At 72.0% G+C, this 89,887-nt stretch carries 81 protein-coding genes and 1 riboswitch; of the genes, 54 read left to right on the plus strand and 27 right to left on the minus strand.

The window, feature by feature from the left end:
* Nucleotides 1-119: 119 nt before the first annotated feature.
* From AAW13_RS37995 to AAW13_RS38010, 4 genes are all read left to right on the plus strand, one after another.
* A complete protein-coding gene (locus AAW13_RS37995) occupies nucleotides 120-1,274 on the plus strand; it encodes an ArsA family ATPase (protein ID WP_046727419.1) in 1,155 nt (384 codons plus the stop codon).
* Nucleotides 1,275-1,337: 63 nt separating this feature from the next.
* The gene (locus tag AAW13_RS38000; protein WP_046727420.1) at nucleotides 1,338-1,835 is read left to right on the plus strand and encodes a DUF5304 domain-containing protein; all 498 of its coding nucleotides are present in this window, start codon (nucleotides 1,338-1,340) and stop codon (nucleotides 1,833-1,835) included.
* Nucleotides 1,836-1,890: 55 nt separating this feature from the next.
* Nucleotides 1,891-2,844: an ROK family glucokinase gene (locus AAW13_RS38005; protein WP_046727421.1), complete on the plus strand. Its 954-nt coding sequence runs from the start codon at nucleotides 1,891-1,893 to the stop codon at nucleotides 2,842-2,844.
* Nucleotides 2,845-2,990: 146 nt separating this feature from the next.
* Entirely contained in the window at nucleotides 2,991-3,737 is a 747-nt protein-coding gene (locus AAW13_RS38010; protein ID WP_046727422.1) for an endonuclease/exonuclease/phosphatase family protein, read from the plus strand.
* 6 nt (nucleotides 3,738-3,743) lie between these two features.
* Here the strand turns inward: AAW13_RS38010 and AAW13_RS38015 are convergent, their stop codons facing one another.
* The gene (locus tag AAW13_RS38015) at nucleotides 3,744-4,313 is read right to left on the minus strand and encodes a hypothetical protein (RefSeq protein ID WP_046727423.1); all 570 of its coding nucleotides are present in this window, start codon (nucleotides 4,311-4,313) and stop codon (nucleotides 3,744-3,746) included.
* A complete protein-coding gene (locus AAW13_RS38020) occupies nucleotides 4,306-5,085 on the minus strand; it encodes an alpha/beta hydrolase (RefSeq protein WP_046727424.1) in 780 nt (259 codons plus the stop codon). The genes AAW13_RS38015 and AAW13_RS38020 overlap by 8 nt, the downstream gene beginning before the upstream one ends.
* A gap of 200 nt (nucleotides 5,086-5,285) precedes the next feature.
* On the opposite strand from AAW13_RS38020, the gene AAW13_RS38025 reads away from it, so the two are divergent.
* The 4 genes from AAW13_RS38025 (at nucleotide 5,286) to AAW13_RS38040 (ending at nucleotide 9,126) form a co-directional block, all read left to right on the plus strand.
* Complete coding sequence (locus tag AAW13_RS38025; protein WP_071659815.1) at nucleotides 5,286-6,041, plus strand: lysophospholipid acyltransferase family protein; 756 nt, start codon at nucleotides 5,286-5,288, stop codon at nucleotides 6,039-6,041.
* Nucleotides 6,042-6,075: 34 nt separating this feature from the next.
* A complete protein-coding gene (gene macS / locus AAW13_RS38030) occupies nucleotides 6,076-7,290 on the plus strand; it encodes a MacS family sensor histidine kinase (RefSeq protein WP_046727426.1) in 1,215 nt (404 codons plus the stop codon).
* Nucleotides 7,287-7,949 (plus strand): response regulator, encoded by a 663-nt coding sequence (locus tag AAW13_RS38035; RefSeq protein WP_046727427.1) that lies wholly within the window; start codon nucleotides 7,287-7,289, stop codon nucleotides 7,947-7,949. The genes macS and AAW13_RS38035 overlap by 4 nt, the downstream gene beginning before the upstream one ends.
* Before the next feature lie 148 nt (nucleotides 7,950-8,097).
* Nucleotides 8,098-9,126 carry a 6-phosphofructokinase gene (locus AAW13_RS38040; RefSeq protein WP_046727428.1) on the plus strand — a complete coding sequence of 343 codons (1,029 nt, stop codon included), beginning with the start codon at nucleotides 8,098-8,100 and terminating at the stop codon, nucleotides 9,124-9,126.
* Between the two features lie 107 nt (nucleotides 9,127-9,233).
* Here the strand turns inward: AAW13_RS38040 and AAW13_RS38045 are convergent, their stop codons facing one another.
* Together AAW13_RS38045 and AAW13_RS47885 are read right to left on the minus strand one after the other, a co-directional pair.
* Nucleotides 9,234-11,099: an anthranilate synthase family protein gene (locus AAW13_RS38045; protein ID WP_046727429.1), complete on the minus strand. Its 1,866-nt coding sequence runs from the start codon at nucleotides 11,097-11,099 to the stop codon at nucleotides 9,234-9,236.
* 99 nt (nucleotides 11,100-11,198) lie between these two features.
* Complete coding sequence (locus AAW13_RS47885) at nucleotides 11,199-11,255, minus strand: trp operon leader peptide (RefSeq protein WP_071659820.1); 57 nt, start codon at nucleotides 11,253-11,255, stop codon at nucleotides 11,199-11,201.
* A 106-nt stretch (nucleotides 11,256-11,361) separates the two neighbouring features.
* On the opposite strand from AAW13_RS47885, the gene AAW13_RS38055 reads away from it, so the two are divergent.
* Together AAW13_RS38055 and AAW13_RS47195 are read left to right on the plus strand one after the other, a co-directional pair.
* On the plus strand, nucleotides 11,362-12,714 hold the full coding sequence (locus AAW13_RS38055) for a class II 3-deoxy-7-phosphoheptulonate synthase (protein WP_046727430.1): 1,353 nt from the start codon (nucleotides 11,362-11,364) through the stop codon (nucleotides 12,712-12,714).
* A 152-nt stretch (nucleotides 12,715-12,866) separates the two neighbouring features.
* Nucleotides 12,867-13,178 (plus strand): (2Fe-2S)-binding protein, encoded by a 312-nt coding sequence (locus AAW13_RS47195; protein WP_079179135.1) that lies wholly within the window; start codon nucleotides 12,867-12,869, stop codon nucleotides 13,176-13,178.
* On the opposite strand, the gene bfr is transcribed toward AAW13_RS47195, so the two are convergent.
* Nucleotides 13,175-13,657 carry a bacterioferritin gene (gene bfr / locus AAW13_RS38065; protein WP_046727431.1) on the minus strand — a complete coding sequence of 161 codons (483 nt, stop codon included), beginning with the start codon at nucleotides 13,655-13,657 and terminating at the stop codon, nucleotides 13,175-13,177. The two genes, AAW13_RS47195 and bfr, sit on opposite strands and share 4 nt — an antisense overlap.
* A gap of 200 nt (nucleotides 13,658-13,857) precedes the next feature.
* Between bfr and AAW13_RS38070 the strand changes: the two genes are divergently transcribed.
* Entirely contained in the window at nucleotides 13,858-14,490 is a 633-nt protein-coding gene (locus tag AAW13_RS38070; protein ID WP_046727432.1) for a sulfite oxidase-like oxidoreductase, read from the plus strand.
* An 11-nt stretch (nucleotides 14,491-14,501) separates the two neighbouring features.
* Here AAW13_RS38070 and AAW13_RS38075 read toward each other — a convergent pair whose 3' ends face one another.
* Nucleotides 14,502-15,062 (minus strand): DUF4396 domain-containing protein, encoded by a 561-nt coding sequence (locus AAW13_RS38075; RefSeq protein ID WP_046727433.1) that lies wholly within the window; start codon nucleotides 15,060-15,062, stop codon nucleotides 14,502-14,504.
* A 262-nt stretch (nucleotides 15,063-15,324) separates the two neighbouring features.
* Between AAW13_RS38075 and AAW13_RS38080 the strand changes: the two genes are divergently transcribed.
* The 5 genes from AAW13_RS38080 to AAW13_RS38100 all read left to right on the plus strand — a co-directional run bounded on the left by AAW13_RS38080 (nucleotide 15,325) and on the right by AAW13_RS38100 (nucleotide 20,705).
* Nucleotides 15,325-15,987: a Crp/Fnr family transcriptional regulator gene (locus AAW13_RS38080; protein WP_240528859.1), complete on the plus strand. Its 663-nt coding sequence runs from the start codon at nucleotides 15,325-15,327 to the stop codon at nucleotides 15,985-15,987.
* 110 nt (nucleotides 15,988-16,097) lie between these two features.
* On the plus strand, nucleotides 16,098-16,952 hold the full coding sequence (locus AAW13_RS38085; protein WP_071659816.1) for a nucleotidyl cyclase domain-containing protein: 855 nt from the start codon (nucleotides 16,098-16,100) through the stop codon (nucleotides 16,950-16,952).
* Nucleotides 16,949-19,141, plus strand: coding sequence for a hypothetical protein (locus AAW13_RS38090; RefSeq protein ID WP_046734203.1), 2,193 nt, complete (start codon nucleotides 16,949-16,951; stop codon nucleotides 19,139-19,141). Before AAW13_RS38085 ends, AAW13_RS38090 begins: the two co-directional genes overlap by 4 nt.
* Nucleotides 19,138-20,214 carry a hypothetical protein gene (locus AAW13_RS38095; protein WP_046734204.1) on the plus strand — a complete coding sequence of 359 codons (1,077 nt, stop codon included), beginning with the start codon at nucleotides 19,138-19,140 and terminating at the stop codon, nucleotides 20,212-20,214. The genes AAW13_RS38090 and AAW13_RS38095 overlap by 4 nt, the downstream gene beginning before the upstream one ends.
* Nucleotides 20,211-20,705: a Pycsar system effector family protein gene (locus AAW13_RS38100; protein WP_046734205.1), complete on the plus strand. Its 495-nt coding sequence runs from the start codon at nucleotides 20,211-20,213 to the stop codon at nucleotides 20,703-20,705. The genes AAW13_RS38095 and AAW13_RS38100 overlap by 4 nt, the downstream gene beginning before the upstream one ends.
* A gap of 18 nt (nucleotides 20,706-20,723) precedes the next feature.
* Here the strand turns inward: AAW13_RS38100 and AAW13_RS38105 are convergent, their stop codons facing one another.
* On the minus strand, nucleotides 20,724-21,626 hold the full coding sequence (locus AAW13_RS38105; RefSeq protein WP_046734206.1) for a deoxyribonuclease IV: 903 nt from the start codon (nucleotides 21,624-21,626) through the stop codon (nucleotides 20,724-20,726).
* A 34-nt stretch (nucleotides 21,627-21,660) separates the two neighbouring features.
* Nucleotides 21,661-23,580, minus strand: coding sequence for a Stk1 family PASTA domain-containing Ser/Thr kinase (gene pknB, locus AAW13_RS38110; RefSeq protein ID WP_046734207.1), 1,920 nt, complete (start codon nucleotides 23,578-23,580; stop codon nucleotides 21,661-21,663).
* Between the two features lie 141 nt (nucleotides 23,581-23,721).
* Between pknB and AAW13_RS38115 the strand changes: the two genes are divergently transcribed.
* Nucleotides 23,722-24,204: a MarR family winged helix-turn-helix transcriptional regulator gene (locus AAW13_RS38115; protein ID WP_046734208.1), complete on the plus strand. Its 483-nt coding sequence runs from the start codon at nucleotides 23,722-23,724 to the stop codon at nucleotides 24,202-24,204.
* Nucleotides 24,201-24,641 carry a winged helix DNA-binding protein gene (locus AAW13_RS38120; protein WP_046734209.1) on the plus strand — a complete coding sequence of 147 codons (441 nt, stop codon included), beginning with the start codon at nucleotides 24,201-24,203 and terminating at the stop codon, nucleotides 24,639-24,641. The genes AAW13_RS38115 and AAW13_RS38120 overlap by 4 nt, the downstream gene beginning before the upstream one ends.
* 373 nt (nucleotides 24,642-25,014) lie before the next feature.
* Here the strand turns inward: AAW13_RS38120 and AAW13_RS38125 are convergent, their stop codons facing one another.
* From AAW13_RS38125 to thiO, 3 genes are all read right to left on the minus strand, one after another.
* Complete coding sequence (locus AAW13_RS38125; protein WP_046734210.1) at nucleotides 25,015-25,809, minus strand: thiazole synthase; 795 nt, start codon at nucleotides 25,807-25,809, stop codon at nucleotides 25,015-25,017.
* 5 nt (nucleotides 25,810-25,814) lie between these two features.
* Complete coding sequence (thiS, locus tag AAW13_RS38130) at nucleotides 25,815-26,015, minus strand: sulfur carrier protein ThiS (RefSeq protein ID WP_046734211.1); 201 nt, start codon at nucleotides 26,013-26,015, stop codon at nucleotides 25,815-25,817.
* Nucleotides 26,012-27,181: a glycine oxidase ThiO gene (thiO, locus tag AAW13_RS38135; RefSeq protein ID WP_046734212.1), complete on the minus strand. Its 1,170-nt coding sequence runs from the start codon at nucleotides 27,179-27,181 to the stop codon at nucleotides 26,012-26,014. The genes thiS and thiO overlap by 4 nt, the downstream gene beginning before the upstream one ends.
* Nucleotides 27,179-27,291: riboswitch (TPP riboswitch) on the minus strand. It overlaps the preceding gene by 3 nt.
* A gap of 128 nt (nucleotides 27,292-27,419) precedes the next feature.
* Between thiO and AAW13_RS38140 the strand changes: the two genes are divergently transcribed.
* From AAW13_RS38140 to AAW13_RS38160, 5 genes are all read left to right on the plus strand, one after another.
* Nucleotides 27,420-28,658, plus strand: a complete 1,239-nt coding sequence (locus tag AAW13_RS38140) for an NAD(P)/FAD-dependent oxidoreductase (protein ID WP_206306349.1) — start codon at nucleotides 27,420-27,422, stop codon at nucleotides 28,656-28,658.
* 92 nt (nucleotides 28,659-28,750) lie between these two features.
* Nucleotides 28,751-29,116, plus strand: coding sequence for an Rv2175c family DNA-binding protein (locus AAW13_RS38145; protein WP_046734214.1), 366 nt, complete (start codon nucleotides 28,751-28,753; stop codon nucleotides 29,114-29,116).
* 34 nt (nucleotides 29,117-29,150) lie between these two features.
* A complete protein-coding gene (gene thiE, locus AAW13_RS38150) occupies nucleotides 29,151-29,798 on the plus strand; it encodes a thiamine phosphate synthase (RefSeq protein ID WP_046734215.1) in 648 nt (215 codons plus the stop codon).
* A gap of 119 nt (nucleotides 29,799-29,917) precedes the next feature.
* Nucleotides 29,918-30,841, plus strand: coding sequence for a methylenetetrahydrofolate reductase [NAD(P)H] (gene metF, locus AAW13_RS38155; protein WP_046734216.1), 924 nt, complete (start codon nucleotides 29,918-29,920; stop codon nucleotides 30,839-30,841).
* A 56-nt stretch (nucleotides 30,842-30,897) separates the two neighbouring features.
* On the plus strand, nucleotides 30,898-31,899 hold the full coding sequence (locus AAW13_RS38160; protein WP_046734217.1) for an SCO2102 family sporulation regulator: 1,002 nt from the start codon (nucleotides 30,898-30,900) through the stop codon (nucleotides 31,897-31,899).
* Nucleotides 31,900-31,909: 10 nt separating this feature from the next.
* Here AAW13_RS38160 and AAW13_RS38165 read toward each other — a convergent pair whose 3' ends face one another.
* The 5 genes from AAW13_RS38165 to AAW13_RS38185 form a co-directional block, all read right to left on the minus strand.
* A complete protein-coding gene (locus AAW13_RS38165) occupies nucleotides 31,910-33,436 on the minus strand; it encodes a phytoene desaturase family protein (RefSeq protein ID WP_206306350.1) in 1,527 nt (508 codons plus the stop codon).
* Nucleotides 33,437-33,483: 47 nt separating this feature from the next.
* Complete coding sequence (locus tag AAW13_RS38170) at nucleotides 33,484-34,098, minus strand: DUF4126 domain-containing protein (protein ID WP_046734219.1); 615 nt, start codon at nucleotides 34,096-34,098, stop codon at nucleotides 33,484-33,486.
* A 415-nt stretch (nucleotides 34,099-34,513) separates the two neighbouring features.
* Nucleotides 34,514-35,140, minus strand: coding sequence for a TetR/AcrR family transcriptional regulator (locus AAW13_RS38175; protein ID WP_046734220.1), 627 nt, complete (start codon nucleotides 35,138-35,140; stop codon nucleotides 34,514-34,516).
* A 90-nt stretch (nucleotides 35,141-35,230) separates the two neighbouring features.
* The gene (locus tag AAW13_RS38180) at nucleotides 35,231-37,315 is read right to left on the minus strand and encodes a YhgE/Pip domain-containing protein (RefSeq protein WP_046734221.1); all 2,085 of its coding nucleotides are present in this window, start codon (nucleotides 37,313-37,315) and stop codon (nucleotides 35,231-35,233) included.
* Entirely contained in the window at nucleotides 37,287-38,207 is a 921-nt protein-coding gene (locus AAW13_RS38185; protein WP_046734222.1) for an ATP-binding cassette domain-containing protein, read from the minus strand. The genes AAW13_RS38180 and AAW13_RS38185 overlap by 29 nt, the downstream gene beginning before the upstream one ends.
* A 165-nt stretch (nucleotides 38,208-38,372) precedes the next feature.
* On the opposite strand from AAW13_RS38185, the gene AAW13_RS38190 reads away from it, so the two are divergent.
* The 3 genes from AAW13_RS38190 to AAW13_RS38200 all read left to right on the plus strand — a co-directional run bounded on the left by AAW13_RS38190 (nucleotide 38,373) and on the right by AAW13_RS38200 (nucleotide 40,582).
* Nucleotides 38,373-39,014 (plus strand): SAV_6107 family HEPN domain-containing protein, encoded by a 642-nt coding sequence (locus AAW13_RS38190; RefSeq protein WP_046734223.1) that lies wholly within the window; start codon nucleotides 38,373-38,375, stop codon nucleotides 39,012-39,014.
* Between the two features lie 130 nt (nucleotides 39,015-39,144).
* Entirely contained in the window at nucleotides 39,145-39,915 is a 771-nt protein-coding gene (locus AAW13_RS38195) for a methyltransferase (RefSeq protein WP_046734224.1), read from the plus strand.
* A gap of 277 nt (nucleotides 39,916-40,192) precedes the next feature.
* Entirely contained in the window at nucleotides 40,193-40,582 is a 390-nt protein-coding gene (locus AAW13_RS38200) for a DUF3040 domain-containing protein (protein ID WP_046734225.1), read from the plus strand.
* Nucleotides 40,583-40,830: 248 nt separating this feature from the next.
* On the opposite strand, the gene AAW13_RS38205 is transcribed toward AAW13_RS38200, so the two are convergent.
* The 4 genes from AAW13_RS38205 to AAW13_RS38220 form a co-directional block, all read right to left on the minus strand.
* Nucleotides 40,831-43,215 (minus strand): transglutaminase TgpA family protein, encoded by a 2,385-nt coding sequence (locus AAW13_RS38205; protein WP_046734226.1) that lies wholly within the window; start codon nucleotides 43,213-43,215, stop codon nucleotides 40,831-40,833.
* A complete protein-coding gene (locus tag AAW13_RS38210) occupies nucleotides 43,215-44,558 on the minus strand; it encodes a DUF58 domain-containing protein (RefSeq protein WP_046734227.1) in 1,344 nt (447 codons plus the stop codon). Before AAW13_RS38210 ends, AAW13_RS38205 begins: the two co-directional genes overlap by 1 nt.
* Entirely contained in the window at nucleotides 44,558-45,598 is a 1,041-nt protein-coding gene (locus tag AAW13_RS38215; protein ID WP_046734228.1) for an AAA family ATPase, read from the minus strand. The genes AAW13_RS38210 and AAW13_RS38215 overlap by 1 nt, the downstream gene beginning before the upstream one ends.
* 342 nt (nucleotides 45,599-45,940) lie before the next feature.
* Nucleotides 45,941-46,489, minus strand: coding sequence for a beta-class carbonic anhydrase (locus AAW13_RS38220; protein ID WP_071659817.1), 549 nt, complete (start codon nucleotides 46,487-46,489; stop codon nucleotides 45,941-45,943).
* 354 nt (nucleotides 46,490-46,843) lie between these two features.
* Here AAW13_RS38220 and rsmH point away from each other — a divergent pair, with 354 nt between their 5' ends.
* From rsmH to AAW13_RS38305, 16 genes are all read left to right on the plus strand, one after another.
* Nucleotides 46,844-47,800, plus strand: coding sequence for a 16S rRNA (cytosine(1402)-N(4))-methyltransferase RsmH (gene rsmH, locus AAW13_RS38225; protein WP_071659818.1), 957 nt, complete (start codon nucleotides 46,844-46,846; stop codon nucleotides 47,798-47,800).
* 42 nt (nucleotides 47,801-47,842) lie between these two features.
* Complete coding sequence (ftsL, locus tag AAW13_RS38230; RefSeq protein ID WP_046734230.1) at nucleotides 47,843-48,421, plus strand: cell division protein FtsL; 579 nt, start codon at nucleotides 47,843-47,845, stop codon at nucleotides 48,419-48,421.
* A 5-nt stretch (nucleotides 48,422-48,426) separates the two neighbouring features.
* Nucleotides 48,427-50,406: a peptidoglycan D,D-transpeptidase FtsI family protein gene (locus tag AAW13_RS38235; RefSeq protein ID WP_046729526.1), complete on the plus strand. Its 1,980-nt coding sequence runs from the start codon at nucleotides 48,427-48,429 to the stop codon at nucleotides 50,404-50,406.
* A 177-nt stretch (nucleotides 50,407-50,583) separates the two neighbouring features.
* On the plus strand, nucleotides 50,584-52,113 hold the full coding sequence (locus AAW13_RS38240; RefSeq protein ID WP_046729527.1) for a UDP-N-acetylmuramoyl-L-alanyl-D-glutamate--2,6-diaminopimelate ligase: 1,530 nt from the start codon (nucleotides 50,584-50,586) through the stop codon (nucleotides 52,111-52,113).
* 28 nt (nucleotides 52,114-52,141) lie between these two features.
* Nucleotides 52,142-53,569: a UDP-N-acetylmuramoyl-tripeptide--D-alanyl-D-alanine ligase gene (locus AAW13_RS38245; protein ID WP_046729528.1), complete on the plus strand. Its 1,428-nt coding sequence runs from the start codon at nucleotides 52,142-52,144 to the stop codon at nucleotides 53,567-53,569.
* On the plus strand, nucleotides 53,569-54,639 hold the full coding sequence (gene mraY / locus AAW13_RS38250; RefSeq protein ID WP_046729529.1) for a phospho-N-acetylmuramoyl-pentapeptide-transferase: 1,071 nt from the start codon (nucleotides 53,569-53,571) through the stop codon (nucleotides 54,637-54,639). Before AAW13_RS38245 ends, mraY begins: the two co-directional genes overlap by 1 nt.
* Nucleotides 54,621-56,063 (plus strand): UDP-N-acetylmuramoyl-L-alanine--D-glutamate ligase, encoded by a 1,443-nt coding sequence (murD, locus tag AAW13_RS38255; RefSeq protein ID WP_206306351.1) that lies wholly within the window; start codon nucleotides 54,621-54,623, stop codon nucleotides 56,061-56,063. Before mraY ends, murD begins: the two co-directional genes overlap by 19 nt.
* Nucleotides 56,064-56,129: 66 nt before the next feature.
* Nucleotides 56,130-57,485 (plus strand): putative lipid II flippase FtsW, encoded by a 1,356-nt coding sequence (ftsW, locus tag AAW13_RS38260; protein ID WP_046729531.1) that lies wholly within the window; start codon nucleotides 56,130-56,132, stop codon nucleotides 57,483-57,485.
* 6 nt (nucleotides 57,486-57,491) lie between these two features.
* Entirely contained in the window at nucleotides 57,492-58,580 is a 1,089-nt protein-coding gene (gene murG / locus AAW13_RS38265; protein ID WP_046729532.1) for an undecaprenyldiphospho-muramoylpentapeptide beta-N-acetylglucosaminyltransferase, read from the plus strand.
* Nucleotides 58,581-58,609: 29 nt separating this feature from the next.
* Complete coding sequence (locus AAW13_RS38270) at nucleotides 58,610-59,404, plus strand: cell division protein FtsQ/DivIB (protein WP_071659821.1); 795 nt, start codon at nucleotides 58,610-58,612, stop codon at nucleotides 59,402-59,404.
* Nucleotides 59,405-59,683: 279 nt separating this feature from the next.
* Nucleotides 59,684-60,880, plus strand: coding sequence for a cell division protein FtsZ (gene ftsZ / locus AAW13_RS38280; RefSeq protein WP_046729534.1), 1,197 nt, complete (start codon nucleotides 59,684-59,686; stop codon nucleotides 60,878-60,880).
* Nucleotides 60,881-60,890: 10 nt separating this feature from the next.
* Complete coding sequence (pgeF, locus tag AAW13_RS38285) at nucleotides 60,891-61,619, plus strand: peptidoglycan editing factor PgeF (RefSeq protein WP_107483509.1); 729 nt, start codon at nucleotides 60,891-60,893, stop codon at nucleotides 61,617-61,619.
* Between the two features lie 6 nt (nucleotides 61,620-61,625).
* Nucleotides 61,626-62,345, plus strand: coding sequence for a YggS family pyridoxal phosphate-dependent enzyme (locus AAW13_RS38290; protein WP_046729535.1), 720 nt, complete (start codon nucleotides 61,626-61,628; stop codon nucleotides 62,343-62,345).
* A 126-nt stretch (nucleotides 62,346-62,471) separates the two neighbouring features.
* Nucleotides 62,472-63,113: a cell division protein SepF gene (locus AAW13_RS38295; RefSeq protein ID WP_046729536.1), complete on the plus strand. Its 642-nt coding sequence runs from the start codon at nucleotides 62,472-62,474 to the stop codon at nucleotides 63,111-63,113.
* Nucleotides 63,114-63,163: 50 nt separating this feature from the next.
* Nucleotides 63,164-63,448: a YggT family protein gene (locus tag AAW13_RS38300; protein ID WP_046729537.1), complete on the plus strand. Its 285-nt coding sequence runs from the start codon at nucleotides 63,164-63,166 to the stop codon at nucleotides 63,446-63,448.
* 56 nt (nucleotides 63,449-63,504) lie between these two features.
* Entirely contained in the window at nucleotides 63,505-64,773 is a 1,269-nt protein-coding gene (locus AAW13_RS38305) for a DivIVA domain-containing protein (protein ID WP_046729538.1), read from the plus strand.
* A gap of 497 nt (nucleotides 64,774-65,270) precedes the next feature.
* Here AAW13_RS38305 and ileS read toward each other — a convergent pair whose 3' ends face one another.
* Nucleotides 65,271-68,408 carry an isoleucine--tRNA ligase gene (gene ileS, locus AAW13_RS38310; protein ID WP_046729539.1) on the minus strand — a complete coding sequence of 1,046 codons (3,138 nt, stop codon included), beginning with the start codon at nucleotides 68,406-68,408 and terminating at the stop codon, nucleotides 65,271-65,273.
* A gap of 602 nt (nucleotides 68,409-69,010) precedes the next feature.
* Here ileS and AAW13_RS38315 point away from each other — a divergent pair.
* The 6 genes from AAW13_RS38315 to AAW13_RS38340 all read left to right on the plus strand — a co-directional run bounded on the left by AAW13_RS38315 (nucleotide 69,011) and on the right by AAW13_RS38340 (nucleotide 74,686).
* Complete coding sequence (locus AAW13_RS38315) at nucleotides 69,011-69,952, plus strand: TraR/DksA family transcriptional regulator (RefSeq protein ID WP_046729540.1); 942 nt, start codon at nucleotides 69,011-69,013, stop codon at nucleotides 69,950-69,952.
* Nucleotides 69,953-70,019: 67 nt separating this feature from the next.
* On the plus strand, nucleotides 70,020-70,628 hold the full coding sequence (gene lspA / locus AAW13_RS38320; RefSeq protein ID WP_046729541.1) for a signal peptidase II: 609 nt from the start codon (nucleotides 70,020-70,022) through the stop codon (nucleotides 70,626-70,628).
* Between the two features lie 121 nt (nucleotides 70,629-70,749).
* Nucleotides 70,750-71,694: an RluA family pseudouridine synthase gene (locus AAW13_RS38325; RefSeq protein WP_046729542.1), complete on the plus strand. Its 945-nt coding sequence runs from the start codon at nucleotides 70,750-70,752 to the stop codon at nucleotides 71,692-71,694.
* Nucleotides 71,691-72,161, plus strand: coding sequence for a GNAT family N-acetyltransferase (locus tag AAW13_RS38330; RefSeq protein ID WP_046729543.1), 471 nt, complete (start codon nucleotides 71,691-71,693; stop codon nucleotides 72,159-72,161). Before AAW13_RS38325 ends, AAW13_RS38330 begins: the two co-directional genes overlap by 4 nt.
* Nucleotides 72,162-72,230: 69 nt before the next feature.
* Nucleotides 72,231-73,817, plus strand: coding sequence for a Na+/H+ antiporter (locus AAW13_RS38335; protein WP_046729544.1), 1,587 nt, complete (start codon nucleotides 72,231-72,233; stop codon nucleotides 73,815-73,817).
* A gap of 128 nt (nucleotides 73,818-73,945) precedes the next feature.
* Nucleotides 73,946-74,686, plus strand: coding sequence for an SDR family NAD(P)-dependent oxidoreductase (locus AAW13_RS38340; RefSeq protein WP_046729545.1), 741 nt, complete (start codon nucleotides 73,946-73,948; stop codon nucleotides 74,684-74,686).
* 42 nt (nucleotides 74,687-74,728) lie between these two features.
* On the opposite strand, the gene AAW13_RS38345 is transcribed toward AAW13_RS38340, so the two are convergent.
* A complete protein-coding gene (locus AAW13_RS38345; protein WP_046729670.1) occupies nucleotides 74,729-75,865 on the minus strand; it encodes a mechanosensitive ion channel family protein in 1,137 nt (378 codons plus the stop codon).
* A gap of 194 nt (nucleotides 75,866-76,059) precedes the next feature.
* On the opposite strand from AAW13_RS38345, the gene AAW13_RS38350 reads away from it, so the two are divergent.
* Complete coding sequence (locus AAW13_RS38350) at nucleotides 76,060-76,629, plus strand: dienelactone hydrolase family protein (protein WP_046729546.1); 570 nt, start codon at nucleotides 76,060-76,062, stop codon at nucleotides 76,627-76,629.
* Between the two features lie 7 nt (nucleotides 76,630-76,636).
* Here the strand turns inward: AAW13_RS38350 and AAW13_RS38355 are convergent, their stop codons facing one another.
* The 4 genes from AAW13_RS38355 to AAW13_RS38370 all read right to left on the minus strand — a co-directional run bounded on the left by AAW13_RS38355 (nucleotide 76,637) and on the right by AAW13_RS38370 (nucleotide 81,476).
* A complete protein-coding gene (locus AAW13_RS38355; RefSeq protein ID WP_046729547.1) occupies nucleotides 76,637-78,316 on the minus strand; it encodes an alkaline phosphatase D family protein in 1,680 nt (559 codons plus the stop codon).
* Nucleotides 78,317-78,440: 124 nt separating this feature from the next.
* Entirely contained in the window at nucleotides 78,441-79,283 is an 843-nt protein-coding gene (locus AAW13_RS38360) for a thioredoxin domain-containing protein (RefSeq protein ID WP_046729671.1), read from the minus strand.
* A gap of 101 nt (nucleotides 79,284-79,384) precedes the next feature.
* Nucleotides 79,385-80,083 carry a hypothetical protein gene (locus tag AAW13_RS38365; protein ID WP_046729548.1) on the minus strand — a complete coding sequence of 233 codons (699 nt, stop codon included), beginning with the start codon at nucleotides 80,081-80,083 and terminating at the stop codon, nucleotides 79,385-79,387.
* A 67-nt stretch (nucleotides 80,084-80,150) separates the two neighbouring features.
* Nucleotides 80,151-81,476: a DUF2252 domain-containing protein gene (locus AAW13_RS38370; RefSeq protein ID WP_046729549.1), complete on the minus strand. Its 1,326-nt coding sequence runs from the start codon at nucleotides 81,474-81,476 to the stop codon at nucleotides 80,151-80,153.
* A gap of 183 nt (nucleotides 81,477-81,659) precedes the next feature.
* Here AAW13_RS38370 and dnaE point away from each other — a divergent pair, with 183 nt between their 5' ends.
* Complete coding sequence (gene dnaE / locus AAW13_RS38375; protein ID WP_046729550.1) at nucleotides 81,660-85,199, plus strand: DNA polymerase III subunit alpha; 3,540 nt, start codon at nucleotides 81,660-81,662, stop codon at nucleotides 85,197-85,199.
* Between the two features lie 124 nt (nucleotides 85,200-85,323).
* Here the strand turns inward: dnaE and AAW13_RS38380 are convergent, their stop codons facing one another.
* A complete protein-coding gene (locus AAW13_RS38380; RefSeq protein WP_046729551.1) occupies nucleotides 85,324-85,503 on the minus strand; it encodes a hypothetical protein in 180 nt (59 codons plus the stop codon).
* 219 nt (nucleotides 85,504-85,722) lie between these two features.
* Here AAW13_RS38380 and AAW13_RS38385 point away from each other — a divergent pair, with 219 nt between their 5' ends.
* The 4 genes from AAW13_RS38385 (at nucleotide 85,723) to AAW13_RS38400 (ending at nucleotide 89,743) form a co-directional block, all read left to right on the plus strand.
* Complete coding sequence (locus AAW13_RS38385) at nucleotides 85,723-86,943, plus strand: NYN domain-containing protein (RefSeq protein ID WP_046729552.1); 1,221 nt, start codon at nucleotides 85,723-85,725, stop codon at nucleotides 86,941-86,943.
* A gap of 179 nt (nucleotides 86,944-87,122) precedes the next feature.
* Nucleotides 87,123-88,097 (plus strand): ABC transporter ATP-binding protein, encoded by a 975-nt coding sequence (locus AAW13_RS38390; RefSeq protein WP_046729553.1) that lies wholly within the window; start codon nucleotides 87,123-87,125, stop codon nucleotides 88,095-88,097.
* A gap of 115 nt (nucleotides 88,098-88,212) precedes the next feature.
* On the plus strand, nucleotides 88,213-89,043 hold the full coding sequence (locus AAW13_RS38395; RefSeq protein WP_046729554.1) for an ABC transporter permease: 831 nt from the start codon (nucleotides 88,213-88,215) through the stop codon (nucleotides 89,041-89,043).
* A 34-nt stretch (nucleotides 89,044-89,077) separates the two neighbouring features.
* On the plus strand, nucleotides 89,078-89,743 hold the full coding sequence (locus AAW13_RS38400; protein WP_046729555.1) for a DUF2567 domain-containing protein: 666 nt from the start codon (nucleotides 89,078-89,080) through the stop codon (nucleotides 89,741-89,743).
* Nucleotides 89,744-89,887 lie beyond the last annotated feature (144 nt).

Below are 89,887 nucleotides of genomic sequence, written 5' to 3' on the forward strand. Positions count from 1 at the left end.
CAGGCGTGCCGCAGGGCGGCACGGGTGGGCGCGGCGGCACCTGCTCACGCCGGTAAGTGACACCCCCCCGCGCCGGCCACAGCGGGGGCTCGCCTGGACGTCCGTTACGGTTCACCCTCATGCGCACCATCCTGATCACCGGCCCCGGCGGCAGCGGTCGTACGACGGTCGCCGCGGCCACCGCCCTGCGCGCCGCCGGCGAAGGCACCCCCACGCTCGTCGTCGGCGCCGACCGCACGGACACCCTCGGCGCGGCCCTGGGCGCGGCGACAGGACCGGAGCCGACCCGGATCACCCCGAACCTCACCGCCTGGCGCCCCGACGCGGCCGCCCGCTTCCGCGAGGACCTCACCGCCTTCCAGACCCGCGCCGCGAACGTCCTCGACCTGCTCGGAGCCTCCCGCCTGGACGCCGAGGAACTCACCCCCCTGCCCGGCGCCGAGGAACTGTCGCTGCTCCGTGCCGTACGGGACGCCGCCCTCTCCGAACGCCACGAACTGCTCGTCGTGGACCTCCCGCCCACACCGCGCGCCCTCGACCTGCTCGCCCTCCCCGAGGAACTCCGCCGCTACCTGCGCCGGCTGCTCCCGCCGGAACGGCAGGCGGCCCGCGCCCTGCGGCCCGTCCTCGGCCGGCTGGCCGGAGTCCCGATGCCCGCCGACTGGCTCTACGAGACCGCCGCCCGCTGGGACGTGGAGCTCGCCGCCGTCGAGGCCGTCCTCGGCGACCGCCGCACCGCCGTACGCCTGGTCGCCGAACCCGGCCCGGCCGGCGCCGACGCCGTCCGCACCGCCCGCCTCGGCCTCGCCCTGCGCGGTCTGCCCACCGAGACCCTGATCGCCAACCGAGTGCTCCCCGAGGCCGTCCCGCTGCACGGGCTCCTCGCCCAGCAGCGCAAGGCCCTCGCGGAGTGGACGGACGCCCTTCCGGTCTCGCCGGTCGCCCACCTTGGCCACGACCCGCGCGGCGCCGACGACCTCGCCGCGCTCGCCGTGCCCGGCGTCAACACCGGGCACCCCCCGGTCGAGTGGCCCGTCGTCGACCGCACGGCGGAGGACGGCGTCCTGGTCTGGCACGTTCCGCTGCCCGGCGCGATACGGGACGACCTCGACCTGGTCCGGCGCGGCGACGAGGTGGTCATCACCGTCGGCGGGTTCCGCCGGATCGTCGCGCTGCCCTCCGCCCTGCGCCGCTGCACCGTCGCCGGGGCCGCCCTGCGCGACGGCGAGCTGCGGCTGCGCTTCGCGCCGGACCCGCAGCTGTGGCCGCGCTGACGGTGAAACCGGTACGCCCGTTCGGGTAACGTCGGAAGGACGAACCGTAGTCAGGAGTCCGCCATGAGCGAAGAGCGCCCCACAGCTGACGCCTCCGGGGCCGCGGACGAGGCACGGGCGACGGACGCCGACGCCTGGGCCACCGCCTGCGCCGAGGACCTGGCGGCCGAGAAGGCCCGCCGCCGCACCCAGTACGGCCCGCCGCCGGGGTCGGCCGCCGAGGAACTGCGCAAGCTCGTCGACGCCGTCGCGGACAAGCTCGCCGGCCTCCAGAGCCCGCTCCTCGGGGCGGTCGCGGGGCCCGCCGCCCAGCAGGTGGTCCGGCAGGTCGTGCAGCAGGCGAAGAACGCCGTCGAGCCCGTCATAGAGCGCAACCCGGACGTCTTCGACCACCTGGCCGCGGCCGGCGGTGAACTCCTCGCGGCCTACCGCTCCGCGGTCCAGACCCAGGAGACCCGCTGGACGGCCCGCAAGGGCGCCGACGACGCCGACGGCGGCCCGGGCGACATGGGAGACAAGGGCGACGACCCGGGTCCCGGCGAACGCATCGACCTCGACTGAAAGCCCTCTCGGGTACGGTTGGCCGTAGCGGGGCTCGACCGAAACTGAGGGATTCATGGGACTCACCATCGGCGTCGACATCGGCGGCACGAAGATCGCGGCCGGCGTGGTCGATGAGGAAGGCAACATCCTCTCGACCCACAAGGTGCCGACCCCGGGTACGCCCGAGGGCATCGTGGACGCCATCGCCTCCGCCGTCGAGGGCGCCCGTGCCGGGCACGAGATCGTCGGCGTGGGCATCGGAGCCGCCGGTTACGTGAACCGGCAGCGCTCCACGGTCTACTTCGCGCCCAACATCGACTGGCGCCAGGAGCCGCTGAAGGCCGAGGTCGAGGCCCGGGTCGGCCTCCCCGTGGTGGTGGAGAACGACGCCAACGCCGCCGCCTGGGGCGAGTACAAGTTCGGCGCGGGCAAGGGCCACCGCAACGTCATCTGCATCACCCTCGGCACCGGCCTCGGCGGCGGCATCATCATCGGCAACAAGCTGCGCCGCGGGCACTTCGGAGTGGCCGCCGAGTTCGGGCACATCCGGATGGTCCCGGACGGGCTGCTGTGCGGCTGCGGCTCGCAGGGCTGCTGGGAGCAGTACGCCTCCGGCCGCGCCCTCGTCCGCTACGCCAAGCAGCGCGCCAACGCCACCCCCGAGGCCGCCGAGATCCTGCTGGGCCTCGGCGACGGCAGCCCCGACGGCATCGAGGGCAAGCACATCTCCATGGCCGCGCGCCAGGGCGACCCGGTCGCCGTCGACTCCTACCGCGAGCTCGCCCGCTGGGCCGGCGCCGGTCTCGCCGACCTCGCCTCGCTCTTCGACCCCTCCGCGTTCATTGTCGGCGGCGGGCTCTCGGACGAGGGCGAACTGGTCCTCGACCCGATCCGCAAGTCCTACAAGCGCTGGCTGGTGGGCGGCAACTGGCGCCCGGTGGCCGACGTCATCGCCGCCCAGCTGGGCAACGAGGCGGGCCTGGTGGGCGCGGCCGACCTGGCGAGGGAGCCGGACCCGATCATGTGACGCCTGCCCTTCCGGGAGGCGGCAACCGCAACCCCTGGGGGCGCGGGGAACTGCGCGACTGGCCACACACAACCGGCAGTCGCACACCTGCCTCGCGCCCCACCCCGGTAGGCGCACAGCCCCGCTCCCGGCGTACATTGATCAATATGGCGTCGCTCCCCAACTCCCACACAGAGCCCGACGGTTCCGCCGTCATCCGCGTCCTGAGCTACAACATCCGCTCCCTCCGGGACGACACCGACGCCCTCGCCCGCGTCATCAAGGCCTGCGCCCCCGACCTGGTGCTGATCCAGGAGGCCCCGCGCTTCTTCCGCTGGCGCAAGAAGCTCGCCCGACTGGCCTCCGCCTGCGACCTGGTGATCCTCACCGGCGGCGCGACCGCGGCCGGCCCGGCGATCCTCTGCGACCTCCGCGCCACCGTCGAGCGCACCGAGGACGTCCTCCTCCCGCTCACCCCCGGCCTGCACCGCAGGGGCTTCGCCACCGCCGTCGTCCGGTTCGGCGGCGTCCGCCTCGGCGTCACCAGCTTCCACCTGAGCCTCCAGCAGGACGAGCGCCACGAGCAGGGCGGCATGCTCCTCGACCGGGTCGCCGGGCTGGGCGTGACGCACGCCGTCGCGGGCGGCGACCTCAACGACCGGCCCGAGGGCCGCACCTTCCGCCGCCTGGCCGGCGCCTTCCAGGACTGCCGTACCACCGTGCCCTGGGGCGGCGAACTCACCTCCGGATCCACCGACCCGCACCAGCGCATCGACGCGATCTTCGCCACCAAGGGCATCGAGGTGCTCGGCTGCGGTGTCCCCCTGGACCAGCCCGGCGTCACCGAAGCGGACCTGAGGGCGGCCACCGACCATCTCCCGGTCCTGGCCGCCCTCAGAATCCCGGCGTCCTGACGCGACTCAGACCACGGCGCCCCGGCCGGGGTCCCCGTCCTCGTCGTCGTCCGTCTTCATGCGCGTCACCAGCGTGACGAACCCGCCGAGGAACCCGCCGATCCCCAGCGTCGCCAGCCACCAGGTCATGTCCCAGCCCAGCAGCACCGCGAGCAGCAGCAGGAGCGGCCCGCCCACCACGCCCAGCCAGGCGAACCTGGCGGTCGTGTCGGCGGCGGGCAGCGGCGGCGGCTCGGGCGGCACGAAGTGCCCCTCGTCGTCCTCGTCGAAGTCGTCCTCGGACGGCTCCGGCGCCGTGTGGTCACGCGGGCCCACGCCCGGCGCGAAGGAGACGGAGCTGCCCAGCGGCTTGGCCGGGGACTTCTCCTGCGAAGCCGCCGGCCCGGGCACGGGCTCGTCCTCCTCCATGGGCGGCAGCGCCAGGTCCTCCACCGGCTTGAACGGTGTCGTGCCCGGCGGATCCGGCGGTTCCTCGCCGTACCCCGCGACGATCGCCGCCCAGGCGGCCGCCTCGTCGAAGGGCACCCCTTTCTCGTCCGGCTCGCGGTCCTCGCGGTCGGAGTCGTGCTCAGCCAACTGCGGCCGTCCCTTCCTTGCCGACACTGGGTGCGAGCCGGCCGATGAAGGCGAGGCTCTCCTCGAAGATCCGGTCCGCGTCATGGTCCAACGTCGCCACGTGGTAACTCTGTTCCAGCACGACCTCCGTTACGTCCGTGGACGACACGCGGCTCAGGATCCGGGCGGAATCGACCGCCGGAACCACATGGTCCTCGGTGCTGCGCAGGAGCAGCAGCGGCTGGGTCACCTGCGGAAGCTCGCCGTCCACCCGGCGGAAGAACTTCCTCAGCGAGTGCGCGCTGTGCAGCGGCACCCGGTCGTACCCCACCTCCGCGGCGCCCGGCTTGGCGATGTCGCTGGCGATGCCCGGCGTCGTGCGGACGAGATGCCGGGCCACCGGAAGGGCGTACGCGGACAGGCCGTGCACCTTGTTCGCCGGGTTGACGATCACCACGCCTTCCACACCCGTCCCGTTCCGCGCGGCCAGCCGCAGGGCCAGCGCGCCACCCATCGACAGACCCGCCACGAACACCTGGGAGCAGCGCTCGCGCAGCAACCGCAGCTCGCGGTCCACCTCCGCGTACCAGTCCTCCCAGCCGGTGACCTGCATGTCCTCCCAGCGCGTGCCGTGTCCGGGCAGCAGGGGCAGGGACACGGTCAGGCCGTGTGCCGCGTGGTGCTCGGCCCAGGGGCGCAGCGACTGGGGTGAGCCGGTGAAACCATGACAGAGCAGGACGCCGACCTCCCCGCCGGCATGGCGGTACGGCTCGGCTCCGGGGAGAACCGGCACCTTCGCTCTCCAATTCATGAGAGGGGGAACTTCCGGGAACTTCGGGGAACTGCGAGAGGTGGGAACTGCGAGGGGCGGAAACGACGACTTCGGATGTGCTTCACCGTACGCGACGGCACTGACACCGACCAGGGTCGTCGGGGCCATTCCCGGCGCTCCGGGTTAAGGTCTGATCGACGGAAACAGGAGGCACTCGGTTGTTGTACGGCGCGATGAAGGTCGCTATCGGGGGACCGCTCAAGGTCACCTTCAGGCCCTGGGTGGAGGGCCTGGAGAACGTCCCGGCCGAGGGCCCGGCGATCCTGGCGAGTAACCACCTGTCCTTCTCGGACTCGTTCTTCCTGCCCGCGGTGCTGGACCGCAAGGTCACGTTCATCGCGAAGGCCGAGTACTTCACCACGCCCGGCGTGAAGGGGCGCCTGACGGCGGCCTTCTTCAAGGGCGTCGGCCAGCTCCCGGTGGACCGCTCCGGGGCGCGCGGCGCCGGCGAGGCGGCGGTGAAGAGCGGCATAGAGGTGCTGGAGCGCGGCGAGTTGTTCGGCATCTACCCGGAGGGCACCCGCTCGCCCGACGGCCGGCTCTACCGCGGAAAGCCCGGCGGCCTCGCGCGCGTGGCGCTCGCGACCGGCGCCCCGGTGGTCCCGGTCGCCATGATCGACACCGAGAAGATCCAGCCGCCCGGGCAGGTCATGCCCAAGCTGATGCGGCCGGGCATCCGGATCGGCAAGGCCCTGGACTTCAGCCGCTACCAGGGCATGGAACACGACCGGTTCGTGCTGCGCGCGGTGACCGACGAGGTCATGTACGAGATCATGAAGCTCTCCGGCCAGGAGTACGTCGACATCTACGCGACCGCCGCCAAGCGGCAGATCTCGGAGGCCGCCAAGGCCGAGAAGGACGCGGTCAGGGCGGAGAAGGACGCGGCGAAGGCCGAGAAGAGAACCACCGAGTCGTAGTCGGCGGCCGGGGGGCGAGGGGGGACCGGGGGAGATGACCAAGCGGGAACGTGTCGTACGCATGTCGGTGGAGCAGCCCCTGTGGCGTGCGCTCACCGGCTACCGGGTGCTGACCCTGCTCTACGCCATCGGTCTGTTCGCCTCCGCCTACGAGGACTACGACCGCCCCGGTGTCGCCATCGCCTACTTCGCCGTCCTGACCGTCTGGACGCTGGCGACCCTCCCGCGCGTGCAGAACGCGGCGGCCTGCACCAAGCGCTTCCTCGCCGTCGACCTGGCCGTCGCGATCACCGGCATCGTGCTGACCCCCTGGGTGGTCACCCAGGGCCACATCGACCGTGGCGGCCCCACCCTGCCGTCGATCTGGACGGCAGGCGCGGTCCTCGCCTACGCCATCAAGGGCGGCTGGCGCTGGGCCGCGTTCGCCTCCACCCCGGTCGCCGCCGCCAACCTGATCGAGCGCGGCCACCCGGCCCGCGACACCGTCCACAGCGTGGTCCTGGTCTGGGTCGCCTCCATCGCCATCGGGTACGTCGTGGAGGTCGCCCGCGCCTCCGAGCGCACCCTCGCCCGCGCCCTGGAGATCGAGGCCACGACCCGCGAACGGGAACGGCTCGCCCGGGACATCCACGACGGCGTGCTCCAGGTGCTCGCCATGGTGCAGCGGCGTGGCGCGGTCCTCGGCGGCGAGGCGGCCGAGCTGGGCCGGCTCGCGGGGGAGCAGGAGGTCGCCCTGCGCACCCTGGTCTCCGGCGGCCTGGTGCCGCCCTCCCGGCTCTCGGAGGACGCGGCCGAGGGCGCGGTCGTACGCCTGGTCGAGGAACCGGACGACGCCGGTCCCGTCGACCTGCGCACCCTGCTCGCGCCGTACGCCGGGTCCCGGGTCAACCTGGCCGAACCCGGTGCGCCGGTGGAGGTGCCGCCGCGCGCGGCACGCGAGCTGGCCGCCGCCGTCGGTGCCGCCCTGGACAACGTCCGCAGGCACGCGGGGGAGCAGGCACGGGCCTGGATCCTGGTCGAGGACGAGCCCGACGGGATCGTGGTGACCGTACGGGACGACGGCCCCGGCATCCCGGAGGGGCGGCTCGCCCAGGCCGAGGGGGAGGGGCGGCTCGGGGTGGCCCAGTCGATCCGCGGCCGGCTGCGTGACCTCGGCGGCAGCGCCGAGCTGTTCTCGACTCCCGGGCAGGGCACGGAAGTGGAGCTGAAGGTACCGAAGGTCTCCCCGGGGAAGGCGGAGCGGCGATGAGCATCAAGGTGATGGTGGTCGACGACCACCCCATGTGGCGCGACGCGGTCGCCCGGGACCTGGCCGAGGCCGGGTTCGAGGTGGTCGCCACCGCCGGGGACGGCGACCAGGCGGTGCGCCGTGCCAAGGCCGCCGCGCCCGACGTCCTCGTCCTGGACCTCAACCTGCCGGCCAGGCCCGGTGTCCAGGTCTGCAAGGAACTCGTCGGCCACAACCCGGCGTTGCGGGTCCTGGTGCTGTCCGCCAGCGGGGAGCACGCCGACGTGCTGGAGGCGGTGAAGTCCGGCGCGACCGGCTACCTGCTGAAGTCGGCGTCGACGGAGGAACTCCTCGACGCGGTGCGCCGTACCGCCGTCGGCGACCCGGTGTTCACGCCCGGCCTGGCCGGTCTGGTCCTCGGCGAGTACCGCCGGCTGGCCTCCGAACCGGCTCCGGCCGCGGACGCCGACGGGCCGGACGCGCCCCGGCTGACCGACCGCGAGACCGAGGTGCTGCGGCTGGTGGCCAAGGGCCTGAGCTACAAGCAGATCGCCGAGCGGCTGGTCATCTCGCACCGCACGGTCCAGAACCATGTCCAGAACACCCTCGGCAAGCTCCAGTTGCACAACAGGGTGGAACTGGTCCGGTATGCCATAGAGCGCGGCCTCGACGACGAATGATCCACAGCTGATGTGATCTTCGCGCTTGACGGCAAGTAAACCAACCGCCCACCGATTCACCGGAATTGCCCTTCCCGCCCATCCCTGTGTGACCTGGATCACCACTAGCGTGACCCTCACCAGGCAACCGCGGCGAAGGGACATTTCCATGCGGGTCGGAGTACTGACCGGAGGCGGCGACTGCCCCGGGCTCAACGCCGTCATCCGGGGCGTCGTCCGCAAGGGCGTGCAGGAGTACGGCTACGACTTCGTCGGCTTCCGGGACGGCTGGCGCGGACCCCTCGAAGGCGACACCGTCCGTCTCGACATCCCCGCCGTGCGCGGCATCCTGCCCCGCGGCGGCACCATCCTCGGCTCCTCGCGCACCAATCCGCTCAAGCAGGAGAACGGCATCCGCCGGATCAAGGACAACCTCGCCAAACTGGAGGTCGAGGCGCTCATCGCGATCGGCGGCGAGGACACCCTGGGCGTCGCCGCGCGCCTCACCGACGAGTACGGCGTGCCCGTCGTCGGTGTCCCGAAGACCATCGACAACGACCTGTCCGCCACCGACTACACCTTCGGCTTCGACACCGCCGTCGGCATCGCGACGGAGGCCATCGACCGGCTGCACACCACCGCCGAGTCCCACATGCGGGTCCTGGTCTGCGAGGTGATGGGCCGGCACGCCGGCTGGATCGCCCTGCACTCCGGTCTCGCGGGCGGCGCCAACGTCATCCTCATCCCGGAGCAGCGCTTCGACCTGGACCAGGTGTGCGCCTGGATCACCTCCCGCTTCAAGGCGTCGTACGCCCCGATCGTGGTCGTGGCCGAGGGCGCCATGCCGAAGGACGGCGACGTCGTCCTCAAGGACCAGTCCCTGGACTCCTTCGGGCACGTCCGGCTCTCCGGGGTCGGCGAGTGGCTGGCCAAGGAGATCGAGAAGCGCACCGGCAAGGAGGCCAGGACCACCGTCCTCGGGCACATCCAGCGCGGCGGTACGCCCAGCGCCTTCGACCGCTGGCTGGCCACCCGCTTCGGCCTGCACGCCATCGAAGCCGTCCGCGACGGCGACTTCGGCAAGATGGTCGCGCTGCGCGGCACCGACATCGTCCGGGTGCCGATCGCGGAGGCCACGGCCAGGCTGAAGACCGTGGACCCGAAGCTGTACGAGGAGGTCGGGGTCTTCTTCGGCTGAGAGCCGGGGTCTTCCTCGGCCGGGACCGGACGACCGGATCCCGCACGCCCCGTTCCGCGGAGAGCCACGGAACGGGGCCGCGGCAAGGCCCGGTCCGCACCCGGGACTCAGGCCTGGACTGTCCCGGTGTCCCGCAACCGCCCCACCAGCTCCCGCACGATCGACGCCCCGTTCAACGTGAGCACCGACTCCGGATGGAACTGCACCCCGGCGAACCCGGGTCCCCGCAGGGCGTGCACCTCGCCGTTCGCCGCCCGGCTCACCTCCACCCCGTGCGCCGCCAGCTCGCGCGCCGCGTCCTCGTCGCACCGGGCCACGAAGCTGTTGTAGAAGCCGACGGTCTCCGCCCGCCCGAACAGGTCCACGGTCGTCTGCGCCCCCTGGAAGGGGACCTCCTTGCGCACGATCCCCAGCCCCAGCTCAGCCGCGACCAGCTCGTGCCCGAGGCAGACGCCCAGCACCCCGTGCCGGTGCTCCCGGATCACCGACGCCGTCAGCTCCCGCAGGAACCGCATCTTCGGATCGGCCAGGTCGGACGGGTCACCCGGCCCCGGGCCCAGCACCACCGGCCCCAGGTGCGCGAGCACGTCCGCCCGCAGTCCCGGCTCGTCGTAACGCCGTACGGTGACGTCGAGGCCGCCCGAGCGCAGCAGGTGCGCGAGCATCGCCGTGAACGTGTCCTCCCCGTCCACCACCAGCGCGTGCCCGGCCAGTTCCCCGGTCCGCTCCTGCATCCGCAGCCAGAAGGGGGCGAGCGACGCCCGGCGCCCGTCCAGCGCGGCCCGCACCCGGGGGTCGTCCGCCAGCCCGGGGCGCTGCTCCTCACCCCGCGGCCGGGCCGGCCGTACCCCCAGCGCCGCCAGCACCCCCGCCGCCTTGGCGTGGGTCTCGGCGACCTCGCCCGCCGGGTCCGAGCCGCGCACCAGCGTGGCGCCGACGGGAACCCGCAGCCGGCCCCGCGCGTCGATGTCGGCGGTACGGATGAGGATGGGGGAGTCCAGGGTCTGGGCGCCCCCGGAATCCCGGCCGAGCAGCGCCAGCGCGCCCGCGTAGTAGCCGCGCCCGCCCACCTCGTGCCGCTCGATGACCCGGCAGGCGTTCTGCACCGGCGACCCCGTCACGGTCGCCGCGAACATGGTCTCCCTCAGGACCTCCCGCACGTCCAGCGAGGACTTCCCGCGCAGCTCGTACTCGGTGTGCGCGAGGTGCGCCATCTCCTTGAGCCTGGGGCCGACGACGACCCCGCCCATGTCGCCGACGGTGCACATCATCTTGAGCTCCTCGTCGACGACCATCGACAGCTCCTCGATCTCCTTGCCGTCGGCCAGGAAGCCGAGCAGGTGCTCGGGGGTGGGGCCCTCGGCGGGATAGCGGTACGTGCCGCTGATCGGGTTCATCACCACCGTGCCGCCGGACATCCGCACGTGCACCTCCGGGCTGGCCCCGACCAGCGTCCGGTCCCCGGTGTGCACGACGAACGTCCAGTACGCGCCCCGCTCGCCCGCCAGCAGCCGCCGGAACAGGGCCAGCGCGTCGGCGCGCCCGAAGCCCGGGACCTCCCCCTGGTAGGTCCGGCGGATCACGAAGTTCGCGCCCTCGCCCCGGCCGATCTCCTCGCGCAGCACCCGCCCGACGATCTCGCCGTACGCGTCGTCGTCCACGTCGAAGCCGCCGCGCTCCACCCGTACGTCGTGCGCGGGAAGCGCGGCGAGGGCGTCGGCCAGCGGCACCCGGCCCACCACCTCGGGGGTCAGCACCAGCAACGGCGTCCCGTCGTCCCGCACGTCGAAGCCCCGCTCGCGGATCTGCCGGAACGGGACCAGGGCCAGGCCCTCCTCCGGCAGGTCGGCGAGCCGGTCGCGGGCGGTGACGGGGCCGACCAGGACCTCCACCGTGTTCTCGTCGTGGCCGGGGGTGCGGCGCCGGAGCAGGGCGAAGGGGCGGTCGTCGTGGAGCAACTGGGTCAGGTCCATGGTTCCTCTGCGGTCCTCTGGCAGGTGGGAGAGGAACGACCCCGGAAACACCGAAGGCCGCCCCTCGGGCGGCCTTCGCGAAGTCTTGCGTACGCGCAGTCAGTGGGCCGCCGGAGAAGCGGTCCACCACCAGTTCTGGGTCGAGTGCGCGAACATGTGGAAAACCCTACCCCACCGCCCGCCCTGTCCACAGGGCAATCACGGCGTCTCACCAGTCGAGCCGGAGGAAAATATGGCGACACGACCCCGTAATGTTTACGAGGTGACCGTGAACGCTAAGACCAGCGCGAGCGCTGGCAACACCTGGCGAGACCTGCCCGCGGCGCAGCAGCCCGAGTACCCCGACCCCGAGGCTCTGCGCGCAGTCGTTGCGGAGCTGGAGTCGTATCCGCCGCTCGTCTTCGCGGGCGAGTGCGACCAGCTGCGCGCCCGGATGGCGGCCGTCGCCAAGGGAGAGGCGTTCCTCCTCCAGGGCGGCGACTGCGCCGAGGCCTTCGACGCGGTGTCGGCCGACCACATCCGCAACAAGCTCAAGACGCTCCTCCAGATGGGTGCCGTGCTGACGTACGCCGCGTCGGTGCCCGTGGTGAAGGTCGGCCGGATCGCCGGCCAGTACTCCAAGCCGCGCTCCAAGCCGACCGAGACCCGCGACGGCGTGACGCTGCCGACGTACCGCGGCGACTCCGTCAACGGCTTCGACTTCAACGAGGCGGCCCGGATCCCGGACCCCGAGCGGCTGAAGCGGATGTACAACGCGTCCGCCTCCACGCTGAACCTGGTGCGCGCCTTCACCACCGGCGGTTACGCGGACCTGCGCCAGGTGCACGCCTGGAACCAGGACTTCGTGAAGTCCTCCCCGTCGGGCCAGCGCTACGAGCAGCTCGCCCGCGAGATCGACAACGCGCTGAACTTCATGCGGGCCTGCGGCACCGACCCGGAGGAGTTCAAGACCGTCGAGTTCTTCTCCTCGCACGAGGCGCTGCTGCTCGACTACGAGTCCGCCCTGACCAGGGTCGACTCCCGCACCGGCAAGCTGTACGACGTCTCCGGGCACATGGTGTGGATCGGTGAGCGCACCCGGCAGCTGGACGGCGCGCACATCGAGTTCGCCTCGCGGATCAGCAACCCGATCGGCCTCAAGCTCGGTCCGACGACCACGGCCGAGGACGCGCTGAAGTACATCGACCGCCTCGACCCGGACCGCGAGCCGGGCCGGCTGACCTTCATCGTCCGGATGGGCGCCGACAAGGTCCGCGACAAGCTCCCCGAGCTGGTCGAGAAGGTCACCGCCTCGGGCGCCACCGTGGCCTGGGTGACCGACCCGATGCACGGCAACACCTTCGAGGCCGCCTCGGGTCACAAGACCCGCCGCTTCGACGACGTGCTCGACGAGGTCAAGGGCTTCTTCGAGGTCCACAAGACCCTCGGCACCCACCCGGGCGGCATCCATGTCGAGCTCACCGGTGACGACGTCACCGAGTGCGTGGGCGGCGGCGACGAGATCTTCGTCGACGACCTGCACCAGCGCTACGAGACGGCCTGCGACCCCCGCCTGAACCGCAGCCAGTCCCTGGACCTGGCGTTCCTGGTCGCGGAGATGTACCGGGACCAGTGAGGGCACTGAGCGACTGCTCTGGGGCGCGGATCACACCGGATCCGCGCCCCTCGCACTTTTGCGGTTCCCCGACGATGGGTAAGGTTAGGTTTGCCTCACCGAAAAGCGGGATGGCAGTAGGAAGAACCGTCCCCGCAGGGAGGTGGAACCGCGTGTACGTCTGTAGCTGCTTCGGCATCACCGAGGCCCAGGTCAAGCAGCACGCGGCGGACGGCGCCTGCACCCCCCGGCAGATAGCCTCCGCCTCCAAGGCCGGCACCGACTGCGGTTCGTGCGTCCGCCGGATCCAGGCGCTCCTCGGCCGCGGCGCCTGCCCCCGCCGCGAGGCGGCGGAACAGGGCAGGCCTGTGCTGGCGGCGCTGCCCGGCGAGCGCCCCGAAGGGGCACGGGAACCCGCGCGATCGGCCGCGACGGCCCCGCAGCCGGCCGACGGCCTGCCCCGGCCCTTCCCACGGAGCGCCTAGCTGCTCTCCGGCTGCTCGATGATCTGCGAGATGTAGAGCGCCTCACCCAGCTTCTCCACCAGCTCCAGCTGGGTGTCGAGGTAGTCGATGTGGTGCTCCTCGTCGGCGAGGATGTCCTCGAAGATGTTCGCGGACGTGACGTCGCCCTTCTCGCGCATCACCTTGATCCCGCGCTTGAGCCGGTCGATCGCCTCCACCTCGATCTGCCGGTCGGCCTCGAACATCTCCTTCACGGTCTGCCCCACGCGGACGTGGAACAGCCGCTGGTAGTTGGGCAGCCCCTCCAGGAACAGGATCCGGTCGGTGAGCACCTCGGCGTGCTTCATCTCGTCGAACGACTCGTGCCGGGTGTACTTCGCGAGCTTGTACCAGCCGAAGTTCTCCTGCATCTTCGCGTGCAGGAAGTACTGGTTGATGGCGGTGAGCTCGCCGGTGAGCTGCTCGTTGAGGAATTCGATGACCTCGGGGTCGCCCTGCATCGCAGAGGCTCCTTCCGCATGGTTCCGTACCGGACGGATGGGGATGTTTGCGGCGCATGATTGCACCGGCACAGAAGATCGTCCAGTAAGTGCGTACTTAGTAAGTAAGTCCACGCTTGGCGTCAGTTGGACCTTTTGGTGATCTCTGCGGTGGTCTGCCTGGTCGGGTGCACCGCCCGTGGTCTGTCAGGATGGAAGGCATGGGTCATCCGGTGGAGCACGCGTCCAGAGGAGCCGCAGGGTCCGAGCTTCCGCCGGGACAGCGGCTCCAGCGCGGCTGGCCGGTCACCCACTACGGTCCGGTGCCCAAGTTCCGGCCCGAGCGCTGGGAGTTCAGGGTCTTCGGCGCCACCGCCGACGGGGACGCGCACACCTGGAACCATGAGCGGTTCACCGCCCTGCCGTACACCACCGTGGTCGCCGACCTGCACTGCGTGACGAAGTTCAGCATGCTCGGCGCCGAGTGGGGCGGAATCCCGGCACGGACCGTCCTGGAGCTCGCGCCGCCCGCCTCCGAGGTCACCCATGTGATGGTCTGGGCGGAGTACGGCTTCAGCTCCAACCTGCGCCTGGCGGACTTCGCCGCCGAGCGCACGCTCTTCGCCACCCACAAGGACGGCGAACTCCTCACCGCCGAGCACGGCTTCCCGGTCCGCCTGGTCGTGCCCCAGCTGTACGCCTGGAAGGGCCCCAAGTGGGTCCGCGGCATCGAGTACATGACCGCCGACCGCCGGGGCTTCTGGGAGGAGCGCGGCTATCACAACATCGGCGACCCCTGGAAGGAACAGCGCTACTCCTACCAGGAGGGACCGGGGGACGGCCCCGGGGTCTGAGCCGGAACGCCTCAGTGGTGGTACTGGTGCACCACCGCGTGCCCCATGCCCCGCCCGATGGTCCACTTGTTGACCGGCGTGGTCACCACGAACGCCAGCACGAGCGAGACGGCCAGCGAGATCCAGAACAGCGCGTCGCCCAGCTGGGCGTCCATCGCGGCCGGCCAGACCAGGATCGTGCCGTTGTCGATCAGTTCCATCACGGCGATCGAGACGGTGTCCGCCGCCAGCGCCACCCGCACCGCGGTACGGAGGTCCACGCCCGCCCGCAGCACCCCGCGCATGGTCAGCGAGTAGCCGAAGAGGAACGCCAGCACGATCGCCAGCAACGTGGTCGGCAGGTTCCCCCAGCCGAAGGCCGTGCCGACGACCATGCCGAGCACCTCGCCGACGGCGCACCCGGTGAGGCAGTGCAGGGTGGCCTGCACGGCCGTGGCCCAGGACGCCCCGGCCCCGGCGTGCCCGTGCGCGGCGTGTTCGTGATCGGCGTGGCCGTGGTCGGTGTGGTCGGTGTGGCCGTGGTCGGTGCGGTCGTGGTCGGTGTGGTCGTGAACTGTGTGCTCGTGGTCCATGGCTGACCCCCGGTGTCAGGTGTGGCTCCTGTAGGACGTCAACATGTATACCCCCCTGGGGTATTCCCGTGAAGGCTTCGGGCTCGTTCCGGTAACAGCGAGCACATTCCGTGCCCAGAGCGCTACGCTGAGATCCTTGCCTGGCGGGAGACGCGCCGGGCGAAGACGGATCCGAGGGGCCGTTGAGGTTCCGCTTGTGATCCTGTTCGGGGGCGAGCGGTCGGGGGCGACGGTGGGGCTGTTCGGAGAGCGGCATACCTTCATGGGGGGACTCGGACCGGGGGACCGGGAGGCACTGGCGAGCCTCGGCACCCGGCACGAATACCCCGCGTACGACACGGTCATCACGGAGGGCGACCGCACCACCTTCGCGGTGGTCCTGCTCAGCGGCTGGTGCACGGTGTGGACGCCGACCGAGCGCGGCGGCCGGCTGATCCTGGCACTCCGCCGGGCCGGCGAGGTCGTCGGGGACATGGCCGCGCTCGACGGCCGCCCGCGCAGCGCCTCGGTCAGCACCCTCGGCGAGGTGACCGGCCTGGTCGTACCCGGTGAGCGGTTCCGCCGGTTCCTGGCCTCCCGGCCGCACGCCAACGCGCTGATGACGGTCCAGCTCACCGAGCGGCTGCGCAGCGCGGACCACGAGCGCCGGGCGCTGGCCTCGATGACCGTGCTGCAACGGCTCGCCGAGCGCCTGGTCGAACTCGCCGACCGCGCAGGCCGCCGGGAGAACGAGGCCGTGACCATCCGGCTGCCCCTCGCGCAGCACGAGCTGGCCGCGTCCGTGGGCTCCACCCGGGAGGCCGTCGCCAAGGCCCTGCGCCTGTTACGGGAACAGGGCCTGGTCCGCACCGGCCCCGGCACCTTGGCCGTGGCCGACCTGGACCCGCTCCGCCTGCTCGCCGCCGGACAACCGCACGAGACCTGAACGCACCGAGTCCCGTGCTGTGTAAACGGCTACAGCGACGACCGGCCGGCTCCGCGACCATCGCAGCCAGGCAGCCGGTGGTCCGGCGGGACAGCTGGGAGGAGAAAGCGATGGAGGGGGAAGCCGCGTACGGCTTCATCGTCAACGTGGACGCACAGGGCTCGGGTCTGCTGACCGACACCGAGAAACCCGAGATGCGGCGCAGACTCTACGACGTCACGGGCACCGCCTTCGAGCGGGCCGGCATCCGCCCGCCCCGGCTCTACCAGGAGGACCGCGGCGACGGCATCCTCGGCGTCCTGGCGCCCGACGTCCCGCCCGTCCGGGTGGTGGGGGAGTGGATCGAACACCTCCACCAGAACCTGCGGGAGACCAACCAGCACCTCAGGAAGCCGCTGCGGCTGCGCGTGGGCCTGCACATCGGGCGGGTCACCGCCGACGCCCACGGCCGCTCCGGGCGCGCCGTGGACCTGGCGTGCCGGCTGGCCGACTGCGCCGTCACCAAGGCGGTCCTCCGGGCCGCGGACGGCGCGCCGCTGGTGGTGGCCGCCTCCGACCGCGTGCACGAGGACTTCATCCTGCCCGGCGGACGCTGGGTGGATCCCGGGCACTACCGCCGGCACGACGTGGACCTCAAGGAGGGCCGCACCACCGCCTGGTTCATGGTCCCGGGCCGGTCCGAACCCCCCGAGCCCGAGCCGCGCGCGGAGCGGGAGCAGGCGCCGGACACGGCGGCGGCCGGGCCGGCCGGACCGCTCCCGCCGCACCCGCCCCGGCCGCCGCAGCCCCAGGCCGAGAAGGCCGCCCCCGCCGCCGCGGACGACGCGGCCGCCCCCGCCCCCGCCGCGGACGACGCGGCCGCCGGTGACCGTGTCGTCCAGAACATCCACCAGCACGGCACCGGCCGGATCGTGGTCGGCGGCACCATCGACACCATCAACTTCTCCGACGGCGGTGGCCGGTGAACGCACAGGGCCCGCAGCCGCCCCAGGGCTCCCCGAAACCACAGCAACAGCAGCAGCCGAAGCCGGAACCGGACAAGCCGCAGGGCGCCGAGCCCGCCGCCGCACCCGAGCCGGAGAAGGCCGACGTCATCGGCGGCCCGGCCGCCGACCCGCTCGGCGAGGAGGCACTGCCCGGCGCCGCGGCCGCCGCCTCCCGCGTCTACCGCTCGACCGTCAGCCAGTACGGATCCGGCACCCTGGTCAGCTCCGGCTCCGTCGGCACCATGAACTTCTACGGCCGGCAGACCACGGAACGCGTGCTCGCCGGCCCCCTCCCGGACGACCAGCTGCGCCGGCTCCGCCAGGTCTTCAAGCAGCCCGCGGAGTACGACGACCACCTCGACCAGCTGAGCACCGGCCGCCTCCTGGTGCTGTTCGGCCAGCCCGGCACCGGCCGCGCCTACACCGCGCTGTCCCTGCTGGACAGGGTGACCGGCGGCCGCGTCTCCCGGCTCGACCCGCGCACCGACCTGGACAAGCTCGACGACGACCAGATCAGCGGGGGCCACGGCTACGCCCTGGAACCAGGCGCCGCACTGCCCGACGAGACGGGCCTCGACCGGCTCTGCCAACTGCTCGGCAGGAAGGACGCCTACGCGGTCCTGCTCGCCACCCCCGAACCCGGTGACGTGCTCTCCCGCAGCGCCCGCTACTACCGCGTCCACACCCCGGCCGCCCAGACCGCCGTACTCGAAGGCCACCTCGCCCTCGAACTCGACGGCGCCGGGCCCGACTACGAACGCGCCCGGGCGACCGCCCTGGACCCCGACGTCCTCGCGGCGCGCGGCCTGAACGACCTGCGGCCCGCGGAGGCGGCGCACTTCGCCACCCTGCTGGCCCAGCACACCCGGGGCAAGCTCAGCCACGACGAACTCATGGACGAATGCCGGAAGTTCGCCGAGAACCAGGCAGCCGAGTGGTTCGCCGGCGGACTCCGCTCCGAGACCCCGGAGCGGCTGCGGGACGCGGCCTACCGGATCGCCGTCGCCGTCCTCGACGGGGCCTCGCTCAGCGCCGTCGCCGAGGCCGCCGAGGTGCTCGCCTGGGAACTGGCCGTCACCGTCGACCCCGAGGCCACCCCCGGCCGCCCGCTGTTCAGCGACGGCGTCGACGCCCGGCTGGTCTCCGCCCGCGCGGTCGCCGAACTGGGCACCGAGGAGGTCGGCACCGAGGAGGTGCCGGTGCGCACCGTGCGGTTCGCCGGCGAGGCGCTCGCCCCGGCCGTCCTCGGCCACCTGTGGCAGCACCGGCACAACGCGCGCGGACCCGTGCTGCGCTGGCTGGCCGGACTCTGCGAGGACGGCCGGCCGCAGGTCTGGGTCCGGGCCGCCGTGGCCGCCGGGCACCTGTGCCGCCTCGACCTCTCCCACACCGTCCACGAACTGGTCCAGCCCATGGCCCGGTCCGAGCGGGCGCCCCGCCGACTGTTCGCCGCGACCGTCCTCGACGTCGCCCTCGGCTCGCCGGAGGTCGGCACCGCCATCCGCGCCCTGGTCGCCTCCTGGGCCCGGTACGGCGACGAGGAACTGCGCTGGACCGCGGGCGCGGTGCTCGGCCGGGGCCGGGCCACCGGCACCGTCCGCGACTCCCTCGACCTGCTCGGCGGCATCGGCGTCCGGGACGAGGGCAAGCTGCGGTCCGCGGCGTCCGTCCAGGTCGCCCACTTCGCCGGCGCCCACCCCGAGGCCCAGACCCTGCGCCGGATCCGCGCCTGGCTCTCCGACGAACGCCGGCCCCAGCAGGACCTCGGCCTCCAGTCCACCGTCTACCTCGCCGGCCTGCCCGCCAGCGACCTGTGGAACCTGCACGAGGACCTGGAGGGCCACGGCGACTGGCCGCTGATGCTCGCCCTCGCCGAGGTACGGCCCGCCCTCGCCCCGGAGCTCGCCGGGCTGCTGTGGACGGCGTTGCAGACCCCTCGGTCGTACGAGGCGGCCGTCGAGACCGTGTCCGACTGGCTGCGCCGCTCGGCCGACCAGCCCTGGGCCGGCCGGCTGGAGCGGTTCCTGCCGCTCCTCGTGCACGGCCACGACGACCGCAACCGGCTGCTGTCCCTCATCAAGGAACTCACCGAAGACCCCGACCAACCACTGAACGAACAGCAGGTCCGCCGCCTGTGGGGGGCGGTCCAGGGAGCGAGTACACCATGACGTACAACCAGTGGCCGCCGCAGGACCAGGAGTTCGTCCTCCCGCACGACCTCAGAGGCCCCTTCGTCCGCGAGTTCGCCCCGCAGGCCGCCTACCGGCACCGCAACAGCCAGGTGGCGTCGGTGCTGTACTACAAGAACGGCGGGCACAGCGTCATCACGGTGCGCGGCGCCGAGCACTTCAACAAGCCGCTGATGGGCAAGCCCACCTCGGTGTGCTGGATCGCCCGCGGCCAGCACCAGGTCTCCTTCCAGCTGGAGCTGCCCACCTACGGCGACCGGTCCCGGTTCCGGGCGGGCGCGGACGTCAACTGGGAGGTGCACGACTTCTACCTCGCCGCCGAGAAGCGCGTGGTCGACGTGGAGCGCATGCTGCGCCCCTCGCTGGAGGCACGGCTGCGCGGACTCAGCCGCCGCTACAGCCTGGACTCGGCCCAGCAGGTCGACGAGGCCATCCAGGACGAGCTGGCCAGCGGCCGGTGGGGCGACTTCGGCGCCGAACTCGGCCTCGCCACGCAGGTGTTCGTCCGCATCGACCTCGGCCAGGCGGCCGCCGACCACCAGGCCCAGATGGTCGCGGTGGAGAAGGGCTCCATGGTCCAGGAGGCCATCGACACCGTCAACAAGGCGCGGATCGCGGCCAACATCGACGACGCGCAGAAGCTGATCGGCGCGGGCGAGACCGCCCAGTACGCCCACATGATGGCCGCCGACCCGAGCCGTGCCCACGAGATCCTCGGCGTGCTCCAGCAGCAGGCCCGCGAACAGCGCAAGGGCGCCCTGGACTACCTCACCAACCTGATCAACCAGGGCGTGGTGCAGCGCCACCAGATCGACGACCAGGTGCAGGCCCTGATCGAGTACAGCCGTACGGTCTCCACCGGTGTCTTCCCGAACGGCATCCCGCAGGCCCCGACCTCGCTGCCGATACCGCCGATGCCGCCGGCGCCCCCGCTGCTCCCGGCCGACGCGCCGCCGCCGATCCCGCCGGCCCCGCCGGTCTCCCCGACGGACGCCGTCCCCGGAGAGGGGACGGGGGTGGAGGACGACTCCAGCCCCGAGGCGCGCCGATGAACCCGGGCGACCCCGCCGACGCCGCCGCGCACTATGTCGCCGAACGGCTGCTGCTGACCGTGCGCGAGGACCTGGGCAGGGCGGACGTGAAGGCGTCCGTCCTGCTCTCGGGAGCCGTCGCGGTACCGGCGCTGGTGCTCGGCAGAGGGGCACCGGCCGGCGCCTCCGGCCTCGCCCTGGTCTGCCTCGCGGCGGGCGGGGCGCTCTGGGCGGCCGGCACGCTGCTGCTGCTCGCGGTGATCGTGCCCCGCACCCGCACGGTCCGCTCGGCACCCGGCCCGACCTTCTACGCCGACGCGCTGGGCGGTGTCGACCGGGAGGTGCTGCGCGGGGCCGCCGCGGAGGCGGGGGCGGACCGGGTGGGCTGGCTGCTCACCCAGTTCCAGGACGTCAGCGTGATCCTCTCGGCGAAGTACCGGTGGCTGCGCCGCTCGATGGCCCTGCTGGCGGCCGGCCTGCTGCTGGCGGCGGTGCCGCTGGCGGCGGCGTGAGCCCCGGCCCGCCGGACGTCAGCCGTCGCGGAGCCGCTTGAGGCGCTCCACGTCGGCCGCGTGCCCCTCCTTGCCGCCGGGCGTCTCGATGATCAGCGGTACGCCCGCGGTCGCCGGGTGGGTCATCAGGGCGCGGAAGGGGTCCTCGCCGATGTGCCCGGCGCCGATGTTCTCGTGCCGGTCCTTGTGGGCGCCGACGACGTCCTTGGAGTCGTTGGCGTGGACCAGCTTCAGCCGTCCCTCGCCGACGGTGTCCACCAGCAGGTCCAGCGTCTGATGCATGCCGCTCGGCCCGGTCAGGTCGTGCCCGGCGGCGAAGACGTGACAGGTGTCCAGGCAGACGCCCAGCTTCGGATGGGCGTCCAGCGCCTCGAAGTACGGCCCGAAGTCCCAGGTCCGGGAACACAGGGAGGCACCCTGGCCGGCGGTGGACTCCAGGAGCAGGAACGGGTCGTCGTCCGCGGTCAGTTCGTCGAGCAGCGGCAGCAGGTGCGCCCGTACCTGCTTCAGTGCCACGTCCCGGGCCCGCCCGCCGGTCGCGCTCCCGGTGTGCACGACCACCCCGAGCGCGCCGATCTCCCGGCCGCGGCGCAGCGAGTGCCGCAGCGACTCCACTGACCTCTCCACCGTCGCCTCGGTGCCCGAGCCGAAGTTGATCAGGTAGGGAGCGTGCACGTACGCCGGCACCGAATCCTCCGCACAGGCCGCGCGGAACGCCTCGTCCTGCCGGGGGTCGCCCGTCGGGGTCGCCCAGCCGCGCGGGTTGGCGACGAAGACCTGCACGGTCTCCGCCTTCAGTTCACGGGCGTAGGACAGCCCCACGGAGTGCAGGCCGCCGGCGACGGGCACATGACCGCCGACGGGGTTGCGGGCGGGGCCGGACGGCGGGTTCTCGGCGGGACGGGACTGCTGGTTCTTCACCCGTCCAGGGTGGCACGGCGGCGCCCGGCTCCCGTCACCGGATGGTGATGGTGATCGTCGACCCCTTGGGCGCCTGCTCACCGGCGTCCACCGACTGCTTCTTCACGGTGTCGCCGAACAGCCCGAGCAGCCCGCGGTCCTCCTTGACCTCGAAGCCCGACTGCGCCAGCAGCTTCTCCGCGTCCTCGACGGAGGCTCCGACCACGTTCGGCACCTCGACCATCTCCGGGCCCTTGGACAGCGTCAGCGTCACCGTGTCGCCCTCCGCGACCTGGGCGTCGCCCGCCGGGCTCTGCCTGGCGACCTGTCCCTGGTCGTACTCGGAGTTGACCTCGGTCGCGGAGACCGTGACCTTCAGTCCGGCCTCCTGGAGCTCCTGGCGGGCGTCGTCCAGGTCGTCGCCGGTGACGTCCGGGACGTCGACCGGGGAGCCCTTGCTGACGACGAGCGCGATCGCCGTCCCGGCGTGCCGCTTGCTCCCGGCGCCGGGATCCGTGCTGATCACCGACCCCTTGGGCACGTCGTCGCTGAACTCCCGCGTCACCATGCCGGCCGCCAGCCCGTCGGCCCTCAGCAGCGCTCTGGCCCCGGCCAGCGTCCGTCCCTGCACGTCCGGCACGTTCACCGTCTCGGGGCCGTCGGAGATCGTGAGCGTCACCGAGTCGTTGCTGCGGATCCGCCGGCCGGCCGCCGGGTCGGTGCTGATCACCGTGCCCCGCTTCACCGTGTCGCTGTAGGCGTGCTCGACCGCCTTGACGTCGAGCCCGGCGTCCTTCAGCCGTGCGGTGGCCTGCGCCTCGGTCTTCGACAGCAGCGGGGGCACCTTGGTGAACTGACCGGAGTTGATGTACCAGACGCCGGCGCCGACACCGAGGACGAGCAGTACGGCGACGACCAGCGCGATCGGTCCGCGCCGTGAGCGACGGCCCCCGCGCCGCCGCTCCGGCACCGGCTCCGCCTCGAACCGGCTGGTCCGCAGCACGCCGTCGTCCTCGTTGACCGGCAGGGGACGGGGCACGTCCAGCGACCGGGGTATGACACTGGTCCGGTCGTAGGCGATGTCGTGGCCGTCCGCCAGCGCCTGCGGCGGTACGGCGTCCAGCTGCGCGTCGGTGAGCGCGGCCCGGGTCCGGCGCGCCAGGGCGAGCATCGCGACCGCGTCCTGCGGCCGGACCCCGGGGTCGCGGGCGGTCCCGAGGGCGGTCAGCTCGTCCAGCGCGGGCGCGAGACCCGGCACGGCGGCGGACGGGCGCGGCACGTCCTCGTGGAGGTGCTTGTAGAGGACCACCGCGGGCGAGTCCCCGTCGTGCGGTTTCTCCCCGGTGAGCATCTCGTAGAGCACCACACCGCACGCGTACACGTCGACGCGCGGATCGGCGGACCCGTTCTCGACCTGCTCGGGCGCGAGGTAGGCCACGGTCCCGAGCACGGCCCCCGTGGTGCTGGTGACGGAGCCCACGGAGCGCACGAGTCCGAAGTCGGCGACCTTGACCCGGCCGTCGTCCCCTATCAGCACGTTCTCGGGCTTCATGTCCCGGTGCACGAACCCGGCGCGGTGCGCGGCGCCCAGCGCGGCCAGCACCGGCTCCAGGATGTCCAGCGCGGCCCGCGGCTGAAGCGCGCCGCGTTCGCGCAGCACGTCCCGCAGGGTGCAGCCGGCGATGTACTCCATGGCGAGGTACACGTACGTGCCGTCGGTGCCCTGGTCGAAGACCTGCACCACGTTCGGGTGGGCCAGCCGGGCGACCGACTTGGCCTCGCGGATGAACCGCTCGACGAACGAGCCGTCGGCAGCGAGGCCCGGGTGCATCACTTTCAGCGCGAGCACGCGGTCCAGCCGGACGTCCAGGGCCCGGTAGACCGTGGCCATGCCGCCGACGGCGATCCGCGCGTCGACGCGGTACCGGCCGTCGAGCACCTGCCCGACAAGAGGGTCCTGAAGGGTCGTATCCACCCGGCGAGTGTACGAGCCCGCACCACGGGCCCCACCGCTGAGACCGCTTTCGCCCATGGACTGAAGCGGAGCTGTGACGGTCGTCATACCGACCGAACAAAACAGTAGCCATGTACATAGTAGCCATGTACTGTATTTCTCGTGAGTACAGCAGCGGAGAACGCGACGGCCGGATTCCTGGTCTGGCGCCTGTCGATGAAGTGGCGGGTGGCCGTCGACCGGGCGGTCGCACCGCTGGGCCTGACCCATGCCCAGTACGCGCTGGTCGCGTCGTTGTACGGCATGGCGCGCACCGGGGAGCGGCCCAGTCAGCGCGGCCTCGCCGACCACACCGGGCTCGAACCGCTGTACGTCTCGAAACTCGCCCGCGCCCTGGAAACCGCCGGGCTCGTCACCCGCACCCGCGACCCCGGCGACCCGCGGGCCATGCGGCTGACGCTGACCGAGCAGGGCCGCGAGGTCACCGGGCGGGCGATCACGGTCGTCCAAGGCCTCCTGGACCAGCTGCTGGAGCCGCTCGGGGGACAGGACTCCCCGCGCGCGCACCAGTTCACCCGGGAGCTCGTCGCCCTGCTCGACGCACCTCTTGATCCGCACGCCGAGAACGAGAAGGAGCAGCCATGACCACCACCACCGCACCTGCCCTGAACGCCCGCGTCATCGCGTTGGCGCACCACGCCCCGCGGGCCCTCCTGGAGGGCGTGCTGACCCGTTACGGCATCACGTTCCACCAGAGCGTCACGCTCCGGGCCGCCGTGGTCGCCGGTGCCTCCGTCGGCCGTGACGAGCTCGTCGCCGAGGTCACCGGCGCGCTGAAGACCGACGCGTCGGTCGTGCACGGCGTCATCGAGGAGCTGACGGCCGCGGAGCTGCTGGAGGCGCACGAGTCCCGGCTCCAGGTCACGGCCACCGGCCGGGACCTGTACGAGGGCACCTCCGCCGAGAGCGCCGAGATCGCCGCCCGCCTGTACGCCGGCATCCCGACGGAGGACCTGGTGACGGCGGCCCGAGTCCTGACCCTGGTCACGACCCGCGCCAACGCGGAGCTGCCTGGATCCTGAGCCCACCGCCGCTCATTCCCGCCCGAAGCCCACGACCGGCCGACGCCGTTCACCTGCCCGAAGCCCACGACCGGCGGACTGCGCTCGCCCCGCCCGAAGCCCACGACCGGCCGACGCCGTTCACCTGCCCGAAGCCCACGACCGGCGGACTGCGCTCGCCCCGCACACGGCAGGGCTTCCCGGTACGGGCCACCGCTCCGGCCATGCCCTTCCCGGAGCCCACGGCCCGCACCGCCGACACCCCTCCCCACCCGCGCTGTCCGAAGCCCGCGGCCGCCGGCGGCGCTGTGCCCCCACGGGAGAGGTCCGCTTCTTGAGAAGGGGTTTCGGGGGTGCGTGGGTGGGAGACGTCTGGGCGGGAGCGGGCCGGAGGTCAGAACGCGGGGCGCTCCGGGTCCAGCGCCGCCAGGCCCTCCGCAGGAGACGACGCCTCCGCGAAGTGCCGCCGCGGGATCCGCCCCGCCAGCCGGGCCAGCCGCCCCGCCTCCACCCCCGCCCGCATGGCCAGCGCCATCCGCGCGGGATCCTGCGCCCGCGTCACCGCCGACGCCAGCATCACCCCCGCACACCCCAGCTCCATCGCCAGCGCCACGTCCGACGCCGTACCGGCCCCCGCGTCCAGGATCACCGGCACCCGCGCGCGCTCGACGATCAGCTGGAAGTTGTGCGGGTTCCGGATCCCGAGCCCCGACCCGATCGGCGACCCGAGAGGCATCACCGCCGCGCAGCCCACGTCCTCCAGCTTCCGCGCCAGCACCGGATCGTCGTTCGTGTACGGCAGCACCGTGAAGCCGTCGTCGACCAGCGTCTCCGCCGCGTCGAGGAGCTCGACCGGATCGGGGAGCAGGGTCCGTTCGTCGGCGATGACCTCCAGCTTCACCAGCGAGGTCCCCAGCGCCTCCCGCGCCAGCCGGGCCGTCAGCACCGCCTCGCCCGCGGTGAAGCACCCGGCGGTGTTGGGCAGCACCCGGATCCCGAGCCGTTCGAGGACCGACAGCACGGAGCCCCGTACCCCCGGATCCACCCGCCGCATCGCCACCGTGGTCAGCTCGGTACCGGACGCGACCAGCGCCCGCTCCAGCACCTCCAGGCCGGCCGCGCCCCCGGTACCCATGATCAACCGGGAGGAGAAGGTCGTACCCCCGAGGACGAAGGGATCGTCGGCCACGGCGCTCAGCCTCCCTGCACGGCGGTCAGGACTTCCACCCGGTCGCCCTCGGCGAGACCCGTCACCGGCCACTGCGTGCGCGGTACGACGGTCTCGTTGACGGCCGCGGCCACCCCGGAGGGCGCGGCCGTGAGGGACTTCACGAGGGTGTCGAGAGCGGTGCCCGGGGCGATCTCCCGGCGCTCCCCGTTGACGGAGATGTTCATGCGGTCTGCTCCATGAGTGCGTCGGGAACGGTGCCGAATCGCCCCGGCGTGAACGGACGGGCCTCCTCCGGCAGCTCACCGCCGGCCAGCAGCTCCGCCATCACGTCCCCCGTGACCGGCGTGAGCAGCACCCCGTTGCGGTAGTGCCCGGTGGCCAGCAGCAGCCCGTCCACACGGGTCGGCCCGAGCAGCGGCGCGTTGTCGGGGGAGCCGGGGCGCAGCCCGGCCCGGGTCTCCGTCAGCGGCAGCTCGGTGATGCCGGGGACCAGCTCGTGGGCGTCCCGCAGCAGCTCGTAGACACCGCCCGCCGTGACGGTGGTGTCCCAGCCCAGTTCCTCGCTGGTCGCGCCGACCACCAGTTCGCCGTTCTCCCTGGGCACCAGGTAGACGTTGCCGCCGCGCACCACGGCCCGCACCGTCCGGCTGAGGAACGGCGCGTACCGCGGGGGCACGGTCAGCCGCAGCACCTGACCCTTCACCGGCCGCACCGGCGGCAGCACGTCGTCGGGGACGCCCGCCAGCCGCCCGCTCAGGCTGCCGGCCGCGAGCACCACCTGCCCGGCGCCCAGTTCCTCGCCCGCACGCGTGACGGCACCGGTGGCCCGTTCCCGTACCACCGTCAGCCGCTCTGCCCAGTCGCGGTGGAAGACCACCCCGGCCCGTTCGCACGCGGTGACCAGGGCGGCCGCCAGCCGGCGCGGGTCGATCTGGTGGTCGCCGTCCACCCGCAGCCCCCCGCGCACCCCGGGCGCCAGCATCGGCTCCAGGCGCCGGCACTCCCGCCCGGACAGCCACTCGGACTCCAGCCCCGACTCCCGTTGCAGGGTGTGCAGCTCCCGCAGATGGGCACGGTCGTCGGCGTCCAGGGCGACCGCGAGCGTGCCGCAGCGCCGGTAGCCGAGGTCCTGGCCGGTGAGTTCGGTCAGCTCGGCGGCGAAGCCCGGATAGCGGCGGGCGGAGGCCAGGTTGAGCCCCAGCAGGGTCTGCTCGCCGTAGTGCAGTTCGGTGACCGCGGCCAGCATCCCGGCCGCGACCTGCGCGGCCCCGCCGCCCGGCGCGGGATCGGCCACGACGGTGACGAGCCCGCGCTGCGCCGCCCGCCAGGCCGTGACCAGGCCGATGATCCCGCCCCCGATGACGAGGACGTCGGACGTGTGTGAGGACATGGGCGTCCAGCCCCTCCCTTCGCCGGCATGACCCGGATCAGGTTCGTACGGTCGGAGGCCGCCAGCCTCCCTCTCAGCCCGGTGCGTCCGGGCTCCCGCGTGTGCTTGCACGCCACCCTAGCCCGCACCGCTCCGCCCCGGTAGGACGGCCCCGGCGGCCACTGTGGAACAGGTCACCCGGCAGGCCCCCTGACTGACTCCGTGTCAGTTGTCTATCGTTCTTGTCCATGGTGATCAGGTGAGCGGGCAGACGCAGCAACGAGGCACGTCACAGGCGCGGCGGGTGGTCGTCGTCGGCGCGGGCATGGCCGGGGTGCAGACCGCCGTCGCCCTGCGCGAGCGCGGGTACACCGGCACCGTCACCCTGATCGGCGCCGAGCCGCACCAGCCGTACGACCGGCCGCCGCTCTCCAAGGCCGTCCTGCTCGGCAAGGCGGAGGGCTCCGCCTTCGAGGTGGACTTCGACGCCCTCGGCATCGAACTGGCGCTCGGCCGCGACGCGCTCGGCGTGCGCACCGCCGACCACGAGCTGGACACCGAGGCCGGACCGGTGCCGTACGACGTGCTGGTGCTCGCCACCGGCGCCGAACCGGTCCGGTTGCCCGGCACCGAGGGCGTGCCCGGCGTCCACCTGCTGCGCACCCTCGACGACGCCGAGCGGTTGCGGCCGGTGCTCGCCCGGCAGCACGACATCGTGGTGGTCGGCGCAGGCTGGATCGGCGCGGAGTTCGCCACCGCGGCCCGCGAGGCCGGCTGCGCGGTGACCGTCGTCGAGGCCGCCGACCGGCCGCTCGCCGGCGCGCTGCCGGCCGAGGTCGCCGCGCCGATGACCACCTGGTACGCCGACAGCGGCACCGAACTGCGCACCCGCGCGCGCGTGGCGCGCGTCGAACCCGGCGCGGTGGTCCTCGACGACGGCTCGCGGATCCCGGCGGGCGCCGTGGTGGTCGGCATCGGCGCCCGCCCCGCCACCGGCTGGCTGGCCGGCTCCGGCATCGGACTGGGCGCCCAGGGCGACGTGCTCGCCGACGACCACCTGCGCACCGGCGCGCCGGACGTCTACGCGGTCGGCGACTGCGCCTCGTTCCCGTCCGGTCGCTACGGCACCCGCCTGCTGGTCCACCACTGGGACAACGCCCTCCAGGGCCCGCGCACGGTGGCCGCGAACATCCTCGGCGAGTCCGACGCGGTCTACGACCCGGTGCCGTACTTCTGGTCCGAGCAGTTCGGCCGTTTCGTCCAGTACGCGGGCCACCACGCCGGGGCCGACCGCATGATCTGGCGCGGCGACCCGTCGACCCCCGCCTGGAGCGTCTGCTGGCTGCGCGAGACCCGCCTGGTCGCTCTGTTGGCGGTGGGCCGTCCACGCGACCTGGCCCAGGGCCGTCGCCTGATCGAGGCGGCCACCCGAATGGACGCCGAGGCACTGTCGGACCCGGCCCGCCCGTTGAAGAACGCGACCGCGGCGCCCCTCTAGGGGCGCTGGGAACGCTCGGCCGGCCCCCACGGCGCCGCACCCGGACGACCACCCATCGCCCCCCACCCGCCGAAACGCCTACCCTTGACCCCGTGACCGAGATTGACGCAAACATCGATGCTCTCGTCCCCGCCTGGCTCACCCTCCCCGACATCGCTGAAATGATGGACGTCGAGGTGACCCGCGTGCGGCAGCTGGTCAAGGAGGGCCAGCTCATCGCCGTCCGCCGTGGTGAGAACAGGGCGCTGCACGTCCCCGCCGCCTTCATCGACGAGGACAAGGTGGTCAAGGGCCTGGCCGGCACCCTGACACTGCTCCGGGACGACGGCTTCACCGACGAGGAGATGCTGGAGTGGCTCTTCACTCCTGACGAGACCCTGCCCGGCACCCCCGCGCAGGCGCTCAGCGAGAATCGCGGCACGGAGGTGAAGCGCCGCGCCCAGGCGCTCGCCGTCTGAGCCGACCGGCACCGACACCACGGGGGACCCACCGATGACCGACACCGCCCGCGCGCAGCTGGCCGACGCCCGTCTCTACCTGTGCACGGACGCCCGCCGGGAGCAGGGCGACCTCGCCGAGTTCCTGGACGCGGTCCTGGCGGGCGGCGTCGACATCGTGCAGCTGCGCGACAAGGGCATGGAGGCCGCCGAGGAACTGGCGCACCTCGCCGTGTTCGCCGACGCCTGCGCCCGGCACGGCAAGCTGCTCGCGGTCAACGACCGTGCCGACGTGGCCCACGCCGCCGGCGCCGACGTGCTCCACCTGGGCCAGGGCGACCTGCCGGTCCCGGCCGCCCGCGCGATCCTCGGCCCCGACGTCCTCGTCGGCCGCTCCACGCACACCGAGGCGGAGGCCGCCGCGGCCGCCGTCCAGGACGGCGTGGACTACTTCTGCACCGGTCCCTGCTGGCCCACCCCGACCAAGCCCGGCCGCCACGCCCCCGGGCTGGACCTGGTGCGCTCCACGGCGGCCCTGGGCACCGACCGCCCGTGGTTCGCCATCGGCGGCATCGACCTCGGCAACCTCGACCAGGTGCTGGCGGCGGGTGCCCGGCGCGTGGTGGTCGTCCGCGCACTCACCGCGGCCGACGACCCCGGCGCGGCCGCGGCCGAGTTCGCGAAGCGGCTGCGGTCCGCGTGACCGCTCCGGGCGTCCCGGCTGTCCGGAAACATGTCCAGTATCCGGACGCGAGGTCGGCAATTCGGGCAAATGACCCGAGTGTGGTTGGGTGTCCGTCCGCCCCTGACTAACCTGCGGGTATGGCCCTAGGAACCGCGTCAACCAGGACTGATCGCGCACGCACCGTGCGCGACATGCTCGCGAGCGGCAAGACCACGTACTCCTTCGAGTTCTCGGCGCCGAAGACCCCCAAGGGCGAGCGGAACCTGTGGAGCGCGCTCCGGCGGGTCGAGGCGGTGGCGCCCGACTTCGTCTCCGTGACCTACGGCGCCGGCGGTTCCACCCGCGCGGGCACGGTCAAGGAGACCCAGCAGATCGTCGCCGACACCACGCTCACGCCGGTCGCCCACCTGACCGCGGTCGACCACTCGCTCGCCGAACTGCGCAACATCATCGGCCAGTACGCGGACGCCGGGATCCGGAACATGCTCGCGGTGCGCGGCGACCCGCCCGGTGACCCGATGGGCGACTGGGTGGCGCACCCGCAGGGGCTGACCTACGCGGCCGAACTCGTCCGGCTCATCAAGGAGTCCGGGGACTTCTGCGTGGGCGTCGCGGCGTTCCCCGAGATGCACCCGCGGTCCGCCGACTGGGACACCGACGTCCGGCACTTCGTCGACAAGTGCCGCGCGGGCGCCGACTACGCCATCACGCAGATGTTCTTCCAGCCCGAGTCCTACCTTCGCCTTCGCGACCGGGTCGGCGCGGCCGGCTGCGAGACCCCCGTGATTCCGGAAATCCTGCCCGTCACCAGTGTGAAGATGCTGGAACGGCTGCCCAAACTCAGCAATGCGGTCTTCCCGGACGCCCTGAAAGAGCGGATCCTCACAGCGAAAGACGATCCGACGGCGGTACGCTCCATCGGTATCGAATACGCCACGGAGTTCTGCGCCCGGCTGCTGGCCGAGGGAGTGCCCGGACTGCACTTCATCACGCTGAACAACTCCACGGCGACGCTGGAGATCTACGAGAACCTGGGCCTGCACCAACCCCCGCGGGCCTAGACCGGCCGCACCGGAGTACGACACACTGCGTAGCGGTCACTGGAGGAGGGGCGTACATGGGCTGGACGGTCCTCTACGTAGCGTTCGGCATCGTCGCACTGTGGTTGCTCGGCGAGGTACTGCTGCAATACAAGGCGCGGCTGCGCTGGCGGCTGCTGGCCTTCGTCGGCTTCCTCGGGGTCGTCTTCGGTGTGCTGATCCCGTCCGTGATCGTCATCGGTGTGGGCGCTATCGCCTTCGCGGTCGGCCAGACGTACGTCACCCTGTCGTTCCGCCGCGGCTTCGAGGCGGGCTGGGCGGTCAAGCGGCCCGACGCGGACAGTGACGGCGGCGGCCTGCTCAGGCGCCGCCGCGGCGAGCCGGACGAGGACCCGGGCCTGGAGGCCACCGACCCGGACGCGGCCGACGCCGCCTACGCCGGCCAGCAGGCCGGCTACGCCACCGGCAGCACCCCCGCCTACCGCGGCGACGACGACTACGACCGCGACGACGTCTTCACCCCCGGCCCCCGCTCCGGCGAGCCGGCCGCCGCCGAGGCCGGCACGGTCTACGAGCCGCAGCCGATGCCCGACGACACCGGCTCCTACGGCGTCTACCGCGACTCCGGCCACGCCGCGGCCGGCGACCAGCAGGCCGCCTACGCGACCGCGGGCCAGGACCAGGCGTACGCCGCCCAGGGCACCGACCAGAACTACGCCTACGACTACTCCGGGTACGGCCAGCAGCAGTACGGCTACGACGCGAACGGCCAGCAGCAGTACGCCAACTACTCCGACCCGTACATCGGCAACCAGACCTACGGCGGCGCCGGGTACGACACGTCGTACGGCACGCAGCAGTACGACCAGCAGGGCTACGCCCAGGGCCAGTACGGCACCGGCGGCTACGGCGAGACCCCGGCGGGCGGTGTCTGGGTGCCCCAGCAGCGCGCCGACGAGACCTACGGCGGGGAACTCCCGCAGGAGCAGCCGTACCCCTACCAGGGTGACGGACAGGCACAGCAGGGCCAGGGCCAGGGCCACCAGGGCAACGGGTACGACGAGCAGTACCGTTTCTGACGAGCGCGGCTCACTGTGAGCCGCGGAACTCCGGCCCCTCCACGATCAGCCCGGCCACCAGCGCGCCCGACATGCCCGCGTGCGGCAGCCCGCCGCCCGGGTGCGCCCAGTCGCCCACCCGGTACAGGCCCGGCAGCCGGGTGGTGTTGGCCGGGTGCAGGAAACGGCCCCGGCCGGCCGCGAGGGCGGGCGCGGAGACCTCTCCGGCCCCGGACCCGGCCGCGGCGGCACCCGTGACCTGCCCCGGTGCCAGGGTCTCCTGCCACAGCAGCCGCTCCCGCAGCCCCGGCACGGCGGCCTCGCCGGCTTCCAGGAGGAAGTCCGTGCAGGCCCGGACCGTGTCCGCCCGCTCCCAGCCGGCCTCGCCCGACACCACCGCCGACAGCACCACGGACTCGTGATCGCCGTCCGGCCGGAGCGCCGGGTCGTCGGGGCGCAGCACGGTCACGGTGGGGCGCACCAGCCGGTCACCGCCGGGCGCGACCAGCAGGTCCAGCTCGGTCTGCTCGTCCGGCGCGTGCACGACCGTGCGATGCGCGGCACCCGTCGCGCGCGCGCCGCGGAGCGCGAGCAGCACCGTGCAGCGGCTCGGCCGGACCGTCCCGGTGCCGGCCCGTACATCGCCGTCGGCGTCGAGGCGGCACCCCGTCGGCCGGACGAGGGCGTCGAGCCGTACCGGGTCCACCCCGGCCACCACGTGGTCCGCGTCGGCCACGGTGCCGTCGGCCAGTTCCAGTCCCACCGCGTGGCCGTCCTTGGCCCGTACCGCGGTGACCTCGGCGCCGAAGACGAACTCGACCCGGCGCCGTACGCACCGCTCGTACACCGCGCGCGCCAACTCCCGCATGCCACCGCGCACGTACCAGACACCGAAGGCGTGCTCCAGGTAGGGCAGCACGGCGGCGCTCGCCGGCGCGGTCCGGGGGTCGAGGCCGTGCGCGAGGGCGTGGCTGTTCAGCAGGGCCGCCAGCCGTTCGTCGCGCAGCTCCCAGGCGCCGATCTCGGCGAGCGTGGCCGCCCGCCGGGTGCGCAGCAGCTTCTTGTGCGGGACCGACGGGTACGGCTCACGCTCCGCCAGCACCTGCCAGTTCGGCCACAGCGGCTCCTCCAGGAGCGGACGCCGGGTGCGGTCCCAGGCCTCCCGGGCCCGCACCAGGAAGTCGCCCCAGCGCTGCCCGGCGCCGGCGCCCAGGGCCGCGTCCAGGGCGGTGACGACGCCCGCGCGGGACGCGTTCGGGAGCGACACCTCCGTGCCGTCCGCGAAGACGTGCCGGGCCGACGGGTCGACCTGGACCAGTTCGACGCAGTCCTCCAGCGGCTCCTTGCCGGTCTTGACGAACAGGTCGCGGTACACGGCGGGCAGCGGCAGCAGCCCCGGGCCGGTGTCGAAGGCGAACCCGTCGCGCTCGAAGCGGCGCACCGCACCGCCGTACGTCTCCGTACGCTCGTACACCGTCACCCGGTGGCCCGCGACGGCCAGCCGGGCGGCCGCCGCCATGGCGCCCATCCCGGCGCCGATCACCGCAATCCGTCCCATGCCCGCGACCTTATCGACCGCCACCGACAACCCGGTCCGGCGGGCCCTCAGCCCGGTGGCGGGGGCAGCTGCGCGGACAGCCGCCGCTCCTCCCGGCGCTGGGCCCGGCGGCGCCAGAACCGCCGGATCCGGGAGATCAGGAACACCAGCACGATCAGGCCCGTGGCGAGCAGCACCGCCGCGATGACCGCCGCCGCCAGCGGGTGGAACATCGCGAACGAGACGATCCCGGCGACCCCGAGGTCCTCGGCGAGGCTCAGCACGATGTTGCTGAAGGGCTCCGGGGAGGTGTTGACCGCCATCCGGGTCCCGGCCTTGACGGTGTGGCTGGCCAGCGCGGTCGAACCGCCGACCAGCCCGGCCACCACGTCGTTGAGCGAGCCGCTCTGCCCGGCGAGCAGCGCCCCGACCCAGGCACCCGCCACCGGCCGGACCACCGTGTGCACGGAGTCCCACGCCGAGTCGACGTACGGGATCTTGTCCGCGACCGCCTCGCACAGGAAGAGCACGCCCGCGATGATCAGCACCTCGGGCCGCTGCAAGGTCTCGGGCACGTCGTCGCTCAGGCCCGTCGCGCCGAACAGACCGAGCAGCAGCACCACCGCGTACGCGTTGATTCCGCTGGCCCAGCCGCTGGTGAAGACCAAGGGGAGTACCGACACGGACGCGATCGTAGCCAGTCGGCGGCCCCGCGTCCTGGGTCCGGGTGCGCAGACCTGAGTACAGGTACCCAGACGGCGAGTTGAGTACCCGCGCGGATGGGCCCCGGCCTGCGCGGACGGGAGAGTGGAGGCACGGAAGAGGGCGCGAGGTCCGGTACCGCCGACACGGGGCGGCGGAACGGCGCCGGCGCCCTTGACCGCTCCTTCCGCCGATGTCCGTCGGCGGAAGCGAGACACGGGGGAGAGGAGACCCGGGGGAACTCCGGGAAACCGGGGAACTCCTGGAAACCGGGGAACTCCGGGAAACCGGGGGCACGGGGAAGTACGGGGGTGCAGGGAAGGCGCCGGTCCGACGGTGGCCCGCGGGGGACGCGGCCACCGGCGGACCGGCGCCTTCGCACGTCCGGTCCCGGTTTCAGCCCTTCCCGCTCACCCGTCCCTGGAGCAGCCGGGAGAGCGCCGCGTGGACGTCGTCCAGGGAGCGCTCCGGCTGGAAGGACTTCCAGTCCAGGGCCGCCACCAGCACCATCCCCACCAGCGCGGCCGCCGTCAGCTGGACGTCGATCTCGTCGCTGAACTCGCCGTTCTCCACGCCCTCGCGCAGCACGCCCTCGACGACCGCGACGGCCTGCTGCCTGACCACCATGAGCGTCGACTGCCAGGCCCGGTTGGTGCGCCACAGCTCGGCCACGTAGAGCTGGGTGAAGGCCGGGTAGCGGTCGATGAAGACGAGACCCGCGCGGACCATCGCGTCCAGGGCGTCGACCCGGCCGCCGCCCTCCCGCGCGGTCCGCTCGGCGGCTTCCCGCAGCGAGGCGGTGAGGAGGCCGACCCCGTGCCGCAGCAGCTCCTCGAAGAGGACCGACTTGCTCGCGAAGTTGTAGTAGACCGTGCCCTTCGCGACCCCGGCCCGCTCGGCGATCTCGTCCACCGTGGTGGCGGAGAAGCCCTGCTCGGCGATGAGTGTGACGGCGGCCTCGTAGAGCTTCTGCCGGGTGGCCTCACGGCGAGTGCCGCCGCCCGTGGTGCTGCTGCTTTCCATGGTTCTGATTCTCACAGGAACACCGCCCCCGCAGGTACGGAAGAGGAGGTCAGGGGAGAGGGGGCGAGGGAGGAGGAGGTCATCGGGGCCTCACAGGCTCAGTTCGGGATGCAGCCGGTCCAGAGTCCACACCTGGCGGCGCCGGGCCGACAGCGCGGTGAGTGCCAGCGTGCCCGCCGTGAACGCCGTCAGGACGGCACAGGCCTGCCAGACCGGTCCGAGGCCGCCGCCCGTGATCAGCCTGCGCAGCGCCGCCACGACGTAGCTCATCGGCAGGAACGGGTGGACGGCGTTGAAGAAGCCGGGGCTGGTCTGGACGGGATACGTGCCGCCCGCCGACGTCAGCTGGACCATCAGCAGGGCGAGGACCAGGATCCGGCCGGCCGCCCCGAAGCGTGCGTTGAGCCACTGCACGATCGCCCCGAAACAGGCCGCGACGAGGAACAGGAACCCGACCGTGCCGGCCGCGCGCACCATGTGCAGCCCGATCGCCCAGTGCAGTACGGCCATCAGGGCGGCCGTCTGGAGCACCCCGACCGCGACCACCGGCAGCCAGCCCGCCAGCGCGATCCGCCAGGCCGCCGAACCGGCCGCCAGGGCACGCCGGTTGAGCGGCTGGATCAGCATGTAGGCGACCATCGCGCCGACCCACAGGGACAGCGGGATGAAGTAGGGGGCGAACCCGGTGCCGTAGTTGGGCGCGTGGTGAAGGTCGTGGGAGGCGAGCTGGACCGGGTCGGCCATGACCCCGGTGCGCCGGTCGCGGTCCTTCTTGTCGTAGTCGGGTATCTTGCCCGCGCCGTCGTGCAGTCCGCCGGCGAGCTTCCCGGAGCCGTCGATCAGCTTGTACATGCCTCCGTCGAGGTCGTAGGCGCCGGTCTTGAGCTTTCCGATGCCCGAGTCGAGGTCGGAGGCGCCGCTGGCGGCCGTGCCGAGACCGGTGTGCAGCTTCGCGGTGCCCGCGGCGACCCGGGCGGCGCCGTCGTTCAGCTTGTCGATCTTCTGGACGGCGTCGGCGACGTCCTCGGAGAGGTGCGGGGCGCGGTCGGCGAGGGCCCGGGCCTGGGTCTGGAGCGTGCCGAGGTTCTCGTCGAGCGTCTTCAGGTCGCCGTTCTGGTCGGCGATCAGGGTGTTCAGGTCGTCGGCCACGGCGGCCACGTCGTCGGCCGCGTCCCTGGCCTTCTTCAGGTCGGGGCAGACCGGGTCGGCCGCCAACCTGCCCTCGCAGCGGGCCCGGTAGACCTCGTCCAGGGTGCCGGCGGCCGTGTGCGCGGTCTTCGCCGCCGCCGGGGCCGTCTTCACCAGGACGCCCAGGTTCTCCCGGACCGTCCCTGCCGAGTCGGCGACCAGCCGGGCGGTGTCGCCGATGGTCTTCTCGTTCTTCGCCAGGTACGGGCCGACCTTGGCGTAGACGCCGTCGACCTTGTCGGCCAGTTGCTGGGTGCCGTCCGCGACCTGCCGGGAACCGGTCTCCAGGGTGCCCGCGCCCGCGTTCAGCTTCTTGATGCCCTTGGCGAGCTTCCCGCTGCCGGTCTTGGCGTCCGCCAGGCCGTCGGCGAGGTCCTTCGAGCCCTTCTCGGCCTTCCCGATGCCCCCGGTGAGGGTGTCGGCGCCCTCGGCGGCCTTCACGGTCTGCCCGTGGATGTCGGAGAACGAGATGAAGATCCGGTCCAGGAACGACCGCGACGCCTTGGTGGACGCGGCCGAACGCACCTCGTTGAAGACCGTGCGGGAGATCTGCCCGACGATGTAGTTGTTCGCGTCGTTCGTGCGCACCCGGAGCGCGCCGGTCTCCGGATCGGCGCCCGCGCTGGAGGCGACGCGCGCGCTGAGGTCGGCGGGCATGGTCAGGGACAGGTAGTAGGTGCCGTCCTCGACGCCCCGGCGGGCCTCGGCGTCGGTCACCTCGTGCCAGTCGAAGGTGTCGCTGTGCCGCAGCCCGGCCACGATGTCGGCGCCGGCGCTGACCTTCTGACCGTTCGCGGACGCCCCCTTGTCGTCGTTGACGAGCGCGACCGGGATGCGGTCCAAGCGGCCGTACGGATCCCAGAACGACCACAGGTACAGCGCCCCGTACAGCAGCGGCAGCACCAGCAGTGCCACCAGGGCCGCGCGCGGCAGCTTCCCTCGTCCGAAGCGCCTGAGCTCAAGCGCGGCCAGTCGCGGCGAGCGCATCGCCGTCCCCCTTCCGGTCGGTGGCTTCCGTGCCCTCCGCGGCTTCCGCGGCTTCGGTCGTCCGCGAGGCTTCCGTCGCCTCCGCGGCCTGCGTAACTTCCGTCGCCTCTGCGGCCTGCGTAACTTCCGTCGCCTCCGCGGCCTGCGTGGCCTGCGTGGCCTCCGTCGCCTCCGCGGCGTGTGCGCCGGTGGTGCGTACGACGACGGCCCCCGCCATCGCCTCCCCGCACACCGCGAGCACCGTCGTGCCGGTCTCGGCGATGGACCTCAACAGCGTCCGCACCTCGGCCCGTTCGGGCTCCGACAGCTTCAGGTCCACGTCGTCGACGGCGAGCAGCCGGGGCTTCGCGATCATCGCCAGCGCCACGGACAGCCGCAGCGCCTCGATCCGCTCCAGATCCCGTACGGCGGTCCGGGCGCCCTTGGGCAGCGACTCCAGGTCGAGCCCGGCGGCCGTCAGGGCGTCGTCGACGCGCTGCCGCGCCCGCGCGCCCCGTTCCGCGCGCGGCCGCAGCAGATCGCGCAGGGAGTCACCGAACCGGCTCTGCAACAAGGCCCGTTCGCGCAGGTGCTCGCCGACCGTCAGGGCGGGTTCGAGGTCGGTCACCCCGGCGACGTTGGCCACCGCGGCGATCCGGCGCACGGCCGCCGACTGCTTGGGCAGCCGCGCCTCGCCGACGGTCGCGGTGCCCTCGGTGGCCTTCATCCGGCCGGTGAGCGTCAGCAGCAGACAGGTGCGGCCGGAGCCGGACGGCCCCTCCACCGCGATCAGCGCCCCGGGCCCGGCGTCCAGGGCGACGCCCCGGAACACCCACCCCCGCGGGCCCTTCAGCCCGAGGCCCTGGGCTGTGAGAGAAACGCCGTCCACGGGGTACCCCCTCCTCGTCCGCATCGGCCGTGTTTTTGAACTGACTGGTCAGTGCAAAAACTAGCCCGAACTTGCGATCGAAGCAAAAGCGCAGGTCAGAACGGATTGTCAGTGGCATACCTCACGATGGGCACATACGGCACGCACCCCGTGTGCGGGAGCCGTCACCCAGACGACAGGAGGTTCGTCATGGCCAACCCGTCAGCCGCCGCCCGTCGGCGCCGCGCCACCGGCCCTGCCCCCTCACTGACCGGCCCGGCGAGCGACGTGCACCCCGTGCTCCGCCGGGCCACGGCTCCGCCCGCCGCCCTCGACCTGCTCGCCCAGGCCCGCGCCGCCCTCGACGAGGCCGAACTCCTCGACACCCCCAACGAGCGCTACGCGACGGCCCATCTGGCCGCCCTGCGCACCGCGGCCGCCGTGCTCGCCGCCCGCGCCCAGCCCGAGACCTCGCCCCGCCGCCGGGCCCGCATCCGCAGCGCCTGGGAGGTGCTGCCCGAGGTCGCGCCCGAGCTCACCGAGTGGAGCGCCCTGTTCGCCTCCGGCGCCGGCCGCCGCGCCCGCGCCGAAGCCGGCATCCAGGGCGCGGCCGGCCGCCGGGACGCCGACGACCTGATACGGGACGTCGCGATGTTCGTCCGCATCGTCGAGCGGATGCTGGTGCTCCAGCCCGTGCTGCCCCAGCCGCGCCGCCAGGAGGACGAGCGGCCGGACGGCGGCACGGAGAGGCCGGGCAGGCAGGAGCGGCCGGGAGGAGCGGGCAGGCAGGGGCGGCCGGGAGGAGCGGGAGGGCCGGGAGGGCCTCGCAGGGAGCTGCCCGACGCGGGATGACCAGGCGAGGCGGCGAAGGCAATAGGGTGGAGAACGCCTGAAGCCTTCCCTCCGCCCGCGCCCGGGCCGGGAAGGCACCGAGTTCGCGCCGCCGGGCAGCAGGCGGTGCCGCGCCGAGGAGTCAACTGCCGTGCCGGACCCCACACGACCCCGCGCTTCTCTCCGTACCGCCGTGGTCTGGGAGGTCCTCCAGGAGGCCCTCGACCGCCGGGTCAAGGCCACCGGCCGGGACTCCCTGGACGTACTCGACACCGGTGGCGGCAGCGGTAACTTCGCCGTCCCCCTAGCCCGCCTCGGTCACCGCGTCACCGTCGTCGACCCCAGCCCCAACGCGCTGTTCGCGCTGGAGCGCCGCGTCGCCGAGGCCGGCGTCACCGACCGGGTCAGGGGCGTCCAGGGCGACGTCCTCGGCCTGTTCGACGTGGTCGAGCGCGGCAGTCACGACGTGGTGCTCTGCCACGGCGTCCTGGAGTACGTGGACGACCCGGCCGAGGGCGTGCGCAACACGGTGGCCGCGCTGCGCTCCGAGGGCGTCCTCAGCCTGCTCGCCGCCGGGCTCGGCGGGGCCGTGGTCGCCCGGGCCCTCGCCGGCCACTTCACGGAGGCCAAGCAGGCCCTCGACGACCCAGACGGCCGCTGGGGCGGTGGCGACCCGATGCCCCGCCGCTTCACCGCCGAGCAGCTCACCGGCCTGGTCGAGGGCGCGGGCCTGGCCGTCGCCGCCGTGCACGGGGTGCGGGTCTTCGCCGACCTGGTCCCCGGCGTCCTGGTGGACACCGAGCCCGGCGCCCTCGACGCGCTGCTCAAGCTGGAGGCGGCCGCCGCCGAGCTGTCCGCCTTCCATGCCCTCGCCACCCAGCTCCACGTGCTCGGCGAGACGCCGGGTGCGGCCGGGACCTGAGAGACTCCTGAGACGACCCCGCTGATCAGGGGCTCGGCAGCGGATGGAGTACGCCACAGGCCCCCCGATCGAGCGGTTTGCGCCGTATGATCGAGGGAGACCGCCCGGCATGACGGGCCGACCGCCGGGGAATGGAAGCCTCAGCGAGCCGGGACCGCCATGGCGGGTTCCGGTTGGCCAATTGGCCTAGAGGGGCGGGTTTCACGGGGGCGATTCCCTGCCTATCCTGAAGGGACCCCCCGGGTCGCCCCGGCGACTGCACGATGAGGAGGACGCCGTGCCGCTCTCGGAGCACGAGCAGCGAATGCTTGAGCAGATGGAGCGAGCGCTGTACGCCGAAGACCCCAAGTTCGCGACAGCGCTTGAGGGAAGCGGCCTGCGGACGTACACCCGGCGACGGGTCTACCAGGCGGTGGCCGGCTTCCTCGTCGGTATCGCGCTCCTCATCGCCGGAATGGTCGTCCAGCAGATCTGGGTCAGCGTGGTGGGCTTCCTCGTCATGCTGGGCTGCGCGGTCCTCGCCGTCACCGGCTGGCGCAACGCCCCCAAGCCCGGCGAGCAGCCCGCGGGAGGCCCGCAGGCGCGCCGTCAGGGGCGGCCGAAGCGTTCCATGATGGACCGCATCGAAGAGCGCTGGCAGCGGCGCCGCGACGAACAGGGCCAGTGACGGCTTCGCCGGGAGGCCGGACAGAGCGTGACTGAGGGGTGACCGCCATCGGGCGGTCACCCCTCAGTCGTTCCCGGTCGGCCGTGGACGGGCGGCCCGGGAACGGGCGGCCGTGGACAGGGCTTCGCTTCGCCGCGGGCCGTGAGTCGCTGCGGGTCGGTGGGGGCTGGCCGCGCGGTTCCTCGCGCCCTGAAGGGGCGCCGCGGTCGGCGCCCCTTTCCAGTGCCCCCGTCTCCGGTTCCCTCCGGTCAGCCTTCCTGGCCCGACGGCTTTCGCAGGGTCGGGCGGACCGCCCTCGCTCGCTCCCGCAGCCCTGCCCACCCTGCCGACGCCGCCCACAGCACGCGTACGGCCGACCGGGGAGCGAACAGCGCCCTGAGGCGGGACGGGACGCCGGCCGAGTCGCTGAACGCGGCCGTCACCCTGCGGACGTCGTCCGCGAGCCCGGCCGCGGGCCGCGGCCGCGGCGCGTACAGCACCTGCTCCACCGCGTCCGCAACCCGGTGCACCGAGGCCTCCGCGTCCGGATCGAGACGGCCGAGCAGGACGATCCGGGCGGCCGTGCCGCGCGGGGTCTGCGAGTCGTCCGGCGGGATGCCGAAGTCCCAGACGGTGTCGGTCAGTTCCTGCCAGACGGCCAGGGTGTGCGCCGCCACGCCCCCGGGAGTCCGGTCATGGGCCCCGAGCCGCCGGGCACGCACCCGCTTGCGGTACAGCATCGGCGACAGCGGCACCACCGGCACGGCGAGCCCGGCCAGTGCCCACAGCGCCAGCTGCCACCAAGGCGGCCCGCCGTCGCTCTGCTGCACCGTGCCCACCGCCGACGGGCTCTCACAGATGCCCTGCTTGCGCAGCTGGGGCGTGCAGCCCGCGCTCTCCGACGCCGAGGCGGACGGCGCCGTCGACGTGTTCGTGGAAGGCAGCGCCTCGTTCGGCACCGACGAGCCCGGAGTGTCCGACACGGTGTACGACGGCGCCGTGCCGCGGGTCGGGGTCGGCTCGAAGCGGGTCCAGCCCACGCCCTCGAAGTACAGCTCCGGCCAGGCGTGCGCGTCCTTCAGCCCCACCGACACCGACCCGTCCGCCTGCGGGGTGCCGGGCGCGAAGCCCACCGCGACCCGGGCCGGGATGCCCAGCGTCCGCGCCATCGCCGCCATGGCGAAGGAGAAGTGCACGCAGAAGCCGCGCTTCTGCTTCAGGAAGTTCGCGATGGCGCCCTCGCCGCGGCCCACCGCCACCTGGGTGTCGTACTGGAAGCCGCCGGTCACCGCGAAGTAGTCCTGGAGCTTGACCGCCTGCTCGTAGTGGCTGGACGAGCCCGCGGTGACCTGCCTGGCCGTGCGCGCCACCACGGACGGCAGCGAGGAGGGCACCTTGGTGTACTCCTTCCGCAGCGCCGCCGCCGGCTCCGGCGCCGAGGCCAGCTGCTCCGCCGTCGGCTGCACGTCCAGGCTGGTGACCTGGTAGGTCTCACCGCGGGTGTTCTGCCCGTGGTCGCCGACGAGGGTCATGCCGACCGGCTCGTAGCGCCAGGTGCCGGCCACCCGCACCCCGCTCGGCGGGTACGGCATCGGCAGCCAGTCCTGGGCGTACCAGTCGGCGGCCGAGATCGTCGTCCGCACCGTCGCGCGCTTGACGTCGCCGCTCAGGCCGGCCGGGGTGGGGAACTTGCCCGGCACCCCGGTGATGTGCCGCTGGGCCGGCTTCCAGGTGGTGCCGTCGAAGTCGTCCAGTGACACGATCCGCAGGTACATGTCGGTGGGGTCGTCGCTGTTGGTGCGGACGGACAGCACCTGGCGGTCCTCGTCCACGTTGAGGCTGTCCCGCAGCGACACCAGCGGGTTGACCGCGGAGATCGTGCCGCCGTTCCCGCTGCCCACGCCGACCCCGGCCCCGGTGCCGTCCAGCAGGCCGCCCTCGATCGAGGGCATCGCGAGCGGCACGAACAGGGCGACGCCCAGCACGGCGAAGCCGATCCGGCGTCCGGTGCGCACCGGGGCGACCGCACCGAGCTCCGGGCCGCCCGGCGAACGCGAGACGCCTCCGAACACCCGGCCCCACTGGGAGAGCCGGTCCCGGCCCTCGGCGAGCAGCAGCATCAGGTAGCCGGCCGCCGCCACCAGGAACCACAGCCAGTCGTACGGCCCGTCGGACAGACCGGCGGCCACCGAGTACAGCGCGAGCAGCGGCAGCCCGGCCGGGGCCGCGCTGCGGAAGGTCACCGCCAGGGTGTCCACGATCAGCCCGACGATCAGCACCCCGCCGACCACCATGAGCCGGATGCCGTCCGAGAGCGGCGCGGGTATCGCGTACCGGCTGACGTCCTCGGAGCCCTGCTGGAGCAGGTCGGCGAAGTACCGGAAGGTGCCGGGGCCGGGGATCAGGCCGAGGACGGCGTGGCTCCGGGCGAAGACCAGGGTCAGGGTCAGCAGGGAGACCAGGGCCTGTGCGGCCACGGTCAGCGGCCGGGCCAGCGGGACCCGCCGGGCGGCGGCGCCCACGCCCGTCTGGATCACGACCAGGAACGCCGCCTGGAGCAGCCAGGTCCGCGGGGAGACCAGGGGCAGCAGGGCGCAGGACGCCATCAGGGTCGCCGCGGCCGCGGTGAGGGCCAGCCGGGCCCGTCCGCTCATCACCGTGCCTCCCCGCTGAGCGCGGCCGTCGAGGTGCGCTCCCGGTCGGCCTGCCGCCACAGCTCGGCGAGCGAGGCACCGCGCGGCACGCTGAGGGCCGTCCAGCCCGCCTCGCGCAGCATCCGCAGCCGCTCCTCGTGGGCGGCGCCCGGCGGCGGCGCGTCGGTGGGTTCGCGTACCCAGGTGTCCGGGTCCAGCACGAAGGCGACGGCACCGCCGCTGCGTCGGCGCATCTTCGCGGCCACCGCCGCCTGCTCCTCGTCGAGATCGCCCAGGAAGGCCATCAGCAGCCCCTCGTTCCCGCCGCGCAGCACGTCGTAGGCCCGGGACAGGCCCGCCCCGTCGGAGTGGTCGACCACGGCCAGGGTGTCCATCATCAGCCCGGCCGCGTCCGCCGACTCCTGCGAGCCCGCGAAGCCGTCCGTGCCCTCGCCCGGCACCGAGCTGCCGGTGTCGGTCAACAGCCGCACCGCGAAACCGCGTTCGAGCATGTGGACCAGGACCGAGGCGGCGCCGGACACCGCCCACTCGAAGGCCGAGTCCGGGCCCGCTCCCTCGTAGGCACCGCCCCGGGTGTCGAGGAGCACCGTGCAGCGGGCGCGCTGCGGCTGTTCCTCGCGGCGCACCATCAACTCGCCGTAGCGGGCGGTGGAACGCCAGTGCACCCGGCGCAGGTCGTCACCGTAGCGGTAACCGCGCGGGATCACGTCGTCCTCGCCGGCCAGGGCCAGCGAACGCTGCCGCCCGTCGCCGTACCCCTTCGCCTCGCCGCTGAGCCGGACCGGCGGCAGCGGCTCCACCTTCGGGATGACGGTGAGGGTGTCGAACGTGGAGAAGGACCGGGTCAGTTCGCACATCCCGAACGGGTCGGTCAGGCGCAGCTGGAGCGGGCCGAGGGGATAGCGGCCGCGCAGGTCCGAGCGGACCCGGTAGGAGACCTCGCGGCGGCCGCCCGGCTCCACCCGGTCCAGGACGAACCGGGGACGCGGGCCGAGCACGTAGGGCACCCGGTCCTGGAGCATCAGCAGGCCGGTGGGCAGCCGCGAGACGTTGTCCATCCGCAGATGGACCCGGGCCTCGCTGCCGGCCGGCACCCGCGCGGGGGAGAGCCGGCGGCTGCCGGCCACCCGGTAGCGGGTGCGGTAGAGCACGGCCGCGCAGATCAGCGGCAGCACGGCGAGCAGCATCCCGACCCGGCGCAGATCGGCCTGGCCGAGGATGTACGCGCAGATCACCGCCGCGACCCCGGCCGCCAGGAAGGAGCGGCCACGGGTGGTGAGCCCGGCCAGCGCCGTGCGGAACCCGCCCGGCTCCCCGCGGTCGGCCTCCGCCGGGGCGCCCATCACCGACTCCGCGGGGGCTGCTGCGGATACGCCGGCACGCCCCGGCCCAGACCCCCGAAGCCGCTCTGCTGCTGGGGCGCCGCGGGCACCGGGGTGGACCCCAGGATCTCCTGGACCACCTGCTCCGAGGTGCGCCGGTTCAGCTGGGCCTGGGCGGTGGGCAGCAGCCGGTGCGCCAGGACCGCGACCGCGAGCGCCTGTACGTCGTCCGGCAGGGCGTACTCCCGGCCGCTCAGGGCCGCGGACGCCTTCGCCGCGCGCAGCAGGTGCAGCGTCGCGCGCGGGGAGGCGCCCAGTCTGAGGTCGGGGTGGCTGCGGGTGGCGGCGACCAGGTCCACCGCGTAACGGCGGACCTGTTCGGCGACATGGACACCCCGCACGGCCTCGACCAGCTTCACGATGTCGTGGGCGTGCGCCACCGGCTGGAGGTCGTCCAGGGGGTTGACCGCGCCGTGGATGTCGAGCATCTGCAACTCGGCCTCCACGCTCGGGTAGCCGACCGAGACCCGCGCCATGAAGCGGTCCCGCTGGGCCTCGGGCAGCGGGTAGGTGCCCTCCATCTCGACCGGGTTCTGGGTCGCGACCACCATGAACGGGCTGGGCAGTTCATAGGTCTGCCCGTCGATGGTGACCTGCCGCTCCTCCATCGACTCCAGCAGCGCCGACTGGGTCTTGGGGGAGGCGCGGTTGATCTCGTCGCCGATCACGATCTGCGCGAAGATCGCACCCGGCTTGAACTCGAAGTCCCTGCGCTGCTGGTCCCAGATGGAGACGCCGGTGATGTCCGACGGCAGCAGATCGGGAGTGAACTGGATACGCCGCACGGTGCAGTCGATGGACCGTGCCAGCGCCTTCGCCAGCATCGTCTTGCCCACGCCCGGGACGTCCTCGATCAGAAGATGCCCCTCGGCGAGCAGTACGGTCAGCGAAAGCCGTACGACCTCCGGCTTGCCCTCGATCACAGCCTCCACCGAACTGCGGACCCGCTCCACAGTGGCGGTCAGATCAGTAAGGCTCGCTCGATCGTCATAGGTCGTCACCCGGCCCTCCTCGGCCCGTTATTGCCCGGGCCGGCGCTCCGTCTCGCATCTCCGGCCCACCCCGAATCACGGACACCACGCGTGAATGGTTCCGCGTGACGTCCCACACCGCATTCTTGCTGCCGTTACCGATTCGTGTCACTCGCCTGTGGACAACTGCCCGCACTATGTCGGTCTTACGGCCTTTCGACCGGCGGTTCGACAGCGGGCCGACAGCTTTCGGAGGGACGTTCCGGGGTCTTCGGGAGGTTCAGGAGGACGGTGCGGACGGCCGGCGCGACGGGGGCGATGCGGTCCCGTCGCGCCGCGGCGGCGCGGTTCCCCGGCGCCGCGCCGGGACGCTCAGGCGGGGTCGACCTCGCGGAGCAGACCCGCGCGGACGTCGAAGACGAAGCCGCGGACGTCGTCGGTGTGCAGCAGGAACGGCGAGGTGCGCACGCGCTGCATGGACTGCCGTACGTCCTGGTCGACGTCCCGGAAGGACTCCACCGCCCACGCCGGCCGCTGGCCGACCTCCATCTCCAGCTCGGAGCGGAAGTCCTCGGTGAGGGCCTCCAGGCCGCAGTTGGTGTGGTGGATGAGCACGACGCTGCGGGTGCCGAGCTTGCGCTGGCTGATGGTGAGGGAACGGATCACGTCGTCGGTGACCACGCCGCCGGCGTTGCGGATGGTGTGGCAGTCGCCGAGTTGCAGGCCGAGGGCCTTGTGCAGGTCGAGGCGCGCGTCCATGCACGCCACCACGGCCACGTGCAGGACCGGCCGGGCGTCCATGCCGGGGTCGGTGAAGGCGTCGGCGTAGGTCCGGTTGGCGTCGACCAGGCGGTCCGTCACCGTGCCGCCGGTGGTTATGGCGCCTTCGGATCCAGTGGGAACTGCTGCGGAAGTCGTCATAGTCACGACGTTACTGGTCACGGGTGGTCACGGCCTCCTGTGAGAGGGGACAAAGAACGTCATCGTGGCTTGTTGTGAGCTACCCCACAGTGGGGGCAAACCGGGTCCGGGCGGGTGATCGAGCATCAATCGCCGCCCCTCGGGCATGCCGTACGCGCCGCGCAGGCCGGTTGATTGACCGGGCGACACGGTGGACTAAAGTGACGCGAAGCGGGAGGCGAGACTCTCCCCGCTGGTGACATCCCCCGGAGACCCCGGCACGGCGCCCGGGCCGTCTCCCCACGTGCGCGGCGCGCGTACCGAGCGGGCGGGGACCCGGCGGTGCGTCCTCTGCGCCGGAACTGAGAGGCCCCCTTGAGTCAGAGTCGACACGTTCCCGTGATGCTCCAGCGGTGCCTGGACCTGCTGGCACCCGCGCTGGAGGCGCCGGGAAGCGTGGTCGTCGACTGCACCCTCGGCCTCGGCGGCCACAGCGAGGCGCTGCTGACCCGCTTCCCCGAGGCCCGCCTGGTCGCCCTGGACCGTGACACGGCGGCGCTGCGCCTGTCCGGAGAGCGGCTCGCCCGCTTCGGCGAGCGCGCCACCCTGGTGCACGCCGTCTACGACGAGCTCCCCGACGTACTGGACCGCCTCGGCATCGCGCGCGTGCAGGGCGTGCTGTTCGACCTCGGCGTCTCCTCCATGCAGCTAGACGAGGCCGGCCGCGGCTTCGCCTACGCCCAGGACGCGCCCCTGGACATGCGGATGGACCAGACGACCGGCATGAGCGCCGCCGAGGTCCTCAACACCTACCCGCCCGGTGACCTGGTCCGCATCCTCTATGCCTACGGCGAGGAGAAGCAGGCCAAGCGGATCGTGTCGGCGATCGTCCGGGAGCGTGAGAAGGAGCCGTTCAGCAACAGCGCCCGGCTCGTCGAGCTGATCCGCGACGCGCTGCCGCAGGCCGCCAAGCGCACCGGCGGCAACCCGGCCAAGCGCACCTTCCAGGCACTGCGGATCGAGGTCAACGGTGAACTGGCGGTCCTGGAACGGGCGATCCCGGCCGCCGTCAAGGCCCTCGCGGTCGGCGGACGGATCGCCGTGCTGTCGTACCACTCCCTCGAGGACCGGCTGGTCAAGCAGGTGTTCGCGGCCGGCGCCGCCTCCACCGCGCCGCCCGGGCTGCCGGTGGTGCCCGAGCAGTACCAGCCCCGGCTCAAGCTGCTCACGCGCGGTGCCGAACTTCCCACCGAGGAAGAGGTCGCCGAGAACCGCCGGGCCGCGCCCGCGCGTCTTCGTGGCGCCCAGCGCATCAGGGAGTCCATTGAATGAGCGGCGTGAGCGAGCGGGACGTCCGGACCCTCCGGAGGACACGTGAGTAGGAAACCCGAGCTGAAGGGGCGGGCCGCCCGTCTCGCCCGGCTCTTTCCGGCCGGCCGGGGCAACCAGGCCGCCCGCACCCCGTTCGTGCTGCTCGTCGTCCTGCTCCTCGGCGGCGGTCTGATCGGTCTGCTGGTGCTGAACTCGGCGCTCAGCGAGGGCTCGTTCAAACTCGACGACCTCCAGAAGCAGACCAAGAACCTCACCGACGAGGAACAGGCCCTCCAGCGGGACATCGACGCCTACTCGGCCCCCGACGCGCTCCAGCGCCGGGCCCGCGAGCTCGGCATGGTGCCCGGCGGCGACCCGGTCTTCCTGGACCCGGACGGCACGGTGAAGGGCGTCCCGAGTCCCGCCGCCCTGCTCGGGGCCACGGCGGACGGCACCCGGCCGCTCGCCCCCGAGGCCCTCCGCGTGCCGTCCGCCGCCGGCCCGTCACAGACCCCGGGGGCCTCTGTGGGCACACCGACGGACACGCCGACGGAGACGCCGACGGACACCGCCTCCGTGCCGTTGACGGACACCGCCGCCCCCACGCCCGTGACCCCCCCGACCCCGACCCCCGGCAGGTGACGGAAGTGTCCGACAGGGAACCGCGCCGCCGTGTGCCCGGCCCCGCCAAGCCGCCCCGCCCCCGGGACCCCCGCGATCCCCGGGGCGCCGTCCGCCGGCAGCCCGGACCCGGTGCCCGCCCGGTGCGCCGCCCGAGCGCGTCCCGTGCCCCGGCCCAGCCCCCGCTGCGCCTCGGCAGCCCCCGGCCGCGGCTGCGCATGGTCGGCCTCGCCCTCACCCTCGTACTGCTCGTCTTCGTCGGCCGTCTGCTCCAGGTGCAGGCCGTCGACGCCAGCGCCTACGCGGCCAAGGCCGAGCTGAACCGCTACGTGGTGCACACCCTGACCGCCGAGCGCGGCGGGATCACCGACCGCAACGGCGTGGCCCTCGCGATCAGCGAGGACGCGTACGACATCACCGCCGACCCGACGATGTTCACCAGCAAGCAGCTCAAGGTGGACGACGGCCCCGAGCAGGCCGCCGCGCTGCTCGCCCCGATCCTCGGCAAGACCCAGGCCGACCTGGTCAAGCTGCTCCGGCCGGAGAACAGGGAGCTGCGCTACGTCCGGCTCGCCACCCGGCAGACCCCGCAGGTCTGGAAGCAGATCAAGGACCTGAAGGCCGCGCTCACCACCAAGGCCGGGACCGACAACAACACCGTCAACGTGCTGGCCGGCGTCTTCGCCGACCCCAGCAGCCAGCGGGTGTACCCGAACGGCGACCTGGCCGCCGGGATACTGGGCTGGGTCAACGCCGACGGCAAGGGCGGCGGCGGTATCGAGCAGCAGCTCGACAAGGAGCTCTCCGGCAAGGACGGCAAGATCCGCTACGCCCAGTCCGGCGGCCGCGAGGTGCCCACCGTGGCGTCCACCGAGACGCCCGCGGTGCCCGGTACCGACGTGGAGCTCACCATCGACCGTGACATCCAGTGGGCCGCCCAGAACGCCATCACCGAGCAGGTCAAGAAGTCCAAGGCGGACCGCGGCTACGTGGTCGTCCAGGACACCCGGACCGGTCAGATCCTGGCCATGGCCGACTCGCCCGGCTTCGACCCGAACGACCTGTCGACGGCGGACGCCGAGGCGATGGGCAACGCGGCCCTCCAGGACGCCTACGAGCCCGGCTCCACCGCCAAGGTCATGTCGGTGGCGGCCGTCCTGGAACGGAACGCCGCGACCCCCCTCACCCACGTGGTGGTGCCCAACCGGCTGCACCGCGGCGACCGGCTCTTCAAGGACGACGTCGACCACGCCACCTGGTACCTCACGCTCAACGGCGTGCTCGCCAAGTCCAGCAACATCGGCACCATCCTCGCCGCCGGCCAGCTCGGCAAGACCCAGGAACAGGCCAACCAGGTCCTCTACTCGTACCTGCGCAAGTTCGGCATCGGCAGCTACTCCGGGCTCGGCTTCCCCGGCGAGACCAAGGGCATCCTGGCCGCCCCGGACAAGTGGTCGACCTCGCAGCAGTACACGATCCCTTTCGGCCAGGGCTTCTCCATCAACGCCATGCAGGCGGCCTCCGTCTACTCGACGATCGCCAACGGCGGGGTCCGCGTCGACCCGACCCTGATCCGTGGCACGAAGGGCGCCGACGGCCGCTTCACCCCGGCCGCCCAGCCCAGGAAGTCCCGCGTGGTCAGCGCGAAGACCGCAACGACCCTGGCCGGGATGCTGGAGTCGGTCGTCGACGACGAGCAGGGCACCGGCGCCAAGGCGGCCATCCCCGGCTACAACGTCGCCGGCAAGACCGGCACCGCCAACCGAGTGGATCCGGCCACCGGCAGGTACCGCGGCTACACCTCGTCCTTCGCCGGGTTCGCCCCCGCGGACAAGCCCCGCATCACCGTGTACTGCGCCATCCAGAACGCCACCGCCGGCAGCTACTTCGGCGGCCAGATCTGCGGCCCGATCTACAAGCAGGTGATGGAGTTCGCCCTCAAGACCCTCCAGATCCCGCCCACCGGCGCCAAGGCGGCGAACCTGCCCGTCGACTACAAGCCCTGATCAGCGCCGCAGCACCGCGCACAGACCACCAGGAACGAGCCCGTGACAACGATCACCCCCGATCCCGGCAACCCCGGCGCCCGGCGCCCCTCACTTCGCCCCGGAGCGGGTACGCCCGGTACGCTCACCGCCGTGCCACACGCTGATCAGTCCCAAACCACCCAGAAGGGCGTTTCCGTGACATATCCGGGGCCGCCACGACCGGTTCAGAACCCCGCCACACCCCTCGCGGAGCTCGCCGATCAGCTGGGGACCGCCGTCCCGGACCGCGCGGACAACGCCGTGGAGGTCACGGGCATCACCCATGACTCACGCGCGGTCCGCCCCGGCGACCTGTACGCCGCCCTGCCGGGTGCCCGCGCGCACGGCGCCGACTTCGTCACCCAGGCCGCCGGCCTGGGCGCGGTCGCCGTACTGGTGGACCCGACGGGGGCCGAGCGGGCCGCCGCGACCGGCCTGCCGGTCCTGGTCGTCGACGACCCGCGCGCGCGGATGGGCGAACTCGCGGCCACCATCTACGGCCGGCCCGGCCGCGATCTGCTCCAGATCGGCATCACCGGCACCTCGGGCAAGACCACCACGGCCTACCTGGTCGAGGGTGGCCTGAAGTCGACCCGCAACACCGGCCTCATCGGCACGGTCGAGATGCGCATCGGCGACGAGCGCATCAAGTCCGAGCGCACCACCCCCGAGGCCACCGACCTCCAGGCCCTGTTCGCCGTCATGCGCGAGCGGGGGGTCGAGGCGGTCGCCATGGAGGTCTCGAGCCACGCCCTGGTCCTCGGCCGGGTCGACGGCTGTGTCTTCGACATCGCCGTCTTCACCAACCTCAGCCCGGAACACATGGAGTTCCACTCCGGCATGGAGGACTACTTCCAGGCCAAGGCGCAGCTGTTCACCCCGCGGCGCAGCAGGCGGGGCGTGGTCAACGTGGACGACGAGTACGGCCGCCGGCTCGCCCGGGAGGCCACCGTCCCGGTGGTCACCTACTCGGCCGAGGGCCATCCGGACGCCGACTGGCGCGCCACCGACGTCCACATCGGGCCGATGGACTCCACGTTCACCGTCGTCGGGCCCGAGGGCGTCCGGATCGCCGCCAAGTCGCCGCTGCCCGGGCCCTTCAACGTGGCGAACACCCTCGCCGCGATCGTCGCCCTCGCCGCCGCGGGAATCGAACCGCAGACCGCCGCCGACGGCGTCGCCGCCGTTCCCGGGGTCCCGGGCCGCCTGGAGCGCGTGGACGCCGGACAGCCCTACCTCGCGGTCGTGGACTACGCGCACAAGACGGACGCCGTCGAGTCCGTCCTCAGGGCCCTGCGCAAGGTCACCAAGGGCCGGCTGCTGATCGTCCTCGGCTGCGGCGGCGACCGCGACCGCACCAAGCGCGCCCCGATGGGCGCCGCCGCGGCCCGGCTCGCCGACACGGCCGTACTGACCTCCGACAACCCCCGCTCCGAGGACCCCCTCGCCATTCTCGCGACCATGCTCGAAGGCGCCGCCGCGGTGCCCGCCCACGAGCGCGGCGAGGTGCTGCTCTTCGAGGAGCGGGCCGCCGCGATCGAGGCCGCCGTCGCCCGGGCGCACCCCGGCGACACCGTGCTGGTCGCAGGCAAGGGCCACGAGCAGGGCCAGGACATCGCCGGCGTGATCCGTCCCTTCGACGACCGCCAGGTGCTTCGCGAAGCCATCCGGAAAACCCAGGGATGAAAATCCAGAAGACCCAGGGGATGAACTTGTGATCGCCCTCTCTCTCGCCGAGATCGCAGCAGTCGTCGGCGGGCAGACGCACGACATACCGGATCCGTCCGTCCAGGTCACCGGGGAGGTCGTCCGGGACTCCCGGGAGGCCGGACCGGGCAGCCTGTTCGCCGCCTTCGTGGGCGAACGCGTGGACGGCCACGACTTCGCGGCCCAGGTCGTCGCACAGGGCGCGGTCGCCGTACTGGCGTCGCGTCCCGTCGGCGTGCCCGCGATCGTCGTGGACGACGTCCAGACCGCCCTCGGCGCCCTGGCCCGTCATGTCGTACGACGGCTCGGCGCGACCCTCGTGGCGCTGACCGGCTCGGCCGGCAAGACCAGTACCAAGGACCTCATCGCCCAGGTGCTGCGCACCAAGGCGCCGACCGTGTTCACGCCGGGCTCCCTCAACAACGAGATCGGGCTGCCGCTGACCGCCCTGTCCGCCACCGAGGAGACGAGGTTCCTGGTGCTGGAGATGGGCGCCCGCGGCATCGGGCACATCCGCTACCTGGCGGACCTGACGCCCCCGCGGATCGGCCTGGTCCTCAACGTCGGCACCGCCCACATCGGGGAGTTCGGCGGCCGGGAGCAGATCGCCCAGGCCAAGGGCGAGTTGGTGGAGGCGCTGCCGTCGGCCGACGAGGGCGGCGCCGCGATCCTCAACGCGGACGACCCGCTGGTCCGGGCCATGGCCTCCCGTACCAAGGCGAAGGTGGTCCTTTTCGGAGAGTCGGCCGAAGCGGACGTACGCGCCGAGAACGTACGACTCACGGACACGGGACAGCCCGCGTTCAGCCTTCACACACCCTCCGGTGCAAGCGATGTGACCATGCGCCTGTACGGTGAGCACCACGTGTCGAACGCGCTCGCCGCGGCCGCCGTCGCCCATGAGCTGGGCATGTCCGTGGATGAGATCGCCACCGCGCTCTCCGAGGCGGGCTCCCTCTCCCGCTGGCGTATGGAGGTCACCGAGCGCCCGGACGGCGTGACCATCGTCAACGACGCCTACAACGCCAACCCCGAGTCCATGCGAGCCGCGCTGCGCGCGCTCGCGGCCATGGGCACAGCCTCACAGGCAAAGGGGGGACGCACGTGGGCGGTGCTCGGCAAGATGGCCGAGCTCGGGGACGAGGCGCTCGCCGAGCACGACGCGGTCGGACGGCTAGCCGTCCGGCTCAATGTCGGCAAGCTCGTCGCCGTCGGGGGAGTGGAAGCCTCCTGGCTGCAACTGGGCGCATATAACGAGGGTTCGTGGGGTGAGGAGTCGGTGCACGTGTCCGACGCACAGGCGGCGGTCGACCTGTTGCGCAGCGAGTTGCGCCCGGGGGACGTCGTACTCGTGAAGGCGTCACGTTCGGTGGGCCTGGAGAGCGTTGCGCAGGCGCTCCTGGAGTCCGGTGCCGAGGGTGTTGATGCCCGATGATGAAGCAGATCCTCTTCTCGGGTGTCATCGGTCTCTTCCTGACGCTGATCGGCACCCCGCTGCTGATCAAGCTCCTCGCCCGCAAGGGCTACGGCCAGTACATCCGTGACGACGGCCCGCGCGAGCACGCCAGCAAGCGCGGTACGCCGACGATGGGCGGTATCGCCTTCATCCTGTCGACGGTCGCCGCCTACTTCCTGTCCAAGGTGATCACCGGCTACACCCCGACCTACTCGGGCCTGCTGGTGCTCGGCCTGATGTGCGGGATGGGCCTGGTCGGCTTCCTGGACGACTACATCAAGATCGTCAAGCGGCGTTCGCTGGGTCTGCGGGCCAAGGCGAAGATGGCCGGCCAGCTGATCGTCGGCATCGCGTTCGCGGTGCTCTCGCTCCAGTTCGCCGACGCCCGCGGGAACACCCCGGCCTCCACCAAGCTGTCGTTCATCACGGACTTCGGCTGGTCCATCGGCCCGGTGCTGTTCGTGGTCTGGGCGCTCTTCATGATCCTGGCGATGTCCAACGGCGTGAACCTGACGGACGGTCTGGACGGCCTCGCCACCGGTGCCTCGGTGCTCGTCTTCGGCGCCTACACGTTCATCGGCGTCTGGCAGTTCCAGGAGTCCTGCGCCAACGCGACGACACTGACCAACCCCAACGCCTGCTACGAGGTGCGCGATCCGCTGGACCTCGCGGTCATCGCCTCCGCGCTGATGGGTTCCTGCCTCGGCTTCCTGTGGTGGAACACCTCGCCGGCCAAGATCTTCATGGGTGACACCGGTTCGCTCGCGCTCGGCGGTGTCCTCACCGGCCTCGCGATCCTGTCCCGCACCGAACTCCTCGTGGCCATCATGGGCGGCCTGTTCGTCCTCATCACCATGTCGGTGGTCATCCAGGTCGGCTCCTTCCGGCTCACCGGGAAGCGCGTCTTCCGGATGGCGCCGCTCCAGCACCACTTCGAACTCAAGGGCTGGTCCGAGGTACTTGTGGTGGTCCGTTTCTGGATCATCCAGGGCATCTGTGTGATCGTCGGACTGGGCCTCTTCTACGCAGGATGGGCAGCGGACAAGTGACCTCCACGGTGCCTACCGGTCCTTCAGGGTTCCAGGGCAAGCACGTCACCGTCGCCGGGCTCGGCGTCTCCGGGGTCCCGGCGGCCAAGGTGCTGCACGCGCGCGGGGCGGTCGTCACGGTCGTCAACGACGGCGACGACGCCCGCGCCCGCGAGCAGGCCGCCGAACTGGAGGCGCTGGGCGTCACGGTCCGGCTCGGTGACGGCGCGACCCTGCCGGAGGGCACCGAACTGATCGTCACCGCGCCCGGCTGGAAGCCCGACAAGCCGCTGTTCCAGGCCGCCCGCGAGGCCGGCGTCGACATCTGGGGCGATGTCGAGCTGGCCTGGCGGCTCCGGGGCCCCGACGCGGCCCCCTGGCTGGCCGTCACGGGCACCAACGGCAAGACCACCACCGTCCAGATGCTGGCGTCGATCCTGAAGGCGGCGGGCCTGCGCACGGCCGCCGTCGGCAACATCGGCGTCTCGCTGCTCGACGCGGTCCTCGGGGACGAGCGGTACGACGTGCTGGCCGTCGAGTTGTCGAGTTATCAGCTGCACTGGGCGCCCTCCCTGCGCGCCCACTCGGCGGCCGTGCTGAACCTCGCCCCCGACCACCTCGACTGGCACGGCTCCATGGAGGCCTACGCGGCAGACAAGGGCCGCATCTACGAGGGCAACCAGGTCGCCTGCGTGTACAACGTCGCCGACAAGCTCACGGAGGACCTGGTCCGCGAAGCGGACGTGGCGGAGGGCTGCCGCGCGATCGGCTTCACCCTCGGCGCCCCGGCACCCTCCCAACTCGGTGTCGTGGACGGCATCCTGGTCGACCGCGCCTTCGTGGCGAACCGGCAGAAGAACGCCCAGGAGCTTGCCGAGGTCTCCGACGTCAACCCGCCGGCCCCGCACAACATCGCCAACGCCCTTGCCGCGGCGGCCCTCGCGCGCGCCTTCGGGGTTCCGCCCACGGCCGTCCGCGACGGGCTGCGGAACTTCTCGCCGGACGCCCACCGCATCGCGCACGTCGCCGACGTGGACGGGGTCGCGTACATCGACGACTCCAAGGCCACCAACACGCACGCGGCGGAAGCCTCGTTGGCGTCATATGAACCGATCGTATGGATTGCGGGCGGTCTGGCGAAGGGCGCCACCTTCGACGAACTGGTCGCCAGGTCGGCGAAGCGGCTCCGCGGCGCGGTGCTGATCGGCGCCGATCGCGCCCTCATCCGTGACGCCCTCGCGCGACACGCGCCGGAAGTACCCGTCGTCGACCTCGACCGGACCGACACTGGGGCGATGCTCGCGGCGGTCCAGGAGGCCCGGCGGCTCGCCGTCCCGGGAGACACGGTGCTTCTCGCACCCGCCTGTGCCTCCATGGACATGTTCGCCAACTACAACCAGCGCGGTGACGCGTTCGCCCAGGCCGTTCGCGAACTCGGCGCCTGACCCGGCCGCCTGCCGGGCGACCTTGGGAGGGACGCGTGCGACGGTCGACGATCAGCGGAGGCGTTGATGCCCGGTAGCCGCACCGGCCGCCCGCCCGTGCAGCGGGCGGCGCGCAGGCCCGCCGCTTCCCGCACGACGCGCGAGAACCCGCTGCGGCGGCTCTACACCCGCGCCCACCGGGCCTGGGACCGGCCGCTCACCGCGTACTACCTGATCCTCGGCGGCAGCCTGCTGATCATCGTGCTCGGTCTGGTGATGGTCTACTCGGCCTCCCAGATCACCGCGCTCCAGATGTCGCTGCCGGGGTCGTTCTTCTTCCGCAAACAGTTCCTGGCCGCGTGCATCGGCGGGGTGCTGCTGCTGGTCGCGTCCCGGATGCCGGTGAAGCTGCACCGCGCGCTCGCCTATCCGATCCTCGCCGGTGCCGTCTTCATGATGGTGCTGGTGCAGGTACCGGGGATAGGGATGTCGGTCAACGGCAACCAGAACTGGATCTCGCTGGGCGGCTCCTTCCAGATCCAGCCCAGCGAGTTCGGCAAGCTCGCCCTGGTGCTGTGGGGCGCCGACCTGATGGCGCGCAAACAGGAGAAGCGGCTGCTGACCCAGTGGAAGCACATGCTGGTGCCGCTGGTCCCGGTCAGCTTCCTGCTGCTCGGGCTGATCATGCTCGGCGGCGACATGGGCACCGCGATCATCCTGACCGCGATCCTGTTCGGCGTGCTGTGGCTGGCCGGGGCGCCGACCCGGCTGTTCGCGGGGGTGCTGTCGATCGCCGGCCTGCTCGGGGTGATCCTCATCAAGACCAGCCCCAACCGGATGGCCCGGCTCGCCTGCATCGGCGCCACCGAGCCGAAGACCGGGGTCGCCGACTGCTGGCAGGCGGTGCACGGCATCTATGCCCTGGCCAGTGGCGGGCTGTTCGGCTCGGGACTGGGCGCGAGTGTGGAAAAATGGGGCCAACTGCCAGAAGCCCACACCGACTTCATCTTCGCCGTCACCGGTGAGGAACTGGGCCTGGCGGGGACGCTGTCGGTACTGGCCCTCTTCGCGGCTCTAGGCTATGCGGGTATCCGCGTGGCCGGACGCACGGAGGACCCCTTCGTGAGGTACGCCGCGGGAGGCGTGACCACCTGGATCACCGCCCAGGCGGTGATCAACATCGGTGCGGTGCTCGGCCTGCTGCCGATCGCCGGCGTCCCCCTCCCGCTGTTCTCCTACGGGGGCTCCGCCCTGCTGCCGACCATGTTCGCCATCGGGCTGCTGATCGCCTTCGCGCGCGACGAGCCCGCTGCGCGGGCGGCGCTTGCGATGCGGCAACCCCGCTTTGGTAGAAAGCGGGGAGCCGGGGGTCCTCGCGGACCCCGGAGATGGAACACGATGCGACGGCGCGCCCCGGTGGCGCGCTCGTCCGGAGAGCGGTGAATTTCGGTGCATGTCGTACTCGCTGGTGGGGGGACCGCCGGCCACATCGAGCCCGCGCTCGCCCTCGCGGACGCCCTGCGCAGGCAGGACCCCACCGTGGGGATCACGGCCCTGGGCACGGAGCGCGGCCTGGAGACCAGGCTCGTACCGGAGCGCGGTTACGAGCTGGCGCTGATCCCGGCGGTGCCGCTGCCCCGCAAGCCCACCCCGGAACTGATCACCGTCCCCGGCCGGCTGCGCGGCACCATCAAGGCCGCCGAGCAGATCCTGGAGCGCACCAAGGCGGACTGCGTGGTCGGCTTCGGCGGCTACGTCGCCCTGCCCGGCTATCTCGCCGCCAAGCGCCTCGGGGTGCCGATCGTGATCCACGAGGCCAACGCCCGCCCCGGCCTGGCCAACAAGATCGGCTCCCGGTACGCGGCCAGGGTCGCCGTCTCCACGCCCGACAGCAAGCTGCGTGACGCCCGCTACATCGGCATCCCGCTGCGCCGCTCCATCTCCGTCCTGGACCGCGCCGCCGCCCGCCCGGAGGCCCGCCACCGCTTCGGCCTCGACCCCAACCTGCCCACGCTGCTGGTCTCCGGCGGCTCGCAGGGCGCCCGGCGGCTCAACGAGGTCGTCCAGCAGGTCGCGCCCTGGCTCCAGCAGGCGGGCATCCAGATCCTGCACGCGGTCGGCCCGAAGAACGAACTGCCACAGGTGCACCAGATGCCGGGAATGCCCCCGTACATCCCGGTAAGTTACCTGGACCGGATGGACCTCGCGTACGCCGCGGCCGACATGATGCTCTGCCGCGCCGGCGCGATGACCGTCGCCGAACTCTCCGCCGTCGGGCTCCCGGCCGCCTACGTCCCGCTGCCCATCGGCAACGGCGAACAGCGGCTGAACGCGCAGCCGGTGGTCAAGGCCGGCGGCGGCCTGCTGGTCGACGACGCGGAACTCACCCCGGAGTGGGTGCAGCAGAACGTGCTGCCCGTCCTCGCCGACCCGCACCGGCTGTACGAGATGTCCCGTGCGGCAAGCGAGTTCGGCCGCCGGGACGCCGACGACCTGCTCGTCGGCATGGTGTACGAGGCGATCGCCTCGAGCCGGTAGGACCGTATGACGAAAGGCGAGTGAGCAGCGTGGCCGGACCGACCACCGCCGAGCGCGGTGAACGCCAGCAGGAGTCGTCCGGCCCGCCGCCCGCAAGGGTGTTGAGGAAGCGCCGCCTTCGTGTGATCGTCATCCTGGCCGTCCTGCTGCTGCTCCTCGGCGGCGGTTCCGGTTGGCTGCTGTACGGCTCCCCGTGGCTGCGTGTACGGCATGTCTCCGTCTCCGGTACGGCCGTTCTGACGCCGGAGCAGGTCCTCGCGGCCGCCGCGGTCCCCGTCGGGGCGCCGATGGTCTCCGTCGACACCGACGGCATCGAGGCCCGGCTGCGCCGGGAACTGCCCCGGATCGACGAGGTCGACGTCGTTCGTTCCTGGCCCCACGGAATCGGGCTGAAAGTCATTGAACGCACGCCGGTTCTGCTCATCGCAAAGGGTGGAAAATTCACCGAAGTGGACAAGGAAGGCGTCCGTTTCGCCACGGTTTCGCAGGCGCCGAAAGGTGCTCCGGCACTGGAACTGAGCCTCGCCCGGCCGGGTTCCGCCACCGCCAGCCTGCGCCGGTTCGGTACCGAACGCCTGGTGCGGGAGGCGGTCGCGATCGCGGGTGACATTCCGGCCGCGGTCCGCAGGGACACCAGGACCCTCAAGGTCCGTTCCTACGACGACATCTCGCTGCTGCTGACCGGCGGCCGCGTCGTGCAGTGGGGCAGTGCCGAGAACGGCGCGGCCAAGGCGCGCACGCTCACCGCGCTGATGAAAGCGGCTGCCGGTGCGCGGCACTTCGATGTGAGCGTTCCCACCGCCCCTGCGTCATCGGCGAGTTGACGCACATCAGCGCAGGCCAGCACCCTGGTTGGGCACTGCTACGGCTGATCACATAGGGTGAAAAGAAAAACGGGAGGTTCGGCGTGTTCGTTGAACGGGCGCCACTTGTCGACTTAGTGTCCTGTTCAGAAGACTCCAGGGAACAGACACACTGGTAACCCTAAACTTCAGGGTTAGGGTTCGGGTCGGCGCTACGGACCGTCCCATTCGGCATCCGCCGTCCCGCGCGGGAACACCGCACGGAGACGGCAACGTAATTCGAGGCGAGAGGCCTTCGACGTGGCAGCACCGCAGAACTACCTCGCAGTCATCAAGGTCATCGGTGTCGGCGGCGGTGGTGTCAATGCCATCAACCGGATGATCGAGGTCGGCCTCAAGGGCGTCGAGTTCATCGCCATCAACACCGACGCGCAGGCGCTGTTGATGAGCGACGCCGACGTCAAGCTCGACGTCGGCCGTGAACTCACCCGCGGACTCGGGGCCGGCGCCAACCCGGCCGTCGGCCGCAAGGCCGCCGAGGACCACCGCGAGGAGATCGAGGAGGTCCTCAAGGGGGCCGACATGGTCTTCGTGACGGCCGGTGAAGGCGGCGGCACCGGCACCGGCGGCGCGCCCGTCGTGGCCAACATCGCGCGCTCCCTCGGCGCCCTCACCATCGGCGTGGTCACCCGCCCCTTCACCTTCGAGGGCCGGCGCCGCGCCAACCAGGCCGAGGACGGCATCGCCGAACTCCGCGAAGAGGTCGACACCCTCATCGTCATCCCGAACGACCGGCTGCTGTCCATCTCGGACCGCCAGGTCTCGGTGCTCGACGCCTTCAAGTCGGCCGACCAGGTCCTGCTCTCCGGTGTCCAGGGCATCACCGACCTCATCACCACCCCCGGCCTGATCAACCTCGACTTCGCCGACGTCAAGTCGGTCATGTCCGAGGCCGGTTCGGCCCTCATGGGCATCGGCTCGGCCCGCGGCGACGACCGCGCGGTGGCCGCCGCCGAGATGGCGATCTCCTCGCCGCTCCTGGAGGCCTCCATCGACGGCGCCCGGGGCGTCCTGCTCTCCATCTCCGGCGGCTCCGACCTCGGCCTGTTCGAGATCAACGAGGCCGCCCAGCTGGTCAGCGAGGCCGCCCACCCCGAGGCCAACATCATCTTCGGCGCGGTCATCGACGACGCCCTCGGCGACGAGGTCCGGGTCACCGTGATCGCGGCCGGCTTCGACGGCGGCCAGCCCCCGGCCCGCCGGGACAACGTCCTCGGCTCGTCCTCGGCCTCCGCGCGCCGTGAGGAGCCCGCCCCGGCGCGGCAGCCGGAGTCCCGCCCCTCCTTCGGCTCGCTGGGCAGCGTGACCCCCAAGGAGGAGCCGGAGCCGGCCCCCGAGCCGGTGGCCGACATCCCGGTCGCCCCGCCGGTCCCGCCGTCCCGCTCCTACGCGGACAGCGCGGCCGAGGAACTGGACGTACCGGACTTCCTCAAGTGATCCTTACGACGTGACAGCACAGCGCGAGACCGTGAGCGGCGCGCACTTCGCCTTCACCGACAGGTGGGGCGGGGTGAGCGCCGCTCCGTACGAGGAGCTCAACCTGGGCGGGGCGGTCGGCGACGACCCCGGGTCGGTACGGACCAACCGGGAGATCGCCGCCAAGTCGCTCGGCCTGGACGCCGGCCGGGTGGTCTGGATGAACCAGGTGCACGGGAACGACGTGACCGTCGTGGACGAGCCGTGGGGGGAACGGCCGGTGCCGGAGGTCGACGCGGTCGTCACCGCGCGCCGCGGGCTCGCCCTCGCCGTCCTCACCGCCGACTGCACGCCGGTCCTGCTCGCCGACCCGGTCGCCGGCGTCGTGGGCGCCGCGCACGCGGGCCGGCCCGGGATGGTCGCCGGGGTCGTCCCCGCCACCGTCCGGGTCATGACCGAACTCGGCGCCGACCCGGCCCGGATCGTCGCCCGCACCGGACCGGCCGTGTGCGGGCGGTGCTACGAGGTGCCGGAGGCCATGCGCGCCGAGGTGGCCGCCGTCGAGCCGACGGCGTACGCCGAGACCGGCTGGGGCACTCCCGCGGTCGACGTCAGCGCGGGCGTGCACGCACAGCTCGCGCGCGCCGGGGTGCGGGATCGGGCGCAGTCGCCGGTGTGCACGCTGGAGTCGGTGGATCACTTCTCGTACCGCCGCGACCGCACCACCGGGCGGCTCGCGGGCTATGTGTGGCTGGACTGATGGGGCATGACGGACCGTAGGACCGAACTCGCCGGAAACCTGGCGAAAGTGGAGGAGCGCATCGCCGCCGCCTGTGCGGCGGCCGGGCGCAAGCGCGAAGAGGTGACCCTGATCGTGGTCACCAAGACCTATCCGGCGGACGATGTGCGGCTCCTGTCGGAGCTCGGGGTCCGCCAGGTCGCCGAGAACCGTGACCAGGACGCGGCCCCCAAGGCCGCCGCGTGTGCGGATCTGCCCCTCAGTTGGCACTTCGTCGGTCAGTTGCAGACCAATAAAGTGCGATCCGTGGTGGGTTACGCGGATCTCGTGCAGTCCGTGGACCGTTCCCGGCTCGTGGACGCGCTGTCCAAGGAGGCGGAGCGGGCCGGGCGCGAGGTGGGGTGCCTGCTCCAGGTCGCGCTCGACGCGGGTGCGAGCGGACGCGGCGAGCGCGGTGGTGTGGCGCCGGGCGGAATCGAAGAGTTGGCCGACCTGGTCGCCAATTCGCCGGGCCTGCGGCTCGACGGGCTCATGACCGTCGCCCCGCTCACCGGGGAGTACGCGGGGCGTCCGCGGGCGGCGTTCGAGCGGTTGATGGATTTGTCGACTGACCTGCGCCGAGCCCATCCGGCTGCGAACATGGTCTCCGCAGGGATGAGTGCGGACCTCGAGGGCGCCGTGGCCGCCGGGGCGACACATGTACGCGTCGGCACTGCGGTACTCGGAGTCCGCCCCAGGCTCGGGTAACGTCGCCAAGAAGTCGGACCACAGCAGAAAATATGGTCAATGTCGCCCGATGTGGGCGCAACGGCCTCGTGGATCGCGGGACTTGGCAGTCGTCACCGATCCACCACAGAGCGGAGGACTCAGAGCATGGCCGGCGCGATGCGCAAGATGGCGGTCTACCTCGGCCTCGTGGAGGACGATGGTTACGACGGCCGCGGATTCGACCCTGACGACGACTTCGAGCCCGAACTGGACCCGGAGCCCGAGCGGGACCACCGGCGGCACGAGCCGTCGCACCAGTCCCACAGTGCACACCAGCCCCAAAGGGACGATTCGGTACGAGTGGTGCAGCCGTCCCCACCGCGCGAACCGGTGTCGCATTCCGCTTCCGTGTCAGCGGAATCCGGGCGCCCGGCGCGTATCGGCCCCGTGGTGTCCATCACACAAGAACGCGCAAGTCTGGAGAAGAACGCACCGGTGATCATGCCCAAGGTCGTGTCGGAACGAGAGCCTTACCGGATCACCACGCTTCACCCCCGGACCTACAACGAGGCCCGTACCATCGGGGAACACTTCCGTGAGGGCACCCCGGTGATCATGAATCTGACTGAGATGGATGACACAGACGCGAAGCGACTTGTCGACTTTGCGGCTGGTTTGGTGTTTGGTCTTCACGGCAGCATCGAGCGGGTGACGCAGAAGGTGTTCCTGTTGTCTCCTGCTAACGTCGATGTCACGGCGGAGGACAAGGCCCGCATCGCAGAGGGCGGGTTCTTCAACCAGAGCTGAGACGCAACACCGGTACGAAGCACGGAACAGGGGAGAGGGAAGCACGGATCATGAGCGTGTTCCTGGATGTGATCTACATCGCGCTGATGTGCTTCCTCATCGTGCTCATCTTCCGGTTGGTCATGGACTACGTGTTCCAGTTCGCCCGCTCATGGCAACCCGGCAAGGCGATGGTGGTCGTACTTGAGGCCACCTACACTGTCACCGATCCACCGCTCAAGCTTCTGCGGCGGTTCATCCCGCCGCTGCGTCTCGGGGGCGTGGCGCTCGACCTGTCCTTCTTCGTACTGATGATCATCGTCTACATCCTGATCGCGATCGTTGGTCGGCTGTGATGAGCGATGTGACCTACCGTCTTGCCGAACGCCGACGACTACGTTGAGGTGAAGAGATGCCGTTGACCCCCGAGGACGTGCGGAACAAGCAGTTCACGACCGTCCGCCTCCGAGAAGGCTATGACGAGGACGAGGTCGATGCCTTCCTCGACGAGGTCGAAGCCGAGCTGACCCGTCTGCTCCGCGAGAACGAGGACCTGCGCGCCAAACTGGCCGCGGCCACCCGCGCCGCCGCCCAGAACCAGCAGAACATGCGCAAGCCCCCGGAGCCGGACCAGCAGGGCGGCATGCCGCAGCAGGGCGGAATGCCCCAGCAGGGTGGTATGCCGCAGCAGGGTGGTATGCCGCAGCAGGGCATGCGAGGTCCCGGCGCTCCGGTGCCCGCCGGCATATCGGGCCCGCCGCAGCAGCAGATGGGTGGCCCCATGGGTGGGCCCCCGCAGCTGCCGAGCGGTGCCCCGCAGCTGCCGGCCGGTCCCAGTGGCCAGGGTCCGCAGGGTCCCGGCCCGATGGGTCAGGGCCCCATGGGTCAGGGTCCGATGGGTCAGGGTCCGATGGGCCAGGGTCCGGGTATGGGCCAGGGCATGGGCCAGGGTCCCGGTCCGATGGGCCAGGGCATGGGCCCCGGTCCGATGGGCGGTCAGCCCCCCATGCAGCAGCAGCCGATGGGCGGTCCGATGGGCGGCCCCATGGGTGGTCCGATGGGCGGCCCCGGTCAGGGCCCCGGCGGCGACAGCGCCGCCCGAGTCCTCTCGCTGGCCCAGCAGACCGCCGACCAGGCGATCGCCGAGGCCCGCTCCGAGGCCAACAAGATCGTCGGCGAGGCCCGCAGCCGCGCCGAGGGTCTGGAGCGTGACGCCCGTGCCAAGGCGGACGCGCTGGAGCGGGACGCGCAGGAGAAGCACCGCGTCGCCATGGGCTCCCTGGAGTCCGCGCGCGCCACGCTGGAGCGCAAGGTCGAGGACCTGCGCGGCTTCGAGCGCGAGTACCGCACGCGTCTGAAGTCGTACCTCGAGTCCCAGCTGCGTCAGCTGGAGACCCAGGCCGACGACTCCCTGGCGCCGCCGCGCACCCCGGCCGCCGCTTCCCTCCCGCCGTCCCCGGCGCCCTCCATGGCTCCGGCCGGCGCGAGCGCTCCGTCCTACGGCGGCAACCCGCCCATGGGCGGCGGCCCGTCGCCCGCCGGCCCGTCCTACGGCGGCCAGCAGCAGATGACGCCGGCGATGACCCAGCCGATGGCACCGGTACGTCCGCAGGGCCCCTCTCCGATGGGCCAGGCGCCGTCCCCGATGCGCGGCTTCCTCATCGACGAGGACGACAACTGACGGCGGGCGCGTAGCGCGCGTAGCCGTCGGCAGAGCACCAAAGGGCGGGGCCCCGGATTCCGATCCGGGGCCCCGCCCTTTTTACGCGCGTTGCGCCCCACCAGGCGCGCGGGAAACCACGCACGGCAAGCGCTCCGACCCGCAGGCGTGAGAGCGGGATCGCTCGAAGGGGCGCGCGGAACCGCGCACGGCACCTGCTCCGACGGGTGGGCGTGGGGGGCGGGTGGTTTGAAGGGGCGCGTGGAACCGCGCACGGCACCTGTTCCGACGGTTAGGCGTGGGGGGCGGGTGGTTTGAAGGGGCGCGGGGAACCGCGCACGGCACCTGCTCCGACGGTTAGGCGTGGGGGGCGGGTGGTTTGAAGGGGCGCGCGGAACCGCGCACGGCACCTGCTCCGACGGGCACATACGAGGGGGCCCGGTCCCCATCGTGGAGACCGGGCCCCTTCTCGAAAAAGGCCGGCGGCTACGCCTTGCGCAGCTCGAACAGCCCGGCCGCTACGCCTTGCGCAGGCGGAACGTCAGCGAGAGCCCCTCGTCGGTGAAGGGAGCGCCGTACCCGTCATCCCCCTCGCCCTGGGAGAAGTCGGTCGCCAACACCTCGTCGGCGATCAGCGCAGCGTGCTCCGCCAGCGCGGCGATCACCGCCGGGTCCGTCGAGACCCACCGGAGCGAGATCCGGTCGGCCACGTCCAGGCCGCTGTTCTTGCGCGCCTCCTGGATCAGCCGGATCGCGTCCCGCGCGAGGCCCGCCTGCCGCAGTTCCTCCGTGATCTCCAGATCGAGTGCCACGGTCGCACCGGAGTCCGACGCCACCGACCAGCCCTCACGAGGCGTCTCCGTGATGATCACCTCGTCCGGGGCGAGCGTCACGGTCTCGCCCTCGACCTCCACCGACGCCGTGCCCTCGCGCAGCGCCAGCGACAGCGCGGCCGCGTCCGCCGCGGCGACCGCCTTGGCGACCTCCTGCACCCGCTTGCCGAACCGCTTGCCGAGCGCCCGGAAGTTGGCCTTGGCCGTGGTGTCCACCAGCGAGCCGCCCACGTCGGACAGCGACGCCAGCGACGAGACGTTCAGCTCGTCGGTGATCTGCGCGTGCAGCTCCCTGTCGAGCGCGTCGAAGCCGACCGCCGCGACCAGCGCCCGCGACAGCGGCTGCCGGGTCTTCACACCCGACTCCGCGCGCGTGGCCCGGCCGAGCTCCACGAGCCGTCGTACCAGGACCATCTGCCTGGACAGCTCCGGGTCGATCGCGGACAGGTCCGCCTCCGGCCAGGACGCCAGGTGCACCGACTCCGGCGCGCCCGGGGTCACCGGTGCCACCAGGTCCTGCCACACCCGCTCGGTGATGAACGGGGTCAGCGGGGCCATCAGCTTGGTGACGGTCTCCACGACCTCGTGCAGCGTGCGCAGCGCGGCCTTGTCGCCCTGCCAGAAGCGGCGGCGCGACCGGCGGACGTACCAGTTGGACAGGTCGTCGACGAACGCGGACAGCAGCTTGCCGGCCCGCTGGGTGTCGTACGCCTCCAGCGCCTGCGTCACCTGGTCGGTGAGGGCGTGCAGTTCGGACAGCAGCCAGCGGTCCAGGAGCGGACGGTCGGCCGGGGCCGGGTCCGCCGCGGACGGCGCCCAGTTCGACGTACGGGCGTACAGCGCCTGGAAGGCCACCGTGTTCCAGTACGTCAGCAGGGTCTTGCGGACGACCTCCTGGATGGTGCCGTGGCCCACCCGGCGGGCCGCCCACGGCGAGCCGCCGGCCGCCATGAACCACCGCACCGCGTCCGCCCCGTGCCGGTCCATCAGCGGGATCGGCTCCAGGGTGTTGCCCAGGTGCTTGGACATCTTGCGGCCGTCCTCGGCGAGGATGTGGCCGAGGCAGACCACGTTCTCGTAGCTGGACCTGTCGAAGACCAGCGTGCCGACCGCCATCAGCGTGTAGAACCAGCCGCGCGTCTGGTCGATGGCCTCGGAGATGAACTGCGCCGGGTAGCGGCTCTCGAACAGCTCCTTGTTCTTGTGCGGGTAGCCCCACTGCGCGAACGGCATCGAACCCGAGTCGTACCAGGCGTCGATGACCTCCGGCACGCGCGTGGCCTGCTGCGCGCACTGCGGGCAGGCGAAGGTGACGTCGTCGATGAACGGACGGTGCGGGTCCAGTTCCGACTGGTCGGTGCCGGTCAGCGCGGTCAGCTCCGCGCGCGAGCCGACGCAGGTGAGGTGGTCGTCCGCGCAGCGCCAGATCGGCAGCGGGGTGCCCCAGTAGCGGTTGCGGGACAGCGCCCAGTCGATGTTGTTGTCCAGCCAGTCGCCGTACCGGCCGTGCTTGACCGTGTCCGGGAACCAGTTGGTGTTCTCGTTCTCCTGGAGCAGGCGGTCCTTGACGGCCGTGGTGCGGATGTACCAGGACGGCTGCGCGTAGTAGAGCAGCGCGGTGTGGCAGCGCCAGCAGTGCGGGTAGCTGTGTTCGTACGGCAGGTGCTTGAAGAGGAGGCCGCGCTGCGCCAGGTCCTCGGTGAGTTTCTCGTCGGCCTTCTTGAAGAAGACGTCGCCGACCAGCGGCACGTCCTCCTCGAAGGTGCCGTCCGGGCGGACCGGGTTCACCACCGGCAGGCCGTAGGCGCGGCACACCTTGAGGTCGTCCTCACCGAAGGCGGGGGACTGGTGGACCAGACCCGTACCGTCCTCGGTCGTGACGTACTCGGCGTTCACGACGTAATGCGCCGGTTCCGGGAACTCCACGAGCTCGAACGGACGTTGATACGTCCAGCGCTCCATCTCGGCGCCGGTGAAGGTCTGGCCCGTGGTCTCCCAGCCCTCGCCGAGCGCCTTGGCGACCAGCGGCTCGGCGACGACGAGCCGCTCCTCGCCGTCGGTGGCGACGACGTAGGTGACCTCGGGGTGCGCGGCGACCGCCGTGTTGGACACCAGGGTCCACGGGGTGGTCGTCCACACCAGGAGCGCGGCCTGGCCGGCGAGCGGACCGGAGGTGAGCGGGAAACGGACGTACACGGAGGGATCGACGACCGTCTCGTAACCCTGCGCCAGCTCGTGGTCGGACAGGCCGGTGCCGCAGCGCGGGCACCAGGGGGCGACGCGGTGGTCCTGGACCAGCAGGCCCTTGTCGAAGATCGTCTTCAACGACCACCAGACCGACTCGACGTACTCGGGGTCCATCGTGCGGTAGGCGTCGTCGAGGTCGGTCCAGTACCCCATGCGGGTCGTCAGCGCCTCGAAGGCGTCGGTGTGGCGGGTCACCGACTCACGGCACTTGGCGTTGAACTCGGCGATGCCGTACGCCTCGATGTCCTGCTTGCCGCTGAAGCCGAGTTCCTTCTCGACCGCCAGCTCCACGGGCAGGCCGTGGCAGTCCCAGCCGGCCTTGCGGGCCACGTGGTACCCGCGCATGGTGCGGAAGCGGGGGAAGACGTCCTTGAAGACGCGCGCCTCGATGTGATGCGCGCCGGGCATGCCGTTGGCGGTGGGCGGGCCCTCGTAGAACACCCACTCGGGGCGGCCCTCGGACTGCTCCAGGGTCTTGGCGAAGATCTTCTGCTCGCGCCAGAAGTCGAGCACGGCGTGCTCGAGGGCGGGCAGGTCGACCTGGGCGGGTACCTGGCGGTACGTCGGCGCTGTCATCTGCGAGCTTCCTCCAACGGACTTGCTGCCTTCCGTCGGAGGGACGAGAGCCTTGTCTTGCGGACGCCGTGTGCGGCGCGCTCCCGCGGTACCACCCTCCTTGGCCCCCCGGACGCCGTACGCGCCGGTGAGCCCCCTCATTGGGTTCGCGAAACCGGTTCTACTCGCCCCTGCTTCTCAGCTGCGGCTTTCTTCCGGTGGCTCCGGGGTGATCTTCACGTCGCGCCGGCCCCCGGGCTTCCACCGTCCCCGGGTCGCTCTGGGCTGCGTACGCCGCTACTCGTCCCCATCCACGCTTCTCGCTCCGCCCAGTGTACGGCGCCGCACGGACGGCGGCCGACCCGATTTCCGGGCCCCGGTCGCGCACGCCCGCGCGCCCGCCGAGATGACCCGAATGGCCTGGTACGCGTGTTCGCATCCTGGGATGTCCGGCTCGGCGGATTACCGGGTGGGGAGCTGGGCACAACGGATGCATACCTGCTGCGTGGGGGGTGCGGGGCAGGCGGATCGGGCGGCGTGCCCCGTTGCCGCGGGACTCGAGTCGATTTATCGTCCCAGCACGATTCGCGTGCAAGATCACAATATGTGAAGGGGCCGCGGCCATGGTGGCGAAGAAGACCGCCGTTCAGCAGTCGGCGTCCGGCCGGTCCACAGGCGCGACCGCCTCCGAGCCGGGTGGGAAGAGCCCCGCCAGGAAGACGGCGGCGAAGAAAGCGGCCGCGAAGAAGACGCCGGTGAAGAAGGCGACGGCCGGGAAGGCTTCCGGCAAGGAGGCGGCGGACGGGACGGCCGTGAAGGCGGCTGGGACGGCGGCGGAGAAACCGGCCGCGGCGGCCGGGCACGTCGCGGAGAAGTCGGGGAAGTCGGAGAAGTCGGGGAAGGGCGCGTCCAGGACCGCGGCGACGAAGACCGCGGCGAAGAGCACGGCCAAGAAGAGCACGGCGAAGACAAGCACGGCCAAGACAAGCACGGCCGAGAAGAGCACGGCCAAGACAAGCACGGCCGAGAAGAGCACGGCCAAGAAAGCGGGCGCGGCGCGGGCCGCGAAGCAGACGGGAGCCACGACGGTGGTTGCGAAGAAGACCCCTGGCACGGCCACTGCGGCGGAGACCGCCGTTCCCAAGGCCCGGGTCGCCACGGCGGCGCCGGGCGAGCTCGCGGTACGTCCGGGCGAGGACCCCTGGACGCCCGAGGAGGTCGCCGAGGCGCGCACGGAGCTGATGACCGAGGCGATGCGGCTGCGCGCCGAGATCGAGGCCTCCGAGAGCGCCCTGGCCGGCCTGATGCGGGACTCCGGGGACGGCGCCGGCGACGACGACGCCGACACCGGCACCAAGAACATCACGCGCGAGCACGAGCTGGCGCTGGCCGCCAACGCCCGCGAGATGCTCGAACAGACCGAGCTGGCCCTTCAGAAGCTGGACGCCGGTACCTACGGACTCTGCGAGAACTGCGGGAACCCCATCGGGAAGGCCCGGATGCAGGCCTTCCCGAGGGCCACCCTGTGCGTGGAGTGCAAGCAGAAGCAGGAACGCCGCTACTGAGCACCGGGGGCGCGTGGGGCGTGCCGTAGTCTCGTCCCGAGGCAGGCACCTAGGTTGAGGGACTCACGTGGCAGAGGCGGAGCGCATCATCGGTACGCCGGACACCCCGGACGACGGCGGCGAGCGGACGGCGACGCCCGGTCCGGCCGGCCCGGATCAGCAGCCGGCCCCGGACGGACGACGGCCCGGGCGCGGGCGCCGGATCGCCGTGCTGTTCGCGGTGGCCGCCTTCGCGTACGCCCTCGACCTGGTCAGCAAGATGATCGTGGTCGCCAAGCTGGAACACCACGCGCCGATCGAGGTCATCGGCGACTGGCTGGAGTTCCACGCGATCCGCAACCCGGGCGCCGCCTTCGGGTTCGGCGGTGCCTTCACGATCATCTTCACCCTGATCGCGGCGGCCGTGATCGTCGTCATCTTCCGCTTGGCCCGCAAGCTCTACAGCTTCCCGTGGGCGGTCGCCCTGGGCCTGCTGCTGGGCGGCGCGCTCGGCAACCTCACCGACCGGATCTTCCGCTCCCCCGGGGTCTTCGAGGGCCAGGTCGTGGACTTCATCGCGCCCAGGGGCTTCGCGGTGTTCAACCTGGCCGACTCGGCGATCGTCTGCGGCGGCGTCCTGATCGTGCTGCTGTCCTTCCGGGGCCTGGACCCGGACGGGACCGTCCACAAGGACTGACCGGGGCAGAAGGGCTGGCCGCGGCAGAAGGGCTGACCGGGGCGCTAGGACTGACCGGGGCCCGGGGCGGGCCGTCGGGCTGGCGTACGGGGCTGTCGGTGCGGTCCGGCATACTCGACGGGTGAGCACGCTTCCCGAGATCCGAACCCTGCCCGTGCCCGACGGCCTGGAGGGCGAGCGCGTCGACGCCGCCATCTCCCGCATGTTCGGCTTCTCCCGCACCAAGGCGGCCGAGCTGGCCGCGGCGGGCAAGGTCCAGGTCGACGGCTCGGTGGTCGGCAAGTCCGAGCGGGTGCACGGCGGGGCCTGGCTGGAGGTCGAGATGCCGGGGGCGCCCGCGCCCGTGCAGATCGTCGCGGAACCCGTCGAGGGCATGGAGATCGTCCACGACGACGACGACGTGGTGGTGATCGTCAAGCCGGTCGGCGTGGCCGCGCACCCCTCTCCCGGCTGGACGGGACCCACCGTGATCGGCGGTCTGGCGGCGGCCGGCTACCGGATCTCCACCTCCGGCGCCGCCGAGCGCCAGGGCATCGTGCACCGCCTCGACGTCGGTACCTCGGGCCTGATGGTGGTCGCCAAGTCGGAGCGGGCCTACACGTCCCTGAAGCGCCAGTTCAAGGAGCGCACGGTGGACAAGCGCTACCACACGCTGGTGCAGGGCCACCCCGACCCGACCAGCGGCACCATCGACGCCCCCATCGGCCGCCACCCCCAGCACGACTACAAGTGGGCGGTCACGGCCGACGGCAAGCCCTCGGTGACCCACTACGACCTCATCGAGGCGTTCCGCGCGGCCTCCCTGCTCGACGTGAAGCTGGAGACCGGCCGCACCCACCAGATCCGCGTCCACATGGCCGCCCACCGCCACCCCTGCGTCGGCGACCTCACCTACGGCGCCGACCCGACCCTCGCCAAGCGGCTGCACCTGACCCGCCAGTGGCTGCACGCCGTCCGGCTCGGCTTCGAGCACCCCGGGGACGGCGAGTGGGCCGAGTTCGCCAGCGACTACCCGGCCGACCTGCAAAAGGCGCTGGACCAGGTCCGTGAGGAGACGTACGGATGAGCACCCGCGGCTACCAGGTGCGGGTCGCCGAGGACCCCGCCGACCTGGAGGCGTGCTTCGCGGTGCGCAAGCAGGTCTTCGTCGTCGAGCAGGGCGTACCGCAGGACCTGGAGTACGACGCCCACGACGCCACGGCCCTGCACGTGCTCGCGGTCGACGCGGACGGCGTACCGCTCGGCACCGGCCGGCTGCTGTACGGCGAGACGGCCGCGGAGAAGACCGGCGGCGACCCGTCCCTCGGCTCCCTGGGCAGGCTCGCGGTCCACGCGAGGGCCCGTGGCCTCGGCGTCGGCGTGGCCCTGGTCCGGGCCATCGAGGAGGCCGCACGCGCGCGTGGCCTGACCGCGGTCGACCTGCACGCGCAGACCCACGCACTGGGCTTCTACGAACGGCTGGGGTACCTGCCGTACGGGCCGGAGTACGAGGAGGCGGGCATTCCGCACCAGGGGATGCGCCGCGCGCTGTAGGCGGGCCTCGTGGGCGGCATGGCAGGCTTGAGGCCTGCCGTGTGATCGTCGACTCCCGGAGCGCAAGCCGTGGATCAGCTGGCCCTGTTGTTCGTGCTGCTGCTCGGGGCCCTGGTGAGTGTCCCGGTCGGGGACCGGCTGGGCCTGCCGGCCCCCGTGCTGATGACCCTGTTCGGGATCGTTCTCGCGGTCGCCGACTTCGTGCCGAACGTGAACATCCCGCCCGAGCTGATCCTGCCCGGCCTGCTGCCACCGCTGCTCTACGCCGCCGTCCGGCGCACCTCCTGGCGACAGTTCGCGGCCAACAAACGGCCGATCTTCCTGCTCGCGGTGGCCCTGGTGTTCCTCACCACGCTGTGCGTGGCGGCCGTCGCGAGCGCCATCGTGCCCGGACTGCCGATCGCCGCGGCGGTCGCGCTGGGCGCGCTGGTCGCCCCGCCCGACCCGGTCGCCGCGACCGCCGTCGCCGGGCAGCTCGGGCTGCCGCGCCGGCTGGTGTCCATCCTGGAGGGCGAGGGACTCTTCAACGACGTCACGGCCATCGTGCTCTACCACGTGGCGATCGCCGCCGTGATCAGCGGGACGTTCTCGCCCTGGCGGGCCGGGCTGGACTTCCTGCTGTCCGCCGTGGTCGCGGTCGCCGTGGGGCTGGCGCTCGGCTGGGGCGCGAACAAGCTGATGGACGTGCTCGGCGACGCGACGCTCCAGATCGGCCTGACCCTGCTCGTCCCGTACGTCTCCTACGTGGTCGCCGAGGAACTGCACGGCTCCGGGGTGCTCGCGGTGCTCACCACGGCGCTGTTCATCGCCGAGTACGCCACCGACGCCGACGACGTGATGACCCGGCTCGCCGGATACACCTTCTGGGACATCGTCGACACGCTCGTCACGGGGGTGGCCTTCGGGCTCATCGGCCTGGAGCTGCACAACGCCATCCGTACGGCGTCCGGCCGCTGGGGCGAGCTGCTCGGCTGGGCGGCCGCCGTCGTGGGCGTGGTCGTCGTCGTACGGCTGCTCTGGCTGCTGCCGGCGACCTGGCTGACCAAGCGGCTGCACGCCCGGCGGGACTACGACGAGGAGATCCCGACCAGCTGGCGGGAGACGGTCGTGATGTGGTGGTCCGGGATGCGCGGGGTGGCCTCCGTGGCGCTGGCGCTGGCCATTCCGCTGCGGACCGACGACGGATCGCCCTTTCCGGACCGGGACGAGATCGTCTTCATCGCCTTCGGGGTGATCATGGCGACGCTGGTGCTCCAGGGGCTGACGCTGCCGTGGCTGGTGAAGCGGCTGGGGGTGCGGGCCGACACCGAGCACGAGAAGGAGATCGAGAAGGAGCTGGCGCTGCGGGCGGCGAAGGCGGCACGGCGGCGGCTGAGGGAGATCGAGCAGGTCGAGGAACTGCCGGAGGAACTCTCCGAGCAGATGCTGCGGCGTGCCTTCGAGATCGGGTTCCGGATCAGTCCCGACGTGGTGGAGGACGAGCGGCGGGAGGGCCACGACAGGCGGGTGCGGCGGCTCAAGCGGGTCCGGCGGATCCAGTCGGAGATGCTGAGCGCGGCGCGGCACGAGGTGCTGGCGGCGCGCAGCGAGCCGGGGGCGGACCCGGAGATCGTCGACCGGGTGCTACGCCACCTGGACGTCCGGAGCCTGCGCTGACCTCCGCCCGCCCCGAGGCAGCGCCCCCTGCGCGCCGCTCGCCCGTACACGTGGCGGCAGTCATACAAACGTATGGCGGCTGTGGATATCCGAAGGCAGCGTCGGCCTCCCGCTCGTAGTCTCGGATCATGGCTCGGAACATTGTGATCAGTGGTGGAGGAACAGGTATCGGACTGGCGGCGGCGCGGGTGTTCGCGGCCGACGGGGACCGGGTGCTGCTGCTCGGGCGGCGCAGAGAGGTGCTGGAGAAGGCGGGAGTGCCGGGTGCGGTCGTGCGGGCCGCCGACCTGACCGACGCGGCCGACGTGCGCGGAGTGGCGCGGTTCGTCGCGGATGAGTTCGGGACCGTGGACGTGCTGGTCCACAGCGCCGGAGGGAACGCGGCGTTCGCGCCCGACGCCGGGGCCGGTGATCCGCTCGATGCCGTCGCCCGCGTCTGGAGCGGCAACTTCCGGCAGAACACGCTGTCGGCGGTGCTGCTCACCGAGGCCCTGAAGGACCGGCTCGCCGACCCGGGCGGGCGGGTGCTGTTCCTCAGCTCCATCGCGGCGTTCCGGGGCTCCGGCACCGGGTCGTACGCGGCGGCCAAGGCGGCCCTGCACCCCTACGCCCACGATCTGGCCAGAGAGCTGGGGCCGCGCGGCGTGACCGTGAACGTGGTCGCGCCCGGGTACGTCGAGGACACCGAGTTCTTCGGCGGCCCCGTCGAGGAGGCACGGCGGCAGCGGCTCGTCGCCGAGACGTCGACCGGGCGGGCCGGCGTACCGGGTGACGTCGCCGCCACCCTGCACTGGCTGGCGTCCCCGGTCGCCGGCCACATCACCTCCCAGATCGTCCAGGTCAACGGCGGCGCCGAGCGCGGCCACTGACCGGGCCACGGGCGCGGTCAGCGGCCTGCACGCGAGGCGCGGTCAGCGGCCGGGGCGTGGGCCGGGGTCGGCGGCGACCGGTGCGGTGCGGTTGTGCAGCCGGTGGCCCTGGGTCACGCCGTCCTGGGTGGGGATGATCCCGCCCGGCGGCAGGACCGCGTCGGCCGTGTTGACCCGGGGCAGGGCGTACGGGTGCTCGGCGGCCAGCCAGGTGATCATCTGCTCGCGGACGGCGACCCGGACTGTCCAGACGTCGTCGGAGTCCTTGGCGGTCACCAGGGCGCGCACCTGGATGGTGTTGGGCGTGGCGTCGGTGACCACCAGGCCGTAAGCCCGCCCGTCCCAGGCCGGGCACTCGCGCAGGATGTCCCGGAGCCGGTCCCGCATCGCCTCGATCGGCGCCGAGTGGTCGAGGTGCCAGTAGACGATCCCGGTCATCTGCGGGGTCCCCCGCGACCAGTTCTCGAAGGGTTTGGAGGTGAAGTACGACACCGGCATCGTGATCCGGCGCTCGTCCCAGGTCCGTACCGTCAGAAAGGTCAGGGTGATCTCCTCGACCGTGCCCCACTCGCCGTCGACCACGACCGTGTCGCCGATGCGCACCATGTCACCGAAGGCGATCTGTAGCCCCGCGAACATGTTGCTCAGGGTGGACTGCGCCGCCACACCGGCGACGATGCCGACGACTCCGGCGGAGGCCAGCAGCGAGGCGCCGGCCGCGCGCATCGCCGGGAAGGTCAGCAGCATCGCCGCCGCGGCCACCACACCGACGATCGCCGTCACCACGCGCATGATCAGCGACACCTGGGTGCGCACCCGGCGCACCCGGGCCGCGTCGTGGTGGACGCGGGCGTAGCGCGAGTACGAGGTCTCCACGACCGCGGCCGCTATGCGCACCACCAGCCAGGCGGTCGAGCCGATCAGCACCAGGCTCAGTATCTGGCCCACGGCCACCCGGTGCTCCAGGAGCACCTCGGCCTGGTCGTAGGAACCTCTGAGCATGCCCGAGCACAGCACCAGCTGGTAGGGGACACGGCCGCGGCGCAGCAGTCCCCACAGCGGTGTCTCGCTGTGCCGCGTGTCAGCCTTGCGCAGCAGTAGATCGGTCGCCCAGCCGATCAGCAGGGTGAGGACGACGGCGCCGCCTATCACGATCAGCGGGCGGAGTACGTTCTCCATCTCCATGGCTCCGAACGTAACCGGATCTGCGGGGTCCTGAACATGGTGGACGGTGAGAAGGACGTCACTGCATGGCCGGCGCCGGCCGGTGGGACCCGGTCCGAGCCCGGTGCCGGCCCTGTGCGAGCCCGGTCACGACCCCGGTGCGACCGCGGTGTGACGGGGGTGTCGGCGGCGGCTGGCACCATGGGCGCATGAACATCATGCTCTTTCACTCGACCTATGGCCTCAGGCCCGCGGTGCGCGACGCGGCGGACCGGCTGCGTGCCGCCGGGCACGAGGTGTGGACGCCGGACCTCTTCGAGGGGCGCACGTTCGACACCGTCGAGGAAGGCAGGGAGTTCAACGAGTCGATCGGCAAGGACGAGCTGCTGAAGCGGGCCGTGCTGGCGGCGGCGCCGTACTCGGAGCGCGGTCTGGTGTACGCGGGGTTCTCGCTGGGCGCGGCGGTCGCGCAGACGCTGGCGCTGGGCGACGCGCGGGCCCGTGGGCTGCTGCTTCTGCACGGCACGTCGGACATCGCGGTCAACGCCTCGGTGGACGGCCTCCCGGTGCAGCTGCACGTGGCCGAGCCGGACGCCTTCGAGCCGGACGACTGGCTGAGCGCCTGGTATCTGCACATGGGCCGGGCCGGCGCCGACGTGGAGATCCACCGGTACGTGGGCGCCGGGCACCTGTACACCGATCCCGGGCTGCCGGACTACGACGAGGAGGCCGCCGAGGCCACCTGGCGGGTGGCGCTCGGCTTCCTCGACTCGCTGTAGGCGGGGCCTACACCGGGTCGTAGGTGCGCTCGACCTTCTGGGTACCGCTGCGGGTGCGGTACGACCGCTCCCACGACGAGGTCGCGTCGGCCTGCGTCTTGTCGGAGAGGACGTAGTAGTCCATCTGGGCCCGGGCGGCGGTGATGTCCAGGATGCCGTAGCCGTGCCGGTCGGTGTCGACCCAGTGGACGTGCCGGTTGGCCAGCTGGATGACCGGCGCGGCGAGCGTGGAGACGACGCCGGGGGAGACCTTGAGCAGGTCGTCCAGGTTGTCCGAGGTCACCGAGGTGACCACGAACTCGGTGGCGGCGGAGGCGGACAGCGGGTACGTCCCGGCGTCCACCGGCACGTCGTTGGCCCAGGCCATGTGGATGTCGCCGGTCAGGAAGACCGTGTTGCCGATGGCGTTGGAGCGCAGGTGGGCCAGCAGCTCGCGGCGGTCGTCGGTGTAGCCGTCCCACTGGTCGGTGTTGAGGGCGAGGCCGTCCTGGGGCAGACCCAGCAGCTTGGCGAGCGGCTTGAGCAGGTCGGCGGAGAGCGAGCCGATGGCGAACGGCGAGATCATCACCGAGTTGCCGACCAGCCGCCAGGTGGTGTCGGAGGCCTTCAGACCGGCCTTCAGCCAGTCGAGCTGGGCCCGGCCGGTGATGGTGCGGTCCGGGTCGTCGACCGAGCCGCTGCCCGTCGACACCTGCTGGGAGCGGAAGGAGCGCAGGTCGAGCAGGGAGAGGTCGGCGAGCTTGCCGAAGCGCAGCCGGCGGTAGGTGGTGCCGGCGATGGCCGGGCGGACCGGCATCCACTCGAAGTAGGCCTGCTTGGCGGCGGCCTGACGGGCCGTCCAGGTGCCCTCGGCGCCCTCGGTGTGGTTCTCGGCACCCCCGGACCAGGAGTCGTTGGCGAACTCGTGGTCGTCCCAGATCGCGATGACCGGCGCCTTGGCGTGCAGGGCCTGTAGATCGGGGTCGGTCTTGTACTTGCCGTGCCGTATGCGGTAGTCGGCGAGCGTGATGATCTCGTGTGTGGGCGCGTGCTGCCGGACCACGGTGTCGCGGGTGCCGTACTCGCCGGTGCCGTACTCGTAGATGTAGTCGCCCAGGTGCAGCCAGGCGTCCAGGTCGCCCCGGGCGACCAGGTGGCGGTACGAGGCGAAGTAGCCGGCCTCCCAGTTGGCGCAGGAGACCACGCCGAAGCGCAGACCGGTGACGGTGGCGTCGGCCGCCGGAGCGGTGCGGGTGCGGGCCACCGGGGAGTCCGTGCCGCCGGCCGAGAACCGGAACCAGTAGTCGGTGGCCGGGGCCAGGCCGCGGATGTCGGCCTTGACGGTGTGGTCGGAGCCCGCGGTCGCGGTGACGGAGCCACGGGAGACGACGTTCGTCAGTGCCCTGTCGGTGGCGACGATCCAGCTGACCTCGGTGTCCGGGCCGATCCCGGAGCCGGGCACGGCGTCGGCGGCCGGGGTCACCCGGGTCCACAGCAGGATGCCGTCGGGCAGCGGGTCGCCGGAGGCGGTGCCGTGCAGGAAGGCCGGGGTGTCCAAGGCGGCGCGGGCCGGCAGCGCGGCGACGAGCGGGGCGGCCAGCACAGCGGTCGCCGCCGCGGCCTTGACGACCGTACGGCGGCGGGGGGCGAGGGAGTTGGGGGAGTCGGCACCCTCGGGGGCCTGAGTTGTTCTGTATCGACTGGTCACGTCCGTAGAGGTTACTGACCAGTATGACCAAGAGCAGGCGAACCGGGGAAAGTTCGCCTGCTCTTCACGCGGAACTGGAGATTCCGCTCGGGGCGGCCGGTGTCAGGCCTGCGTCAGGCCCGCGTCAGGCCTTGAGTGCCGCGTCCACCAGGGAGTTGAAGGACTCGACCGTCATCGGCGGGTTGCCGCTGGAGTCCGCCGTCAGGATCTTGCCGTTCATGACGAAGCTCGGGGTGCCCGTCACGCCGTCCTTGTTGGTGTCCCAGGTCTTCGACATGGCCAGCGCCCAGGCGTCGTACTTGCCCGACTTGACGTCCGCCTGGAAGGACTTGTTGTTCTTCAGGGCGGGGACGGTGTTGGCCACCTCGATGAGGTAGCTGTCGTTCTTGAACTTGTCCTGCGTCTCGTCCGGGTGCCACTTCTTCGAGTACAGCGCGGTCTTGTACTCCAGGAAGGCCTCGTCGCTGACGTTCAGCGCGGCACCCATCGCGGCCATGGCGTTCTTGGAACCCTCGCCGCGCGAGCCGATCTGGCCCTTGCCGAGCGAGTCGCCGTCGAGGAACGTGCCGCCGATGTACTGGATCTTGAACTTGCCGTCGTCGATGTCCTTCTTCACCGTGGAACCGACGGTCTGCTCGAACTGGGCGCAGATCGGGCAGCGCGGGTCCTCGTAGACCTTGAGGGTCTTCTTGGCGCTCGCCTTGCCGATGACGACGGTGGTGCCGTTGGTACCCGTGGTGTTGGCCGGGGCGACGACCTTCTCGTCCTTCACGGCCTCCCAGTGACTGGGCTTGTTCGACTGGACGACGGCGTAACCTATGCCGCCCGCCGCGGCCAGCACGGCCACGACCGAGCAGGCCACGATGACCTGCCGCTTGACCTTCGCGCGCTTGGCCTGCTTCTCGCGCTCGACGCGCAGCCGCTCCCGGGCCGCGGTCTTGGCAGCCGCGCTGTTCCGCTTGCTCATGTTGGTGATCTCCATAGACGACGCGCACATGTCGTACGCGGGATACGTGTGGGGGACTCGTCGTGCTCGGACGAGAGGGCGTGCTCGGGAGGCAGGGGCGCTCAGGCGAAGGAGAAAGGCAGCGCGAGCGCCCCGGAGCACGGCGGTCCACGCCGTCCCAGGGAGTGCACGAGGACCAGCTCGCGGGCGGCGGCCGTCCGCGGTGCCGGACGCGGCAGCCGTCGTACCGGAGCGAGCCGGACCGCTCCCGCGGCGACCGCGAGGAGCAGCGGGCGGAAGGTGGTGGCGGCGACCGCGCGCAGCAGCTGGGTCAGGGCACGCTCACCCCGGCGCAGCCAGGCGGCGGCGAGCAGGCCGACGCAGACGTGCGCGGCGAGCAGCAGCCAGGCGGCGGCGGGGTCGGCGTGCGCGAGGACCGCGGAGGCGCGGGAACCGCCGGCCATCTGCGCCAGCGGGGTCCCCACCGTGCCGCCGTGACACAGCACGTCGAAGCCGACCGCGCGCAGCGGGCCCGCGATGGGGCCGCCGGCCCGGCCGTAGCAGGCGTGCTGGCCGGTCGTGAAGACCGTGTCGGCGGCCAGCTCCAGCGGGATCAGCAGGGCGGCGATCCGGCCGAAGCCGCGCTCGCGGCCCGCGAGCGCGTACGCCGTGCAGAACACCCCGGCGGCGACCGCGGCCACCGTGGTGACCGGCAGCGGGGCCCGGGACAGCAGCACGTGCGACGCGGTGCTGAGCGTCACGACGAAGGCCGTGAACAGCGCCGCGCGCACGGCTCTGAGCTGGGTCCCGGATATGTCCATAGCGGTGGAGAGTCTGTCACGTACTCATGTAGGGGACCCCTAAAAGGGCCCTGTGAATCCGCGAAGGTTACAGCCCTGGAATGCGGCCGTTGCGGAAGAGGTCCACGAAGATCTGGTGGTCGGCGCGGGCCCGGGCGCCGTAGCTGTGGGCGAAGTCGGTCAGCAGGGGGGCGAAGCCGTCCTCGTCGGCGGCGATCGCGGCGTCGATGGCGCGCTCGGTGGAGAACGGCACCAGGGACTCGCCGGACTGGTCGTCGGCCGCCGAATGCATGGACGCCGTGGCCCGGCCGAGGTCCGCGACGACCGCCGCGATCTCCTCCGGGTCGTCGAGGTCGCTCCAGTCCAGGTCCACCGCGTACGGGGAGACCTCGGCGACCAGCTGCCCCGCGCCGTCCAGCTCGGTCCAGCCCAGCCACGGGTCGGCGTGCGCCTGCAAAGCGCGCTGGGAGATCACCGTGCGGTGGCCCTCGTGCCGGAAGTAGTCCCGGATCGCCTGGTCCGTGACGTGCCGCGAGACGGCCGGGGTCTGGGCCTGCTTGATGTAGATCACCACGTCGTTCTCCAGGGCGTCCGTGGAGCCCTCCAGGAGGATGTTGTACGAGGGCAGGCCGGCCGAGCCGATGCCGATGCCGCGCCGGCCGACCACGTCCTTCACGCGGTAGGAGTCCGGGCGGGACAGGGACGCCTCCGGGAGGGTCTCCAGGTAGCCGTCGAAGGCCGCGAGCACCTTGTAGCGGGTGGCCGCGTCCAGCTCGATGGAGCCGCCGCCGGAGGTGAAGCGGCGCTCGTAGTCCCGGATCTCCGTCATCGAGTCCAGCAGCTCGAAACGGGTCAGCGAGCGGGCCGCGCGCAGGGCGCCGAGCAGCGGGCCCTCGGCGGTGTCCAGGGTGAACGGCGGCACCTCGTCGCTCTTGGCGCCGGTGGCCAGCGCGCGGATCCGCTCGCGGTAGGCGGCCGCGTACACCTCGACCAGGTCGGTGATCTGCTCGTCGCTGAGCGCCTTCGCGTACCCGATCAGCGCTATGGAGGCGGCGAAGCGCTTCAGGTCCCAGGTGAAGGGGCCGACGTAGGCCTCGTCGAAGTCGTTGACGTTGAAGACCAGGCGGCCGTTGGAGTCCATGTACGTGCCGAAGTTCTCCGCGTGCAGATCGCCGTGGATCCACACGCGCGAGGTGCGCTCGTCCAGGTAGGGGCCGCCGCGCCGGTCGGTGTCCAGGTCGTGGTAGAAGAGCCCCGCCGTACCGCGGTAGAAGGCGAAGGCCGAGGCCGCCATCTTCCGGAACTTCACGCGGAACGCGGCTGGGTCGGCGGCCAGGAGCTCGCCGAAGGCGGTGTCGAAAACGGCGAGGATCTCCTCGCCGCGCTGCTCGTCGTTGAGCGGGTGGACCGACATCGCTGGGTGCCTCCTGGTGCATGACGTGTACGACAGCCGTATCTGCCGTACCCAACGCTCGAAGGTACGTGGGAGTGCCCGGCTCGTGTCAGTCCCGGGGCATAGACTTCGACGCTGTCCCCCCAGACTGTCCGCAGCCGGTCGGAAGATCGTAGACGCCTGTTCTTTTTGGAGGCAGAAACCGTGTCGAAGCCGCCCTTCACGCACCTGCACGTTCACACCCAGTACTCGCTGCTGGACGGTGCCGCGCGGCTGAAGGACATGTTCAACGCCTGCAACGAGATGGGCATGACGCACATCGCCATGTCCGACCACGGCAACCTGCACGGGGCGTACGACTTCTTCCACACCGCGCAGAAGGCCGGGGTCACCCCGATCATCGGGATCGAGGCGTACGTCGCCCCCGAGTCCCGGCGCAACAAGCGCAAGATCCAGTGGGGCCAGCCGCACCAGAAGCGGGACGACGTCTCGGGTTCCGGTGGTTACACCCACAAGACGATGTGGGCGGTGAACAAGACCGGCCTGCACAACCTCTTCCGGCTCTCCTCCGACGCCTACGCCGAGGGCTGGCTTCAGAAGTGGCCCCGGATGGACAAGGAGACCATCTCCCAGTGGTCGGAGGGGATCGTCGCCTCCACCGGCTGCCCCTCCGGCGAGCTCCAGACCCGGCTGCGGCTCGGCCAGTACGACGAGGCACTGAAGGCCGCCGCCGACTACCAGGACATCTTCGGCAAGGACCGCTACTTCCTGGAGCTGATGGACCACGGCATCGAGATCGAGCACCGGGTCCGCGACGGCCTCCTGGAGATCGGCAAGAAGCTCGGCATCCCGCCACTGGTGACCAACGACTCGCACTACACGTACGCGCACGAGGCGACCGCCCACGACGCCCTGCTGTGCATCCAGACCGGCAAGAACCTCTCCGACCCCGACCGCTTCAAGTTCGACGGCACCGGCTACTACCTGAAGTCCACCGACGAGATGTACGCCGTCGACTCCTCGGACGCCTGGCAGGAGGGCTGCGCCAACACCCTCCTGGTCGCCGAGATGGTCGACACCACGGGCATGTTCGAGAAGCGCGACCTCATGCCCAAGTTCGACATCCCGGAGGGCTACACCGAGGTCTCCTGGTTCAAGGAGGAGGTCCGCCGGGGCATGGACCGCCGTTTCCCCGGCGGCGTCCCGGACGACCGGCAGAAGCAGGTCGAGTACGAGATGGACGTCATCATCCAGATGGGGTTCCCGGGCTACTTCCTGGTCGTCGCCGACTTCATCATGTGGGCCAAGAACAACGGCATCGCGGTGGGCCCCGGCCGAGGCTCCGCGGCCGGCTCGATCGTCGCGTACGCCATGGGCATCACCGACCTCGACCCGATCCCGCACGGCCTGATCTTCGAGCGGTTCCTGAACCCCGAGCGCGTCTCCATGCCCGACGTCGACATCGACTTCGACGAGCGTCGGCGCGTCGAGGTGATCAGGTACGTGACCGAGAAGTACGGCGCCGACAAGGTCGCCATGATCGGCACCTACGGCAAGATCAAGGCCAAGAACGCGATCAAGGACTCCGCGCGCGTGCTGGGCTACCCGTACGCCATGGGCGACCGCCTCACCAAGGCGATGCCCGCCGACGTCCTCGGCAAGGGCATCGACCTCGACGGCATCACCAACCCCTCGCACCCTCGGTACAACGAGGCGGGCGAGATCCGCGGGATGTACGAGAACGAGCCGGACGTGAAGAAGGTCATCGACACCGCCAAGGGCGTCGAGGGCCTGGTGCGGCAGATGGGCGTGCACGCGGCCGGCGTGATCATGTCCAGCGAGCCCATCGTCGACCACGCCCCGATCTGGGTGCGGCACACCGACGGCGTGACCATCACGCAGTGGGACTACCCGCAGTGCGAGTCGCTCGGCCTGCTGAAGATGGACTTCCTCGGCCTGCGCAACCTGACGATCATGGACGACGCCGTCAAGATGGTGAAGTCCAACAAGGGCATCGACCTCGACCTGCTGTCCCTGCCCCTCGACGACCCGAAGACCTTCGAACTCCTCCAGCGCGGCGACACCCTGGGCGTCTTCCAGTTCGACGGCGGCCCCATGCGCTCCCTGCTGCGCCTGATGAAGCCCGACAACTTCGAAGACATCTCCGCCGTGTCGGCGCTCTACCGTCCGGGCCCGATGGGCATGGACTCGCACACCAACTACGCGCTGCGCAAGAACAAGCTCCAGGAGATCACCCCGATCCACAAGGAGCTGGAGGAGCCCCTGGAAGAGGTCCTGGCCGTGACCTACGGCCTGATCGTCTACCAGGAGCAGGTGCAGAAGGCCGCCCAGATCATCGCCGGCTACTCGCTCGGCGAGGCCGACATCCTGCGCCGCGTGATGGGCAAGAAGAAGCCCGACGAACTGGCGAAGAACTTCGTCCTCTTCCAGAAGGGCGCCCGCGACAAGGGCTACAGCGACGAGGCCATCCAGGCGCTGTGGGACGTGCTGGTCCCGTTCGCCGGATACGCGTTCAACAAGGCGCACTCCGCCGCGTACGGCCTGGTCTCGTACTGGACCGCCTACCTGAAGGCGAACCACCCCGCCGAGTACATGGCGGGCCTGCTCACCTCGGTCAAGGACGACAAGGACAAGTCGGCCGTCTACCTCAACGAGTGCCGGCGCATGGGCATCAAGGTGCTCCCGCCGAACGTCAACGAGTCGGTGCACAACTTCGCCGCGCAGGGCGACGACGTGATCCTCTTCGGCCTGGAGGCCGTCCGCAACGTCGGTACGAACGTGGTGGAGTCGATCATCCGGAGCCGCAAGGCCAAGGGCAAGTACAGCTCCTTCCCCGACTACCTCGACAAGGTCGAGGCGGTCGCCTGCAACAAGCGCACCACGGAATCGCTGATCAAGGCGGGCGCCTTCGACTCCCTGGGGCACACCCGCAAGGGCCTCACCGCGCACTTCGACTCGATGATCGACAACGTGGTGGCGGTCAAGCGCAAGGAGGCCGAGGGGCAGTTCGACCTGTTCGGCGGGATGGGCGAGGAGGAGAGCGACGAACCCGGCTTCGGGCTGGACGTCGTCTTCACCGACGAGGAGTGGGACAAGACCTATCTGCTCGCCCAGGAGCGGGAGATGCTCGGTCTGTACGTCTCCGACCACCCCCTCTTCGGCCTGGAGCACGTGCTCTCCGACAAGGCCGACGCGGGCATCGCCCAGCTGACCGGCGGCGAGCACGCCGACGGCGCCGTGGTGACGATCGGCGGCATCATCTCGGGCCTCCAGCGCAAGATGACCAAGCAGGGCAACGCCTGGGCGATCGCCACCGTGGAGGACCTCGCGGGCTCCATCGAGTGCATGTTCTTCCCGGCGAGCTACCAGCTGATCTCGACGCAACTGGTCGAGGACGCGGTGGTGTTCGTCAAGGGCCGCCTCGACAAGCGCGAGGACGTGCCACGGCTGGTCGGCATGGAGCTGACGGTCCCCGACCTCTCCAACGCCGGTACCAACGCGCCCGTGATCCTCACCATCCCGGCCACCCGGGTCACCCCGCCCATGGTCAGCCGGCTCGGCGAGATCCTCAGCCACCACAAGGGCGACAGCGAGGTCCGGATCAAGCTCCAGGGGCCGACCAGGACGACGGTGCTGCGCCTCGACCGGCACCGGGTGAAGCCGGATCCGGCGCTGTTCGGCGACCTGAAGGTGCTGCTCGGCCCGTCCTGCCTGGCCGGATGAGACGGATCGCGGCTCCCTGAGCCGTGCGCCGAGCCGTGAGCGCGCTGAAGGGGCGCACCCGTGTCGGGTGCGCCCCTTCCGTGTGCCTGGGCCGCAACAGCCCTGTGGGACCGGGTCGGTCCGCTCAGTTGTGGCCGAAGCGCTTCTGCTGCTTACGGGCAACATCCGCGGGGCTGCCCTGGATGTGCGACACCGGGGAGTCATGGGACTCCGTCGACGTGCGCTGCGCGTGCTCGTGGGCCTGCTCGGCCTGGGACGCGCGGTTCTGCGAGCCACCCTGCTTGCGGTTCTTGTTCTTGGCCATGGTGATCTGCCTCCTGTGGGGGATCTAGGGGCCGAATTCAGATTCACATAGGCTGACAACAGACGCATTTCGGATAATTACCGTGTGTAACAGGGTTTGTCGGAGAGCGAGACCCGGAAACGCCACGCCGAAGATCGAGTTCGGGCCGTTAACCCACGCGCCGTCGGGCAGACTCGAAGGAAGCCCGAAGGCAAACCTCCCGGAAAGAGGGTGAGTCGCGTGGACCGCTGCATCGTCCTGGTGGACGCCGGGTATCTGCTGGGTGCCGCCGCCAGTCTCCTCGCCGGTGAGCCCTCCCGGTCCCGGATCACCGTCGACCACGCCGCGCTGATCCAGGCGCTGCGCGAGCGCGCGGAGTCCGACACCGAGCGTCCACTGCTGCGCATCTACTGGTTCGACGGCGCCCCCGACCGCGTCCCCCAGCCGGAACACCGCAGGCTGCGGGTGATGCCCCGGGTGACCGTGCGGCTGGGCGCCCTGACCCGCAGCGACGGACGCTGGGCCCAGAAGGGCGTGGACGCGGCCATGCACGCCGAGCTGACCGAGCTCGCCCGCAACCGCGCCTGCTCCGACATCGTGCTGGTGACCGGTGACGGGGATCTGCTGCCGGGCATGATGGCCGCGAAGGAGCACGGCGTCGCCGTGCACCTGTGGGCCGTGCAGGCCGCCGACGGCGACTACAACCAGTCCGAGGACCTGGTCGCGGAGGCCGACGAACGGCGCGTCCTGGACCGGGCGTGGATCACCCAGGCGGTCCGGGCCAAGGAACTGACCGCCGTCTGCGCGCCGCCGCCGGTGCCGCGGCCGGAGATCGCGGCGATCCTCTCCGCGCCGCTGCCGGAGTCGGCGCTGGCCGCCGCCCCCGAGGCCGGCGTCGAGGAGGGGAAGCACGCGCCCGCGGTGAGCGTGGCCGAGAACGGCGTGCAGGAGAGGGTGCCGGCCCCGAAGGGGGTGCCCACCCCGAAGGACCTCGCGGCGCTGCGGGCGCCCGGCGCGCAGCCGGTGCACCCCGCGACCACGGCCACGCTGCGGTGGTCGTCCGACAAGGGGTGGGTGGACCGGCCCGGGGTCGTCGCGGAGCCGGCGGAGGCGGCCTCCATGCCCACGCTGGCCCAGCTGACCACGGCGGAGCAGCGGTGGGCCGACCGGGAGGAGGACATCACGACCGTCGGCGGGGACCCGTACGAGGTGGGGCAGGTGTTCGCCCGGCGGTGGATCTCGCGGCTCGGGGACCAGAGCCATCTCCAGCGGCTGTCCGGGATGTATCCGCGGATCCCGCACCGGATCGACGGGGAGCTGCTGCGGTACGCGGCCCGGTTCGGGCTGCTCGCGCACAAGGACGACCAGATCGACGAGAACGACCGGTACGCCATTCGGGCGGGGTTCTGGCGGGAGTTCGACGTGCCGGCGGGGGCCGGGGAGCATGCGTCGGCGGAGTGAGTGAAGGGGGGCGGCGGCCGTCATCCCGGGTGCGGGCCGGTGGGAGCCTGTCGCGCGGTTCCCCGCGCCCCTCACGGGGCGCTGCGGCGCCCCAAAGGCGAGTAAACGGGGGCGACCCCGTACCCTCGTGCCTTGTGAGTACGGGCGTGGGTCGGGCACTTCGGCAGCAGAGCGATGTCGTGTGTGCCGTGCGTGGGCTGACCAAGACCTACGCCGCGGTCAAAGGGCGGCGTGGGGCTCCCGGGGTGCCCGAGGTGCGGGCCACCGACGGGGTGGAGCTGGACGTCCGGCGCGGGGAGATCTTCGGACTGCTCGGGCCGAACGGGGCCGGCAAGTCGACCCTCGTACGGCAGCTCACCGGGCTGCTGCGGCCGGACTCGGGCGGTGTCGAGATCCTCGGGCACGACATCGTGCGGCACCCGGAGCGGGCCGCGCGGATCCTCGCGTACCTGGGACAGGAGTCCAGCGCCCTCGACGAACTGACCGTCTCCCTCGCCGCCGAGACCACCGGGCGGCTGCGGGGCCTCGACGCACGGCAGGCGCGCGGCGAGCGCGACGCGGTGCTGGAGGAGCTGGGTCTGACGCCGATCGCCGGGCGGGCGCTCAAGAAGCTCTCCGGCGGGCAGCGCCGGCTGGCCTGCTTCGCCGCCGCGCTGGTCGGGGAGCGGCCGCTGCTCGTGCTGGACGAGCCCACCACCGGGATGGACCCCGTGGCCCGGCGGGCCGTGTGGGCCGCCGTCGACCGGCGGCGTGCCGAACGGGGCACGACCGTCGTCCTGGTCACCCACAACGTGATCGAGGCGGAGACGGTCCTCGACCGGGTCGCGGTCCTGGACCAGGGGCGGGTCATCGCCTGTGACACGCCGGCCGGGCTCAAGGAACGGGTCGCCGGCGAGGTGCGGGTGGAGCTGGTGTGGCGGGACCGGGCGCCGCTGGACGTGCCCGAGGTGGCCGTCCTGCGGGAGCGGGCCGTCGAGTCCGGCCGGCGCTGGACGCTGCGGCTCGCGCCCGAGGAGGCCCGGGCCGCCGTCGCCACGGTGACCGGCGGGGCCGCCTTCGCCGCGCTCGACGACTTCACCCTCGCCACGCCCAGCCTGGAGGACGTGTACCTGGCGCTGGGCGGCGCGGCACGGCAGGGGCTGGTGAAGGCGTGAACGTGGACGCGGGAGTGAACGCCGGCACGGCCGGGCCCGTACGGGAAGGCGCGGCGGCCGTACGTGCCGTGGACGCCGTCCCGGCCGTTGCCGTTGGGAAGAGGAGCAGCGCGACGTGAGTGTCGTACCCGCGGAGGTCCTGCCGGGCGGTGCCCTGGGCGTGGAGGAGACGGCGCCGGGCGGCGGCGCGGCGGCCGAGCTGGGGCCGCGTGCCCGGCTGTGGCCCTCGCTGGCGGCCGTCTACCGGGCGCAGCTGTCCCGTGCCCGGGTGGCGCGTATCCCGCTGCTGTTCGTCGCGACCTTCCAGTCCGTCGGCATCATGATCATGATGCGTGGGGTGGTGGACAGCCGGGGCGAGGCCCAGTCCGTGGTGGCCGGTTCCTCGGTGGTCGTCGTCGCCTATGTGGCCCTGAACCTGCTGGCACAGTACTTCGGGCAGCTGCGGGCGAGCGGCGGGCTCGACCACTACGCGACGCTGCCGGTGCCGCCGGCCTCCGTGGTGCTCGGGGCGGCCGCCGCGTACGCCTCCTTCACGGTGCCGGGGACGCTGGTGACGGCGGCCTTCGGGTGTGTGCTGTTCGGGCTGCCGCTGGGGAACCTGTGGATCCTCGTCGCGGTGATCCCGCTCGCCGGCGCCGCCCTGGCCGGGCTCGGCGCCGCCTGCGGGCTGCTCGCGCCGCGGCCCGAACTCGCCACGCTGCTCGGCCAGCTGGGCATGTCGGCGGCGCTGCTGCTGGGGGTGCTGCCGCCGGACCGGATGCCGGGGATCATCCGCCTCGCGCGCGATCTGCTGCCCTCGACGTACGGCGTCGAGGCCTACGCCCGGACCTTCGGGGCCCACCCGGACTGGGCCGTCGTCCTCGTTGACCTGGGTGTGTGCGCCGGGGTCGGCGTGGTGTCGCTGGCCGTCGCGACCTGGGCGTACCGCCGGGCCGCCGTCCGGTGACGCGCCGCACAGGGCGACCTGGCACGATGTCAGGGTGACCGCACCGTTGACGCCGCCTCCGCCGCCGCACGACCAGCCCTCGCACCAGGCCTGGCAAGCGCCGCCGCCTGCCGGGGAGGCCGCGGGCGGGTCGGGCGAGTACGGACAGGACGGTCCCGGGATGAAGACGGAACTGCGGGAGGCCGCGATCGTCGCGGTCGTGCTGGCGGTCAGCGGTGTGCTGCTGGGGCTGCTGTGGCAGTGGCTGGCGCCGCACGTGCCGCTGGTCGGGGACCAGTCCGCCAAGGGCTGGGCGGTCTATCTCAAGGACACCGAGGGCGAGCAGGCGGCCGGTGTGGACGGCACGTTCACGCTGTTGGCGCTGGCCTTCGGGGCGGTGAGCGCGGTGGCGGTCTTCCTGTGGCGGCGGCGTGGGGGTGTGCCGCTGGTGGTGGCGCTGGGTGTGGGGGGACTGCTCGCGTCGCTGCTGGCGTGGCGGGTGGGGATGTGGCTGGGGCCTGAGCAGGACGTGATCGCCCATGCCAAGGCCGTGGGGAAGGGCGTGACGTTCTCGGCGCCGCTGAAGCTCGGGGCGAAGGGGGCGTTGCTGGCGTGGTCGCTGGCGGCGTTGCTGGTGCACCTGGGGCTGACGGCGCTGTTCGGTCCCCGCGACCCCGAGCTCCCTTACGAGGACGGCCCGCACGCGACCCCACCGGCGTAGCGTTCCTCCGCCCCCGCCGCCCCTACCCGTCCCGTCCTCCAGGGGAACGCCCCTTCGACCCCCTCCCAGTGGCTGCCGCCCACGCATCGCCCCGAACGGCCCCGCCTTCAAACACCGGCCGACCTGAGAGGCGCTTGACGGGTG

Origin of the sequence: Streptomyces humi (genome assembly GCF_001005085.2) — a bacterium.
Lineage (GTDB): Bacteria > Actinomycetota > Actinomycetes > Streptomycetales > Streptomycetaceae > Streptomyces > Streptomyces humi.

Bases quoted from the DNA above. Each gene is read 5' to 3' on its own strand.
- AAW13_RS38190 (WP_046734223.1), top strand. From the start codon at position 38,373: ATGGCCAACCCGTCAGCCGCCGCCCGTCGGCGCCGCGCCACCGGCCCT.
- AAW13_RS38175 (WP_046734220.1), bottom strand. From the start codon at position 35,140: ATGGAAAGCAGCAGCACCACGGGCGGCGGCACTCGCCGTGAGGCCACC.
- macS (WP_046727426.1), top strand. From the start codon at position 6,076: ATGACCAAGCGGGAACGTGTCGTACGCATGTCGGTGGAGCAGCCCCTG.
- AAW13_RS38160 (WP_046734217.1), top strand. From the start codon at position 30,898: ATGGGCTGGACGGTCCTCTACGTAGCGTTCGGCATCGTCGCACTGTGG.
- AAW13_RS38365 (WP_046729548.1), bottom strand. From the start codon at position 80,083: ATGGACATATCCGGGACCCAGCTCAGAGCCGTGCGCGCGGCGCTGTTC.
- AAW13_RS38165 (WP_206306350.1), bottom strand. From the start codon at position 33,436: ATGGGACGGATTGCGGTGATCGGCGCCGGGATGGGCGCCATGGCGGCG.
- AAW13_RS38370 (WP_046729549.1), bottom strand. From the start codon at position 81,476: ATGTCGGTCCACCCGCTCAACGACGAGCAGCGCGGCGAGGAGATCCTC.
- AAW13_RS38345 (WP_046729670.1), bottom strand. From the start codon at position 75,865: ATGGAGAACGTACTCCGCCCGCTGATCGTGATAGGCGGCGCCGTCGTC.
- AAW13_RS38220 (WP_071659817.1), bottom strand. From the start codon at position 46,489: ATGACGACTTCCGCAGCAGTTCCCACTGGATCCGAAGGCGCCATAACC.
- murD (WP_206306351.1), top strand. From the start codon at position 54,621: ATGGGCAGCGGACAAGTGACCTCCACGGTGCCTACCGGTCCTTCAGGG.
- AAW13_RS38185 (WP_046734222.1), bottom strand. From the start codon at position 38,207: ATGCGGACGAGGAGGGGGTACCCCGTGGACGGCGTTTCTCTCACAGCC.
- ftsW (WP_046729531.1), top strand. From the start codon at position 56,130: ATGCCCGGTAGCCGCACCGGCCGCCCGCCCGTGCAGCGGGCGGCGCGC.
- AAW13_RS38100 (WP_046734205.1), top strand. From the start codon at position 20,211: ATGAACCCGGGCGACCCCGCCGACGCCGCCGCGCACTATGTCGCCGAA.
- AAW13_RS38295 (WP_046729536.1), top strand. From the start codon at position 62,472: ATGGCCGGCGCGATGCGCAAGATGGCGGTCTACCTCGGCCTCGTGGAG.
- AAW13_RS38360 (WP_046729671.1), bottom strand. From the start codon at position 79,283: ATGAGCAAGCGGAACAGCGCGGCTGCCAAGACCGCGGCCCGGGAGCGG.
- AAW13_RS38305 (WP_046729538.1), top strand. From the start codon at position 63,505: ATGCCGTTGACCCCCGAGGACGTGCGGAACAAGCAGTTCACGACCGTC.
- AAW13_RS38085 (WP_071659816.1), top strand. From the start codon at position 16,098: ATGGAGGGGGAAGCCGCGTACGGCTTCATCGTCAACGTGGACGCACAG.
- AAW13_RS38180 (WP_046734221.1), bottom strand. From the start codon at position 37,315: ATGCGCTCGCCGCGACTGGCCGCGCTTGAGCTCAGGCGCTTCGGACGA.
- AAW13_RS38330 (WP_046729543.1), top strand. From the start codon at position 71,691: ATGAGCACCCGCGGCTACCAGGTGCGGGTCGCCGAGGACCCCGCCGAC.
- AAW13_RS38315 (WP_046729540.1), top strand. From the start codon at position 69,011: ATGGTGGCGAAGAAGACCGCCGTTCAGCAGTCGGCGTCCGGCCGGTCC.
- AAW13_RS37995 (WP_046727419.1), top strand. From the start codon at position 120: ATGCGCACCATCCTGATCACCGGCCCCGGCGGCAGCGGTCGTACGACG.
- AAW13_RS38005 (WP_046727421.1), top strand. From the start codon at position 1,891: ATGGGACTCACCATCGGCGTCGACATCGGCGGCACGAAGATCGCGGCC.
- mraY (WP_046729529.1), top strand. From the start codon at position 53,569: ATGAAGCAGATCCTCTTCTCGGGTGTCATCGGTCTCTTCCTGACGCTG.
- AAW13_RS38080 (WP_240528859.1), top strand. From the start codon at position 15,325: ATGGGGGGACTCGGACCGGGGGACCGGGAGGCACTGGCGAGCCTCGGC.
- AAW13_RS38000 (WP_046727420.1), top strand. From the start codon at position 1,338: ATGAGCGAAGAGCGCCCCACAGCTGACGCCTCCGGGGCCGCGGACGAG.
- AAW13_RS38290 (WP_046729535.1), top strand. From the start codon at position 61,626: ATGACGGACCGTAGGACCGAACTCGCCGGAAACCTGGCGAAAGTGGAG.
- AAW13_RS38070 (WP_046727432.1), top strand. From the start codon at position 13,858: ATGGGTCATCCGGTGGAGCACGCGTCCAGAGGAGCCGCAGGGTCCGAG.
- ileS (WP_046729539.1), bottom strand. From the start codon at position 68,408: ATGACAGCGCCGACGTACCGCCAGGTACCCGCCCAGGTCGACCTGCCC.
- AAW13_RS38095 (WP_046734204.1), top strand. From the start codon at position 19,138: ATGACGTACAACCAGTGGCCGCCGCAGGACCAGGAGTTCGTCCTCCCG.
- AAW13_RS38210 (WP_046734227.1), bottom strand. From the start codon at position 44,558: ATGGGCGCCCCGGCGGAGGCCGACCGCGGGGAGCCGGGCGGGTTCCGC.
- AAW13_RS38120 (WP_046734209.1), top strand. From the start codon at position 24,201: ATGACCACCACCACCGCACCTGCCCTGAACGCCCGCGTCATCGCGTTG.
- AAW13_RS38350 (WP_046729546.1), top strand. From the start codon at position 76,060: ATGAACATCATGCTCTTTCACTCGACCTATGGCCTCAGGCCCGCGGTG.
- metF (WP_046734216.1), top strand. From the start codon at position 29,918: ATGGCCCTAGGAACCGCGTCAACCAGGACTGATCGCGCACGCACCGTG.
- AAW13_RS38010 (WP_046727422.1), top strand. From the start codon at position 2,991: ATGGCGTCGCTCCCCAACTCCCACACAGAGCCCGACGGTTCCGCCGTC.
- AAW13_RS38380 (WP_046729551.1), bottom strand. From the start codon at position 85,503: ATGGCCAAGAACAAGAACCGCAAGCAGGGTGGCTCGCAGAACCGCGCG.
- AAW13_RS38205 (WP_046734226.1), bottom strand. From the start codon at position 43,215: ATGAGCGGACGGGCCCGGCTGGCCCTCACCGCGGCCGCGGCGACCCTG.
- AAW13_RS38340 (WP_046729545.1), top strand. From the start codon at position 73,946: ATGGCTCGGAACATTGTGATCAGTGGTGGAGGAACAGGTATCGGACTG.
- thiS (WP_046734211.1), bottom strand. From the start codon at position 26,015: ATGAACATCTCCGTCAACGGGGAGCGCCGGGAGATCGCCCCGGGCACC.
- thiE (WP_046734215.1), top strand. From the start codon at position 29,151: ATGACCGACACCGCCCGCGCGCAGCTGGCCGACGCCCGTCTCTACCTG.
- AAW13_RS38040 (WP_046727428.1), top strand. From the start codon at position 8,098: ATGCGGGTCGGAGTACTGACCGGAGGCGGCGACTGCCCCGGGCTCAAC.
- thiO (WP_046734212.1), bottom strand. From the start codon at position 27,181: ATGTCCTCACACACGTCCGACGTCCTCGTCATCGGGGGCGGGATCATC.
- bfr (WP_046727431.1), bottom strand. From the start codon at position 13,657: ATGCAGGGCGACCCCGAGGTCATCGAATTCCTCAACGAGCAGCTCACC.
- AAW13_RS38075 (WP_046727433.1), bottom strand. From the start codon at position 15,062: ATGGACCACGAGCACACAGTTCACGACCACACCGACCACGACCGCACC.
- AAW13_RS38300 (WP_046729537.1), top strand. From the start codon at position 63,164: ATGAGCGTGTTCCTGGATGTGATCTACATCGCGCTGATGTGCTTCCTC.
- AAW13_RS38045 (WP_046727429.1), bottom strand. From the start codon at position 11,099: ATGGACCTGACCCAGTTGCTCCACGACGACCGCCCCTTCGCCCTGCTC.
- AAW13_RS38035 (WP_046727427.1), top strand. From the start codon at position 7,287: ATGAGCATCAAGGTGATGGTGGTCGACGACCACCCCATGTGGCGCGAC.